Source organism: Pseudomonas knackmussii B13, from assembly GCF_000689415.1.
In the GTDB taxonomy this organism is placed as follows: Bacteria; Pseudomonadota; Gammaproteobacteria; order Pseudomonadales; family Pseudomonadaceae; genus Pseudomonas; species Pseudomonas knackmussii.
Map to the genome: position 1 here is coordinate 5,872,755 of NZ_HG322950.1, position 111,921 is coordinate 5,984,675.

The 111,921-nt window shown below is 65.3% G+C and carries 107 protein-coding genes and 3 pseudogenes (2 of these 110 running past the window's edge); 53 read left to right on the plus strand and 57 right to left on the minus strand.

The features are described 5' to 3' along the window. From tfpB to PKB_RS27335, 3 genes are all read left to right on the plus strand, one after another. Positions 1–405, plus strand: partial view of a type IV pilus assembly ATPase TfpB gene (gene tfpB, locus PKB_RS27325; RefSeq protein WP_043256270.1) — the 3' end only. The gene continues 1,380 nt to the left of window position 1, outside the view; the window shows 405 of its 1,785 coding nt (coding positions 1,381–1,785); the start codon falls outside the window, past its left edge; it ends in the stop codon at positions 403–405. A gap of 117 nt (positions 406–522) precedes the next feature. Next, entirely contained in the window at positions 523–1,455 is a 933-nt protein-coding gene (locus PKB_RS27330) for an SPFH domain-containing protein (RefSeq protein ID WP_043256272.1), read from the plus strand. A gap of 4 nt (positions 1,456–1,459) precedes the next feature. Next, the gene (locus tag PKB_RS27335) at positions 1,460–1,906 is read left to right on the plus strand and encodes an NfeD family protein (protein WP_043256274.1); all 447 of its coding nucleotides are present in this window, start codon (positions 1,460–1,462) and stop codon (positions 1,904–1,906) included. A 63-nt stretch (positions 1,907–1,969) separates the two neighbouring features. On the opposite strand, the gene lgt is transcribed toward PKB_RS27335, so the two are convergent. Both lgt and PKB_RS27345 read right to left on the minus strand, forming a co-directional pair. Further along, positions 1,970–2,803, minus strand: a complete 834-nt coding sequence (gene lgt, locus PKB_RS27340; RefSeq protein WP_043256276.1) for a prolipoprotein diacylglyceryl transferase — start codon at positions 2,801–2,803, stop codon at positions 1,970–1,972. A 20-nt stretch (positions 2,804–2,823) separates the two neighbouring features. Beyond that, positions 2,824–3,609, minus strand: coding sequence for a sulfite exporter TauE/SafE family protein (locus PKB_RS27345; protein ID WP_043257861.1), 786 nt, complete (start codon positions 3,607–3,609; stop codon positions 2,824–2,826). A 101-nt stretch (positions 3,610–3,710) separates the two neighbouring features. Between PKB_RS27345 and PKB_RS27350 the strand changes: the two genes are divergently transcribed. Then, the gene (locus PKB_RS27350) at positions 3,711–4,457 is read left to right on the plus strand and encodes an NRDE family protein (RefSeq protein ID WP_043256278.1); all 747 of its coding nucleotides are present in this window, start codon (positions 3,711–3,713) and stop codon (positions 4,455–4,457) included. Here the strand turns inward: PKB_RS27350 and PKB_RS27355 are convergent. From PKB_RS27355 to PKB_RS27365, 3 genes are all read right to left on the minus strand, one after another. Then, on the minus strand, positions 4,454–5,479 hold the full coding sequence (locus PKB_RS27355; protein WP_043256279.1) for a sensor domain-containing diguanylate cyclase: 1,026 nt from the start codon (positions 5,477–5,479) through the stop codon (positions 4,454–4,456). The genes PKB_RS27350 and PKB_RS27355 overlap by 4 nt on opposite strands. A gap of 77 nt (positions 5,480–5,556) precedes the next feature. Then, positions 5,557–7,836, minus strand: coding sequence for a phosphoenolpyruvate--protein phosphotransferase (gene ptsP / locus PKB_RS27360; RefSeq protein WP_043256281.1), 2,280 nt, complete (start codon positions 7,834–7,836; stop codon positions 5,557–5,559). A gap of 22 nt (positions 7,837–7,858) precedes the next feature. Next, positions 7,859–8,338, minus strand: a complete 480-nt coding sequence (locus PKB_RS27365) for an RNA pyrophosphohydrolase (protein WP_043256283.1) — start codon at positions 8,336–8,338, stop codon at positions 7,859–7,861. A gap of 144 nt (positions 8,339–8,482) precedes the next feature. Between PKB_RS27365 and PKB_RS27370 the strand changes: the two genes are divergently transcribed. Continuing rightward, positions 8,483–9,142 (plus strand): histidinol-phosphatase, encoded by a 660-nt coding sequence (locus PKB_RS27370; RefSeq protein WP_043256285.1) that lies wholly within the window; start codon positions 8,483–8,485, stop codon positions 9,140–9,142. A 6-nt stretch (positions 9,143–9,148) separates the two neighbouring features. On the opposite strand, the gene PKB_RS27375 is transcribed toward PKB_RS27370, so the two are convergent. From PKB_RS27375 to ilvA, 3 genes are all read right to left on the minus strand, one after another. Further along, a complete protein-coding gene (locus PKB_RS27375; RefSeq protein ID WP_043256286.1) occupies positions 9,149–9,616 on the minus strand; it encodes a DUF2269 family protein in 468 nt (155 codons plus the stop codon). 31 nt (positions 9,617–9,647) lie between these two features. Further along, entirely contained in the window at positions 9,648–10,115 is a 468-nt protein-coding gene (locus tag PKB_RS27380; protein ID WP_043256288.1) for a DUF2269 domain-containing protein, read from the minus strand. 124 nt (positions 10,116–10,239) lie between these two features. Continuing rightward, the gene (gene ilvA, locus PKB_RS27385) at positions 10,240–11,784 is read right to left on the minus strand and encodes a threonine ammonia-lyase, biosynthetic (protein ID WP_277914512.1); all 1,545 of its coding nucleotides are present in this window, start codon (positions 11,782–11,784) and stop codon (positions 10,240–10,242) included. A 112-nt stretch (positions 11,785–11,896) separates the two neighbouring features. On the opposite strand from ilvA, the gene rpiA reads away from it, so the two are divergent. Together rpiA and PKB_RS27395 are read left to right on the plus strand one after the other, a co-directional pair. Then, positions 11,897–12,568 carry a ribose-5-phosphate isomerase RpiA gene (gene rpiA, locus PKB_RS27390; RefSeq protein WP_043256292.1) on the plus strand — a complete coding sequence of 224 codons (672 nt, stop codon included), beginning with the start codon at positions 11,897–11,899 and terminating at the stop codon, positions 12,566–12,568. A 74-nt stretch (positions 12,569–12,642) separates the two neighbouring features. Then, the gene (locus tag PKB_RS27395) at positions 12,643–12,975 is read left to right on the plus strand and encodes a YegP family protein (RefSeq protein WP_043256294.1); all 333 of its coding nucleotides are present in this window, start codon (positions 12,643–12,645) and stop codon (positions 12,973–12,975) included. Positions 12,976–12,983: 8 nt separating this feature from the next. Here the strand turns inward: PKB_RS27395 and PKB_RS27400 are convergent, their stop codons facing one another. Both PKB_RS27400 and PKB_RS27405 read right to left on the minus strand, forming a co-directional pair. Further along, positions 12,984–13,712, minus strand: coding sequence for a CatB-related O-acetyltransferase (locus PKB_RS27400; RefSeq protein ID WP_043256296.1), 729 nt, complete (start codon positions 13,710–13,712; stop codon positions 12,984–12,986). A 52-nt stretch (positions 13,713–13,764) separates the two neighbouring features. Beyond that, positions 13,765–14,694: pseudogene (locus PKB_RS27405) on the minus strand (SdiA-regulated domain-containing protein). A 141-nt stretch (positions 14,695–14,835) separates the two neighbouring features. Here PKB_RS27405 and PKB_RS27410 point away from each other — a divergent pair. From PKB_RS27410 to PKB_RS27440, 7 genes are all read left to right on the plus strand, one after another. Then, the gene (locus PKB_RS27410) at positions 14,836–15,852 is read left to right on the plus strand and encodes an AraC family transcriptional regulator (protein WP_043256299.1); all 1,017 of its coding nucleotides are present in this window, start codon (positions 14,836–14,838) and stop codon (positions 15,850–15,852) included. Positions 15,853–16,126: 274 nt separating this feature from the next. After that, the gene (locus PKB_RS27415) at positions 16,127–17,176 is read left to right on the plus strand and encodes an ABC transporter ATP-binding protein (RefSeq protein WP_043256306.1); all 1,050 of its coding nucleotides are present in this window, start codon (positions 16,127–16,129) and stop codon (positions 17,174–17,176) included. Continuing rightward, positions 17,173–18,087, plus strand: coding sequence for an ABC transporter permease (locus PKB_RS27420; protein ID WP_043256308.1), 915 nt, complete (start codon positions 17,173–17,175; stop codon positions 18,085–18,087). The genes PKB_RS27415 and PKB_RS27420 overlap by 4 nt, the downstream gene beginning before the upstream one ends. Then, the gene (locus tag PKB_RS27425; RefSeq protein WP_043256309.1) at positions 18,084–18,872 is read left to right on the plus strand and encodes an ABC transporter permease; all 789 of its coding nucleotides are present in this window, start codon (positions 18,084–18,086) and stop codon (positions 18,870–18,872) included. Before PKB_RS27420 ends, PKB_RS27425 begins: the two co-directional genes overlap by 4 nt. A gap of 40 nt (positions 18,873–18,912) precedes the next feature. After that, positions 18,913–19,965, plus strand: a complete 1,053-nt coding sequence (locus PKB_RS27430; protein ID WP_043256311.1) for an ABC transporter substrate-binding protein — start codon at positions 18,913–18,915, stop codon at positions 19,963–19,965. A gap of 397 nt (positions 19,966–20,362) precedes the next feature. Continuing rightward, a complete protein-coding gene (locus tag PKB_RS27435) occupies positions 20,363–21,748 on the plus strand; it encodes an APC family permease (protein ID WP_043256314.1) in 1,386 nt (461 codons plus the stop codon). 46 nt (positions 21,749–21,794) lie between these two features. Next, positions 21,795–22,826, plus strand: a complete 1,032-nt coding sequence (locus tag PKB_RS27440; RefSeq protein ID WP_043256315.1) for a histone deacetylase family protein — start codon at positions 21,795–21,797, stop codon at positions 22,824–22,826. Positions 22,827–22,921: 95 nt separating this feature from the next. Here the strand turns inward: PKB_RS27440 and PKB_RS27445 are convergent, their stop codons facing one another. The 3 genes from PKB_RS27445 to PKB_RS27455 all read right to left on the minus strand — a co-directional run bounded on the left by PKB_RS27445 (position 22,922) and on the right by PKB_RS27455 (position 25,582). Next, on the minus strand, positions 22,922–23,296 hold the full coding sequence (locus PKB_RS27445) for a NirD/YgiW/YdeI family stress tolerance protein (RefSeq protein WP_043256317.1): 375 nt from the start codon (positions 23,294–23,296) through the stop codon (positions 22,922–22,924). Positions 23,297–23,428: 132 nt separating this feature from the next. After that, complete coding sequence (locus PKB_RS27450; protein WP_043256319.1) at positions 23,429–24,094, minus strand: fumarylacetoacetate hydrolase family protein; 666 nt, start codon at positions 24,092–24,094, stop codon at positions 23,429–23,431. Positions 24,095–24,187: 93 nt separating this feature from the next. Further along, positions 24,188–25,582, minus strand: coding sequence for an FAD-binding oxidoreductase (locus tag PKB_RS27455; protein ID WP_043256321.1), 1,395 nt, complete (start codon positions 25,580–25,582; stop codon positions 24,188–24,190). 191 nt (positions 25,583–25,773) lie between these two features. On the opposite strand from PKB_RS27455, the gene serA reads away from it, so the two are divergent. After that, positions 25,774–27,003, plus strand: coding sequence for a phosphoglycerate dehydrogenase (gene serA, locus PKB_RS27460; protein ID WP_043256322.1), 1,230 nt, complete (start codon positions 25,774–25,776; stop codon positions 27,001–27,003). Positions 27,004–27,063: 60 nt separating this feature from the next. On the opposite strand, the gene PKB_RS27465 is transcribed toward serA, so the two are convergent. Together PKB_RS27465 and PKB_RS27470 are read right to left on the minus strand one after the other, a co-directional pair. Next, positions 27,064–27,501 (minus strand): DUF4399 domain-containing protein, encoded by a 438-nt coding sequence (locus PKB_RS27465; protein ID WP_043256323.1) that lies wholly within the window; start codon positions 27,499–27,501, stop codon positions 27,064–27,066. 126 nt (positions 27,502–27,627) lie between these two features. Then, the gene (locus tag PKB_RS27470; protein ID WP_043256324.1) at positions 27,628–28,122 is read right to left on the minus strand and encodes a 2-thiouracil desulfurase family protein; all 495 of its coding nucleotides are present in this window, start codon (positions 28,120–28,122) and stop codon (positions 27,628–27,630) included. 177 nt (positions 28,123–28,299) lie between these two features. Between PKB_RS27470 and PKB_RS27475 the strand changes: the two genes are divergently transcribed. Next, positions 28,300–28,851, plus strand: coding sequence for a DUF6160 family protein (locus PKB_RS27475; RefSeq protein WP_043256325.1), 552 nt, complete (start codon positions 28,300–28,302; stop codon positions 28,849–28,851). Positions 28,852–28,858: 7 nt separating this feature from the next. On the opposite strand, the gene PKB_RS27480 is transcribed toward PKB_RS27475, so the two are convergent. Further along, on the minus strand, positions 28,859–29,470 hold the full coding sequence (locus tag PKB_RS27480) for a 2OG-Fe(II) oxygenase (RefSeq protein ID WP_043256326.1): 612 nt from the start codon (positions 29,468–29,470) through the stop codon (positions 28,859–28,861). Positions 29,471–29,569: 99 nt separating this feature from the next. On the opposite strand from PKB_RS27480, the gene PKB_RS27485 reads away from it, so the two are divergent. After that, entirely contained in the window at positions 29,570–30,304 is a 735-nt protein-coding gene (locus PKB_RS27485) for a hypothetical protein (RefSeq protein WP_043256328.1), read from the plus strand. Positions 30,305–30,444: 140 nt separating this feature from the next. Here the strand turns inward: PKB_RS27485 and bipL are convergent, their stop codons facing one another. After that, the gene (gene bipL / locus PKB_RS27490) at positions 30,445–31,383 is read right to left on the minus strand and encodes a phospholipase BipL (protein ID WP_043256330.1); all 939 of its coding nucleotides are present in this window, start codon (positions 31,381–31,383) and stop codon (positions 30,445–30,447) included. Between the two features lie 102 nt (positions 31,384–31,485). On the opposite strand from bipL, the gene PKB_RS27495 reads away from it, so the two are divergent. Both PKB_RS27495 and PKB_RS27500 read left to right on the plus strand, forming a co-directional pair. Beyond that, entirely contained in the window at positions 31,486–32,067 is a 582-nt protein-coding gene (locus PKB_RS27495) for a DUF6436 domain-containing protein (RefSeq protein ID WP_043256333.1), read from the plus strand. Positions 32,068–32,138: 71 nt separating this feature from the next. Beyond that, positions 32,139–32,639 (plus strand): transcriptional regulator, encoded by a 501-nt coding sequence (locus PKB_RS27500; protein ID WP_043256335.1) that lies wholly within the window; start codon positions 32,139–32,141, stop codon positions 32,637–32,639. Positions 32,640–32,659: 20 nt separating this feature from the next. On the opposite strand, the gene PKB_RS27505 is transcribed toward PKB_RS27500, so the two are convergent. Continuing rightward, positions 32,660–33,691, minus strand: a complete 1,032-nt coding sequence (locus PKB_RS27505; protein ID WP_043256337.1) for an AraC family transcriptional regulator — start codon at positions 33,689–33,691, stop codon at positions 32,660–32,662. Positions 33,692–33,800: 109 nt separating this feature from the next. Here PKB_RS27505 and PKB_RS27510 point away from each other — a divergent pair, with 109 nt between their 5' ends. After that, on the plus strand, positions 33,801–36,188 hold the full coding sequence (locus tag PKB_RS27510; RefSeq protein ID WP_043256340.1) for a penicillin acylase family protein: 2,388 nt from the start codon (positions 33,801–33,803) through the stop codon (positions 36,186–36,188). A 404-nt stretch (positions 36,189–36,592) separates the two neighbouring features. Here the strand turns inward: PKB_RS27510 and PKB_RS27515 are convergent, their stop codons facing one another. From PKB_RS27515 to PKB_RS27550, 8 genes are all read right to left on the minus strand, one after another. Continuing rightward, on the minus strand, positions 36,593–37,465 hold the full coding sequence (locus PKB_RS27515; protein WP_043256341.1) for an ABC transporter permease subunit: 873 nt from the start codon (positions 37,463–37,465) through the stop codon (positions 36,593–36,595). Further along, complete coding sequence (locus PKB_RS27520; protein ID WP_156958157.1) at positions 37,462–38,343, minus strand: ABC transporter permease subunit; 882 nt, start codon at positions 38,341–38,343, stop codon at positions 37,462–37,464. Before PKB_RS27520 ends, PKB_RS27515 begins: the two co-directional genes overlap by 4 nt. A 26-nt stretch (positions 38,344–38,369) precedes the next feature. Continuing rightward, a complete protein-coding gene (locus tag PKB_RS27525; RefSeq protein ID WP_043256346.1) occupies positions 38,370–39,524 on the minus strand; it encodes an ABC transporter ATP-binding protein in 1,155 nt (384 codons plus the stop codon). A gap of 59 nt (positions 39,525–39,583) precedes the next feature. Beyond that, positions 39,584–40,654 (minus strand): polyamine ABC transporter substrate-binding protein, encoded by a 1,071-nt coding sequence (locus PKB_RS27530; protein ID WP_043257863.1) that lies wholly within the window; start codon positions 40,652–40,654, stop codon positions 39,584–39,586. A 267-nt stretch (positions 40,655–40,921) separates the two neighbouring features. Next, positions 40,922–42,022, minus strand: coding sequence for a polyamine ABC transporter substrate-binding protein (locus PKB_RS27535; protein ID WP_043256348.1), 1,101 nt, complete (start codon positions 42,020–42,022; stop codon positions 40,922–40,924). A gap of 115 nt (positions 42,023–42,137) precedes the next feature. Further along, on the minus strand, positions 42,138–43,502 hold the full coding sequence (locus PKB_RS27540) for an aspartate aminotransferase family protein (protein WP_043256350.1): 1,365 nt from the start codon (positions 43,500–43,502) through the stop codon (positions 42,138–42,140). A 62-nt stretch (positions 43,503–43,564) separates the two neighbouring features. Continuing rightward, on the minus strand, positions 43,565–44,923 hold the full coding sequence (locus PKB_RS27545) for a glutamine synthetase family protein (protein ID WP_043256352.1): 1,359 nt from the start codon (positions 44,921–44,923) through the stop codon (positions 43,565–43,567). A gap of 41 nt (positions 44,924–44,964) precedes the next feature. Continuing rightward, a complete protein-coding gene (locus PKB_RS27550) occupies positions 44,965–45,717 on the minus strand; it encodes a gamma-glutamyl-gamma-aminobutyrate hydrolase family protein (RefSeq protein WP_043256354.1) in 753 nt (250 codons plus the stop codon). 277 nt (positions 45,718–45,994) lie between these two features. Here PKB_RS27550 and PKB_RS27555 point away from each other — a divergent pair, with 277 nt between their 5' ends. The 4 genes from PKB_RS27555 (at position 45,995) to aguA (ending at position 50,913) form a co-directional block, all read left to right on the plus strand. Next, complete coding sequence (locus PKB_RS27555) at positions 45,995–47,371, plus strand: glutamine synthetase family protein (RefSeq protein WP_043256356.1); 1,377 nt, start codon at positions 45,995–45,997, stop codon at positions 47,369–47,371. A gap of 229 nt (positions 47,372–47,600) precedes the next feature. Next, on the plus strand, positions 47,601–48,659 hold the full coding sequence (locus tag PKB_RS27560; protein ID WP_043256358.1) for a polyamine ABC transporter substrate-binding protein: 1,059 nt from the start codon (positions 47,601–47,603) through the stop codon (positions 48,657–48,659). A gap of 55 nt (positions 48,660–48,714) precedes the next feature. Further along, positions 48,715–49,350, plus strand: coding sequence for a TetR/AcrR family transcriptional regulator (locus PKB_RS27565; protein WP_043256360.1), 636 nt, complete (start codon positions 48,715–48,717; stop codon positions 49,348–49,350). A gap of 441 nt (positions 49,351–49,791) precedes the next feature. Continuing rightward, a complete protein-coding gene (gene aguA, locus PKB_RS27570) occupies positions 49,792–50,913 on the plus strand; it encodes an agmatine deiminase (protein WP_043256362.1) in 1,122 nt (373 codons plus the stop codon). A 128-nt stretch (positions 50,914–51,041) separates the two neighbouring features. Here aguA and PKB_RS27575 read toward each other — a convergent pair whose 3' ends face one another. The 3 genes from PKB_RS27575 to desA all read right to left on the minus strand — a co-directional run bounded on the left by PKB_RS27575 (position 51,042) and on the right by desA (position 55,251). Next, a complete protein-coding gene (locus PKB_RS27575) occupies positions 51,042–52,430 on the minus strand; it encodes an OprD family porin (protein ID WP_043256364.1) in 1,389 nt (462 codons plus the stop codon). A gap of 553 nt (positions 52,431–52,983) precedes the next feature. Next, on the minus strand, positions 52,984–53,955 hold the full coding sequence (locus PKB_RS27580; protein ID WP_043256366.1) for a GGDEF domain-containing protein: 972 nt from the start codon (positions 53,953–53,955) through the stop codon (positions 52,984–52,986). Positions 53,956–54,069: 114 nt separating this feature from the next. Continuing rightward, positions 54,070–55,251 (minus strand): delta-9 fatty acid desaturase DesA, encoded by a 1,182-nt coding sequence (gene desA / locus PKB_RS27585; protein ID WP_043256368.1) that lies wholly within the window; start codon positions 55,249–55,251, stop codon positions 54,070–54,072. 165 nt (positions 55,252–55,416) lie between these two features. On the opposite strand from desA, the gene PKB_RS27590 reads away from it, so the two are divergent. Continuing rightward, the gene (locus PKB_RS27590) at positions 55,417–57,693 is read left to right on the plus strand and encodes a putative bifunctional diguanylate cyclase/phosphodiesterase (protein ID WP_043256369.1); all 2,277 of its coding nucleotides are present in this window, start codon (positions 55,417–55,419) and stop codon (positions 57,691–57,693) included. 7 nt (positions 57,694–57,700) lie between these two features. Here PKB_RS27590 and PKB_RS27595 read toward each other — a convergent pair whose 3' ends face one another. Beyond that, positions 57,701–58,267 carry a TetR/AcrR family transcriptional regulator gene (locus PKB_RS27595; protein ID WP_043256371.1) on the minus strand — a complete coding sequence of 189 codons (567 nt, stop codon included), beginning with the start codon at positions 58,265–58,267 and terminating at the stop codon, positions 57,701–57,703. 98 nt (positions 58,268–58,365) lie between these two features. Here PKB_RS27595 and PKB_RS27600 point away from each other — a divergent pair, with 98 nt between their 5' ends. Both PKB_RS27600 and PKB_RS27605 read left to right on the plus strand, forming a co-directional pair. After that, positions 58,366–59,100 (plus strand): SDR family oxidoreductase, encoded by a 735-nt coding sequence (locus PKB_RS27600; RefSeq protein WP_043256373.1) that lies wholly within the window; start codon positions 58,366–58,368, stop codon positions 59,098–59,100. A 33-nt stretch (positions 59,101–59,133) separates the two neighbouring features. Beyond that, a complete protein-coding gene (locus tag PKB_RS27605) occupies positions 59,134–59,724 on the plus strand; it encodes a 2-hydroxychromene-2-carboxylate isomerase (protein WP_043256375.1) in 591 nt (196 codons plus the stop codon). A 4-nt stretch (positions 59,725–59,728) separates the two neighbouring features. Here the strand turns inward: PKB_RS27605 and PKB_RS27610 are convergent, their stop codons facing one another. After that, a complete protein-coding gene (locus tag PKB_RS27610; protein ID WP_043256377.1) occupies positions 59,729–60,259 on the minus strand; it encodes an Mpo1 family 2-hydroxy fatty acid dioxygenase in 531 nt (176 codons plus the stop codon). 75 nt (positions 60,260–60,334) lie between these two features. Here PKB_RS27610 and PKB_RS27615 point away from each other — a divergent pair, with 75 nt between their 5' ends. Further along, positions 60,335–61,030: a Crp/Fnr family transcriptional regulator gene (locus PKB_RS27615; protein WP_043256378.1), complete on the plus strand. Its 696-nt coding sequence runs from the start codon at positions 60,335–60,337 to the stop codon at positions 61,028–61,030. 234 nt (positions 61,031–61,264) lie between these two features. Beyond that, on the plus strand, positions 61,265–62,026 hold the full coding sequence (locus tag PKB_RS27620; protein ID WP_043256380.1) for a hypothetical protein: 762 nt from the start codon (positions 61,265–61,267) through the stop codon (positions 62,024–62,026). A 27-nt stretch (positions 62,027–62,053) separates the two neighbouring features. On the opposite strand, the gene PKB_RS27625 is transcribed toward PKB_RS27620, so the two are convergent. Further along, positions 62,054–63,037 (minus strand): magnesium transporter CorA family protein, encoded by a 984-nt coding sequence (locus tag PKB_RS27625; protein WP_043256382.1) that lies wholly within the window; start codon positions 63,035–63,037, stop codon positions 62,054–62,056. A gap of 89 nt (positions 63,038–63,126) precedes the next feature. Between PKB_RS27625 and PKB_RS27630 the strand changes: the two genes are divergently transcribed. The 3 genes from PKB_RS27630 to PKB_RS27640 all read left to right on the plus strand — a co-directional run bounded on the left by PKB_RS27630 (position 63,127) and on the right by PKB_RS27640 (position 66,697). Then, complete coding sequence (locus PKB_RS27630; RefSeq protein ID WP_043256383.1) at positions 63,127–63,411, plus strand: hypothetical protein; 285 nt, start codon at positions 63,127–63,129, stop codon at positions 63,409–63,411. A gap of 63 nt (positions 63,412–63,474) precedes the next feature. Continuing rightward, complete coding sequence (locus tag PKB_RS27635) at positions 63,475–63,708, plus strand: TIGR02647 family protein (RefSeq protein ID WP_043256385.1); 234 nt, start codon at positions 63,475–63,477, stop codon at positions 63,706–63,708. 139 nt (positions 63,709–63,847) lie between these two features. Further along, positions 63,848–66,697 carry a class I adenylate cyclase gene (locus PKB_RS27640; protein WP_043256386.1) on the plus strand — a complete coding sequence of 950 codons (2,850 nt, stop codon included), beginning with the start codon at positions 63,848–63,850 and terminating at the stop codon, positions 66,695–66,697. Between the two features lie 4 nt (positions 66,698–66,701). Here the strand turns inward: PKB_RS27640 and rnk are convergent, their stop codons facing one another. The 4 genes from rnk to PKB_RS27655 all read right to left on the minus strand — a co-directional run bounded on the left by rnk (position 66,702) and on the right by PKB_RS27655 (position 68,790). Then, on the minus strand, positions 66,702–67,109 hold the full coding sequence (rnk, locus tag PKB_RS27645; RefSeq protein WP_043256387.1) for a nucleoside diphosphate kinase regulator: 408 nt from the start codon (positions 67,107–67,109) through the stop codon (positions 66,702–66,704). A 108-nt stretch (positions 67,110–67,217) separates the two neighbouring features. Next, the gene (locus PKB_RS29455) at positions 67,218–67,418 is read right to left on the minus strand and encodes a DUF1289 domain-containing protein (RefSeq protein ID WP_084166749.1); all 201 of its coding nucleotides are present in this window, start codon (positions 67,416–67,418) and stop codon (positions 67,218–67,220) included. Next, positions 67,396–67,731: an iron donor protein CyaY gene (gene cyaY / locus PKB_RS27650; protein WP_043256388.1), complete on the minus strand. Its 336-nt coding sequence runs from the start codon at positions 67,729–67,731 to the stop codon at positions 67,396–67,398. The genes PKB_RS29455 and cyaY overlap by 23 nt, the downstream gene beginning before the upstream one ends. Before the next feature lie 9 nt (positions 67,732–67,740). Further along, a complete protein-coding gene (locus PKB_RS27655) occupies positions 67,741–68,790 on the minus strand; it encodes an AraC family transcriptional regulator (protein WP_043256390.1) in 1,050 nt (349 codons plus the stop codon). Positions 68,791–68,991: 201 nt separating this feature from the next. Between PKB_RS27655 and lptM the strand changes: the two genes are divergently transcribed. From lptM to PKB_RS27685, 6 genes are read left to right on the plus strand one after another with little or no spacing between them, the layout of a single operon-like run. After that, positions 68,992–69,132, plus strand: coding sequence for an LPS translocon maturation chaperone LptM (lptM, locus tag PKB_RS27660; protein ID WP_043256392.1), 141 nt, complete (start codon positions 68,992–68,994; stop codon positions 69,130–69,132). Positions 69,133–69,143: 11 nt separating this feature from the next. Continuing rightward, positions 69,144–70,391 (plus strand): diaminopimelate decarboxylase, encoded by a 1,248-nt coding sequence (lysA, locus tag PKB_RS27665; protein ID WP_043256393.1) that lies wholly within the window; start codon positions 69,144–69,146, stop codon positions 70,389–70,391. Between the two features lie 10 nt (positions 70,392–70,401). Then, on the plus strand, positions 70,402–71,232 hold the full coding sequence (gene dapF / locus PKB_RS27670; protein ID WP_043256395.1) for a diaminopimelate epimerase: 831 nt from the start codon (positions 70,402–70,404) through the stop codon (positions 71,230–71,232). Between the two features lie 11 nt (positions 71,233–71,243). Continuing rightward, the gene (locus PKB_RS27675; protein ID WP_043256398.1) at positions 71,244–71,945 is read left to right on the plus strand and encodes a DUF484 family protein; all 702 of its coding nucleotides are present in this window, start codon (positions 71,244–71,246) and stop codon (positions 71,943–71,945) included. Between the two features lie 37 nt (positions 71,946–71,982). Beyond that, positions 71,983–72,903, plus strand: a complete 921-nt coding sequence (gene xerC, locus PKB_RS27680) for a tyrosine recombinase XerC (protein WP_043256405.1) — start codon at positions 71,983–71,985, stop codon at positions 72,901–72,903. After that, complete coding sequence (locus PKB_RS27685; RefSeq protein WP_043256406.1) at positions 72,900–73,592, plus strand: HAD family hydrolase; 693 nt, start codon at positions 72,900–72,902, stop codon at positions 73,590–73,592. The genes xerC and PKB_RS27685 overlap by 4 nt, the downstream gene beginning before the upstream one ends. A 69-nt stretch (positions 73,593–73,661) precedes the next feature. Here PKB_RS27685 and sutA read toward each other — a convergent pair whose 3' ends face one another. The 4 genes from sutA to glnK all read right to left on the minus strand — a co-directional run bounded on the left by sutA (position 73,662) and on the right by glnK (position 76,310). Next, complete coding sequence (sutA, locus tag PKB_RS27690) at positions 73,662–73,988, minus strand: transcriptional regulator SutA (RefSeq protein ID WP_043256408.1); 327 nt, start codon at positions 73,986–73,988, stop codon at positions 73,662–73,664. Positions 73,989–74,065: 77 nt separating this feature from the next. Further along, positions 74,066–74,491, minus strand: coding sequence for a secondary thiamine-phosphate synthase enzyme YjbQ (locus tag PKB_RS27695; protein WP_043256409.1), 426 nt, complete (start codon positions 74,489–74,491; stop codon positions 74,066–74,068). Positions 74,492–74,595: 104 nt separating this feature from the next. Beyond that, entirely contained in the window at positions 74,596–75,930 is a 1,335-nt protein-coding gene (locus PKB_RS27700) for an ammonium transporter (protein WP_043256411.1), read from the minus strand. Between the two features lie 41 nt (positions 75,931–75,971). Then, on the minus strand, positions 75,972–76,310 hold the full coding sequence (gene glnK / locus PKB_RS27705) for a P-II family nitrogen regulator (RefSeq protein ID WP_003457590.1): 339 nt from the start codon (positions 76,308–76,310) through the stop codon (positions 75,972–75,974). A gap of 424 nt (positions 76,311–76,734) precedes the next feature. On the opposite strand from glnK, the gene PKB_RS27710 reads away from it, so the two are divergent. Together PKB_RS27710 and PKB_RS27715 are read left to right on the plus strand one after the other, a co-directional pair. Continuing rightward, positions 76,735–77,001, plus strand: coding sequence for an accessory factor UbiK family protein (locus PKB_RS27710; RefSeq protein ID WP_043256412.1), 267 nt, complete (start codon positions 76,735–76,737; stop codon positions 76,999–77,001). A 34-nt stretch (positions 77,002–77,035) separates the two neighbouring features. After that, on the plus strand, positions 77,036–78,523 hold the full coding sequence (locus PKB_RS27715) for a YifB family Mg chelatase-like AAA ATPase (RefSeq protein WP_043256413.1): 1,488 nt from the start codon (positions 77,036–77,038) through the stop codon (positions 78,521–78,523). Here PKB_RS27715 and PKB_RS27720 read toward each other — a convergent pair. Beyond that, positions 78,520–78,750, minus strand: a complete 231-nt coding sequence (locus tag PKB_RS27720; protein ID WP_043256415.1) for a DUF1127 domain-containing protein — start codon at positions 78,748–78,750, stop codon at positions 78,520–78,522. The two genes, PKB_RS27715 and PKB_RS27720, sit on opposite strands and share 4 nt — an antisense overlap. Before the next feature lie 174 nt (positions 78,751–78,924). Between PKB_RS27720 and PKB_RS27725 the strand changes: the two genes are divergently transcribed. Continuing rightward, positions 78,925–80,370 carry an aminotransferase-like domain-containing protein gene (locus tag PKB_RS27725; RefSeq protein ID WP_043256417.1) on the plus strand — a complete coding sequence of 482 codons (1,446 nt, stop codon included), beginning with the start codon at positions 78,925–78,927 and terminating at the stop codon, positions 80,368–80,370. 18 nt (positions 80,371–80,388) lie between these two features. Here PKB_RS27725 and PKB_RS27730 read toward each other — a convergent pair whose 3' ends face one another. Continuing rightward, positions 80,389–81,441 carry an HAD family hydrolase gene (locus PKB_RS27730; RefSeq protein WP_043256419.1) on the minus strand — a complete coding sequence of 351 codons (1,053 nt, stop codon included), beginning with the start codon at positions 81,439–81,441 and terminating at the stop codon, positions 80,389–80,391. Between the two features lie 297 nt (positions 81,442–81,738). Next, positions 81,739–82,659 (minus strand): LysR substrate-binding domain-containing protein, encoded by a 921-nt coding sequence (locus PKB_RS27735; RefSeq protein WP_043257865.1) that lies wholly within the window; start codon positions 82,657–82,659, stop codon positions 81,739–81,741. Between the two features lie 144 nt (positions 82,660–82,803). Between PKB_RS27735 and PKB_RS27740 the strand changes: the two genes are divergently transcribed. Then, positions 82,804–84,201 (plus strand): NorM family multidrug efflux MATE transporter, encoded by a 1,398-nt coding sequence (locus tag PKB_RS27740; protein WP_043256421.1) that lies wholly within the window; start codon positions 82,804–82,806, stop codon positions 84,199–84,201. On the opposite strand, the gene PKB_RS27745 is transcribed toward PKB_RS27740, so the two are convergent. Beyond that, complete coding sequence (locus tag PKB_RS27745) at positions 84,173–85,852, minus strand: putative bifunctional diguanylate cyclase/phosphodiesterase (RefSeq protein ID WP_043256423.1); 1,680 nt, start codon at positions 85,850–85,852, stop codon at positions 84,173–84,175. The genes PKB_RS27740 and PKB_RS27745 overlap by 29 nt on opposite strands. A 295-nt stretch (positions 85,853–86,147) precedes the next feature. Here PKB_RS27745 and rep point away from each other — a divergent pair, with 295 nt between their 5' ends. Both rep and PKB_RS27755 read left to right on the plus strand, forming a co-directional pair. After that, positions 86,148–88,157, plus strand: coding sequence for a DNA helicase Rep (gene rep / locus PKB_RS27750; protein ID WP_043256425.1), 2,010 nt, complete (start codon positions 86,148–86,150; stop codon positions 88,155–88,157). A 236-nt stretch (positions 88,158–88,393) separates the two neighbouring features. Next, entirely contained in the window at positions 88,394–88,969 is a 576-nt protein-coding gene (locus PKB_RS27755; protein WP_043256427.1) for a xanthine phosphoribosyltransferase, read from the plus strand. Between the two features lie 69 nt (positions 88,970–89,038). Here the strand turns inward: PKB_RS27755 and PKB_RS27760 are convergent, their stop codons facing one another. The 8 genes from PKB_RS27760 to PKB_RS27795 all read right to left on the minus strand — a co-directional run bounded on the left by PKB_RS27760 (position 89,039) and on the right by PKB_RS27795 (position 96,621). After that, on the minus strand, positions 89,039–89,470 hold the full coding sequence (locus PKB_RS27760) for a c-type cytochrome (protein WP_043256428.1): 432 nt from the start codon (positions 89,468–89,470) through the stop codon (positions 89,039–89,041). Positions 89,471–89,628: 158 nt separating this feature from the next. After that, complete coding sequence (locus PKB_RS27765) at positions 89,629–90,177, minus strand: cupin domain-containing protein (RefSeq protein ID WP_043256430.1); 549 nt, start codon at positions 90,175–90,177, stop codon at positions 89,629–89,631. Positions 90,178–90,339: 162 nt separating this feature from the next. Then, entirely contained in the window at positions 90,340–91,419 is a 1,080-nt protein-coding gene (gene alr, locus PKB_RS27770; protein ID WP_043256432.1) for an alanine racemase, read from the minus strand. A gap of 100 nt (positions 91,420–91,519) precedes the next feature. Further along, positions 91,520–91,873 (minus strand): RidA family protein, encoded by a 354-nt coding sequence (locus PKB_RS27775; RefSeq protein ID WP_043256433.1) that lies wholly within the window; start codon positions 91,871–91,873, stop codon positions 91,520–91,522. Then, on the minus strand, positions 91,848–93,143 hold the full coding sequence (gene dadA / locus PKB_RS27780; RefSeq protein ID WP_043256435.1) for a D-amino acid dehydrogenase: 1,296 nt from the start codon (positions 93,141–93,143) through the stop codon (positions 91,848–91,850). Before dadA ends, PKB_RS27775 begins: the two co-directional genes overlap by 26 nt. A 355-nt stretch (positions 93,144–93,498) precedes the next feature. Then, on the minus strand, positions 93,499–93,846 hold the full coding sequence (locus PKB_RS27785; protein WP_043256436.1) for a YdbL family probable chaperone protein: 348 nt from the start codon (positions 93,844–93,846) through the stop codon (positions 93,499–93,501). Positions 93,847–93,857: 11 nt separating this feature from the next. Continuing rightward, entirely contained in the window at positions 93,858–94,049 is a 192-nt protein-coding gene (locus PKB_RS27790; protein ID WP_043256437.1) for a YnbE family lipoprotein, read from the minus strand. 16 nt (positions 94,050–94,065) lie between these two features. After that, positions 94,066–96,621: an intermembrane phospholipid transport YdbH family protein gene (locus PKB_RS27795; protein WP_043256440.1), complete on the minus strand. Its 2,556-nt coding sequence runs from the start codon at positions 96,619–96,621 to the stop codon at positions 94,066–94,068. A gap of 165 nt (positions 96,622–96,786) precedes the next feature. Here PKB_RS27795 and dadR point away from each other — a divergent pair, with 165 nt between their 5' ends. From dadR to PKB_RS27815, 4 genes are all read left to right on the plus strand, one after another. Beyond that, complete coding sequence (gene dadR / locus PKB_RS27800; protein WP_009614106.1) at positions 96,787–97,275, plus strand: transcriptional regulator DadR; 489 nt, start codon at positions 96,787–96,789, stop codon at positions 97,273–97,275. Between the two features lie 105 nt (positions 97,276–97,380). Next, the gene (locus PKB_RS27805; RefSeq protein WP_043256446.1) at positions 97,381–98,700 is read left to right on the plus strand and encodes an NAD(P)/FAD-dependent oxidoreductase; all 1,320 of its coding nucleotides are present in this window, start codon (positions 97,381–97,383) and stop codon (positions 98,698–98,700) included. 43 nt (positions 98,701–98,743) lie between these two features. After that, positions 98,744–100,297, plus strand: a complete 1,554-nt coding sequence (locus tag PKB_RS27810; protein WP_043256448.1) for a phospholipase D family protein — start codon at positions 98,744–98,746, stop codon at positions 100,295–100,297. A 274-nt stretch (positions 100,298–100,571) separates the two neighbouring features. Continuing rightward, on the plus strand, positions 100,572–101,522 hold the full coding sequence (locus PKB_RS27815; protein WP_043248478.1) for an IS110 family transposase: 951 nt from the start codon (positions 100,572–100,574) through the stop codon (positions 101,520–101,522). Between the two features lie 37 nt (positions 101,523–101,559). Here PKB_RS27815 and PKB_RS27820 read toward each other — a convergent pair whose 3' ends face one another. Both PKB_RS27820 and PKB_RS27825 read right to left on the minus strand, forming a co-directional pair. After that, positions 101,560–102,729 (minus strand): MFS transporter, encoded by a 1,170-nt coding sequence (locus PKB_RS27820; RefSeq protein WP_043256449.1) that lies wholly within the window; start codon positions 102,727–102,729, stop codon positions 101,560–101,562. Positions 102,730–102,889: 160 nt separating this feature from the next. Then, the gene (locus PKB_RS27825) at positions 102,890–104,383 is read right to left on the minus strand and encodes an aldehyde dehydrogenase (protein WP_043256451.1); all 1,494 of its coding nucleotides are present in this window, start codon (positions 104,381–104,383) and stop codon (positions 102,890–102,892) included. A 270-nt stretch (positions 104,384–104,653) separates the two neighbouring features. Between PKB_RS27825 and PKB_RS27830 the strand changes: the two genes are divergently transcribed. Then, positions 104,654–105,016 carry a cupin domain-containing protein gene (locus PKB_RS27830; RefSeq protein ID WP_043256453.1) on the plus strand — a complete coding sequence of 121 codons (363 nt, stop codon included), beginning with the start codon at positions 104,654–104,656 and terminating at the stop codon, positions 105,014–105,016. A 71-nt stretch (positions 105,017–105,087) separates the two neighbouring features. Here the strand turns inward: PKB_RS27830 and rpmG are convergent. Next, a pseudogene (rpmG, locus tag PKB_RS27835) lies at positions 105,088–105,237 on the minus strand (50S ribosomal protein L33); the annotation flags it as partial. Between the two features lie 11 nt (positions 105,238–105,248). After that, positions 105,249–105,485 (minus strand): 50S ribosomal protein L28, encoded by a 237-nt coding sequence (gene rpmB, locus PKB_RS27840; protein WP_009614118.1) that lies wholly within the window; start codon positions 105,483–105,485, stop codon positions 105,249–105,251. Between the two features lie 365 nt (positions 105,486–105,850). Between rpmB and PKB_RS27845 the strand changes: the two genes are divergently transcribed. Further along, entirely contained in the window at positions 105,851–107,422 is a 1,572-nt protein-coding gene (locus PKB_RS27845; RefSeq protein WP_043256455.1) for an ABC transporter substrate-binding protein, read from the plus strand. 6 nt (positions 107,423–107,428) lie between these two features. Here the strand turns inward: PKB_RS27845 and radC are convergent. Further along, a pseudogene (gene radC / locus PKB_RS27850) lies at positions 107,429–108,104 on the minus strand (RadC family protein). Positions 108,105–108,247: 143 nt separating this feature from the next. Between radC and coaBC the strand changes: the two are divergent. The 3 genes in view from coaBC to PKB_RS27865 are tightly spaced (at most 40 nt apart) and all read left to right on the plus strand, a layout consistent with a single transcriptional unit that may run on beyond the window. Further along, positions 108,248–109,456 (plus strand): bifunctional phosphopantothenoylcysteine decarboxylase/phosphopantothenate--cysteine ligase CoaBC, encoded by a 1,209-nt coding sequence (coaBC, locus tag PKB_RS27855; RefSeq protein ID WP_043256458.1) that lies wholly within the window; start codon positions 108,248–108,250, stop codon positions 109,454–109,456. A gap of 7 nt (positions 109,457–109,463) precedes the next feature. After that, positions 109,464–109,919, plus strand: coding sequence for a dUTP diphosphatase (gene dut / locus PKB_RS27860; protein ID WP_043256460.1), 456 nt, complete (start codon positions 109,464–109,466; stop codon positions 109,917–109,919). A 40-nt stretch (positions 109,920–109,959) separates the two neighbouring features. After that, positions 109,960–111,921: the 5' portion of a phosphomannomutase/phosphoglucomutase gene (locus tag PKB_RS27865; RefSeq protein ID WP_043256462.1), read on the plus strand. It continues 663 nt past the right edge of the window; the window shows 1,962 of its 2,625 coding nt (coding positions 1–1,962); it begins with the start codon at positions 109,960–109,962; the stop codon falls past the right edge of the window.

The window sequence follows — 111,921 nt, forward strand, 5'->3', positions numbered from 1 at the left end:
CCCTACTACCTGATCCGCGCCACCGTGCTCGGCGTCATGGCCCAGCGCCTGGTGCGTACGCTGTGCCCGCACTGCAAGGCGCCGATGGCGCTGGAAGAGTCCGACTGGCAGGAACTGACCCGCCCGTGGAATGCCCCGCTGCCAACCGGCGCGCACCAGCAGGTGGGCTGCCTGGAATGCCGCGACACCGGCTACCGCGGACGCGCCGGGGTCTACGAGATCATGCTGCTGACCGACAACCTGAAGCAGTTCATCACTCCCGACACCGACCTCATCCAGCTGCGCCGCCAGGCGTTCAAGGAAGGCATGCGCAGCCTGCGCCTGTCCGGCGCGCAGAAGGTCGCGGCCGGCCTCACCACTATCGAGGAAGTGCTGCGGGTCACGCCGCAGAGCGAGCAGAAATAACGTCGGTCTGCTGGATCCCCGCGTTCGCGGGGACGACGACGCAAGCACCGTCTTTCCCGCGCACGCGGGAATCCAGCAGAGCCCCACAGGAAGTATTTCGACCAAGGAGTGCGCTACATGGAAACCGGCAGTGTCCTGATCCTCTTTGTCATCCTCGCGGTGGCGATCGTGTTCATGGGCTTCAAGGTGGTACCGCAGGGCAACGAGTGGACGGTCGAGCGCTTCGGCCGCTACACCGGCACGCTGAAGCCGGGGCTGAACATCATCGTCCCGGTGATGGACCGCATAGGGCAGAAGATCAACATGATGGAGCGCGTGCTGGATATACCGCCGCAGGAGGCGATCAGCGCCGACAACGCCATCGTGCAGATCGACGCCGTGTGCTTCTTCCAGGTGGTCGACGCAGCACGCGCGGCCTATGAGGTCAGCGGCCTGGAGAACGCCGTGCGCAACCTGGTGATGACCAACATCCGCACCGTGCTCGGCTCCATGGAGCTGGACCACATGCTCAGCCAGCGCGACGCGATCAACGAGCGCCTGCTGCGCACCGTCGACGAGGCCACCGCGCCCTGGGGCCTGAAGGTCACCCGCATCGAGATCAAGGACATCAGCCCGCCGGCCGACCTGGTCGAAGCCATGGCCAGCCAGATGAAGGCCGAGCGCCTGAAGCGTGCGCAGATCCTCGAAGCAGAAGGCCGCCGCGCAGCGGAAATCCTCACCGCCGAAGGCAAGAAGCAGGCGCAGATCCTCGAAGCCGAAGGCCTGCGCCAGTCGGCCTTCCTCGAATCCGAAGCCCGTGAACGCCAGGCCGAGGCGGAAGCCAAGGCGACCCGCGTGGTCTCCGAGGCCATCGCCACCGGCAACGTGCAGGCGGTGAACTACTTCGTCGCGCAGAAGTACGTCGACGCCCTGGGCCAGTTGGCCGCCTCGAACAACAGCAAGATCGTCCTGATGCCGCTGGAAGCCAGCCAGGTGATCGGCGCGGTGGGCGGCATTGGCGAGATCGTCAAGGCCACCTTCGGCGACGCCTCCGGCGCCAAGCGGAGTTGAGGCCATGTGGGAATACCTGCAGCACCTGAGCTTCTGGGACTGGCTGGCCTTCGGCACCCTGCTGCTGATCCTCGAAGTGTTTGGCGCCGGCGGCTATCTGCTCTGGGTCGGCGTGGCTGCCGCGGCAACCGGCGTACTCACCTTCCTCATCCCGGCCATGGACTGGACCTGGCAGTTCCTCGCCTTCGGCATCCTCTCCCTGCTCACCGTGGTGTTCTGGTGGCGCTACCAGCACCGTCCCGGCGCCAATGCCGCGGCCAGCGGCCTGAACCGACGCGGCAGCGAGCTGATCGGCCGGCAGTTCGCGCTGCACGACGCAATAGTCGGCGGGCGCGGCAAGGTCCGCGTCGGCGACAGCCTGTGGCTGGTCAGTGGCCCCGACCTGCCGGCCGGCGCCCAGGTGAAGGTCACCGGACAGGACGGCGTGCTGCTGCTGGTCGAGCCGGCCTGAGCTCCTACGCAGCGCCCACAAAAAAAAACGCCATTCGGCGGGCTTTTTCATGCGGCTGCGGGCTCAGTTGGCCAGTGGCTTGGCCGCCGCGCGGCGGTAGGCCCAGACCATCAGCGCGATGCCGCCGAGGATCATCGGCACGCAGAGCAACTGGCCCATGGTCAGCCAGTCCCAGGCGATGTAGCCCGGACCACCATTGCCGCCGGCACCCTGGTCGGCGTCCGGCAGGCGGAAGAACTCGACGAAGAAGCGGAAGCAGCCGTAGCAGAGGATGAACAGGCCGGACACCGAGGCGGTCGGGCGCGGTTTGCGCGAGAACAGCCAGAGGATGATGAACAGCGCGATACCTTCCAGGGCGAACTCGTAGAGCTGCGACGGGTGGCGCGGCAGCTGTGCGGGGTCGCTGTACGGCGGGAAGATCATCGCCCAGGGCACGTCGGTCGGCTTGCCCCACAGTTCGGCGTTGATGAAGTTGCCGATACGCCCGGCACCCAGGCCGATCGGCACCAGCGGCGCAATGAAGTCCATCAGCTGGAAGAAGCTCTTGCCGTTGCGCTTGCCGAACCACCAGGTCGCCAGCATCACCCCGAGCAACCCGCCGTGGAAGGACATGCCGCCCTCCCAGACCTTGAACAGGTTCAGCGGATTGCTCAGATAGAAGTCCGGCTTGTAGAACAGCACGTAACCGATGCGCCCGCCGAGGACGACACCGCAGGCGACCCAGAACACCAGGTCGGAAAGCTTCTCCTTGGTCCAGGTCGGATCGAAACGGTCCAGTCGGCGCGAGGCGAGCAGCCAGGCACCGCCGATGCCGATCAGGTACATCAGGCCGTACCAGTGGATCTTCAGGGGGCCGAGCGACACCGCGACGGGGTCGATCTGTGGATAAGGCAGCATCGCTTTCTCCTAGGGACGAATCATTTGAGCAGGAAGCTCATGCCGACGCAGAACATCAGCAAGGCGAACAGGCGCTTGAGCACCTTGGCCGGCAGCCGGTGCGCAAGGCGCGCACCGATGCGGGCGAAGAACATGCTGGTCACGGCAATGCCGACCAGCGCCGGCAGGTAGACGAAGCCGAAGCTCCATTCCGGCAGCAACGGCTTGTGCCAGCCGACCACGATGAAGGAAATCGCGCCGGCGATGGCAATCGGCAGCCCGCAGGCCGAGGAGGTCGCCACGGCCTGCTGCATGGGCAAACCGCGCCAGGACAGGAAGGGCACGGTCAGCGATCCGCCGCCAATGCCGAAGATCGCCGAGGCCCAGCCAATGAAACCACCGGCCGTGCCAAGACCGGCCTTGCCTGGCAGCTCGTGGCCACCCTTGGGCTTGAGGTCCAGGGCCATCTGGAAAGAGATCAGCACGGCGAAGCTGCCGATGATCTTCTGCAGCACCGGGCCCTTGATGGCCGATGCGGTCAGCGCGCCCAGGGCACTGCCGACGATGATCCCGACTGTCATCCAGACGAACACCGGCCAGCGCACCGCGCCGCGACGATGGTGTTCGCGAATGGAATTGATCGAAGTGAAAACGATGGTCGCCAGCGAAGTGCCCACCGCCATCTGCGTGAGTACGTCGACGGAAAAACCGTGGGCGGTGAAGCTGAAGACCAGGGCCGGGACGATGATCAGGCCGCCACCGACGCCGAACAGGCCGGCCAGTACCCCGGCGCAGGCGCCCAGCACCAGGTAGAGGAGGAACTCCATGGTCACCTCGGATCGGAAAAGCGGCATGGTAGCGGAAGCCACCCGGGGGCTCCAGCACGCCTGAGGGCTTGATAGACTGCGCGAACCACCAGGAGTTTCCCATGTGCCTGATCGTGCTCGCCTGGCGCCCCGGCCACGCCATGCCCCTCATAGTCGCGGCCAATCGTGACGAATTCTATGCCCGCCCCACCCTGCCGCTCGCGGCCTGGGAGGATGCGCCCGGGGTCTTCGCCGGGCGCGACCTGGAAGCCGGCGGCACTTGGCTGGGCATCGGCCCGGACGGTCGCTTCGCCGCGCTGACCAACGTCCGCGACCCGGATCAACCGCTCGGCCCCCGTTCGCGCGGCGAGTTGGTGGCCGGCTTCCTGCGCGGCCGGGAGTCGCCCTTCGACTATCTGGAGCGGGTCCGCTCGCGCGCTTCCGACTACTCAGGCTTCAACTTGCTGGTCGGCGATGCCCGCCAGCTCTGCTACTTCAACCCGCGCACTGGCGCACCACGCTTGCTGCCGCCCGGCCTGCACGGCGTGTCCAATGCCGCGCTGGATACGCCCTGGCCGAAGCTGGAGCGCGCTCGCGCCGCGCTGGCCGAACGCCTCGACGCCGCCGACCCGCACAGCCTGCTGGAACTGCTCGCCGATACCCAGAAGCCCCAGGACGAACAGCTGCCGGAAACCGGCGTCGGCATCGCCACCGAACGCCTGCTGTCCAGCGTGTTCATCGCCAGCCCGAACTACGGCACCCGCGCCAGCAGCGTGCTGCGGGTCCATGCCGATGGGCGCCGGGAGTTCCTCGAACGCAGCTTTGGTCCCCATGGCGCGCGCCTGGGCGACATCGAAGTAAGCGCCTAGCAGAGCTCGATGCAATCGCGCCGTTGCTTGGCGCGATAGAGCGCGTCGTCCAACCGCCGTAGCAAGTCTTCCAGCGACTCCCCGCAGCGAAGGGTGGCCAGCGCGAAACTGGCAGTCAGCGCATGCTCCAGTCCGGCGCCCACCTCGCCGATGCATCGGCGCAGGCGCTCCGCCAACGCGTGGCTGGCGGCTAGCGGCGTGTCCGGCAACAGCACGATGAACTCCTCTCCACCCCAGCGGGCGAAGCAATCGCCATCGCGCAGGCTGTTGCGCACTCCTTTCGCCACCGCGACCAGGACGCGGTCGCCCACCGGGTGGCCGTGACTGTCGTTGATGCGTTTGAAGTGATCGAGGTCGAACATCAGCAGACTGACGTCGTGGCCGTGGCGCTGGAAGTGCAGCCACTCGTGCTGCAAGCTGCTTTCGAAGCGGCGTCGGTTGAATATCTGCGTGAGCGGGTCCGTCTCGCTCAGGCGCAGAGCCTCCGCAGCCTGCTCGGCCAACGCCAGGTTGGCCCGACGCAGGGCCTCGGTACGCTGCTCCACCAGTTGCTCAAGGTTACGATTGAGTTCGTGCAGCTCTTCGTTGCGCTGCTGAAGCTCCAGCTCGACAAGCTTGCGCTCATGGATGTTGCGATGGGCGCCGATCATGCGCGTTGCCTGCCCCTGCCCATCGAACTCGACGAATCGCCCATGATCGCTTATCCACAGGTATTCGCCGTCCAGGCAGCGGCAGCGGTACTCCGCGGCGTAGGTTGGATGGCGGCCTTCGATGTAGGCCTGGAACCCCTGCATGACGCGCTCGAAGTCGTCCGGGTGGATCACCGAGTGCCAGGTGTCGACATCCTCCGGCAGGCCGTCCAGCGGGTAGCCGAGCATGCGGTACCAGCCCGGACTGCGCTTGACGTGATTGCTGGCGATGTCCCAGTCCCAGATGCCGTCGCTGACGACTTCCAGGGCATAGCGAAGGGTCTTCTCGATACCGTCGCGGGCATCCGCCGCGGGGAGTTGCTGCTCGTCCATAAGCCTCGTCCGGACATGCCGGTCCTACGTTGGCTCCCGGGACGACGCAGCTCCGGGACGGCGCGACCTGGGGGGGCTCAGCCCTGGATGGTCGCCGCCGGATTGATTACCCGGCCAAGACCCAGGTTGCGCAGGGCCAGGTGCAGGGAGCTGTGGATAACCTGCGGATTGTCGAAAGTCATCAGCTGCCCGAGCAGCTCGCGGGCCTTGCTCAGGGTGATCTGGCGCAAGAGCCATTTCACCTTCGGCAGGTTGGTGGCGTTCATCGACAGCGAGTCGAAGCCCATGGCCATGAGCAGCACGGCAGCCGCCGGGTCGCCGGCCATCTCACCGCAGATGCTCACTGGCTTGCCTTCGGTGTGGGCGTCGTCGACCACCTTCTTCAACGCCTGCAGAACCGCCGGGTGCAGGTAGTCGTAGAGGTCGGCGACGCGCGGGTTGTTGCGGTCGACCGCCAACAGGTACTGGGTCAGGTCGTTGGAGCCGACCGAGAGGAAGTCCACCTGGCGCGCCAGCTCGCGGGTCTGGTACACCGCCGCGGGAATTTCCACCATCATCCCGATCGGCGGCATGGGGATGTCCACGCCTTCGTCGCGGATCTCGCCCCAGGCGCGGTGGATCAGGTGCAGCGCCTCTTCAAGCTCGTGGGTTCCCGAGATCATCGGCAGCAGGATGCGCAGGTTGTTCAGGCCCTCGCTGGCCTTGAGCATGGCGCGGGTCTGCACCAGGAAGATTTCCGGGTGGTCGAGGGTGACGCGGATGCCGCGCCAGCCGAGGAACGGGTTCTCTTCCTTGATCGGGAAGTAGGACAGTGCCTTGTCGCCGCCGATGTCGAGGGTGCGCATGGTCACCGGCAGCGGGTGGAAGGCCGAGAGCTGCTCGCGGTAGATCGCCAGCTGCTCCTTTTCGCTGGGGAAGCGGTCGTTGATCATGAACGGCACTTCCGTGCGGTACAGACCGACCCCTTCGGCGCCGCGCTCCTGGGCGCGCGCCACATCGGCCAGCAGGCCGGTGTTCACCCACAGCGGCATGCGGTGGCCGTCGAGGGTCTCGCAGGGCAGCTCGCGCAGCGCGGCCAGGCCCTTGCTCAGTTCCTTCTCTTCGGCGACCACTTCGCCGTACTGCTTGACCAGCTGCGGCGACGGGTTGGTGTAGATCTCGCCGTGGTAGCCGTCGACGATCAGGTCGATGCCGTCGACCTTGGAATACGGCAGGTCGACCGCGCCCATCACCGTCGGGATGCCCATGGCGCGGGCGAGGATGGCGACGTGCGAGTTGCCCGAACCGAGTACCGAGATCAGGCCGACCAGCTTGCCCTCGGGCACCTCGCCGAGCATCGCCGGAGAAAGTTCCTCGCTGACGATGATGGTCTGGTCCGGGTACGTCAGGGTCTGCTGACGCTCTTCCTGGAGATACGCGAGGATGCGGCGGCCGATATCCTTGACGTCGGAGGCACGCTCGCGCAGGTAGGCGTCGTCCATCAGTTCGAAGCGCGCGACGTGCTCCATCACCACCTGGCGCAGGGCGCCCTGGGCCCACTGGCCGTTGCGGATGATGCGCTTCACTTCCTGGCCGATGGAGGCGTCGTCGAGCATCATCAGGTAGACGTCGAACAGCGCGCGCTCTTCTTTACGCAGCTGGGTGGCGAGCTTGCTGGAGAGGTTGCGCATGTCTTCGCGCACCGATTCCAGGGCCTGCTTGAACAGCTCGATCTCGGCCTCGACGTCGTCGATGCTCTTGTCCGGGACCACTTCGAGGTCCGCCGGCGGCAGCACCACCACGGCCTTGCCCACGGCAACGCCGGGTGCGCCGGGTACGCCGACGAACTTGGCTTCCTGGATGCCCTTGCCGAGCTTGCCCAGGCCACGGATCGAACCGGTGGCTTCGGCGTGTGCGATAACGCCCGCGAGCTGCGCGCTCATGGTGACGAGGAAGGCTTCCTCGCCCTCGTCGAACTGGCGTTTGTCTTTTTGCTGCACCACGAGCACGCCCATGACGCGACGGTGGTGGATGATCGGTGCGCCGAGGAAGGAGGCGTAGCGCTCCTCACCGGTTTCGGCGAAGTAGCGGTAGCGCGGGTGCTCGGAGGCGTTCTCCAGGTTCAGCGGCTCTTCGCGGGTACCGACCAGGCCGACCAGGCCTTCGTTCGGCGCCATGCTGACCTTGCCGATGGAGCGCTTGTTCAGGCCTTCGGTGGCCATCAGGACGAAGCGGTTGGTGTCGGCGTCGAGCAGGTAGACCGAACACACCTGGGTGCCCATGGCTTCCCTGACGCGCAACACGATGATGCCCAGCGCCGCCTTGAGATCCTTGGCGGCGTTCACTTCCTGGACGATCTTGCGCAGCGTGTTGAGCATGCTCAGGGCCTTATCTCCGTGTTCAGTCCCGCGCCAGCAGACGCGGCGCCAATTCCTTCAGCGCCCGTCGGTAGACCTCGCGCTTGAAGGTCACTACCTGGCCGAGCGGGTACCAGTAACTCACCCAGCGCCAACCATCGAACTCTGGCTTGCCGGTGACATCCATGCGCACCCGCTGCTCGTCGCCGGTCAGGCGCAGCAGGAACCATTTCTGCTTCTGCCCGATGCACAGCGGCTGGCTGTTGGTGCGCACCAGGCGCTGCGGCAGGCGATAGCGTAGCCAACCGCGGGTGCAGGCGAGGATCTTCACATCCTGCTCTTCCAGGCCGATCTCTTCGTTCAGCTCGCGGAACAGCGCTTCTTCCGGGGTTTCCCGGGCATTGATACCACCTTGCGGGAACTGCCAGGCGTCCTGGTTGATGCGCCGCGCCCACAGCACCTGTCCGGCCTCGTTGGAGAGGATGATGCCGACATTAGGGCGAAAACCATCGGGATCGATCACGGCGGGACATCCTCGAAAACGCGTGTGCCCGCATTGTTCCACAAAGCCTGTGACAGCGGCAACGCGAGGCGCGGCGACATGTGCAGGCCGGGTAAAAGCCGTTACTCTAGGCGACTTTTCCGCGACTGCAGTTAACGGTGAATCATGGCGCGTCTGGCCCTTTTCGATCTCGACAACACCCTTCTGGCCGGCGATAGCGATCACAGCTGGGGCGAGTGGCTGTGCCAGCGCGGTTTCGTCGACGCCGACGAGTACCAGGCGCGCAACGACGCCTTCTACGCCGACTACCAGGCCGGCACGCTCGACGTCTTCGCCTACCAGGCGTTTACCCAGGCCATCCTCGCGCGCACCTCGCATGAGCAACTGGCTGCCTGGCACCAGCAGTTCATGGAAGAAGTCATCGAGCCGATCATCCTGCCCAAGGGCGAAGCCCTGCTGGCCGAGCACCGGGCGGCCGGCGACCGGCTGGTGATCATCACCGCCACCAATCGCTTCGTCACCGGCCCGATCGCCGCGCGCCTGGGCGTGGAGACGCTGATCGCGACCGAGTGCGAGATGATCGGCGGCCACTACACCGGCAAGACCTTCGACGTGCCGTGCTTTCAGGGCGGCAAGGTGACGCGCCTGCAACGCTGGCTCGAAGAAACCGGCATGAACCTGGAAGACAGTTACTTCTACAGCGACTCGCGCAACGACCTACCGCTGCTCGAAGCCGTGGCCAACCCGGTGGCCGTCGATCCGGACGACGTCCTCCGCGCCACCGCCGAGAGCCGTGGCTGGCCGGTGCTCAGTCTGCGCGGCTGAGTCGCCTCAAAACGACTTGTTGACCATCAGCCAGTAGATCGCGAGGAAGGCCAGGAACGCTGGCCAGCCGAGCGCAAACCACCAGCGCATATAAAGGAAGGCTTGCGGCGGCAGCACGCTGTCCGTCGCCCAAGCCACTTCCGCCATGTCGCGCACGCGGATCTGCAGCCACACCACCGGCAGCCAACAGAGCCCGGCGAACACGTACAGCCCCAGGCTCCCCAGCACCCAGCCCTGGTCCAGCGGCCAGCCGGCGATGCGCGCCATGGCCAGGCCACTGAGCGGCTGGAATACGGCGCTGGTGGCGATGAACAGCCAGTCGGCCGTCACCAGATGGCGGAAAGTCACGGCGATCGCCTGCAGGTTGCCGCTACGCCAGGCGCGCCACGCGTAGTAGGCCGAGCCCAGGCCGGTGCCGAACAGCAGGGTCGCGGAAAGGATATGCAGGGTCTTGAGCAGCAGGTAGGGACTCATCGGCGCTCCATCGCCATTGCGCCGGCCGCACCTAGAGCGGCTTGGCGAGCATCAGCCAGAGGATGGTGAACAGGCTCACCAGGGCCAGCGCCAGGAAGACAGTGCCGAAGCGCAGCTCGCGGGATGCTCGCTCGGCCAGCGGCTCTCCGCTGTCACGGGCGCTGACCGCCAGGGCGCGAATGCGCCATAGGCGACTGGTGAACAGCAGCCAGAAGATCGTCATCAGGATCAGCAGGCAGGCACTGGCCAGAAGCCAGGTCTGGCCCAGCGGGAAGCCGGCGCGATGCACCATCTGCCACCCCGTGACGGGCAGGCTGACCACACTGCCGGCGACCAACAGCCAGGCGGCCAGGCCGATGCGCAGCAGCGCCTTGGCCAGTACGCCGGCATCCCCACCGCGCCAACTGCGCCAGCCGTACCAGGCGAGGCCGACCATGGCCAGCAGCGGAACGGCCACGGCCGCGCCGTGGAGAATCTTGAGGGTCTGGTAGGTTTCCATATGGGCTTCCCTGTCGTGTATCGGGCTGTTACTTCAGCCTAGCAGCGCGCTTTGTCGCTGGGTCCCCGCATTCGCGGGGATGACGGGGTGGCATTTGCCAAGCGCAACCCAGCGATTACGGCCGTTAGCCGAGGAACAGCTTGTAGGCCGGATTGTCGCTTTCGTCCCAGTACGGGTAGCCGATCTCTTCCAGCGCCGCCGCCACCAGGTGGCGCTCTTCCGCCGGCACCTGCAGGCCGGCGACCACGCGACCGTCGGCGGCGCCGTGGTTGCGGTAGTGGAACATGGTGATGTTCCAGCGCCCGCCGAGCTTGTTGAGGAAGTTGAACAGCGCACCGGGGCGTTCGGGGAACTCGAAGCGGAACACCTGCTCGTCGCTGACGCGTGGCGAATGGCCGCCGACCATGTGGCGGATGTGCAGCTTGGCCAGTTCGTTGTCGGTCAGGTCGAGCACAGGGAAGCCCTGGCCACGCAGTTGCTCCACCAGCACCGCGCGCGGGTCGTTGTCCGGGTGGGTCTGCACACCGACGAAGATGTGCGCTTCCTGGTCGGTGTTGTAGCGGTAGTTGAACTCGGTGATCTGGCGCTTGCCGATGGCCTCGCAGAACGCCTTGAAGCTGCCCGGACGCTCCGGGATGGTCACGGCGATGATGGCTTCGCGCTTCTCGCCCAGCTCGGCGCGCTCGGCGACGTGGCGCAGGCGGTCGAAGTTGATGTTGGCGCCCGAATCGATGGCCACCAGGGTCTGGCCCTTCGAACCTTCGCGCTCGACGTACCTCTTGATGCCCGCAACGGCCAGCGCACCAGCAGGTTCGGTGATCGAGCGGGTATCGTCGTAGATATCCTTGATTGCCGCACAGATCTCGTCGGTACTGACGGTGATCACCTCGTCGACGTAGTCCTTGCAGATATCGAAGGTGTGCTTGCCGATCTGCGCGACTGCCACGCCATCGGCGAACAGCCCGACCTGGTTCAGCACCACGCGCTCGCCGGCGGCCATGGCGGCCTGCAGGCAGTTGGAATCGTCCGGCTCGACGCCGATCACCTTGATCTCGGGGCGCAGGTACTTCACGTATGCGGCGATGCCGGCGATCAGCCCGCCGCCGCCAACCGGCACGAAGATGGCATCCAGGCGGCCCGGGTGCTGGCGGAGGATTTCCATGGCCACGGCGCCCTGGCCGGCGATCACGTCCGGATCGTCGTAGGGGTGGATGTAGACGTAGCCCTTCTCTTCCACCAGCTTCAGCGAGTGCGCCAGCGCCTCGGGGAAGGCATCGCCGTGCAGTACTGCCTTGCCGCCGCGGGCGCGCACGCCCTGGACCTTCAGCTCCGGCGTGGTGCGCGGCATCACGATGGTCGCCTTCACGCCCAGCTCGCGCGCCGCCAGGGCCACGCCCTGGGCATGGTTGCCGGCCGAAGCGGTGACCACGCCGCGCGCCAGCTCCTCGGCAGTCAGCTGCGCCAGCTTGTTGTAGGCGCCGCGGATCTTGAAGGAGAACACCGGCTGCAGGTCCTCGCGCTTGAGCAGGACCTGGTTGCCCAGGCGCTCGGAGAGCTGGCGGGCGGCTTGCAGGGGCGTTTCCACCGCAACGTCGTAGACGCGCGAGGTGAGGATCTTCTTGACGTACTGTTCGAGCATCGGGGCGGGCTTCGCTGGGACCGGGCACAAAGCCCGGAGTCTACTCCAGTCGGCGCGCGCCTGGCGCGCCGAATCCACATTCGGCGGGCAGCGCCGCTATAATTCGCGCCTCTGCCATTCCCTTTGCCGGATACCCCGCACCATGAACCAGGACCAGCTCAAGCAGGCCGTGGCCCAGGCCGCCGTCGACCACATCCTCCCGCACCTCGACAGCAAGAGCATCGTCGGGGTCGGCACCGGCTCCACCGCCAACTTCTTCATCGACCTGCTGGCCAAGCACAAGGCCGAGTTCGATGGCGCCGTGGCCAGCTCCGAAGCCACCGCCCAGCGCCTCAAAGGCCACGGCATCCCGGTCTACGACCTGAACACCGTCAGCGAGCTGGAGTTCTACGTCGACGGTGCCGACGAGAGCAACGAGCGCCTGGAACTGATCAAGGGCGGCGGCGCTGCGCTGACCCGCGAGAAGATCGTCGCGGCCGTGGCCAAGCAGTTCATCTGCATCGCCGACGCCAGCAAGCTGGTGCCCATGCTCGGCGCCTTCCCGCTGCCGGTCGAAGTCATCCCCATGGCCCGCAGCCATGTGGCCCGCGAGCTGGTGAAGCTGGGCGGCGACCCGGTCTACCGTGACGGCGTGCTGACCGACAACGGCAACATCATCCTCGACGTGCATAACCTGCGCATCGAAAGCGCGGTAGCCCTGGAAGAGCGCATCAACAACATCGTCGGCGTGGTCACCGTCGGCCTGTTCGCCGCGCGCCCGGCCGACCTGCTGCTGCTCGGCACCGCCGACGGCGTGAAGACCCTCAAGGCCTGATCGTGCGCGCCCATGGACGGGCGCCCGCCAGCGGCTAGGCTTAGGACTCAGCGTCCTGCGTCGGAGAGGCAGCCATGGCCGCGAAATACCACCTGAAGAAGGCCAGCGATGGCCAGTTCCACTTCAACCTGCACGCCAGCAATGGCGAAGTCGTCATCAGCAGCGAGCTGTACAAGGCCAAGACCTCGGCCATCGAGGGCATCGAGTCGGTACGCCGCAACTCGCAGCGCGAAGGCGCCTTCGAGCTGAAGGAAGCCAGCAACGGCAAGCATTACTTCGTGCTCAAGGCCACCAACGGCCAAGTCGTCGGTCAGAGCCAGATGTACGGCAGCCGAGCCAGCGCCGAGAACGGCGTCGCCTCGGTGAAGCGCTACGCGCCCGATGCCGGAATCAGTGACGACAGCTGAGTGACTGCCTAAGTGGGCAACAGCTCCACTCCCCAGGGTTTGGAACGGACCTGAAGCTTTTGCGGGTTCAACTGGGGCGGCGGCCCTTGCCGCTCCAGCGCATCCAGGCAGGCCTCGGGGTCGTCCAGCAGCAACTCGCCCAGTGCATCCAGTGGTAGTTCCCACCAGCGACTGGCCAACAGGCGCTCGATGACCTCCGGCGAAAAGCGATAGCGGATCACCCGCGCCGGCGACCCGGCAACGATGGCGTAGGGCGGCACGTCCTTGTTCACCAGCGATTGAGCGCCAATCACCGAACCGGTCCCCACCGTCACGCCATCGAGAATCAGCACGTCACGACCGATCCAAACGTCGTTCCCGATCACGGTCGGGATTAGTGGCGCATGACGCTTCGTCGGCCGCCGGAGCAGTTTCGGATTACTTGGAAAATTGTGGGTGGTCAGCCAATCCATTGGATGAGAGTGACGTCCCTGACCGATCACCACCCCCGTGGCGATCGAGCAGTACCGGCCGATGCGTGCGACATCGAGGAACTCGCAACCGCTGACCACATCCGTGTAGGCGCCGACCTCCAGGGTCGGAGCATAAATCTTGGCCTTGCCAATCTTGACGCCCGGTTCCAGCGTCAGTTGCGCGCCGTCACGCAGTGATTTGATGCCACCGGAGAGGCGGCATTGGTGGTGATCGAGGGCCTTTTTCAAGCGGCGGTTGATCTGGACTTCCCTGATGATGTTCATAGTTGCTCCCGCGAATCGACACTCCGTGGGCGGCGCTACTGTAATGCCAATGCTATTGGCCCGCCAAACCAGTCGATTTGCGGAACACGTAGAACAGGTTGGGCTCGCTGACCAGGTACAGCGTGCCTTCCCCGTCCATGGCCACCCCCTCGGCCTGCGGCACGCTGCGCTGCAACCCTTGCCTGTCGCGCAGCAGCGACAGGCTGCTGATCGGCTTGCCATCGACGTCCAGCTCCAGCACCAGGCGCGATTCGTCCGACAGCGCCAGCAAGTGGCCGCTGCCCGCGTCGTACTGCAGGCTGGAAAGATCGCGGACGAACAACCGGCTGTCGCGCTCGGGGTCACCCAGCACATGCACGGCGAACGGCTGGTCGGTCGATGCCTGCGGGAAGCCATGGATCTCCAGGATGCGCAGCGGGTCGCGCTCCTGGGCGACGAACAGGCGTTTGCCCTTGGCGTCGTAGGCCAGGCCCTCGAAGCCCTTGTTGCCCATCTGGCCGATCCCCAGGGACAGCTGCTGCGCCTGGCTGGCATCCAGCTCGCGGGTCGCATCGTCGAGCTGCACCTCGAACAGGCGCTGGCGGCGCTCGTCGCTCAACACGTAGCGGCCCGGCGCGATGTATTCGATCGCTTCGGTATCGCCGAAGCCGTGCAGGACGATCTTGCGCAGCAGGCGGCCGTCCAGCGACAGCTCGATGATCTGCGCCGGCTGGTTGGTCACGGTGAACAGGCTGTGGCGCTGCGGATCGTAGGTCAGCGCGGAAACATCATCGTCGAGCCCGGCGATGGGCTGCGCCTCGACCACCACGCGATAGTCCGGCAGCCACACCGAACGTCCGCGCCAGTGCTCTTCATGCTGCCACTCGCGCACAGCGAACTAGGCGCGCTCGAAGAGGCGGAAGTGCTGGCCGACCAAAGCCGCAGCCAGCAGCAGAATCAGCAGGAGCGCCAGCAGACGGCGCGGAGTGAAATGGCGAAGCATCGGCAGTCCAATCGAGAAAGGGCAGCCGTGATAGCACAGCGCCTCTGAATCCTGGCTTAATCGGCATGCAGCGCTCGTTTTCCGGGCTAGATTCAGGCTAGCGCCCCGCTTACCGACCGCCATTCGACACGAGGGATATCGATGGCCACCGCCCAGCTTCCCGAACAGCGTACCCTGACCACCCTGCACACCGTGGTGCTGGCCACCGAAGTCCTCAGCCAGGCCGGGATTCCCCGCGATCTGCTGCTGGAGGGCAGCGGCATCGCCGAAGCGGATCTACGCACCGCGGAGAAGCTTGTCACCCACGCCCAGGAGCTGCGGGTCTTCGCCAATGCCCTGCAGTACTACCGGGACCCGTCGCTGGGGCTATACCTGGGCCTGCGCATGCACGTCTCGGCGTACGGCATCCTCGGTTACAGCATGCTCGCCAGCCGCACCCTGCGCGATGCGCTGCAACTGGCGCTGGCCTACCCGGACCTGCTCGGCACCTACTTCCGCCTGGCCTTGCAGGACCATGGCGACGAGGTCTGGCTGAGCGCCGAAGGCTATCGCTACGCCCCGGAACTGACGGTATTCAACACCGAGCTGTGCCTGACCTCGCTGCTTACCGTGGTGCGCGACCTGCTCGGCGAGTCGGTGCGCCCGCGCCGACTGCTGCTGGCCTACCGTCCCCCGCTACACGCCCACACCTACGCCGAGCGTCTCGGCTGCCCGGTGGAGTTCGGCGCCCCGACCAGCGCCCTGTGCTTCGGCCCGGCGCTACTCGACCGGCCCCTACCGCTGGCCGACCCCGTGAGCTGCCACAACGGCCTGCAACAATGCCAACGCCAGAGCGCCGAGCTGAGCAATCGCGGAGACGTGCTCGAACTGATTCGCCGCCACCTGGCCAGCCACCTGCAGGAGTGCCGAAGCCTGGATGCCGTCGCACGTCACCTGCACCGCTCCAGCCGCACCCTGCGCCGCCACCTGCAGCAGCACAACACCAGCTACCAACAGGTGCTGGACGAGGTGCGCTACGACAAGGCCCGGCAACTGCTCAAGGACACCGACCTGCCGATCTACCTGATCGCCGAACAGCTCGGCTACAGCGAAACCGCCAGCTTCCGCCATGCCTTCCAGCGCTGGAGCGGCTACAGCCCGAGCCTGTACCGGGGCTAGCCCGGCGCGACCGTAGGAGCGGATCTCATCCGCGAATCGCGCCGGATGCTTCAGCTATCGTGGACAAGGTCCACTCCTACATCGAGCGCATCCATTTCAGACAAGGCCAATCGAAATGGCCCGACAACTTGGCCTCATTTATCCCTTATTGGCCTGTTCTATCGTTCTGCCCCCACGAATTGCCGGGCCATTATCAGGTCGCAGCTAGGTGAAGCGGTCGCAGAAACTGCAAAACCTCAACAATAACAACTGCTTAACTGCATGGTATTGAAGAATGACCAGCGCGATTGCGATTGAGCGAATCGGCATGGAATTCGGTACCCCCGGCCAAGGCCTCAAGGCCCTGGACGACGTGTCCCTGGACATCCGCGCCAACGAGTTCTTCACCCTCCTCGGCCCGTCGGGCTGCGGCAAGACCACCCTTCTGCGGCTCATCGCCGGCTTCGAACAACCCACCTCCGGCAGCATCCGCCTCTACGGCGAAGAAATGCAGGGTCTCCCGCCCTTCCGCCGCCCGGTCAACACCGTCTTCCAGAGCTATGCCCTGTTCCCGCACATGACGGTCGCGCAGAACATCGGTTTCGGCCTGGAAATGCAGGGCAAGCCGAAGAGCGAGATCGACGCCACAGTCAAGGCCATGCTCGAGCTGGTACGCCTGCCAGAAGTCGGCTCGCGGCGCGCCGACCAGCTTTCCGGCGGCCAGCAACAGCGCATCGCCCTGGCCCGCGCGCTGGCCAGCCGACCCAAGGTGCTGCTGCTCGACGAATCGCTCTCGGCGCTGGACCTGAAGCTGCGCAAGGAGATGCAGATCGAGCTCAAGCGCCTGCAGCACGAAACCGGCATCACCTTCATCTTCGTCACCCACGACCAGGAAGAAGCCCTGACCATGTCCGACCGCATCGCGGTGATGAGCAAGGGCAAGGTCCTGCAGATCGGCAGTCCGACCGAAATCTACGAAACCCCGGTCAACCGCTGGGTGGCCGACTTCATCGGCGAAACCAACTTCCTCGAAGGCACCGCGCACCCCAATGGCGTCCAACTGGCCGACGGCCAGGTGCTGTCCGCCAGCACCACGCTACCAGGCAAGGTGACCCTCGCGGTACGCCCGGAGCGCACCGAGCTGGCCCATGACGGCGAGCTGGAAGGGGTGGTGGAGAACATCGTCTACGTCGGCACCGACACCGTTTACCACCTGAACATCGCTGGCACCGGCGGCTTCCGCGTGCGCCAGCAGAACCGCGATGGCGCCCATACGCCGCACGCACCCGGCTCGCGGGTCCGTGTGCGGGTTCCCGGCAACGCCATCCGGGTACTGGCCGAATGACGACGCTGCGCCAGCAAGCCGAGCGCAAGAGCCTGCGCGCCCGGCTGGCGCTGACGTCCCCGGCGATGATCATCCTCCTGGTGTTCCTGGTGCTGCCGCTGGGCATCATGTTCGCCGTGTCGGTCCAGGCACCGGGCGACTACGGCGGCGTGAAGTGGGGCCAGCACACCATCGAGGCCTACATCAACTTCCTCTGGGAACGCGATCTCGATGACGCCCTGGTGTTCAACACCGACTACCTGGGTATCTTCCAGCGCTCCTTCTGGCTGTCGCTGATGACGACCATCGGTTGCCTGCTGATCGGATTCCCCACCGCGCTGTACCTGGCGCTGCAGGACGAACGCCGGCGCAACATGCTGCTGTTCCTGGTCACGGTGCCGTTCTGGACCAACCTGCTGGTGCGCGTGTACGCCTGGATCCTGCTGCTGCGCAATGGCGGCCTGATCGACGAAGGCCTGCACAAGCTGGGCTTCACCGACGCGGCCATCGGCCTGCTGTACACCGATAACGCGGTGATCATCGGCCTGCTCTACACCTTCCTGCCGTTCATGGTGCTGCCGATCTACACCAGCCTGGAGAAGATGGACTGGCGCCTGGTAGAGGCTGCCTTCGACCTCGGCGCCAACCGCTGGAAGGCCCTGCGGCGGATCATCATCCCGCTGTCGATGCCCGGCGTGGTCGCCGGCTGCATCCTGGTGTTCATCCCGGCCCTGGGCAACTACATCATTCCCGAGCTGCTTGGCGGCGGTAAGTCGCTGATGATCGGCAACCTCATCCAGCTGCAGTTCGGCACGGCGCACAACTGGCCGTTCGGCGCGGCGCTGTCCTTCGCCCTGCTCGCCTTCGTGCTGATCGCGATGCTGATCTACAGCCTCCGCTTCAAGCAGGGCGCCGCCGGAGGTCATCCATGAATTCGCTCAATCCGCTCTGGCGCTTCGCCGGCGTGCGGCCGGCCGCCTGGCTGTTCTTCGCCTTCCTGTATGTGCCGATCCTGGTGCTGGTGGTGCTGAGCTTCAACAGCGGCCAGTCGGCGACCCTCTGGGAAAGCTTCAGCTTCAAGTGGTACGCCGTGGTGGCCAACGATCCGGAGATCGTCCGCGCGGCGAAGAACTCGCTGATCGTCGCCAGCCTCGCCACGCTGTTCTCCACGGCGCTCGCCACCCTGGCGGCGCTGGGCATGCGCGGCCGCGCCTTCCGTGGCCAGAGCCTGATGAACGGGGTGATCGGCCTGCCGCTGCTGGTGCCTGAGATCGTTACCGCGGTGGCCACGCTGATGTTCTTCGCCTTCATCGGCCTGAAGCTGTCGCTGTTCACCATCCTGCTGGCCCACGTGGTGTTCTGCATCCCCTTCGCCTACCTGCCGATCCGCGCCCGCCTGGAGGGCATGGACCCGCGCCTGGCGGAGGCCGCCGCCGACCTCTACGCCTCGCCGTGGAAGGCCTTCTGGAAGGTGACCTGCCCGCTGCTGATGCCCGGCATCCTTTCGGGGGCGATGCTGGCGTTCATCATCTCGATGGACGACTTCGTCATCACCTACTTCGTCGCCGGCGCCGGGGCCACCACCCTGCCGGTGTATATCTTCAGCTCCATCCGCATGGGGATATCACCGAAGATCAATGCCATTTCCTCGATAATTCTTCTAATTTCCATCGCGTTCGTTGCGTTGTCGTACTACGTCGGCCAGCGCCGGCGTTGACTGCCTCCCTAAAAAAACTACTCGCACAGGAGCTTCACCGATGACCATCCGCCGCCTTCCCCTGGCCATCAAGGCCGCCGCCCTGGCCGGCCTGACCCTGGCCAGCCAGGCTCACGCCGAGGGCACGCTGCACTTCGCCAACTGGTCGGACTACTTCCCGCCGGAGCTGCTGAAGAAGTTCGAGAAGGACACCGGCATCCACGCCACACTGGACGCCTATGACAGCAACGAGACCCTGCTGGCCAAGCTGAAGGCCGGTGGCGGCGCCTACGACGTGGTGGTTCCGTCGGACAGCTTCATCGAGATCTTCGTCAAGGAAGGCCTGCTGCAGAAGCTCGACAAGTCGCAGCTGCCGAACCTGGCCAACCTCAAGGACAAGTTCAAGACCCTCTCCTACGATCCGGGCCACGACTACACCGTGCCCTACCTGTGGGGCACCACCGGCTACACCTACGACAGCGCCAAGGCGCCGGGCGGCAAGTTCGAGGAGAGCTGGAAGCCGTTCTTCGAGCCGCCGGAAGACTTCAAGGGCAAGGTGGTCGCACTCAACTCCGTCGACGACATGTGGGCGCCCGCGACCTACTACGCCGGCGTCGACGAGTGCACAGAGGATCCGAAGGAAGCGCAGAAGGTCCTCGACCTGATGCTCAAGCAGAAGCCGCTGCTGGCCATGTACAACAGCGACGGCACCATCGAGCGCATGGCCGCCGGCGAAGTCTGGATGCACCAGCAGTGGAACGGCGCCTACCACCGCGCCCACGCCCAGCGCGCCAGCCTGGTGTACGTCTATCCGAAGGAAGGCATCCGCCTGTTCATCGACAACCTGGCCATTCCCAAGGACGCCACCAACGTCAAGGAAGCGAACATCTTCCTCAACTGGATGATGCAGCCGGAGAACATCGCCGCGGCCTCCAACTTCGCCAAGTACAACAACGCCATCACCGGCTCCGAGAAGTTCATGGACAAGGAGCTGTTCGACGACCCGGCGATCAACACCCCGGCCGACAAGCTCGACCGCCTGAAGCCCTTCAAGCTGTGCTCGCCGAAGTCCCTGGCGCTGCGCGCCAAGGTCTGGACCAAGCTGAAGAAATAAGCCCGAGGCAATGCGGCGGACAGGCTGTCCGCCGCTGCGCCTGACAGCCAATTTGGCCACTTCGATCCCTTTTTGACCCTTTGCAGGGTTCTTCCGGGACAGGATCGGTTTTAGAGTCCGGGAGCTCGCCCAGGGAATGGTCGCCAGGGCCGCGATCGCCGAAGCCAGTACGTGTCGGAATCCAGGAAAAGCGCCAGCGAGCATCCACAAGAACAACACCGAGATTGCTTCATGATCAGCCCCTGCAGCACCCCGGCGCGCGCCTTGCACCGCGCCCGCACCTTCCTCGCCCATCTGTCCCGTCGGCAGCGCTGCGGCTAAGCCGCCCGCACCGACCCGCGCCGGCTGCCAAGCCGCGCACCCGCATCACAACGACAAGACTCGCGAGGAAACATCCATGGCCAGCGAACAGATCGCTCGTTTCGGCAGCACTGCCGACACCCCCAACGCCCCGGCGGACGCCCGCCTGAAACGTATCCTGGGCCTGCCCGCCCTGGTCTTCTTCGGCCTGGTCTACATGGTTCCGCTGACCATGTTCACCACCTACGGCGTGGTCACCGAGATGACCGGCGGCCGCACCGCCACCGCCTATCTGATCACCCTGCTGGCGATGCTCTTCACCGCCGCGTCCTACAGCTTCATGGTGCGTAAGTATCCGATCTCCGGCTCGGCCTACTCCTACACCAGCCTGAGCTTCGGTCCGGCAGTCGGCTTCCTGTCCGGCTGGTCGCTGCTGCTCGATTACCTGTTCCTGCCGATGATCAACTACCTGCTCATCGGCCTGTTCATGAACATCGCCTTCCCGGAAATCCCGGCCTGGGTGTTCGTGGTCGGCTCCATCGCCCTGGTCACCGTGCTCAACGTGGTCGGCATCAGCCAGGTGGCCGGCATGAGCAACCTGATCGTCGGCGCCCAGCTGGTGTTCATCGTGGTGTTCGTCGCCATGTCGCTGAAGAGCCTGGCCGGCGCCCCGACCCTGGACTTCGCCGCGCCCTTCGTCGGCGATGGCAGCAAGCCCGGCTTCGCCCCGCTGATGGCCGGCGCCGCGGTGCTCTGCCTGTCGTTCCTGGGCTTCGACGCCGTCTCGACCATGGCCGAGGAAACCCGTGACGCCCGCCGCGACATCCCCCGCGCGATCATCATCACCACCGTGATCGCCGGCCTGCTGTTCACCCTGCTGGCGATCATCAGCCAGCTGGTGTTCCCCGGCAGCGTGTTCCAGAACGCCGACTCGGCGGCCAATGAAGTGATGCTCAAGGCCGGCGGCCAATTCCTCGGCAACTTCTTCACCGCCGCCTACATCGCCGGCTGCATCGGTTCGGCGCTGGCCTCCCAGGCCTCGGTGTCGCGCATCCTGTTCACCATGGGCCGCGATGGCATCCTCCCGCGCAGCCTGTTCGGCACCCTGCACGCGCGCTTCCAGACGCCGGTCGTAGCGATTCTGGTGGTTTCCGCCATCTCCCTGCTAGCGGTGGTGCTGGACCTGACCACCCTGGCCTCGATGATCAGCTTCGGCGCCCTGGTGGCCTTCTCGGTGGTCAACCTGGCGGTGATCCGCACCTACCTGGGCAAGGAAGGCCGCCGCACGCCTGCCGACCTGCTGCTCTACGGCCTGGTGCCCTTCATCGGCCTGTGCCTGACGCTGTGGCTGTGGACCAGCCTGTCGCAGCTGACCCTGGTGGTCGGCCTGAGCTGGTTCGCCGTCGGCTTCACCTATCTGGCGGTGCATACCGGCGGCTTCCGCCGCAAGGCGCCGAGCGTGAACTTCGAAGAAAACGCCTGATCCCAGGAACCCACCGGGCGCCAAGGGGCGCCCCCAGGAGCGCATGATGTTGACGATCTACACGGACGACCATCGCTTGCACCACGGCCAGCACGAGCTGATCGGCGGCAAGTTCACGCCCTGCTTCGAGAAGCCCAGCCGCGCCGACATGGTCCTCGACCGGGTCAAGGCGGTCGGCCTGGGCGACATCCAGGGTCCGCGCGACTTCGGCCTGGAGCCGATCCGCCGGATTCACACCGAAGGCTTCGTCAACTTCCTGCAACACGCCTGGCGCGACTGGGTGGCCACCGGCCGCACCCACGACATGCTGCCGATCGCCTGGCCGACCCGCCGCCTGCGGCAGAAGGAGCCGGACAGCATCGACGGCCGCCTGGGCTACTACAGCTTCGACGCCGGTGCGCCCATTACTGCCGGCACCTGGCAGGCCGTCCTAAGCTCGGTGAACGTGGCGCTGACCGGCCAGGCCGAACTGGCCAAGGGCGCTCGCTCGGTATTCAGCCTGTGCCGTCCGCCGGGACACCACGCCTCGGCCGACTACATGGGCGGCTACTGCTTCTTCAACAACGCCGCCATCGCCGCCCAGGCAGTGCTCGACCAGGGCACCGCGCGCGTGGCGATCCTTGATGTCGACTACCACCACGGCAACGGCACCCAGGACATCTTCTACGACCGCGCCGACGTGCTCTTCACCTCGATCCACGGCGACCCGCGCTTCGAGTACCCGTACTTCCTCGGCTACGCCGACGAGAAGGGCCAGGGCGTAGGCGAAGGCTTCAACTTCAACTACCCGCTGGCCTCGGGCAGCGACTGGTCGGTGTGGAGCCTCGCGCTGCAGGCGGCGATCCGCCAGATCTCGGCCTACGCGCCGGACGTGCTGATCGTGTCGCTGGGCGTGGACACCTTCAAGGAAGACCCGATCTCGCAGTTCAAGCTGGATTCGCCGGACTACCTGCGCATGGGCGAAGCCATCGGCAAGCTCGGCCTGCCGACCCTGTTCGTCATGGAAGGCGGTTACGCGGTGGAAGAGATCGGCATCAATGCGGTGAACGTGCTGCAGGGTTTCGACAGCATCGGCTGACGGCCTGTGGGAGCGAACTCCTACGAAAGAACCAAAAGCAAAAAGGCCGCGCGCCGGGAACCCCATCCCCGGCGCGGCCTTTTTGCTGGCGCGCGTTACTGCAGGACTTCGACGCGATCCACGTCGATCTCGACTCCCTTGCGCTCGTGGTCAACCTCACCGGTCAGACGCACCTTGGTCTTCTCTGACACATCGACGCCCTGCGGCCAATCCTCGTGATCGATCTCCACCTGCATGCTGCCGGTGGCGTCCTTGAACTCGTAGTGCTCGCCGTGCAGGCGCTTGATGATGGTGCCCTCGAGCACCGCCGGGGTGTCGTCCGCAGCTTCCTTGGCCGCCTTCACGGTAGTCACCTGGGTGGTCGGTGCCGGCTTCGCCGCTTCGCCGTTCGGGCCGGTGTAGCCGGCGGCGAAGGCAGTGCCGGAAAGCAGGACGCACGCGGCGATCAGGGGAAATTGGATACGGGTCATGAAGGAGCCTCCTGGCTGTTTTCGTTGGACCCAGCCTAGCCAGCCCAACTGAAACCAGCCTGAATCGGCTTTTGGCCCAGGCTGAAATGACAAAGGCCGCCTCGAAGGCGGCCTTTGCCAGTGGAGCCAGATTTAGAGCACGCGGCTCTCAAAGCGGCTGGCGCCGGGAAGCTCCAGCACCAGGTCGCTGCCACGCTCCAGCGGACCGACGCCGACCGGCGTGCCGGTGGACACCACGTCGCCCGGTTGCAGCGAGAAGTGCCCGGCGATGTGCTGGATCAGCGGCACGATCGGATTGAGCATGTCGCGGCTGTTGCCGTCCTGGCGGACGACGCCGTCGATGGTCAGGCGGATGTCGATGTTGGTCGGATCGGGGAAGCGATCGGCGCTGACGAAGGGCGCCAGCACGAAGGCGCCGTCGAACGACTTGGAAAGCTCCCACGGCAGGCCCTTTTCCTTCAGCTTGGCCTGCACGTCGCGCAGGGTCAGGTCCAGCGCCGGGGCGTAGCCGGAAATGGCGTCCAGCACCTCTTCGACGCTCGGCTTGCGCGACAGCGGCTTGCCGATCAGCACGGCGATCTCCGCCTCGTAATGCACGACACCACGATCATCGGGGATGGCGAAGCCGCCTTCCTGCGACACGGTGCAGGAGCCGGGCTTGATGAACAGCAGCGGCTCGGTGGGCACCGGGTTGTTCAGTTCCTTGGCGTGCTCGGCGTAGTTGCGCCCGACGCAGACCACCTTGCCCAGCGGGAAGTGGATGCGGGTGCCGTCGACATACTGATGCTGGTAACTCATGACCGACTCCTGACGGAATGTGGGGTGGCGCTGCCGGCCGCCTGCGAAGGGCCCGGACAAGCAAAGGGCCGGAAGACCGGCCCTGCTGGGGTGTTACTCGGCGAAGATCTTGCCGGGGTTCATGATCCCGTTCGGATCGAACACCGCCTTGACCGCCTTCATGTAGCCAATCTCGGCCTCCGAGCGAGAGTACCCCAGGTAGTCGCGCTTGGTCATGCCCACGCCGTGCTCGGCGGAGATGGAGCCGTTGTACTTCTGCACGGTCTCGAACACCCACTGGTTGACAGTCGCGCACTTGGCGAAGAACTCGTCCTTGGTGAGGTTCTCGGGCTTGAGGATGTTCAGGTGCAGGTTGCCGTCGCCGATGTGGCCGAACCAGACCACTTCGAAGTCCGGGTAGTTGGCCTCGACGATGGTGTCGATGTCCTTGAGGAAGGCCGGGACCTTGCCGACGGTGACCGAGATGTCGTTCTTGTACGGAGTCCAGTGCGAGATGGTCTCGGAGATGTACTCGCGCAGCTTCCACAGGTTCTGCAGCTGCTGCTCGCTCTGGCTCATCACGCCGTCCAGCACCCAGCCCTGCTCGACGCAATGCTCGAAGGTGGCCAGCGCCTCGTTGGCCACTTCCTCGGTGGTCGCCTCGAACTCCAGCAGGGCGTAGAACGGGCAGTCGGTCTCGAAGGCCGCCGGCACGTCGCCACGGGCCAGGACCTTGGCCAGCGCCTTGTCCGAGAAGAACTCGAAGGCGGTCAGGTCGAGGCGGCTCTGGAAGGCGTGCAGCACCGGCATGATCGAATCAAAGTCGGGGGTGCCGAGGACCATCGCGGTGAGGTTCTTCGGCGCGCGCTCCAGACGCATGGTGGCTTCGACCACGAAGCCCAGGGTGCCTTCGGCGCCGATGAACAGCTGGCGCAGGTCGTAGCCAGTGGCGTTCTTGATCAGGTCCTTGTTCAGCTCGAGCAGGTCGCCCTTGCCGGTGACGACCTTCATGCCGGCCACCCAGTTACGGGTCATGCCGTAGCGAATGACCTTGATCCCACCGGCATTGGTACCGATGTTGCCGCCAATCTGGCTGGAGCCGGAAGACGCGAAGTCCACCGGGTAGTACAGGCCGTGCTCCTCGGCGAACAGCTGCAGCTGCTTGGTCACCACGCCCGGCTGGCACACCACGGTGCGGTCGAAGGCGTTGAAGTCGAGGATCTTGTTCATGTAGTCGAACGACACCACCACTTCGCCATTGGCGGCGACGGCGGCGGCGGAGAGCCCGGTACGCCCGCCCGAAGGCACCAGACCGATCTTGTGCTCGTTGGCCCAGCGCACCACGGCCTGCACCTGCTCGATGCTCTTGGGGAAGGCGATGGCCAGCGGCGCCGGGGCGAAATGCTTGGTCCAGTCCTTGCCATAGGCTTCGAGGGAATCGGCGTCGGTCAGCAGCTTGCCGGGCTCCAGCAGGGGCTTGAGCGATTCGATCAGGGCTTCGCGGGTCATTGGCGGAACTCTCAAATGGTTCATGGTCGTCCTGAGAACAGCTCAGGTCGCAACCGGGCAAGGGAAAGGGAGAACATGCTAGCATACGCACCCCACGCAGATCGCCACCTGGCGCCGAGCTGCGGCACCGGCCGGTTCGGCCAGAGCTGTTCATTTTCTAGCCATTATCCCGGGACTACAGGTTCAAGCAGATGAGCAAGACTTCTCTCGACAAGAGCAAGATCAAATTCCTCCTCCTCGAAGGCGTACACCAGAACGCCGTCGACACCCTCAAGGCCGCCGGCTACTCGAACATCGAGTACCTCAAGGGCGCGCTGTCCGGTGAAGAGCTGAAGGAAAAGATCGCCGACGTGCACTTCATCGGCATCCGCTCCCGCACCCAGCTGACCGAGGAAGTCTTCGACGCCGCCAAGAAACTGATCGCGGTGGGCTGCTTCTGCATCGGCACCAACCAGGTCAACCTGGACGCTGCCCGCCAGCGCGGCATCGCGGTGTTCAACGCGCCCTACTCCAACACCCGCTCGGTCGCCGAGCTGGTGCTGGCCGAAGCCATCCTGCTGCTGCGCGGCATCCCCGAGAAGAACGCCTCCTGCCACCGCGGCGGCTGGATCAAGTCGGCGGCCAACTCCTTCGAGATCCGCGGCAAGAAGCTCGGCATCGTCGGCTACGGCTCGATCGGCACCCAGCTCTCGGTCCTGGCCGAAGCCCTGGGCATGCAGGTGTTCTTCTACGACACCGTGACCAAGCTGCCGCTGGGTAATGCCCAGCAGATCGGCAACCTGCACGAGCTGCTCGGCATGTCCGACATCGTCTCGCTGCACGTGCCGGAGCTGCCGTCCACCCAGTGGATGATCGGCGAGAAGGAAATCCGCGCCATCAAGAAAGGCGGCATCCTGATCAACGCCGCTCGCGGCACCGTGGTCGAGCTGGACCACCTGGCCCAGGCGATCAAGGACGAGCACCTGATCGGCGCCGCCATCGACGTGTTCCCGGTCGAGCCGAAGTCCAACGACGAAGAGTTCGAAAGCCCGCTGCGCGGCCTGGATCGCGTGATCCTGACCCCGCACATCGGCGGCTCTACCGCTGAAGCCCAGGCCAACATCGGCCTGGAAGTGGCCGAGAAACTGGTCAAGTACAGCGACAACGGCACCTCGGTGTCCTCGGTCAACTTCCCCGAAGTGGCCCTGCCGTCGCACCCGGGCAAGCACCGCCTGCTGCACATCCACGCCAACGTTCCGGGCGTGATGAGCGAGATCAACAAGGTGTTCGCCGACAACGGCATCAACATCTCCGGCCAGTACCTGCAGACCAACGACAAGGTCGGCTACGTGGTGATCGACGTCGACGCCGAGTACTCGGACCTGGCGCTGGAGAAGCTGCAGCACGTCAATGGCACCATCCGCAGCCGCGTGCTCTTCTAAGCGCTGCGCGATACGAAAAAGGGAGGCCTCGGCCTCCCTTTTTTCATGCCTTCGCGCAGGCTATTGGACGTTCACGGTGATCGGCTTGGACTCCACCGGCGGATCGAAGGGCACGTGGTTCCGGTCGCCCAGCAGCAGCTGCAGGGTGTGCTTGCCCGGCGGCAGGGTGAGCTGGGTTTCGGTCTGGCCCTTGCCGAAGTGGCGGATGTTGTCGTTCGCCGGCAGCGGCATGTCCATCGACGGCTGCTCCTTCAGGTCGACCAGCAGGTGATGGTGCCCGGAATTCGGTGCAGCCGAACCGGCCGGAGCGACATTCATGCCATCCAGGCCGAACTTGACGGTGAAGGTCTTGCCGACGGTGGCGCCGTCCTGCGGTTCGATGAAATACACCTTGGCGTCCACGGGGGACGGCGTGCGTGGCATGCCGGCCGCCAGGGCAGCGCCGGTGGCGAGCAGCAGCAGACCGGCAAGACCCAGGCTAGGCAGTGAAGGTTTCATGTAGGGCTCCTGAAGGACAGATTGCGGAGAGCCGGCAGGCCGTCACAGCCGAACCCGCCGGGGAAACCCTTTCAGCATAGACGCGCCGTTCAGGTACGGGCTCGAGCCTCGCCGAAAGTCGCCCTCTTAGCCACCCGCTTCCAGCCCGGCCAGGCATACCGCAGCGGCGTCCAGTTCCTCTTCGCTGAACACCAGCACGCCCATCCGTTTGAGCGCCGCAGCCGTCACGCCTTCGCCCTCCACGCGGTGCCCGGAGAAGCCGCCGTCATAGTTCTCGCGGTTGCCGCAGGACGGGCTGCGCGCCTTGAGCACAGCCAGGCGGATACCGTGGCTGTGTACCAGCTCCACAGCACGCTCGGCGCCGCGCACGAAAGCATCGGTGACGTCCTCGCCCTCCACGGTCACGACCTGGACCAGGCCATCCAGCACCCTGCCACCTTGGCCGCCTGCAATCTCCGCCGGCGGACGCGGCGTTGGCAAGCCACCCGCGACCTCCGGGCACAGGGCGACTACCCGCCCCTGCGCCTGCCAGCGCTCGAGCAGATCGAAGGGACCGTGGCTGCCCCCGTCGTAGCGCACCCGATGCCCCAGCAGGCAGCGGCTGACGAGAATCTTCTGCATGGCTGAAGCTCCATTTCCGATCGGCACAGACTAGCCCGCTCAGCCGAATGGGTCATCCGGATCGGATCGCCGGCCGCGCGGCCCATCCTTCGGCTGGAACTGCCGGACTGTCGTGGCGCAGCGCCAGAACGCCGCGCAGACTGCCACGCTCACTGCCACCGCGAGGGACACGCCATCATGTTCGCCAGCCTGAATCGCCTGTCGGCGCTCTGCGCCAGCCTATTGCTCTGCAGCGCCGCCCAGGCCGCCATGGAACCGCTGGACAACGAGCACCTCGGGCGCATCAGCGGCCAGGACGGGCTGAGCATCCGCGCCAACGTCCAGGCGAGCATCGGCAAGGCGGCCTGGATCGACAACGGCGGCAGCGTCTCGCTGCGCAATGTGAAGATCGACAACGGCTGCACCAGCGCCGCGCTCTGCCCTGACGGGCGCGGCGGCGCCTTGGCCTTCGGTCCGGCGCAGCTCGGCCTCAGCCTGCCGATCTTCGGCATCGAGCTGCCGACCCTGGCGGTGGACGTCGTACGCGGCGCCAGCGGCCAGCAGCAGTTGGCGCTGACCCTGCCGGACCTGACCAGCATCAACAAGCAACTGAACGCCAGCGGCCTGCCCTCGCAGACCATCCGCCTGCGGGTGGCCGGCGACCTCTATGTCGGCGAAGGAAGGCTCGGCAGCATCGAAGTGCGCGACATCCAGGACATCAGCGGGACCCTCCGCATCTGGGGCCACTGAGCCCGGGTCAGGCGCGGCGGCGGAACCAGCCGGTCAGCGACAGCCGTTCGCGGTTGGCCGGCAGCACTTCATGGGGGAAGTCGGACGAGAGGAACAGCACAAGGCTGCCACCCAGCGGCGGCACCTCGCGCTCGGCGCCATCGGGCAGGTACAGGCGCAATTCTCCGGCATCCTGCGGCTGCCAATCGTCGTTGAGGTAAAGCACGGCGGAGACAGTGCGACGGTCGTCATCGCGGAAACGATCCAGGTGCTTCTGGTAGAACGCCCCAGGCGGATAGAGGGCGAAGTGGCACTCGAAGTCTTCCAGACCAAGGTACAAGCCGCGATTGAGCGCTTGTCGCAGGCAGTCCATCAATTCCAGATAACGGTCGCAGGCCGCCGATTGCCCCGGCTCCAGCCACTGGATGTGGTCGCCGCGAATGCCTTCGCGTACCGCCTGCCCGGCACCACGGCCGACCGAAGCCGCGGCCAGTTCACCGGCCTCGGAACGGGCTCGACACTCGGCTGCGAGAGCTCCGGTCAGGTCACTTGGGAGGAAGACGCTCTGCATCGACCAGCCCTGCTCGGCGATGTCGTCGACCAGGTGCTGCAGCAGCGGGGAATCGGGAGTCGGGTTCATGCGCTATTGTAACGCCGGCCACAAGCGCCTCGACAAGCGAGGGCAGGCTTGCAGACAATAGCCGCGGCAATGGACCGCACCGCCAGGAGGACCCCCGAGTTGCGCGCACTGCTAGCCCTAGCCCTGCTGATGCTGGGCCTACCCGTCCTGGCCGATGACTACCTGCGCCTGTACCAGGCCGCCGGCTGGCCGGAACAGCGCGCGCATTTCAACGATGCCCTGCACGCCGCGCAGCAACGCTACAAGGCCAGCCTGCCGCAGGCGCTCTACCAGGCCCTGGTGGACAACAGCAACCAGCGCTTCGCCCCCGATCAGATCGACGCGCGCGCACTGGCCGGGCTACGCAGCAACCTGGCCGACAGTGCGCCCGCACTGGCCTTCTTCGAATCGCCGCTGGGCCACAAGGTCAGTGCAGCGGAGACCCTAGCCACCCGCCATGACCAACTCGCCCAGTACGCCAATGGTCTACCCCGACAGCAGGCCAGCGCACAGCGCCAGCAGCTCATTCAGCGCCTGAGCCAGGCGCTGCCTGCCCGTGAAGCGGGTGCGGAAGTCAGCCTGGCTCTGGCCGGAGTGGCTGCCGACAGCCTCAGCCAGATGCTCCCGGGCCTGCTCGGCCAGGGCAACGGCATGCTCGAAGGACAGCGCCAGAATCTGATGCAGCAGATAGGCGCCGACCTAGACAACACCCTGCTGTACGTCTATCGCAGCCTCTCCGATGCAGAGCTGCAGCAGTTCGCCGACTTCGCCGAATCGCCTGCCGGCCGCGCCTACTACCAGGCGGCCCTGGCGGGCGTGCGCGCCGGACTCGCCGCGGCACCTGCAAATCCCTGACAGGGATCAGACGCGTCCTACGCGCCATGAGGCGCCTTCCGCAGTAGCGAGCCGCTATCCTGCGCCCGCCGTGGAAGCAGAGGTGGCGCCGCAGGAGCAGGCGCAAGGATTCAAGGACATCGCCTCTATTCCCCGGTCCCTCAACTGAGGCGCTCGCCGAGAAACTCCAGGTAGCGCCGCCGCAATGCCTCGCTCTCATTGGCCAGATGGTGCCGCGCACCGGTCAGCAACAAGCACTCGATGCGCTCGAACTTGTCCTCCAGCACCTTCAGGTTGTAACGCCAATCCACTGTTTCGTCGGCGTCGCCCTGCACCACCAGCAGGCTGCGGTCACTGGCTGACGCCGCTTCGATGCGCGGAATCCAGCGCGCCAGCGCGCCGACCCAGGCGGTAGGCAGGATGCGCGGTTGCAGCGGGTCACGATCACGGAGGAAAGCGAGAAACTCGGCGTCGTTGGAGTTATCGGTGAATTTGCGCGGTATGGAGCCGACAAAGGGCTTCAGCAGCTGATAGCTCAACTTCGACCAGCCCCAGGCACGTGGCCGCACCAGCGGTGCCAGCAGCAGCGTGTGGCCCAGTTCTGGGCGCGGCGCGCCGGTCAGCAGATAGTCGAGAAGTATCGCGCCGCCGGTGCTCTGCCCGCAGAGGTGCCAAGGCAGCGGCAACTCCAGCGCCTCGGCCTGGCCGAGCAGGCCGGTGAAGACCGCCTGGTATTCGGCAAAATCGTTGATGCTGGCCGCCGCGCCATTGGACAAGCCATGCCCCGGCAGGTCGCAGGCCAGCACCGCAAAACCCAGTCCCAGCGCCCATTCGACGAGATGGCTGAACAGGCCCATGTGGTCGTAGTAACCGTGCAGCAGCACCACGCTGCCGCGGGCTTGCGCAGGGCGCCAGTACTGGGTGGCGATGCGATAGCCGGCACACTCGAACACGCCCAGGCGGCTGTCCACACCGGGATGCCGTTCGCGCATGTCGAGGCCGTAGTAGGCCTGGTAGGCGAGGATCTGGTGGTCCATCACGGCCGCGGCCAAGGGTCGCAGACTGTGACGCAGCGAATCGGGCTGGAAGGCTTCTGGCATCGGGGTTTCCGCTGATAACGGGGCGCAAGGCCGAAGGCCGTGGCAACTTCTGCCGCAGGCGCCGGCGTGGCAATCTTGCCGGCTATCTTACCGGGATTCGCCATGCCTGCCCGCCACCGCCCGCTGCTTCTCAGTGTCCTCGCTATCCTGCTGTCCGCCGCGGCCCTGTTCGGCGCGTACACATGGTTCCAGCAGCACTATCTGCACCCCTTCGACGATCAACCGACCCTATTCAGCGGCACCGGACTCAAGCTGCCCGCCGCGATGGCCGGCCCCGGCAATATCCGCCTGGTGCACTTCTGGGACCCGGCCTGCCCGTGCAACGTCGGTAACCAGCAACACCTTGGCGAGCTGCTGGCTCGCTACAGCACACGCGGCGTGGCGTTCTTCGCGGTGCAGAAACCCGGCAGCCACGGCCGCATGCCGGAAAGCCTGGCCGGTATGCGACCACTGCCAAGCCTCGACGGAATGCAGGATCTGCCGGCCAGCCCGGCGGTAGCCATCTGGGACCGCGACGGCCGCCTCGCCTACTTCGGCCCCTACAGCGAAGGCGCTGTATGCAGTTCCGCCAACAGCTTCATCGAGCCAGTGCTGGATGCGCTGCTCGCCGGGCGGCGGGTGGAGGCCACCCACAACCTCGCCCAGGGCTGTTTCTGCCGTTGGCGTGATGGCGGTCAAGGCTAGTGCCCGAGCGGCATCTACACTTGCCTCGCCGGCCCACGAGGGGCCGCTGCCCACTCACATGGAGCCTGCGCATGCGCATTCGTCCCACCATCGCCCTCGCCGCCCTGCTGTCTCTGCCACTTATTGCAGTCGCCGACGACCAACCAAGCACCCAGCAGGTGATGTCCGAGCACAAGGCGGAGATCGATAACCACCTGGCCAACATCGACTACAAGCGCAAGCGCATCGTCGAAGCCAACATGAACTTGACCAGCGATGAGGCGAACGCCTTCTGGCCGATCTACAACACCTATCGCAGCGAGGCCGAGAAGCTGAGCAAGGAGCACCTGGCGCTGATCTTCGACTACGCCAAGGCCTACAACACCGGCAAGGTTTCCGACGACGCCGCCAAGGACCTGATCAAGCGCGCCGAGAAACTCCAGGACGAGCGCCAAGACCTGCGCAGCAAATACATCGACCGGATCGCCAAGGACGTTTCGCCGACCCGCGCCATGCGTTTCCTGCAGATCGAGACGCAACTCGATGCCATGGCCCTGCTCGACCTGGCCCGCGAGGTCCCGCTGGCCGAATGAGGTCGAGGCCGAGCGCTCTCTCAGGCCTCCTCCATCCGGCTTCCAAGCTGCTGCCGATAGCGCTCCGGCGGCACTCCGAACCAGCGCCGGAAGGCGCGGTAGAAAGGCGAAAGCTCGGCAAAGCCACAGCGCCGAGCGACCTCGCGGATCGCCACGCCGTCCCCCAGCAGATCGATAGCACGCTGCCGGCACACCTCTTCACGGAGCTCGCGGAAGCTGCTGCCCAGGCCAGCCAGGCCGCGCTGCAACGCACCCTCCGTCAACCCCAGCGACTCGGCACAAGCCCGCAGTGAGCAATCGGCCTGCCCGAGACGCATGCCGAGCAGATAGCGCAGGCGATTGAACAGGTCGTTCTCCCGCAGCTCACGCAACTCCTCCTCCGCATGCTTGCTGAGCATGGCATGCAGCCCCGCATTGGCTGTGCGCGAAGGGCGACTCAGCAACGCCCGGGGAAAGCAGACGGCATCGTGCTCGCTGTCGAATGTCGGGGTCAGGCCGAACAGTCGCCGGTGCTCGCGCAGGCGCACGGGCTGCGCGTGGCGGAACTCGATGCCGAGGAAGCGGAACTCATCATCGGTGATGAACGCCATCAGCTTGAGGAACAGCAGCATCAGGCACTCCATCTGCTGACGCAGCGGCGGATAGCCCTGGTAGTGAATGTCGAGGATCAGCCAGGCGTGCTCGCCCTGCTCGCGCAGCTGCGCGCAGAAGCCACCGGAGAGGATGTGCTGGAAGCGCAGGAAACTCTGCAACGCCTCTCCCAGGTCGCGGCTGGCCAGCAGCAGGTAGCCGACCACGTCGAGCAGGCGCGGCTTCATCACCTCGCCCAGGTGCAGACCGATGTCCACGTCGCCGGTGGCCGCGGCGAGCGAACGCCAGAACTGCGGCACCTCGTCGTGCAGCAACCGAGAAACCAGCAAGGGCGGGCGCGGCCGGTGCAGGGAGTCGCGATAGACCTGCGTGGGGTCGAGGCCAAGATCGGCCATAGCCTCGTAGAGCAGGCGACGCAGGGTGGCCGAGTGGGTCAGCGGGGCACTGGAGATGGGCTGCATGGAATGTCCTTTTGACCAAAGACTTCCAGAGCGCGCATCTCCGGTCAATGATTCGCCAGCGCCTTGCCGCGCAGAATCCGGGCACAACAAAAAGGAGATCCGCCCCGCCATGAAACGCTCCCTCAGCGTCCTTGCCGTCCTCGTCGCCGCTTCTGCCGCAGGCGCCGGGTGGTACCTGCACGGCAAGCAGCCGGTCCGCGACGGCCAGGCTGCCCTTCCCGGGCTGCAGTCGGTCGTCGACGTGCGCTACGACGAACGCGGCGTGCCGCATATCAGCGCGCAGAACGAGACCGACATGTATCGCGCGCTGGGCTACGTGCAGGCGCAGGACCGCCTGTTCCAGATGGAAATGCTGCGTCGCCTGGCGCGTGGCGAGCTGGCCGAAGTCCTCGGGCCCAAGCTGATCGATACCGATCGCCTGTTCCGAACCCTGCGCCTGCGCCAGCGCGCCGCCTCCTACGTCGCGCACCAGGACACCAACTCACCCTCCTGGAAGGCGCTGCAGGCTTACCTGGATGGCGTCAACGCCTTCCAGGACAGCCATCCGCGGCCGCTGGAGTTCGACGTACTGGGCATTCCCAAGCGCCCCTTCACCGCCGAGGACACCGTCGCCGTCTCCGGCTACCTCGCCTACAGCTTCGCCGTGGCGCTGCGCACCGAACCGCTGCTGACCTATGTGCGCGATACGCTGGGCGCCGACTACCTGAAGGTCTTCGACCTCGAGTGGCATCCACAGGGCGTGCTCCAGTCCACCCCACTGGCCAGCAGCGACTGGCACGACCTGGGCACCATCGCCCAGCTCAGCGAGCAGGCGTTGGCCTCCGCCGGGCTGCCGCAATACGAGGGCAGCAACGCCTGGGTGGTCTCCGGCAGCCACACACGAAGTGGCAAGCCGCTGTTGGCGGGCGATCCGCACATCCGTTTCGCCGCGCCCTCCGTGTGGTACGAGGCACAGCTCAGCGCGCCCGGCTTCGAGCTCTATGGCCACCACCAGGCGCTGGTGCCGTTCGCCATGCTCGGGCACAACCAGCAGTTCGGCTGGAGCCTGACCATGTTCCAGAACGACGACATGGACCTGGTCGCCGAGAAGGTCAACCCGGCCAATCCCGAGCAGGTCTGGTACCACGGCCAGTGGGTCGACCTGACGCACGAGGAGCAGAACATCGCGGTCAAGGGCCAGGCGCCGGTCAAGCTGGTGCTGCGCAGCTCGCCGCACGGGCCGATCATCAACGACGCCCTCGGCCAGACCGCCGGCAAGACGCCTATCGCCATGTGGTGGGCCTTCCTGCAGACCGACAACCCACTGCTTGATGCCTTCTACCAGCTCGACCGCGCCGACACCCTGGACAAGGCCCGCGCCGCGGCGCAGAAGATCCAGGCCCCGGGCCTCAACGTGGTCTGGGCCAACGCCAAGGGCGACATCGCCTGGTGGGCCGCCGCACAGCTGCCGGTTCGCCCGCAGGGCGTCAATCCGAACTTCATCCTCGATGGCAGCACGCCGGCCGCGGACAAGGGCGCGTTCTACCCCTTCGGCGAGAACCCGCAGGAAGAAAACCCGGCGCGCGGCTACATCGTCTCGGCAAACTTCCAGCCGCTGCCCGCCAACGGCCGGCCGGTGCCCGGTTACTACAACCTGGCCGACCGCGGCCAACGCCTGAACCAACTGCTGAGCGACAGCTCGGTGAAGTGGGACCTGCAGAACAGCCAGGCGCTGCAGCTGGACACCACGACCGCCTATGGCCCGCGAACCCTTGCACCGCTGCTGCCGGCCCTGCGTGAAGCGGCTGCGAACGAGCAGGAGAAGGCGCTGGTCGAGCAACTCGCCGCCTGGAAAGGCGACTTCCCGCTGGATTCCGTGGCCGCCACGCTGTTCAGCCAGTTCCTCTATCAGGTTGCTTACGGCGCCATGCACGACGAGATGGGCGACACCTACTTCCCTCTGCTGCTGACCACGCGGACCATCGACACCGCCCTACCGCGCCTGGCCGCCGACGCCGACTCGCCCTGGTGGGACGACCGCAGCACGCCAGCGAAGGAAAGTCGCGCGGACATCGTCAAAGCCGCCTGGCAGGCCAGCCTGCGGCACCTGCGCGAAACGCTTGGGCAGAACCCGGAGAACTGGCAGTGGGGCAAGGCGCATACGCTCACCCACGTGCATCCACTGGGCATGCAGAAGCCGCTGGACCGCGTGTTCAATGTCGGCCCCTTCGACGCACCGGGCGGGCACGAGGTGCCGAACAACCTTTCCTCGCCGATCGGCCCGGCACCCTGGGCGGTCACCTACGGCCCCTCGACGCGGCGCCTGGTGGACTTCGCCGATCCGACCCACGCGCTCGGCATCAACCCGGTCGGCCAGAGCGGCGTGCTGTTCGACGCGCACTACGCCGACCAGGCCAAAGCCTACGTCGAGGGCCAGTACCAGCCCGAGCACTTCACCGACGAGGAAGTAGAAGCCAACAGCAAGGGCCTGCTGCGCTTGCAGCCCACCAGACACTAATCTCGCTGTCCGGCCTGAAACGACGAACCCCGCTTGCGCGGGGTTCGTCGTTTTTGGAGTAAAGGTTCTGCGGGAGGTGCCGTAGCTCCCTGGCACCTTATTCCCCCCAGGGATAAATGGGGTGTTGTATTCGGCGCCGCCTCCCGCCTTGCTGCAGGTTCTGCACAAGGAGTCGTTCGCACCGCTTACCGATCAGCCTGCGGGGTAGCCGGTGCTCGGTGTCGAACACTTTGAAGAGTAGTCGGCATCTGCTGGGAAGTAGGGGCGATTTGCTGTCAGATCATTCTGAGAGGCAGCCCTTTTCTCGCATCTGGAAATATGCCGGCGAACGGCAGAAACGACACGGGCCACCCGAAGGTGGCCCGTGTTTCGACGGATGCCGGAGCAACCGGCGGCAGCAGACGTCAGGCGGTAGCCGGAGCGTTCTTCTGCCAGTCGGTGGCGTTGGCTTCCATGGCTTCCTGGATCGCGCGCTTGCGACGCTCCTCGGCCTGACGGGTGAAGTACCAGGCAAAGAAGGTGAACATCGAAACGGTCAGCAGGATGAGGCTGGCCACGGCGTTGATCTCCGGCTTCACGCCCAGGCGTACGGCGGAGAACACTTCCATCGGCAGGGTGGTGGAACCCGGACCGGACACGAAGCTGGCCAGCACCAGGTCGTCCAGCGACAGGGCGAAGGACATCATGCCGCCGGCTGCCAGCGAGGGAGCGATCATCGGGATGGTGATCAGCAGGAACACTTTCCAGGGCTTGGCGCCCAGGTCCATGGCTGCTTCCTCGATGGACAGGTCCAGTTCACGCAGGCGCGCCGATACCACTACCGCCACGTAGGACGAGCAGAAGCTGGTGTGGGCGATCCAGATGGTGACGATGCCGCGCTCCTGCGGCCAGCCGATCATCTGGGCCATGGCCACGAACAGCAGCAGCAGGGACAGACCGGTGATCACCTCGGGCATGACCAGCGGCGCGGTAACCATGCCGCCGAACAGCGTGCGGCCACGGAAACGCGGGATGCGGGTCAGCACGAAGGCTGCCAGGGTACCCAGAACCACCGAGGACACCGCCGTGTACACGGCGATTTCCAGCGAGCGGAACACCGCGCTGATCAGCTGGGTGTTGTCCAGCAGGCCGACATACCACTTCACCGACCAGCCACCCCATACGGTCACCAGCTTGGAGCCGTTGAAGGAGTAGATGACCAGAATCAGCATCGGTACGTAGATGAACAGCAGGCCAAGGACCAGCATTATGTTGGAGAAGGACCAACGCTTGTTCATACCTTGCCCTCCAGCTCTTTAGCCTGGTTCTTGTTAAAGAGAATGATGGGCACGATCAGGATCGCCAGCATCACGACGGCGAGGGCGGAAGCCACCGGCCAGTCACGGTTGTTGAAGAACTCCTGCCACAGCACCTTACCGATCATCAGCGTCTCGGGGCCGCCGAGCAGTTCCGGGATCACGAACTCGCCCACCGCCGGGATGAACACCAGCATGCAGCCGGCGATGATGCCGTTCTTCGACAGCGGTACGGTGATCTTCCAGAAGCTGGTCATGTTGCGCGCGCCCAGGTCGGAAGCCGCTTCCAGCAGGCTCATGTCGTGCTTGACCAGGTTCGCGTAGAGCGGCATCACCATGAACGGCAGGTACGAGTAGACGATACCGATGTACACCGCCAGGTTGGTGTTGAGGATGGTCAGCGGCTCGTGGATGCCCCCAAGCCAAATCAGGAAGCTGTTCAGCAGCCCGTTGTTGGAGAGGATGCCCATCCAGGCGTACACGCGGATCAGGATCGCCGTCCAGGTCGGCATCATGATCAGCAGCAGCAGTACGGTCTGCATTTCCTTGCTGGCACGGGCGATGCCGTAGGCCATCGGATAACCGATCAGCAAGCAGATGAAGGTACTGATCGCGGCCATCTTCAGCGAGCCCAGGTAGGCATCGATGTAGAGCGGGTCGTCGGTCAGCATCAGGTAGTTGCCCAGGTTGAGCACCACCTGCAGGGTCTGATCGGCGTACTGGAAGATCTGGGTGTACGGCGGAATCGCCACGTCTGCCGACGACATGCTGATCTTCACGACGATGGCGAAGGGCAGCAGGAAGAACAGCAGCAGCCAGAAGAAGGGTACGCCGATTACAGCGTGCCGCCCCCTGGGCAGGCGTTTTTGAATCGAGCTGACGATGTTCATGATTGCAGTACCACACCACTGTCGTCGTACCAGCTGATGTAAACCGGCTGGTCCCAGGTCGGACGAGAAACGTGGCGCTCGGCGTTGGCCATGAAGGCCTGCACGATCATCCCCGAAGCCAGCTTGATGTAGTACACCGAGTGGCCGCCGAGGTAGGCGATGTCATAGACGGTGCCCTGGGCCCAGTTGCAGCCTTCGTGCTCCAGGTTTTCCGGCTTCTGCGCGGAAACCATGACCTTCTCCGGACGCAGCGCATAGGTGATGCGCTTCTCTTCGGCACGGGTGCTGATGCCGTGGCCGATGTAGATCGGGTTTTCCAGCTGCGGGCAGGCGATGACCGCGTGGTCCTGCAGGTCCTCGATCAGCTGACCTTCGAACATGTTGACGTTGCCGATGAACTCGCAGATCAGGCGGCTGGCCGGCGTCTCGTAGATGTCCATCGGGCTGCCGATCTGCTCGATGCAACCCAGGTGCATGATGGCGATGCGCTGGGCCATGGTCATGGCCTCTTCCTGGTCGTGGGTCACCATCACGCAGGTCACACCCACGCGCTCGATGATCTCAACCAGTTCCAGCTGCATCTGCGAACGCAGCTTCTTGTCCAGGGCGCCCATGGGCTCGTCGAGCAGCAGCAGCTTCGGACGCTTGGCCAGCGAACGGGCCAGGGCCACGCGCTGACGCTGGCCACCGGACAGCTGGTGCGGCTTGCGCTTGGCATACTGGGTCATCTGCACGAGCTTGAGCATCTCATCGACGATCTTGTCGATCTCGTCCTTGGGCAGACCGTCCTGCTTCAGGCCGAAGGCGATGTTCTGCGCCACGGTCATGTGCGGGAACAGCGCGTAGGACTGGAACATCATGTTGATCGGGCGCTCGTAGGGCGGCAGATCGGTGATGTCCTGGCCGTCCAGGAAGATGCGACCTTCGGTCGGCCGCTCGAAGCCGGCCAGCATGCGCAGCAGGGTGGATTTACCGGAACCGGAACCGCCGAGCAGGGCGAAGATTTCTCCCTTCTTGATGGTCAGGGAAACACTGTCCACCGCAAGGGTTTCGTCGAACTGCTTGGTGACCCGGTCGATTTTTACCAACACCTCTTTAGGTTGCTGGTCGCCCGCAAGGGCTTTCTTGTAGGCACCGGAGGCTATAGCCATTACCACAACTCCCAACTATGGATGCCCGACCCCCGCGGCCGGGCATACTCGGATTGCTCTTACTTACCGGACTTGATCTTCGTCCAGGAACGGGTTTCCAGACGCTGAACCTTGGGCGGTAGCGGGATGGAGACATACAGACGGTCAAGCACTTCCTGCGGCGGATAGACCGACGGGTTGTGACGCAACTCCTGATCCATGACGGAGTCGGCCTTGCTGTTGGGGTTGGCGTACCCCACGTACTCGCTGACCTTGGCGATGACCTCAGGCTGCAGCAGGTAGTTGATGAAGGCGTGGGCCTGCTTGACGTTCGGCGCGTCGGCCGGGATGGCCAGCATGTCGAACCACAGGTTGCCACCTTCCTTCGGAATCGAATAGGCGATCTTGACGCCCTTGCCGGCCTCTTTGGCGCGGTTGGCGGCCTGGAAGATGTCCCCGGAGAAACCGGCGGCGATGCAGATGTCGCCGTTGGCCAGGTCGGTGATGTACTTCGAGGAATGGAAGTAGGTCACGTACGGACGCACGGCCATGAACTTGGCTTCGGCCTTCTCGTAATCCTGCGGGTTGGTGCTGTTGGGATCCAGGCCCATGTAGTTCAGCACCGCCGGGAACATTTCATCCGGCGAGTCGAGGAAGGCGACGCCGCACTTGGTCAGCTTCTTGATGTTTTCCGGCTCGAAGAGCATCGACCAGGAATCGATCTTGTCGGTGCCCAGCACCTCTTTGATCTTCTCGACGTTATAGCCAATGCCATTGGTGCCCCACAGGTACGGCACGGCGTACTTGTTGCCCGGATCAGCCTTCTCCAGACGCTTCATCAGCGCCGGGTCGAGGTTCTGCCAGTTCGGCAGCTTGCTGCGGTCCAGCTTCTGGAACACGCCAGCCTTGATCTGTTTGGAGAGGAAGTTGTTCGACGGGACGACCACGTCGTAGCCGGTGTGACCGGCCAGCAACTTGCCTTCGAGGGTTTCGTTGGAGTCGAACACGTCGTAGACGGGCTTGATCCCGGTGGCCTTCTGGAAGTCGGCCAGGGTCGTCTCACCGATGTAGTCGGTCCAGTTGTAGATGTGCACGGTCTGTTCGGCCTGCGCGGCTGTGGCGCCAAGGCCCAGCATGCAGACGGCGGTCATCAGGGTTTTGCGGAAGGGAATGCGCACACGTCGGTCCTCGCGTTGTTGTGAAGCTTCTTGGTCTGGTTGGCGTTTACAACTTTTACTGGGCCTTCCGTGGAGCGACGGGCGCTCTTGCAGAACCTTCTATGCCGGCTGTCCTGCAACCTACGGTCATCCCACTGCAGATGATCCGGATCCGTGAAACCGGTGATGGAGGAGCGCACGTTCCTCCATCGCCGTTCGGTCAGCGCCTGGCCGGTCATGCCGACCGGCCAGGCCTGTCCATTACTTGCCGGACTTGATAGTGGTCCAGCTGCGAGTCATCAGACGCTGGGTCTTCGCCGGCAGATCCGGGAAGGCGTACAGCTTCTTCATGACGTCGTCGCTCGGGTAGATGCCCGGGTCCTTGCGGATCTCTTCCTTCACCAGCGGGGTGGCCGCGGCGTTACCGTTCGGGTAGGAAACGGTGTCGGTGATCTGCGCGATGACCTTCGGCTCGAGCACGAAGTTGATCCACTGCAGGGCAGCGTCCTTGTTCGCGGAGTCTTTCGGGATGGCTACGGTATCGAAGAAGGCGCCGGCGCCTTCCTTCGGAATGTTGTAGGCCACCTTCACGTTGTTCTTGGCTTCCACCGCACGGGACTTGGCCTGGTAGATGTCGCCGGAGTAGCCGATGGCGACGCAGATGTTGCCGTTGGCGAGGTCGGAGATGTACTTCGAGGAGTGGAAGTAGGTGATGTACGGACGAATCTTCAGGAACAGGTCTTCGGCGGCCTTGATTTCCTTCGGATCCTGGCTGTCGGACTTGTAGCCCAGGTAGTGCAGGGCTGCCGGGATCATTTCGGTCGGCGAGTCGAGGAAGCTCACGCCGCACTGCTTCAGCTTCTCGATGTTCTCGGGCTTGAACACCAGGTCCCAGGAGTCGACCGGCGCGTTGTCGCCCAGTACGGCCTTGACCTTGTCCGGGTTGTAGCCGATGCCAATGGTGCCCCACATGTACGGGATCGCGTACTTGTTGCCCGGGTCGCTGACCTCGAGGGTCTTCATGATGTCCGGGTTCAGGTTCTTCCAGTTCGGCAGCTTGGACTTGTCCAGCGGCTCGTACACGCCAGCCTTGATCTGCTTGGCGAGGAAGGAGTTCGACGGAACCACCACGTCGTAGCCCGACTTGCCGGCCAGCAGCTTGGCCTCCAGCACTTCGTTGCTGTCGTAGACGTCGTAGACGACCTTGATGCCGGTGGCCTTGGTGAAATCATCGACCGTGTTCGGCGCGATGTAGTCCGACCAGTTGTATACGTGCAGAACCTTTTCATCGGCCTGTGCCATACCGGCCACAGCGCCCGCCAGAGTCACAGCGAGCAAGGTCTTGCCGAAGATGTTAGACATGCGGGTAGCTCCAGTTATTTTTGATGTTCCGAGTGGCGTCGGACAGTTCCGCCGACACCACTCGGTGAGCCTGGCCAACGCACAGGCGCAGTCTGTCAAAGTCCCGGTTGAAGACTCAAGACAGCACTACGGCGGCGGTTTGATCGAGGCACTTGCGCGCCAGGGTGATCAACTCGTCGATTTCCGGCTTGGAGATGACCAGCGGCGGCGAAATAATCATAGTGTCTCCCACCGCGCGCATGATCAGGCCGTTGCGGAAGCAGTGCTCGCGGCACAGCATCCCCACGCCATTCTCGAAGCGCTCGCGGGTCTTCTTGTTTTTCACCAGCTCCAGTGCGGCAACCATGCCGACACCGCGCGCCTCGCCGACCAGGGGATGATCCGCCAGCTCCTGCCAGCGTTTTTGCAAATACGGTGCCGTTTCCGCCTTGACGGTCTCGACGATCTTTTCTTCGCGCAGGATGCGGATGTTCTCCAGAGCCACCGCCGCGGCCACAGGGTGACCAGAGTAAGTGAAGCCGTGGTAGAACTCGCCACCCTCATTCAGGGTATCGACGATCTCGTCGCGGACGATTACGCCGCCCATGGGGATGTAGCCGGAGGTCAGGCCCTTGGCGATCGGCATCAGGTCCGGGGCGTTGCCGTAGTACTGGCTGCCGAACCACTCGCCGGTACGGCCGAAGCCGCAGATAACTTCGTCGGCAATGAACAGGATTTCGTACTTGGCGAGGATCTCGCGGATCTTCGGCCAGTAAGTGTCCGGCGGAACGATCACGCCGCCCGCGCCCTGGATGGGCTCGGCGATGAAGGCAGCGACGTTCTCTTCGCCGACTTCGAGGATCTTCTTCTCGAGCTGCTCGGCAGCCCAGACGCCGAACTCGTCCGGCGACATGTCGCCGCCCTCGCCGTACCAGTACGGCTGCGGGATGTGGACGATGCCAGGGATCGGCAGGTCGCCCTGGGAATGCAGCGCCTTCATGCCGCCCAGGCTCACGCCGGCGACGGTGGAGCCGTGGTAGCCGTTCCAGCGGCCGATGACCACCTTCTTCTGCGGCTTGCCCTTGATGCTCCAGTAGTGGCGGACCATACGCAGCACGGTGTCGTTGGACTCCGAGCCGGAACCTGTGAAGAACACGTGGTTCATGCCTTCCGGGGCGATGTCGGCGATGGCCTTGGCCAGTTCCAGCACGGGCGGGTGCGCGGTCTGGAAGAACAGGTTGTAGTAGGGCAGCTCCTGCATCTGCTTGTAGGCGGCCTCAGCGAGCTCCTTGCGACCATAGCCGACGTTCATGCACCACAGGCCAGCCATGCCATCGAGGATCTTGTTGCCCTCGCTATCCCACAGGTACACGCCTTCGGCCTTGGTGATGATGCGCGCACCCTTCTCGTTCAGCTGCTTGTAGTCGGTGAACGGAGCCAGGTGGTGTTCGCGGCTGAGCGCCTGCCAATGCTGGGTCTGGGCGCTGGTCTGTTTCGTCATTTGGGGAAAACCTCTCAGTAATAAACACAGGGCCCGACCGGCAGAGCCGGACCCCACGCCGATCAGACGGACAGCAGGAGGAACTCCCGCTCCCACGAACTGATCACCCGCTTGAAGTTCTCGTGTTCAGCGCGCTTCACGGCCACATAGGCGCGAATGAATTTGCTGCCCAGATACTGTTCAAGGGTCTTGCTGCCTTCCATGGTTTCCAGTGCCGCTTCGATGGTCAGCGGCAGGCGCAGGTTGCGCCGTTCGTAGCCACGGCCCTTCACCTGTGCGCTGGGCCGGATGCCTTCGACCATGCCGATGTAACCGCACAGCAGGCTGGCAGCCAGGGCCAGGTAGGGGTTGGCGTCCGCGCCGGCAAGGCGGTTCTCCACGCGGCGGTTGTCCGGGTTGGAATCCGGTACGCGCAGGCCCACGGTGCGGTTCTCCTCGCCCCATTCCACGTTCACCGGCGCCGAGGTATCGGGCAGGAAGCGGCGGAACGAGTTCACGTTCGGAGCGAACAGCGGCAAGGCCTCTGGAATGAAGCGTTGCAGGCCACCGACGTGATGGAGGAACAGCTCGCTCATGCTGCCGTCAGCATTGGAGAAGATGTTCTTGCCTGTCTTGATATCGATCACGCTTTGGTGCAAGTGCATGGCACTGCCCGGCTCGCCGGTCATTGGCTTGGCCATGAAGGTGGCGGCCACGTTGTGCTTGAGCGCGGCTTCGCGCATGGTGCGCTTGAACACCAGGATCTGGTCGGCCAGATCCAGGGCATCGCCGTGACGGAAATTGATTTCCATCTGGGCGGTGCCTTCTTCGTGAATCAGGGTGTCGAGGTCGAGGCCCTGGGCCTCGCACCAGTCGTACATGTCCTCGAACAGCGGATCGAATTCGTTCGCCGCGTCGATGGAGAAGGATTGGCGGCCGGTCTCCTGACGACCGGAACGGCCGACCGGCGCTTGCAGCGGGTAGTCGGGGTCGTCGCTGCGCTTGGTCAGGTAGAACTCCATCTCCGGCGCCACGATCGGCTTCCAGCCCTTGTCGGCATAGAGCTTGAGGACGTTCTTCAGGATGTTGCGCGGCGACAGCTCGATGGGATTGCCGAGCTTGTCGTAGGTGTCGTGAATGACCATCGCGGTGGGTTCGATGGCCCATGGGACGAGGAACACGGCATTCTCGTCCGGGCGGCAGACCATATCGATGTCGGCCGGGTCCAGCAGGTCGTAATAGATGTCGTCCTCGACGTAATCACCGGTCACGGTTTGCAGGAGAACGCTCTCCGGCAGGCGCATACCCTTCTCGTTGAGGAACTTGTTGGTCGGCGCGATCTTGCCCCGGGCAATCCCGGTCAGGTCGGCGATCAGACATTCCACCTCGGTGATCTTGCGTTCCTTCAGCCAGCTGGTCAGCTGGTCAAGCTTGGTAGTCATAAAGACCTCAGGATTTGAGAGCCCAGCCCCAACCGCCGGGCTCAACGTTGCCCCGCCCTCTTGCTGCAGGCATTGCCGAATGCCTGGAAGATAGCGAGATAGTTGGGGTTCGTTTGCACTTGCCACTCCGGATGCCATTGCACCCCGAGGGCGAAGGCACTCGCGCCTTCGACGGAAAAGGCCTCTACCAACCCGTCGGGCGCCAGCGCTTCAACTCGAAGGCCGGGCGCCAGACGATCAACGCCCTGGCCATGAATGGAATTGACCTGGATCTGCTCCGGCAAGCCGATGCCAGCCAGCACGCCGCCCGGCTGCACATGCACGGCATGGCGCAAGGCGTACTTGACCTCGACCGGCGCGTCAGCCGGCTCGCGGTGATCCATGAGTCCTGGTGTTTCGTGCACCTTCTGGTGCAGGGAGCCGCCCAACGCCACATTCATCTCCTGGAAACCCCGGCAGATTCCGAGTACAGGTACGCCCGCGGAAATCGCGGCGCGAACGAGGGGCAGGCTGGTGGCGTCGCGGGCGATGTCATGCAGAGTGCCAGCATCGCTCGCAAGGCCACTATAATGATGGGGTTCGACGTTCGAGGATGAGCCCGTGAGGAGCACGCCATCGAGACTGTCGAGCAGGGTGTCCAGACTCAGAAGCTCGCCCAAGGCGGGAATGATCACTGGCAGACCATTCGCCCCAGCAACGACGGCTTTGAGGTACTTGTCGCCGGCGACATGGTTGGGGTGATGACCAACCTGTCTTGTGCAGGCGGTCACGCCGATTAACGGCTGGCGAGACATGGGACACCCGTGTTTGTAAGTGTTATGGGTTGCGTTCGAGCTTAGCCTTGTTCATTTTTTTACACAATAGCTCTGTAAAAAATTGCACACGGCTCTATGAACATCCCATGAAACCGGGCTTACAGCGTGTGACGAATAACCCAAAACGCCCCAAAAATGGCCCCTCCGCACCACCTCAGGGCAATTTTTGGCACTATTGACATAAAGTAGCCTTTCGGATTGACTCACACCTTAGCCCTTGAATGATTGAAATTTTTAACAATAAAGGTGTTGCATCATGTCGGTACCCCCGAGTGCCGTTCCGCTCACAGAAGCGACCGAGTTCCTGAAGGAACACCCCGAGGTCCAGTTCGTCGACCTCCTTATTGCAGATATGAATGGTGTGGTCCGCGGCAAGCGCATCGAACGCACCAGCCTGCCCAAAGTCTTCGAGAAAGGCATTAACCTACCCGCCTCGCTGTTCGCCCTCGACATCACGGGTTCCACCGTCGAAAGCACCGGTCTTGGCCTGGACATCGGCGATGCCGACCGCGTCTGCTATCCCATCCCTGACACCATCGCCATGGAACCCTGGCAGAAGCGCCCGACTGCGCAGCTGCTGATGACTATGCACGAGATGGAAGGCGATCCCTTCTTCGCGGACCCGCGTGAAGTGCTTCGCCAGGTCGTTCAGAAATTCACCGATATCGGCCTGTCGATCGTTGCCGCTTTCGAGCTGGAGTTCTATCTGATCGACCAGGAGAACGTGAACGGCCGTCCGCAGCCGCCACGCTCGCCGATCTCCGGCAAACGCCCGCAATCCGTCCAGGTCTATTCCATCGACGACCTCGACGAGTACGCCGACTGCCTGCAGGACATCATCGACGGCGCCCGCGCCCAGGGCATCCCGGCCGACGCCATCGTCAAGGAAAGCGCCCCGGCACAGTTCGAAGTCAACCTGCACCACGTCAACGACGCGCTGAAGGCCTGTGACTACGCGGTCCTGCTCAAGCGCCTGATCAAGAACGTCGCCTACGACCACGAGATGGACTCGACCTTCATGGCCAAGCCCTACCCGGGTCAGGCTGGCAACGGTCTGCACGTTCACGTGTCGCTGCTCGACAAGGACGGCAAGAACATCTTCACCAGCGAGGATCCCGAGCAGAACGCCGCGTTGCGCCACGCGATCGGCGGTGTGCTCGAGACCCTGCCGGCCTCCATGGCCTTCCTCTGCCCGAACGTCAACTCGTACCGCCGCTTCGGCTCGGCCTTCTTCGTGCCGAACGCGCCGAGCTGGGGCCTGGACAACCGCACCGTGGCCCTGCGCGTGCCGACCGGCGCGCCGGAAGCGGTACGCCTGGAGCACCGCGTTGCCGGTGCCGACGCCAACCCCTACCTGCTTCTGGCGGCCGTCCTCGCCGGTGTCCACCACGGCCTGACCAACAAGGTCGAGCCCGGTGCGCCTATCGAAGGCAACGCCTACGAGCAGCTGGAGCAGAGCCTGCCGAACAACCTGCGCGATGCCCTGCGCGAGTTGGACGACAGCGATGTGATGAACAAGTACATCAGCCCCGAGTACATCGACATCTTCGTCGCGTGCAAGGAGCACGAGTTGCAGGAGTTCGAATATTCGATCTCCGACCTCGAGTACAACTGGTATCTACATACCGTATAAAACCGAACAGCGACGCCCGGCCTTAGTGCCGGCGTCGTCTTTCGGTGACGCCCGTACAGCGGGTGTGCCGGCGGCTGGCGCGGGGGGCGTCGACGTCGGACCGTCCGTCGCTCGCCTGACGATCGGCGGACACCCGCACCGGGGCGTCCTTGCACTGCCGCAGTCTTCACCGGAAAAAAACGAAGCGGCCTCGCCGCCAGACGCGCTTTGCCATACAGGGAGAATGCCAATGCCACGCCTGCTCGCCCCGCTGTTGCTCACGCTGTGCCCGCTGTTCGTCCAGGCCCAAGAAGTCATCCGCGTCTACAACTGGAATGACTACATCGCACCTGAAGTGCTCAAGGACTTCGAGAAGAGCACCGGCATTCAGGTCGAATACCACACCTACAGCACCGCCGAAGAGCTGCAGAAGGCCCTGCACAGCGGCGAGCACATCGATGTCGCGGTGCCCTCGCACAACGAACTGCCCGGGCTGATCAAGGACAACCTGCTGCGTCCGCTGGACTTCAGCCAGCTCCCCAACCGCCGCCACCTCGATCCGCAGCTGATGAGCAAGCTGGCCGCGGTAGACCCCGAAAACCGCCACGCAGTGCCCTACCTGTGGGGCGCGGTGGGTCTCGCGGTGAACGAGCCACTGGCACAGAAGGCCCTGGGCGGCCAGGTGCCGGAAAGCTGGGCGCTGCTCTTCGACACCCAGTACAGCCAGCGCCTGAAGGCGTGCGGCATGAGCATGCTCGATGCGCCCGACGAAACCTTTTCGGTGCTGATGAACTACCAGGGCCGCAACTTCGCACGTAGCGCCCCGACGCAGATTCGCCGCGCCGGCGAAGTGCTGCAGACGCTGCGGCCCAACCTGCGCTATATCGACAGCGAGCGCTACATCCAGGACCTCAACGACGGCAAGCTGTGCATCGCCATGGCCTGGGTCGGCGACGCCGTGCACGCGGCGCAGGCCGGGCAGCCAGTGAAGTTCGTGGTGCCGCAGGAAGGCTCGGTGCTGTTCATCGACAACCTGGTGATTCCCAGCAGCGCCGAGCACCCGGACCTGGCCCAGCGCTTCATCGACTTCCTGATGCAGCCGAAGGTGGCCGCGCAGATCACCAACGCGACCTTCTATCCCAACGGCAATGCCGACGCGAAGGAATTCCTCGACCCGGCCCTGCGCGGCGAGAACGGACTCTACCCGGACCAGGAAACCCGGCGCCGCCTGTTCGCCCTGGAAACCGCACCGGAGAAGACCGCCCCGGTAATCAAGGACGTCTGGAGCCGCCTCACGGCGAGCAACTGACTTGCCCCTCCGGCGTGAGCTGGCGTCCAATAGCCGCTCACGTCCGGAGCGCTCCATGTCGACCACTGCCAGCACCTCCCGCAAGCCCCGCGCCAGCAGCCAGGCGCGCATCGCCGCCATCCTCGATGCGACCCGCGCGCTGCTCGCCGAAAGCGGCACCGCCGGCCTGTCGATCTATGCGGTGGCCGAGCGCGCGGACATGCCACCCTCCTCGGTCTATCACTTCTTCCCTAGCGTTCCGGCGCTGCTGCAGGCGCTGACCGCAGAGGTCCACGCGGCCTTCCGCGCCTGTCTGGAAGAGCCGGTGGACCACGCCGCGCTGCGCGACTGGCGGGATCTTTCGCGGATCGTCGAGCAACGCATGCTGGCGGTCTACGCCGGTGACGCCGCGGCGCGCCAGCTGATCCTCGCGAGCCACGGCCTCGCCGAGGTGACGCTCGCCGACCGCCAGCACGACGTGCAACTGGGCAACTCGATGCGCGCCCTGTTCGACCATCACTTCCACCTGCCGGAGCTGCCCGAGGACATCGAGGTGTTCAGCCTGGCCATGGATCTCAGCGACCGCGTCTATGCGCTATCGGTACAGCGGTTCGGTCATATCGAGCCACGGCTGGCCGAGGAAGGCCGGCGCGTCCTCGACGCGTACCTGGGGCTATATCTGCCGCCCTGCTTGCCCAAGCGGCAGCTATAAGCTGCGCGCAGCATTTCAGCGTCATACTCTCCGAAGCCCATAGCCGGATATTTATCCGTATTTATGAGGCCATTGCTCAGCGTCCCGATAAATAACGCTTTGAAAGCCGATTTTTATCGGATATAAATTGCCAAAGCCCAGTTAGGGACTGCAATCGCTCGCCTGACGGCATCTGTATCGGCCACCGCCCAAGCCGGAAGGCCGATAGATATCGGCAAACGGAGCGTTCCGCTCGACCCGCAACGCCGATCGTTGCGGCAAGAGGCTCCGGGCTCGACGAAACCGAAGCGCCTATCCTTGTCCACGGTTTCGATCCGGACGAACGGGAGGACGCACTCATCGCCCGGGACGCGCGCCATCAACGTCATCCCAACCGAGTAACCCATCCGGCGGCAGCCCGCGCCCGCCACCGGTTTCAGCCTTCAGCAAAATGGTGAACCCATGACTACCCTGACCAGCACTCCCCGCGCCGATGGTTTCCGCATGCCGGCTGAATGGGAACCTCACACCCAGACCTGGATGGTCTGGCCGGAGCGTCCGGACAACTGGCGCCTGGGCGGCAAGGCCGCGCAGGCTGCGTTCAGCGCCGTCGCCGAGGCCATCGCGCGCTTCGAGCCGGTCACCGTCTGCGTCTCCGCCGGCCAATACGAAAACGCCCGTGCCCGCCTGAGCAGCGCCATCCGCGTGGTCGAGATCAGCACCGACGACGCCTGGGTGCGCGACACCGGCCCGACCTTCGTGATCAATGACCAGGGCGCCGTGCGTGGCGTGGACTGGACCTTCAACGCCTGGGGCGGCCTCGACGGCGGCCTGTACTTCCCTTGGCAGCGCGACGACCAGGTAGCGCGCAAGATCCTCGAGATCGAAGGCTGCGAGCGCTACCGCACCGAGGGCTTCGTGCTCGAGGGCGGATCGATTCATGTCGACGGCGAAGGCACCGTGATCACCACCGAGGAATGCCTGCTCAACCGCAACCGCAACCCGCACCTGTCCCGCGAGGAGATCGAGGCGGTGCTGCGCGAGCACCTGGCGATCGACACCGTGATCTGGCTGCCGGACGGCCTGTACAACGACGAGACCGATGGCCACGTCGACAACTTCTGCTGCTACGTGCGCCCGGGCGAAGTGCTGCTGGCCTGGACCGACGACCCGCAGGACCCGAACTACCCGCGTTGCCAGGCTGCCATGCGCGTGCTGGAGCAGGCGCGCGACGCCAAGGGTCGCCAACTGGTCGTGCACAAGATGCCGATCCCGGGCCCGATCCACGCGACCGAGGAAGAGTGCGCCGGCGTCGACCTGGTCGACAGCTCGCAAGAGCGCGATCCGTCGATTCGCCTGGCCGGTTCCTACGTGAATTTCCTGATCGTCAACGGCGGCATCGTGGCCCCCAGCTTCGACGACGCGAAGGACGCAGAAGCCAAGGCCATCCTGCAGCGCGTGTTCCCCGAGCACGAAGTGGTGATGGTGCCGGGCCGCGAGATCCTCCTCGGCGGCGGCAACATCCATTGCATTACCCAGCAGCAGCCGGCGCCGCAGAAGCGCTGCCCCGCTAGCCGCCAATGAAAAGGCCGTCGTCCCGCGAGGGGCGACGGCCTTTTTGCATGCCCTTGCAGGAGCGAGCTTGCTCGCGAACTGCTCCGCAGCGGGGCCGGTTCGAGAGCAAGCTCGCTCCTACGAAAAGCCTTTCGGCCTTAGAACAGCGGCAGGGTGTAGCTGACGATCAGGCGGTTCTCGTCCTGGTCGCGCTGGGAGGCATAGCCGGACTTGCTGGCCGCCGGCAGGTCGCTGCGCAGCGCGGCGTTCTTCCAGGTGAAGCCCAGGCCCTTGAAGGTGCCGTCCGGGATCACGTAGGCCAGGCTGAAGTCGCGCTCCCACTCGCCCTGGTCGCCGCCCTTGGTCTTGATGTTGTCGGCGTTCAGGTAGATGGCGTTGAAGGTCAGGCCGGGTACGCCGACCTGGGCGAAGTCGTAGGCGTAGCGCGCCTGCCAGGTACGTTCGCCGGCGTGCTGGAACTTGCCGATCTGTACGTCAGTGATCAGGTAGGCAGTGGAGCCTTCACCGTCGCCACGGTTGAGGAAGGGGAAGTCGCTGTCGCCGTTGAGCACCTGGTAGCCGGCGCCGATGCTGTGACCGGCCAGGTTGTAGGTGAACAGGCCGCTGTAGGCACGGTTGTCCACTTCACCCTTGGTCACGTTGCCGCCGTAGTAGCCGCTGCTGACGTAGCCGTCGGCGCGGCCGGCGGCGCTGCCGTTCTTGCCATCGGAAGTGCTGTCGAAGGCGCGCAGGTCGGTCTTCAGGACGCCCGGGCCGATCGCCCAGCTGTGCTGCAGGCCGAGGAAATGCTGCTGGTAGAAGTCGGTCAGCTGGCCGTAGTAGTACTGCAGGGTGAGGTCCTTGTTCACCTTGTAGTCGCCACCGGCGTAGTAGAACTTGTTGCTGTCGCGGGCGCTCGCGGTCGAGCCGTTGGCCCCGCCGATGGACAGGCTGCGCCAGTCGGTGGAGTTGCGCCCGCGGGTGTGTTCCAGCTGGCCGCCGACCAGGGTCAGGTCCTTGATGTCGGTCGAGGTGACCTGGCCGCCTTCGAAGGTCACCGGCAACAGCCGGCCGTCGTTGTAGACCACCACCGGCAGCTTCGGCTGCAGGGTGCCGTAGCGGAACTCGGTCTTCGAGACCTTGGCCTTGAGGGTCGGGCCGAGGCTGCTGAATTCGTCCACTGCACGGCCATCGCCATCGGAGGGGAACACAGTGCCGGCCTGCTGGCTGGAGGATTCGTAGTGGGTGCCTTTGCCGCTATCCAGGCGCACGCCGAGCAGACCCAGCGCGTCGACGCCGAAGCCCACGGTGCCCGCGGTGTAGCCGGACGCATAGTTGAGCAGGAAGCCCTGGCCCCACTCTTCCTGTTTGTTCGGCGCGGCGGTGCCGTTGCGGTTGTCGGTGTTGATGTAGAAGTTGCGCAGGGTCAGGCTGGCCTTGCTGTCTTCGATGAAACCGCTGGCGCTGGCGGTCTGCAGCTGGACGCCAAAGACGCTCGCAGCCACGGCGACGGCCAGTGCGGATTGCGTGATGTTACGACTCTTCATTGGTGAATCCCCATTTATTGATCTTGTGTGAAGTCGGCAATCGCGACACGTAGTGCGTCGCGCAAGCGGCCGCGCGCAGCCGGAAAAAAGCCCGGAACTGCTGGCGTACAGCGGTCGGCAGTCGGTTGCCCCTAGGCAGGGTCTAGGCGTGGACGGGCAGGCAGGAAGGCACTTGCGGGAAGGAATGGCAGCGTCATGGTGAATGCTCGTGTCTTGTTGTTGTGGGCAAGGCCGGGGGCCTTCCCGCAGGCATGGCAAACCCCGGGCCAATTGGCCCAACCTGCATAGACACGTGGATTGGCGCGGGTCTGCACCCCGTAGCCTGGTCCTTCGCCGCGCACTGGTCAGCGGAAATCCGCCACCTTCCCCGGACGCTCTGGCGGATGCTCGCCACCTGAGTTGCCGGACTTCGTTGCCTGGCCCTTGCGGCCACGCTGGGGGCAACGATAAGAGATCGGAAATAAATCCAAAAAGAATTAATTATTAAAACTTAATTGCCAAATGGAATAAAAGATAGACGCCTCACAAGAGCGGGGAGGAAGGCGCAGGCCTGTCAGGCCTGCTCGATACGGTCCTTGCCGTTGCGTTTGGCCTGGTACAGCGCGGAGTCGGCGCGGCCGTAGAGGCTGGAGAGATTCTCGTCACCGGCGCGCAGCAGGGTCATGCCCTGGCTGACCGTCACGCCGAACGCCTGGTCGCCTTCGTTGAAGCGCAGGCGCTGCACTTCGCGCAGCAGGCGCTCGCCGATCTGCCGCGCCGTGCCTTGGTCGCAGCCAGGCAGCAGCACGGCGAACTCCTCGCCGCCGATGCGCCCGAACAGGTCGCCACGGCGCAATGCGCCGCTGGCGCACTGGGCGATCTTCTGCAGCACGCGGTCGCCGACCTGGTGGCCATAGCGGTCGTTGATCTTCTTGAAGTCATCGACGTCCAGCAGCAGGAAGGCCAAGGGCGCACCGGCGCGCTGGCAGTCGTTGAAGGCCTGCTCGGCGTTGTCGAAGAAGTAGCGGCGGTTGCTGCTCTGGGTCAGCACGTCGGTGGTGGCCAGGCGGTGCAGCTCGTTCTCCAGGTGCTTCTTGTCGGTGATGTCTTCGGCGATGCCGACCACCATGAGCGGCAGACCGGCATCGCTGTGCTGGCTGATGAAGCACTTGTCGCTCAGCCAGCGCACCTCGCCGTCCGCGCGCAGGATGCGGTACTCGCGCTGCTCCACCGCACCGCGCTCGATCACCTGGTCGAAGCTGCTCTGCGCATAGTCCAGGTCGTCGGGGTAGATGGAGTCGCGCCACTCGCTGAAATCCGCCAGCAGCAGCGCCGCGGAGCGACCGAAGATGCGCTCGTACGCCGGGCTGACGTAGACCATGCGCTGCTGCTGCCAGTCGAATGCCCAGAGCACGGCATTCACGCTGGCCAGCAGCGCGCTGAACAGTTGCTCGCGTTCCTTGAGTCGTTCGGCTTCGGCACGGCTATGCAGCAGCGCCAGCAGCACCTCCTCGTAATCGCCCGACACCTTGCCCTTCTCTTCCATGCGTACGCTCCCGCCCAATCGAGTGGGCTATGACCGCAAAAGTAGCCAAGTGCTCGGAGAAAAAAGCAAAAGCCCGCCGAACGGCGGGCTTTTTGTGACCGGCTTCGCGTTGACTCAGACGGCCGGGCGCAGCGAGTAGGTCTTGAGCTGCTCGGCGAACTCACGCAGCGACTGGATGCCGCTGGCCTCGGCCTCCTGCACCCACTGCTTGATCGCGGCGAGCATGTCGTGGCCGTTGGCGCTGGTCTTCGCCCAGATCTGCTGCAGAGCGAGGCGCTTCTCGTAGATCACCTGCAGGGCCTGGCTGTGTTCCAGCAGACGCTGGATGCGCGCGTGGTGGCTTTCCTCCAGCAGGCTGGTCTCGCGCGACAGCAGGCGCTTGGCGCGGCGGAACAGGTGGCGGACCGACTCGTCGGCCTTGGCCAGCTCCTGCTTCACCAGCGGGCCGATCACCAGCTTGCGGTACTGCGCCATGATCTGGAAACGGTTGTTGAGGATGGCCATGGCGGTGTCCATGTCCAGGCTGCCCTTGCCTTCCACGCGGTGCGCGATGGGCGCCACGCGGGCGACCTTGGCCAGGCGCAGGAAGCTGAACAGCTTGATCCAGGCCCAGCCCATGTCGAACTCCCACTTCTTCACCGACAGCTTCGCCGAGTTGGGATAGGTGTGGTGGTTGTTGTGCAGCTCTTCACCGCCGATCAGGATGCCCCAGGGCACCAGGTTGGTGGCGGCGTCGCGGCACTCGAAGTTGCGGTAGCCGACCGCGTGGCCCAGGCCATTGATGACACCAGCCGCCCAAACCGGAATCCAGGCCATCTGCACGGCCCAAACGGTCAGGCCGAGGGCGCCGAACAAGGCGACGTCGATCAGCACCATCAGCGCGATTCCGCCCAGCGGGAAGCGGCTGTAGAGGTTGCGCTCGATCCAGTCTTCCGGGCAGTTCTTGCCGTAGATGCGCAGGGTGTCTTCGTTCTTTGCTTCCTCGCGATACAGCTCGGCGCCGCGCCGCAGGACGGTGCCCAGGCCCTTGTACACCGGGCTGTGGGGGTCGTCGGCGGTTTCGCACTTGGCATGGTGCTTACGGTGGATGGCGGTCCACTCGCGCGTGTTCATGCCGGTGGTCATCCACAGCCAGAAGCGGAAGAAGTGCTGCAGCGCCGGATGCAGGTCGAGCGCGCGGTGCGCCGAATAGCGGTGCAGGTAGACGGTTACGCTGACGATGGTGATGTGGGTCAGCACAAGCGTAACGACAATCAATTGCCACAGAGGCAGATCAAGGAAACCGTTGTACCACATGGATGAAAATGAACCTCGATGAGGAAGGATCGACAAGCCCGGCCATCTGGGCCATCCCGCATTATCAACAAGCAAGGCCGGAATACCATCAGGTCTTTTAGATAAGAACCAAGGCCAATGGCCACCCTCTATACTGCGCAACCAATAAGTCGTCCACCCCACCCGATGAAGCCACACCTGCGTGCCCTGCAAATCGGCCTGTCGTACCTGGCCGCCGCCTCCGTCTGGATCCTCCTGAGCGATGATGCCGTCCGTCTGGTAGTCGGGTCCTCCGACACCGAATTCTGGCTGCTCGCCAAGCGTTTTCTCTTCGTCAGTCTCACCGCCGGCCTGCTCTACCTGCTGATGCGCCGCCAGTTTGGCCACCGGCAACGGGCCTACGCGGCGCTCATGGCCAGCGAACAGCGCCTGAACCGCGCCCTGAATGCGGTGGAGGACGGGCTCTGGGAGTGGGACCTGCGCAGCGATCGGGTCTTTTATTCCTCGGGCTTCGCGAGATTGCTCGGCCTGCCCGCCGAAGAGCTGGGCGACAGCAAGGCGTTCTGGTGCGATCGCCTGCACCCCGACGACCGGGAAGCCACCCTGCAAGCCCACCGCGAACACCTCGAAGGCCACAGCGATCGGCTCGACTGCACGTACCGCCTGCGCCACGCCGATGGCGGTCATCGCTGGATCCATTCGCGCGGCCGCGCCATTCGCGACACGCACGGCGACCCCGTGCTGATGACCGGCGTCAGTCGCGACGTCACCCGCCAACGCAGCCTCGACGACCACCTGCGCCAGGCCGCCGCGGTGTTCGAAGCCACCCAGGAAGGCCTGCTGGTGACCGACGAGCACGGCGTCATCCTGCACATCAACCCGTCCTTCCAGCGCATCACCGGCTACACCGCCGATGAAGTGCTGGGGCGCAATCCGTCGATGCTCAAGTCCGGCCTGCAGGACAACGATTTCTACCAGCGCATGTGGCAAACCCTGGGCCGCGACGGCGTCTGGTGCGGGGAGATCTGGAACCGCCGCAAGAACGGCGAGGTGTATCCGCAATGGCAGCACATCTGCGCCGTGCATGACGACCGGGGGCAGCTGACCCGCTATGTGGCGGTGTTCTCCGACCTCAGCAGCATCAAGCGCTCGCAGCGTGAACTGGACTTCCTCGCTCACCACGATCCGCTGACCGGCTTGCCCAACCGCCTGCTGCTGCGCGAACGCATCGACCAGGCCATCGTCCGCGCCGGACGCGAAATGGGCAGCGGCGCCCTGCTGCTGCTCGACCTGGATCACTTCAAGCACATCAACGACAGCCTCGGCCACAGCGCCGGCGACCAGGTGGTGAAGGCCGTCGCCGAACGCCTGCGGACCTGCCTGGACCAGACCGACACCCTGGCCCGCCTGGGCGGCGACGAATTCGCCGTGCTCCTCGAATGCCGCCAGCCGAACCACGCCAGCAGCCTGGCCCAGCGCCTGCTGCAGTCGATGAGCGCGCCTTTCGACATCCAGGGCCAACGGGTCTATGTCTCGGCCAGCCTCGGCATCAGCCTGTTCCCCGACGACGCCGGCAATGTCGACCATCTGCTCCAGCACGCCGACGCCGCGCTGTTCCAGGCCAAGGCCAGCGGACGCAACTTGTACGCCTTCTACACGCCCGAACTGACTGCCCGCGCCCGTTCCCATGTGGAAGTGGAAAGCGCCCTGCGTCGCGCGCTGGAACAGGACGAGCTGCGCGTCCACTACCAGCCGGTGCACGACCTAGCCACCGGCCGCCCCGTCGGGGCCGAGGCGCTGGTGCGCTGGCAACATCCGCAACGCGGCCTGGTACCCCCGGGCGAGTTCATCCCGGTGGCCGAGGAATGCGGGCTGATCGGCGCCCTGGACACCTGGGTGCTGAACCAGGCTTGCCGGCAGATGCGTCGCTGGCTGGATGCGGGCAGCGAGCTGGAGTTCGTCGCGGTCAACCTGTCCAGCCGCCTGTTTGCCCGCGAAGGCATCGAACAGCAAGTGGCCCGCGCACTGGCCGACAGCGGCCTGCAGGCGCGCCATCTGGAGCTGGAAGTCACCGAAAGCGCGATCATGCAGAACATCGACCAGTCGGTAGCGCTGCTACAGCGCCTGCGCGATCTGGGCGTGCAGCTGGCGATCGACGACTTCGGCACCGGCTATTCCTCGCTGATGCGCCTCAAGCGCATGCCGGTGCAGAAGCTGAAGATCGACCAGGGATTCGTCGCCGGCCTGCCGGGTTGCGCCGAGGATGTAGCCATCGCCTGCGCGATCATCGCCCTCGCGCGCAGCATGGGGTTGAAGGTGGTCGCGGAGGGCATCGAACGGGCCGACCAGGCGACGTTCCTGCTCAGCCAGGCCTGCGACTACGGCCAGGGCTACTGGTATGGCCGGCCACAACCGCCGGAGGCGCTGCCGCTAAACCAGCCGGCCGGCGCAGAACCCGCCTGAGCCGGCGTTACCGCGACTCCTCCAGGTGCCGCTGGAGAAAGGCGCGGCTGGACTCGATGATCGCCCGCTGGCTTTCCTCGCTGGCCATCATCCGCGCCAGAACCAGCGCGCCCACGCACTGGGCGAGCAGCGCCCAGGCATCTTCCTCGGAGCCAATCACCTCGGCCCAGGCTCGCTGCAGCTCGAGCAGCGCCTCTTCGGCGCCCTGCCGCACAGACAGGTCGGCGCGCGCGATCTCCGCACCCAGCGCCGGAATGGCGCAGCCGCCCGCCGGCTCCTGCACGTGCACGAGGTTCAGGTAGCGGGTCAGGCCGCGCATCAGCCGCTCGCGATCGAAGGGTTTGCGCTGGTCGGCCAGGCGCTCGACGCTGCGCATCAGCTCGCGCTGGACGATGGCGGCGAAGAGCTCATCCTTGGACGAGAAGTGGTTGTAAAAGGCGCCACCGGACAACCCCACCGCCTTCATCAGCCCATCGACCCCGGCATTGGCGAAACCGCCCTGCTTGGCGATGGCCGCGCTGCTGTCGAGCAGGCGCTGGCGGGTTTCTTCCTTGTGGGTGGCTGAATAGCGCATCGGCTGCCTCCTGGGGGCGGCTTGACGGATGCCGGCAGCATAACATAACGTCCGTTTACCTAACGACCGTTTACCAATAACAACACGAGGGTCTGCGCATGAGCGACAACGAGAAGAAAGTCGTGCTGGTCATCGGCGCCGGCGATGCCACGGGCGGTGCCATCGCCCGCCGCTTCGCCCGCGAAGGCTATGTCGCCTGCGTAACCCGGCGTTCGGCCGACAAGCTGCAGCCGCTGGTCGACAGCATTCGCGCCGAGGGCGGCGAGGCCCACGGCTTCGCCTCGGACGCGCGCAAGGAAGAAGAGGTGATCGAGCTGGTGGAAACCATCGAGCGCGACATCGGCCCGATCGAGGCCTTCGTCTTCAACATCGGTGCCAACGTGCCCTGCAGCATCCTCGAAGAGACCGCGCGCAAGTACTTCAAGATCTGGGAAATGGCCTGCTTCTCCGGCTTCCTTACCAGCCAGGCGGTGGCCAAGCGCATGGTCAAGCGCCAGCGTGGCACTATCCTCTTCACCGGTGCAACCGCCGGCCTGCGCGGCGCTGCAGGCTTTGCCGCCTTCGCCGGCGCCAAGCACGGCATCCGCGCCCTGGCCCAGAGCATGGCCCGCGAGCTCGGCCCCATGGGCCTGCATGTGACCCACGTGGTTGTCGACGGCGCCATCGACACCGACTTCATCCGCGACAACTTCCCCGAGCGCTACGCGCTGAAGGACCAGGACGGCATCCTCTCCCCCGAGCACATCGCCGATAACTACTGGTACCTGCACAGCCAGCCGCGCGACGCCTGGACCTTCGAACTCGACCTGCGCCCGTGGATCGAGCGCTGGTGAATCCCGATAACGACAACAATGAGAGCAGCGCCCATGAGCAAAAGCGTCGAGTTCTACTTCGACTTCGGCAGCCCGACTTCCTACCTGGCCTTCACCCAGTTGCCTGGCATCTGCGCCGAAGCCGGCGCTGAACTGGTCTACCGCCCGGTGCTGCTGGGCGGCGTGTTCCAGGCCACCGGCAACGCCTCGCCCATCGCCATCCCGGCCAAGGGTCGCTACACCCTGATCGACATGCAGCGCTTCGCCCGCCGCTACGGCGTGCCGATGAAGATGAACCCGTTCTTCCCGATCAATACGCTGCAGCTGATGCGCGCCGCCACCGGCGTGCAGATGCGCCAGCCGGAGCGCTTCGCGGCGCTGCTCGACTGCGTGTTCAAGGGCATGTGGGTGGACGCGCTGAACCTGGGCGACCCGGCCGTGCTCGGCCGGGTGCTCGCCGAGGCGGGCTTCGATCCGCAGGCATTGCTGGCGCTGACGGCGGATCAGGAAGTGAAGGACGCGCTCAAGGCCAACACCGAGGCAGCCATCAAGCGCGGCATGTTCGGTGCGCCGACCATGTTCGTCGGCAACGAGATGTTCTTCGGCCAGGACCGCCTGGACTTCGTCCGCGAGGCCCTGGCCTGAGGCCTCAGTGAGCGCGGGCCGGCTTGCGTTCGCGGATGCAGGTCGGCCCGGCGCGTTCCTCGACGGCCTGGCGCACTTCGTCGCGCAGGCCGAGCAGGAAGGCCGCCTCGGCGGCGACGAACAGCGGGCCGACGACCAGGCCCATCAGGTCATCGACGAAGGCCGGCTTGCGCCCTTCGTACCAGTGGCCGACGAACTGGATCACCCAGCCCACCAGGAACAGCCCCAGGCCCCAGCCCAGCCAGCTGGCGGTGCTGCCTGCGGCCAGATCCGCACCAACCCACAGGCTCAGCGCCAGCAGCGCGCTCATCAGCAGGCCGAAGCGCAGGTCCAGGCGCAGGTAGAACACCGCCGAGGCCAGGGCAAGCAGAGTCGCTGGCGCCAGCAGCAGGCCGCCGATCTCCACACCCGGACGCGACAGCAGCACGGCGATGGACAGGACGATCATCGGGATGCCGATGAAATGGCTGAGGATGTTGCGACGGTCGCGGTGGTAGGCGGCGTACTGGGCAAGGTGATCGACGAGCGTTTTCATGATTGTTCTCCCGCAAGGTGCTGGCATCATGGTTGGGCTGCGCCCTCCCATTCTGTCAACTAGCCGACAAAGCCCATGAGCGACACCTCCGCCTGCCTGCAACGCATCGCCTCCGGCCGCTGGTTCCAGGGCCTGCCCGAGGAACTGCGCGAAGCCCTCGGGCGAGCCGCCCTGGTCCGCCAGTTGCCGGCGGGCCAGCGGCTCTTCGCCCGCGGCGACGCGCCCTGCGGCCTGTACTGCGTGGTCGAGGGGCAGATGCGCATAGGCGCGGTCGGTGCCAGCGGCAAGGAGGCGTTGCTGGCCCTGGTCGAGGCGCCCAACTGGTTCGGCGAGATCTGCCTGTTCGACGGCCAGCCGCGCACCCACGACGCCTACGCCGAAGGCCCGACGATCCTCCTGCAGGTGCCCATGCCGGCGTTGCGCGCTCTGCTCGACCGGCACCCCGAGTACTGGCGCGACTTCGCCTTGCTGATGAGCCACAAGCTGCGCATGACCTTCGCCGTGCTCGAGGAACTGGCCCTGCTGCCCGCCGCGACACGCCTGGCGCGGCGCCTGCTGATGCTGGCGGAGAGCTACGGCGAGACCGGCGCCAGCCAGCGCGAACTGCACCTGCCGCAGGAGCAGCTCGCGGCCATGCTCGGCCTGTCGCGGCAAACCACCAACCACATCCTCAAGGACCTCGAGTCGCGCGGCCTGCTGCGCCTGAGCTACGGCGGCATCGAGATTCTCGACCACCCAGGCTTGCGCCGCGCCGCCCAGGCAGAAGCATGACGCGGTTGGCGAATCACTCTTTCGGATGGTTGCACACTGTGGGGCAGGCGTTAGCCTTGTGCCGAGCCGCGCGGCCCTAGGGCTGCGCGCAGGGCGCGGGGGCGCCCGATCCACCCGGGGCGCATCGCAGAGCGCCCGGCTTGCCAGTCAGGGCAAGCGCAGCACGCGTTTAGAAAGGCAACCCCACCGCCGGCACGACCGGACGGCCAACAAGAACAACAGGGAAACACCGCCATGACCCGCAAATCCATCTTGCTGTACCTGTTCGTCTGCTGCATCGCGTTACTTCCCTTCCCAGCGTCGGCCAACCTTCCCACCGAAGAGCTGCAACTGCAGAGCATGCAGGTGAACGCCTGCCGCGCCCTGGCCAGCCTGATGCTGCTGCGCGGCGAAGGCTTCCAGGACACCCATGCGAAGCAGCTGAAGACCGACCTGGCCGCCCTCGACGTCGCGGTGAAGGGCTACGCCAAATCTGACGAAGGCCTGAAGAAGGCCTACCAGGAATTGCTCACCCAGGTGCACAACGGCACCACCTACGGCCCCAAGGAAGAGGACCTGCCGTGGAGCTACTCCAAGGACCTCAGTCGCTCCCTGCGTGACTTCCTGGGCGAGGTCGAGCGCTTCGTGCCGCCTTCCAAGGCCGGCGAGCTGCCGCTCTGGGAGCTGCCCGCGCGGGTCGAGTACCTCTCCGTGCAATACCTCGGGCGCGTCTACCTGGGCGGCCTGGAGATCGCCCGCGAGCAGCCGCAGGCCTATCTCGGCCAGGACGAGAGCACGCTGATTCCGGTAATCGACCAGGGCATCGGCAAGCTGCCGGCGGGCGCGGCGTCCGACAAGCTGCGCACCCGCTGGGATTACCTCAGCGCCGCACTGCGCGACATGAACAGCAAGAGCAATGCGCTGGTCAGCGTCTCCGGGCGGCCCTGGGCGCCGATCATCGTCGAGCGCCACTCGCGGGAAATGGCCTCCCAGCTGATGCAGCTCAGCCAGCAGTGAGCCTTGCGCCCGCCACCGGCGGGCGCTTCACAGCCAGCCTTTGTACTTGAACCAGAGGTACGGCAGGATCGCCGAAATCACCATGGCCACCAGCGCCATGGGGTAGCCGGCCGCCCAGGCCAGCTCGGGCATGTGCTGGAAGTTCATGCCGTACACAGTGCCCACCAGCGTCGGCGGCAGGAACAGCACGGCAGCGATGGAGAACACCTTGATGATGCTGTTCTGCTCGATGTTGATCAGGCCGAGCGTGGCATCGAGCAGGAAGGTGATCTCGCCGGACATCTTCGTCAGGTACTCGCTGAGCGAGCGCACGTCGCGCTCCACCGACTTCATTCCCAGCCGGGCGTCCTCGCTGACCCAGGCATTGCTTCCCTGGCGGAAATAGGCAACGGGCCGACCAACGCTGAGCAAGCTGCCGTTGAGCTTGGACAGCAGCGAGTTGCTGCGCCCCAGGTGCTTGACGATCTGCTGCAGGTCGGTCTTCGGCAGGCGGCTCTTCGGCAGCTCGCCATTGTGCTCGGTGAAGATGTCGCGGGACAGCGTATCCAGCTGTGCCTGCACCTCTTCCAGGACATCGGCGATTCGGTCCACCACGCTATCCAGCAATTCGACGAACAGCAGGTCGGCAGTCCCTTTGCAGCCACCGCGCTGCACCCGCGCTTCGAAGGTGCGGAATGGCAGCAGCTCGGCATAGCGCACGGTCACGAGCCACTTCGCAGTCAACACGCAGGTGATCTCGGCGGTGCTGGGGCGATGCTCGCGAATGCCGCTCACCACAGCCGTGGTCATGTAGAGCGCGCCGTTGCTTTCGTAGAAGCGCGAGGAGTCCTCGATCTCCGCCATCTCCTCGCGGGTCGGCACGTTGACCCCGATGATCGACTCGAGCAGCGCCTCTTCCTCCTGGGTCGGGTGCAGCAGGTCGATCCACAGCGTGCCGGCCGGCATGCCGCCTTGCAGGTCGCCCCGGTGGGGCTCCAGGCGGTCGCCTGCAAGCGAGTAATAGGTGATCATGTCGCCTTCGCGTCCTTCCGCGGCCTTCGGGGTCAGCGCAGGTTGGACAACTTCCACCGGCTTAACAAGCCCGCGCGGAGCCACCAGGCATGAGCGACATCGACGACACCGAAGAATCCTTCGCCGAGGACACCCTGATCCAGGCCATCGAGAACCAGATCGAGAGCGAGCAGCCGCCGGCAGCGCGCGCGGTCTTCAACAAGCTGACCCTGGTCGGCTATGAGCGCGAGGACGCCCTGCACCTGATGGCCCTTGTGCTGGCCCACGAGATCGAAGCCATGCTCGCCGCCGACCGCCCCTTCGACGGCGCCTGGTATGAGCAGGCCCTGCGCGCCCTGCCGCAACTGCCGGGCGAGGAAGAAGGCGCGGAATGAGCTTGCCGGCGACCGGGCGCCTGGAGCTACACTGCAGGCTCCCTGTCCCAGCGAGGAGTCGTCATGGCCTTTACCCATGAACTGGTAGCGGAACTCGAACTGCTGTGCCTGTACGACCTGGAGAACACCCAGGCCGGTTTGAAGATCCACCATGACGCCGAACCGGCGGCCATCGACGCGGCGCGCCGGCTACATGCCAAGGGCCTGCTCGACCAGGCCGACGGTGGCTACCTGACCAGCCTCGGGCTGGATGCCGCCGAACACGCCCAGGTGCTGCTGGGCATCCTCCGCTCCTGACCATCCCCTGGCGCGGCCGCCGAACGTCGGCGGCCGCATGCGCCACTTAAAGACCCCGCTTCCACGGTCGATATACAAGGCAGACTCACGACATCGCGCCAGCGCCGGCGCGGTGAGTGCATTGCGGTCGCGGCAGCCCATGATCCTCACCCACGAAATTCGCCCGAACATCGACGACGGCATCGACCGCAAGGTCTTGGCACGCCTGCGTAAGCGCTTCCTGGCGATCAACCAGGGCCGCCTGGAGCGCGCCATGGAGGCGCTGTCGACCCGCCAGCAGCTGGTCCTGCGCCTGCTGCCGCTGCTGCTGGACGTCAACCATCCACTGCTGCCGGGCTACGTTTCCGCCACCACCCCGGCCGGGCTCAGCAGCTTCGTGCCCAGCGACGAGCTGCTCGCCGAGGCGCAGCGCCTGACCCGTTCGTTCACCTACAAGGCCCGTCGCGGCGAGCAGGACCTGCCGATCCACGGCCTGTTCCTGATGGGCAGCCTCGGCACCCTGGCGCAGGCCGAACAGAGCGACCTCGACCTCTGGGTCTGCCACGCCGACGAGCTGCCCGCCGAGCAGGTCGCCGAACTGCGCCGCAAGTGCGACCTGCTCGAACAATGGGCGGCGACCCAGGGCGCCGAAGTGCACTGCTTCCTGGTCGAACCACGTGGCTTCGTCAGTGGCGCGCGCAACGCCCAGCTGACTTCCGACGACTGCGGCACCAGCCAGCACTACCTGCTGCTCGACGAGTTCTACCGGACCGCCATCTGGCTCGGCGGACGCACCCCGCTCTGGTGGCTGGTGCCGGACTACGAGGAAGGCCGCTACCGCGAGTACGTCGACACACTTCTGAGCAAGCGCTTCATCCGCGCCGACGAGGTGATCGACCTCGGCAGCCTGGCGCATATCCCGCCGGGCGAGTTCATCGGCTCAGGCATGTGGCAACTGTTCAAAGGCATGAGTTCGCCCTACAAGTCGGTGCTCAAGCTGCTGCTGAGCGAGGTCTACGCCAGCGAGTTCCCACGTGTGGGCTGCCTGGCCCTGCGCTTCAAGGCCGAGGTCTACGCCGGGCGCCTGGAGCTCGACGAGCTCGACCCCTACATCCTGCTCTACCGCCGCCTTGAAGAGCACCTGGCCGCGCGCGGAGAAAGCGAGCGCCTGGAACTGGTGCGCCGCTGCCTCTACCTGAAGGTCGGCAAGAAGCTCAGCCGCGCGCCGCGCCAGGGCCGCAAGAGCTGGCAGCGCCTGCTGATGGAGCGCATGACCGATGCGTGGGGCTGGGACTCGCGCGTGCTCGGCCTGCTCGACGCGCGCAGCCAGTGGAAGGTCCGCCAGGTCAGCCTGGAGCGCCGCGCGCTGGTCAACGAACTGACCTACAGCTACCGCTTCCTCTCTCAGTTCGCCCGCCAGCAGCAGGCCGGTAGCGGCATCGCCCCGCGCGACCTCGGCGTGCTCGGCCGGCGCCTCTACGCGGCCTTCGAGCGCAAGGCCGGCAAGGTCGAATTCATCAACCCCGGGATCGCCCCGGACCTCGCCGAAGACCTCCTCACCCTCGCCCGCCTGCCGGCCACCGAAGCCGGCGGCCAAGCCTCCTGGGCCCTCTTCGGCGGCAGCGTGGCCAACGCCGACCTGGGCAACTACGCACCGATCAAGCGCGCCCGCGAGCTGCTCGAACTGCTCGCCTGGAGCCACCGAAATGGCGTCATCGACGGCAGCACCCGCGTGACCCTGCAACCGGGCGACAGCGACCTCACCGACTATGAGCTGAGCAACCTGCTGAGCAGCCTGCAGCAGGCCGTGCCCATGCCGCTGGAAGAAGTCGAGGAGAACGCCCTGCTACGCCCCAGCGTGCCGAGCAGCGTGCTCATCCTGGTCAACGTCGGCCTCGATCCGTTGCGCCAGCACAGCCAGGCCAACCTGCACATGACCACCGCGCGCACCGACTCCCTGGGCTACTCGGGCGTGCGCGACAACCTGGTACTGACGCTCGACCAGGTCAGCCTGAACAGCTGGAACGAGCTGCTGGTCAATCGCTACGCGGGCCCCTCCGCGCTGCTCGACTGCCTGCGCGACTTCCTCAACGGGCTGTCGGCCGACGCTGCGCCCCCGCGCCTGCTGGTGCGCTGCTTCTGCCGCAACCGCGCGGCAGCCATCGCCCAGCGGGTCGAAGACCTTTTCCGCGATGCCTACGCGCAATTGGCCGGCGGCCGTGGCGGGCGCTATCTGCTGCAAATCCGCCAGCACTACCACCTGCTGCGCCTGACGCCAGGCAAAGTCAGCCACCAGCGCCTGGCCGACCTGCCGGCGCTGCTTGAGCACCTGGGCGAAGCGCAGCCGGCCTTCAGCCCGCTGCACCTCGACCGGCACGCGCTCGAAGGCCTGGACCTCAGCCTGATCCTGCCGCTGGGTCGCCCCGGGAGCCTGCAAGTGTTCTATCGCATGGACGAGGGCCAGGCGGATCTCTATGTTCTCGATGAGCGCAATTCGCTGTGGATGCGGCGCCAGGCGTGCGATGACGAGCAGACCCTGCTGCTGCCGCTGCAGCGCTTCCTCCAGGCCATGCTCTACCGGCGCAGCGCGCAGCTGCCGCTGGGCGATGCCCAGGCGGCGGCGGGGCCGGAGATTCACTACTACGAGCTGCTTCCGGCCGGACGCGGCCGCGCGCAAAAGGTGGAACGGCGCAGCGCGCCGCAGAGCGCTCTGGCGCGGCCGCACTACAACGTCCAGGCGATTCTCGAACCCGGCGAAGGGTCACGCCCGCGCACGACCCTGTACTGCAACCACCGCGAGTTCTCCGAGCTCGAATACGGCACCGGACTGTTCCAGGCCGTGGCACGGCACATCCTCGCCCAGCGCGCCGGGCAGGGCCGCTATCCGTGCTACATCACCGACCTGGACCTGTCGGCGATCACTGCGGAAAACGCCCTGCAGAGCATCCACTACCTGCGCTACAAGCAGCGCCTGGAAAGCGCGCTGAACGCCGCGCTGGAGCAGGCCTGACGCTTTAGAGCGCGTACTCGCCGGCCGCCTCGGGCTGGTAGGTGATATCCAGCAGCGTCAGCTTGAGGGTCTTGCCGCCCGGGGCCGGCCAGTCGATCGACTGGCCGACGCTCAGGCCCAGCAGGGCAGTTCCGACCGGCGCGAGGATGGACACCTTGCCCTCGCCCCCGACCTGGTCCGGATAGACCAGGGTCAGCTGGTATTCCTTTCCACTGCCTTCCTCGCGGCAACGCACGCTTGAATTCATGGTCACCACGCCCGGCGGCACCTCGTCATGGCCGACCACCTGGGCGCGCGACAGCTCGGTTTCCAGCGCCTCGGCGGCAGGGCCGAAGTCCTCCAGGCTGTCGAGCAGGCGCTCCAGGCGCTGCAGGTCGAGACGGGTAACGGTGATGGATGGCGAGGTGGTCATGATGGCCGGCGATCTCCCTGGCGATGCTGCGAAAAAAGAAAAACCCCGGCCCAAGGCGGGGGTTTCCGGGACACTATCACAGCAGGTCGAATAAGCAAGACCGGTCGGTCAGCGCCAAGGTAACCGCGGTTTGCAACGGGCTGCGGCGGCTTCGATGATCTGCCGACGGCGCGCGCCATCGGCCCCGTTCCATTCGAGAACCTCCGCCAGGCTGCGCCCGCAGCCCAGGCAGACGTCCTGCTCGTCGAGGCAGCAGCGCCGACAGCAAGGCGAAGGCACCGGTGCCTCAGACGCCGGGGAACTCGACATCCTCGCCCGCCTGCTCGCGCGTCGCGCGGCTCAGCATTTCGCCCAGCGGTTCGCGCGTGCTGTCGCTGATCCACAGGCTGCCGGATTCGTCGAAATCGAAGTGGAAACCGCCCGAGCGAGCCGCCACCCACAGCTGGCGCAGCGCCGGCTGGCGACTGAGGATCAGCTGGGTGCCGTTCTCGAAGCGCACCGTCAGCACACCGCTGGAGTTCTCCAGGTCCACGTCCAGGCCGCTGTCATCGAAGGCGTCCTCCACGGTGGTCTGCACCTGGTCGACCAGGTCGTGGAAGCGGGCTTCGCTCATCGTGCTCATGCATCGTCCTCAAGGGGTTGCCAAAGGCTGCAGTGTACGCCGGTATTCGCCCAGACTCTGCCCCGTCCAACGGCGGAAAGCGCGCGCCAGCGAGCCGGTTTCGCTGAAGCCGACCAGGCTGGCGACGTCGGCCAGCTCCAGCTGCGGATCGCGCAGGTGATGCAGGACCAGTTGCTGGCGGGTCTCATCGACCAGGCGGCTGAACGACAGGCCGCTGTCGCGCAGGCGACGCTGCAGCGTGCGCGGGCTCAGGGCCAGCTCGCGGGCCAGGGCTTCGAGGTCGATGTCCTGCTCGGGCAGGCGCTGGGCAAGGCGTTGGCGGGCGCGCTCGAGGACGCTGTCGCCACGGCGGATACCGTCGAGCAATCGCCCGGCATAACCGTCGAGCACGCACTGGATTTGCTGGTCGGCCTGCCCCAACGGCGTGGCCAGGCGGCGCCGGGGGAAGACCAGGGCGTTATCGGCCTGACCGAACAGTACCGGGCAGCGGAAGATGCGCTGATGCTCGCGGGTATCGGCCGGTTCCGGATGGCGGAAGCGTACTTCCAGCGGAGGCTCGTCGAGCGCGCAGATCCACTGGCCGAAGCGCAGCCAGCAGGCCAGCGTCTCCTCCGCCAGCTGACGCTGCAGGCGCGGCAGCAGCGGCTCCCAGCTATGTCGCACGAGCGGTTCGCAGCCCGGCCGCGCCGGCTCGTCGTCGAGCTCGACCCGCCCCAGGCTGCCGACCAGACCGGCATAGCGCGCCTGGCGATGCAGGGCGTCGCCCAGCGTGGCGCAGCTCATCAGTAGATAGCCGAGCACGCCGAAATGCCCGGGGCGAATGGCTTCGCCCAGGTGCAGGCCGAGGTTGTCGTCACCGCTCAGCTGCATGCCGAGCTCCAGCAGATCGACGTAGACGCTGGCGGCGATGCGCGGCTCGCGCTGGCCGATCAAAGCCGGATCGAGCTGCACCTGCGCCAGCAACGGTGCGGGCGCGATGCCCTGGCGTTCGAGGTGGTCCAGCAGGCCCTGTACGTAGGCCATGGAGATGGACCCGGCGAGTACGGCTGGCGATTCCATCTGTCCTCCGAATTTTCTGACAGATGCTAGGGGTTCGACGGGGGCCTCGGCAAACCCTCCCGGCGACCTCGGGAAAATACCCGGCAGACACGGCCAACCGGGGCGCAAGCCCCGCCGGGCGGGAGCCGGGTCGCATAGGCAAGGCGCCGGGGGGTCGGTATACTCCGGCCCAATCGACGCTTTTATTACAAGGATTCCGCCATGAAGCGACTGCTGCTTCCCTTCCTCGCGCTCGCCGTGCTCAGCGCCGCGCTCGCCGGTTGCGGCCAGAAAGGCCCGCTGTACCTGCCGGACGACCAGCAAGCCCAAAGCAAGCACAGCAAGGACCGCTACGGTCTGTAAGGGAGCGATTCATGGAGGCATTCAACGTCCGCGGCGGGCAACTGTTCGCGGAAGAAGTGGCGCTGTCGGCGGTCGCCGAACGCTTCGGCACTCCCACCTACGTCTATTCGCGGGCGCACATCGAGCAGCAGTACCGCTCCTACACTGACGCCCTGCAAGGCTTGCCGCACCTGGTCTGCTTCGCGGTGAAGGCCAACTCCAACCTCGCCGTGCTGAACGTATTGGCACGCCTGGGTTCGGGCTTCGACATCGTGTCCCGTGGCGAGCTGGAACGCGTCATCGCCGCCGGCGGTGACCCGGCCAAGGTCGTGTTCTCCGGTGTCGGCAAGACCCGCGACGACATGCGCCGCGCGCTGGAAGTCGGCGTGCATTGCTTCAACGTCGAATCCACCGTGGAACTGGAGCGCCTGCAGGAAGTGGCCGCCGAACTGGGCGTGAAAGCGCCGGTTTCGCTGCGCGTGAACCCTGACGTCGACGCCCAGACCCACCCCTACATCTCCACCGGCCTGAAAGAAAACAAGTTCGGCGTAGACATCGACGAGGCCGAGGCCATCTACGCCCGCGCCGCCGAGCTGCCGAACCTGGAAGTGAAAGGCGTGGACTGTCACATCGGTTCGCAGCTGACCCAGCTGGAACCCTTCCTCGACGCCCTCGACCGCCTGCTGGCGCTGATCGATCGCCTTGCCGCGCGCGGCATCGTCATCCAGCACCTGGACCTGGGCGGTGGCCTGGGCGTGCGCTACCGCGACGAAACCCCGCCGCCGGCCAGCGACTACATCCGCGCCATCCGCGAGCGCCTGGGCAATCGCCAGCTGACCCTGGTGTTCGAGCCGGGCCGCTACATCGTGGCAAACGCAGGCCTGCTGCTGACCCGCGTGGAGTACCTCAAGCACACCACGCACAAGGACTTCGCCATCATCGATGCAGCGATGAACGACCTGATCCGCCCGGCCCTCTACCAGGCCTGGATGGACGTCACCCCGGTCAGCAAGCGTGACGGCGAGAAGCGCACCTACGACCTGGTCGGACCGATCTGCGAAACCGGCGACTTCCTCGCCAAAGGCCGCGAACTGGCCCTGGCCGAAGGCGACCTGCTGGCCGTGCGTTCGGCCGGCGCCTACGGCTTCGTCATGAGCTCCAACTACAACACCCGCGGCCGCGCTGCCGAGGTGCTGGTGGACGGCGACAAGGCCTTCGAAGTGCGCCGTCGCGAGACCGTGCAGGAGCTTTACGCCGGCGAAAGCCTGCTGCCGGAGTGAGGCCGATACCATGCTTCTGCGCTTTACCAAGATGCACGGCCTGGGCAATGACTTCATGGTCCTCGACCTGGTCAGCCAGCACGCCCACGTGCTGCCGCGCCACGTCAAGACCTGGGGCGACCGCCACACGGGCGTGGGCTTCGACCAACTGCTGATCGTCGAGCCGCCGGGCAGCCCCGATGTCGATTTCCGCTACCGCATCTTCAATTCCGACGGCAGCGAAGTGGAACAGTGCGGCAACGGCGCGCGCTGCTTCGCACGTTTCGTGCTGGACAAGCGCCTGACGTCGAAGAAGGTCATCCGCGTCGAGACCAAGGGCGGTGTCATCGAGCTGAGCGTGGCCAACGACGGCCAGGTCAGCGTGGACATGGGCGCCCCGCGCCTGGCGCCGGAGCAGGTGCCCTTCGTCGCCGACGTCGAGGCGCTGAGCTATAGCATCGAAGTCGACGGTCAGAGCGTCGAGCTGGCCGCTGTTTCCATGGGCAACCCGCATGGCGTGCTGCGCGTGGATAACGTCGACAGCGCGCCGGTACGGACCCTCGGCCCGCAACTGGAAGTACACCCGCGCTTCCCGGCCAAGGCCAACATTGGCTTCCTGCAGGTCGTCGACCCGCACCATGCGCGCCTGCGCGTCTGGGAGCGCGGCGTTGGCGAGACCCAGGCCTGCGGTACCGGCGCCTGCGCCGCCGCGGTCGCCGGTATCCGCCAGGGCTGGCTGCAATCGCCGGTGCAGATCGACCTGCCGGGCGGGCGCCTGAGCATCGAGTGGGCAGGTCCGGGGCAGCCGGTTATGATGACCGGGCCCGCCGTCCGCGTATACGAAGGCCAGGTCCGCCTATAACCGAGACGCCTATGACCGAGAAGAACCCGGAAAACCAAGCGCCGCTGGATGCCGAACAAGTCGCCGCGTACCTGCGCCAGCATCCGGAATTCTTCGTCGCGCACGACGAGCTGATTCCGGAAATGCGCATCCCCCACGACAGCGGCAGCGCCGTGTCGCTGGTGGAGCGCCAGGTCCGCCTGCTGCGCGAGCGCAACATCGAGATGCGCCATCGCCTGGCGCAGCTGATGGACGTCGCCCGCGACAACGATCGCCTGTTCGAGAAGACCCGCCGCCTGGTACTCGACCTGCTCGACGCGACCAGCCTCGAAGACGTGGTCAGCACCGTCGAAGACAGCCTGCGCCACGAGTTCCAGGTACCCTTCGTCAGCCTGATCCTGTTCAGCGACAGCAATCTTCCGGTGGGCCGCTCGGTCAGCAGCGCGGAAGCGCATCAGGCCATCGGCGGCCTGCTCTCCGGCGGCAAGACCGTCTGCGGCGTACTGCGCCCGCACGAACTGACCTTCCTGTTCGGCGAGGCCGATGGTGCCGCCGTCGGCTCTGCCGCCGTGGTCTCACTGAGCTACCAGGGCCTGCATGGCGTGCTGGCGATCGGCAGCTCCGATCCGCAGCACTACAAAAGCTCCCTCGGCACGCTGTTCCTCGGTTACGTCGCCGAAGTGCTCGCCCGCGTCCTGCCGCGCTTCTCCACGCCGCTGCGCTCGGTGCGCTGATCACCGCGCCGGCGGCCAGCCCCTGGGAGCTTGTCGTTTGAGCCTCGCCACCGATCTGGACGCCTTCCTCGAACACCTGCGCAGCGAACGCCAGGTGTCCGCACACACCCTTTCCGGCTACCAGCGCGACCTGTTGAAGGTCGTCCAGCTTTGCGAAAAAGCGGGCATCACTGGTTGGGCCGACCTCGACGTCCGCCAGCTGCGCGTATTCGTCGCCCGGCTGCACCAGCAGGGGCTGGCCAGCCGCAGCCTGGCGCGCCTGCTGTCGGCAGTGCGCGGCCTTTACCAATACCTGATCCGCGAACGCCTCTGCCGGCACAACCCGGCGGACGGGCTGTCCGCCCCCAAGGCGGCGCGCAAGCTGCCGCGCACCCTGGACGCTGACCGCGCGGCGCAGCTTCTCGACGGCGGCGTGGAAGACGACTTCATTGCCCGCCGCGACCAGGCCCTGCTGGAACTCTTCTATTCGTCCGGCCTGCGCCTGTCCGAGCTGGTCGGCCTGGACCTCGGCGGCCTCGATCTCGCCGCCGGGCTGGTGCGCGTCGTCGGCAAGGGCAACAAGGTCCGCGAGCTTCCAGTCGGCAGCGCTGCGCGCCATGCCATCGAGCAATGGCTGCCTATCCGAGAACAGGTGCGCCCGGCAGATGATGCACTCTTCGTCGGCATCAGCGGCAAGCGACTGACCCCGCGCGCCGTGCAACTGCGCGTGCGCCAGGCCGGCGTGCGCGAGCTTGGCCAGCACCTGCATCCGCACATGCTGCGTCATTCCTTTGCCAGCCATATGCTGGAGTCGTCCCAGGACCTGCGCGCGGTGCAGGAGCTGCTCGGCCACGCCGACATCGCCACCACGCAGATTTACACCCACCTGGACTTCCAGCACCTGGCCAAGGTCTACGACCAGGCCCACCCCCGCGCCCGGCGCGGCAAACGAGACAACGACACAGGAGCCGATGAATGAGCATCCGTCTGGTCACCTTCGACCTCGACGACACCCTGTGGGACGTCGCCCCGGTGATGAACAGCGCCGAGGCGACCCTGCGCGAGTGGCTGGCGGTCAACGCCGCCCAGCTCGGGCCGGTACCCATCGAGCACCTGTGGGCGATCCGCGCCCGGCTGATGGAACAGGACCCGATGCTCAAGCACCGCTTGAGCGAGTTGCGCCGGCGCATCCTGCTCCACGCGCTGATCGACGCCGGCTACCCGGCAACCGAAGCGGCGGAGCTGGCCGAGGCGGGCTTCCAGGTATTTCTCCACGCGCGGCATCAGGTCAGCCTGTTCCCCGAAGTCCATCCTACGCTGGAAGCGCTGGCCAACCGCTTCATCCTCGGCGTGCTCACCAACGGCAATGCCGATGTGCGTCGCCTGGGCCTGGCCGACTACTTCCAGTTCGCCCTCTGCGCCGAAGAGCTGGGCATCGGCAAGCCCGATCCGAAGCCGTTCCAGGAAGCGCTGAAACGCGCACGTGTCGATGCCCGGGAGGCCGTGCACATCGGCGACCATCCCAGCGACGACATAGCCGGCGCGCGGCGCGCAGGCCTGCACGCGATCTGGTTCAACCCGGCGCGCAAGCCCTGGGAAGGCGAAGAAGCGCCGAGCCAGATCATTCACAGCCTGGCCGAATTGCCTGCGGTCCTCACCCACCTGTAATTTCTCGCAGCCAAGAAAAAGCCCGCCGCTCCCTGATCGGGAGGGCGGGCCTTTTCACGACGCAGCCCCTTAGATGGGACGGCTGCCGTATTTGCTATCCGGTTTCTTCGGCGGATCGGCGACCACGTTCGGCTCGATCTCCTGCACCTTGCCGCCGCGCGAGAGGAATTCCTCCATCGCTCTGGCCAGGGCATCGCGTTCCTTCTGTTTCGCCTCGACGGAGGGCAGCTCTTCTTCCTCTACAGCGGCCTTGGCTTTCTTGCCACCACCGCCGGAAGAGGCAGGCGCTTCGTCGGCTTCGCTCTCGGCGTCGCCGTCGTCAGCTGCAGCCAGCTCCTCGCCGTCATCCTCGTCGGCGCCGTCCAGCTCGTCTTGTTCCAGTTCTTCGTCGCTCATTGTTCTACCTCGTGGTGCTGCAAAGCAGGTTAGTTATAGCCCAGCCGCGCGCTTTGACGAACGCTGCCGGAAAAAATTCATACGGGCTCGCCCTGCAAGGTCGCCAGTACCTTGCGCGGCCCGCCGTGATCGCGGTGCTCGCCCAGGTAGACGCCTTGCCAGGTGCCCAGTGCCAGGCGCCCGTCGCGCACCGGCAGGGTCAGCTGGCAGCCCAGCAGACTGGCCTTGAAGTGCGCAGGCAGATCGTCCGGCCCTTCGTAATTGTGTTCATAGTCGCTCTCTCCCTGCGGCGCCAGGCGATTGAAGAATCGCTCGAAATCCCGGCGTACCGAAGGGTCGGCATTCTCGTTCAGGGTCAACGACGCCGAGGTGTGCTGCAGCAACAGATGCAGCAGGCCGATCCGGCACTGCTTCAGCTGCGGCAGCTCCGCCAGCAACTCGTCGGTGACCAGATGAAAGCCACGCGGACGGGCGCGCAGGGTGATCGATGTCTGCTGCCACATGGCGGGCTCTCCGATTCGGCTGCCGATGCGCGCGCATTCTAGCGTGGCGCCAAAAAAAGCAAAGGGCGCCCAAAGGCGCCCTTGCTCGAACAGCAACGAGATGCTTACAGGTTGTAGCCGCGCTCGTTGTGCAGGGACAGGTCCAGACCCACGGTTTCTTCCTCTTCGTTGACGCGCAGACCGATGACCAGGTCCAGCACCTTGAGGATCACGAAGCTGATCACCGCGGTGTAGATGACGGTGAAAGCCACGCCCTTGAACTGGATGAACAGCTGGGCGCCGATGTCGGTGACGGTACCGAAACCGCCCAGGGACGGAGCAGCGAACACGCCGGTCAGCAGGGCACCGACGATACCGCCGACGGCATGCACACCAAAGGCGTCGAGGGAGTCGTCGTAGCCAACTGCGCGCTTCAGGGTGGTGGCAGCGAAGAAGCAGATCACACCAGCGGCCAGGCCGAGGATGATCGCGCCCATCGGGCCGCAGGTGCCGGCAGCCGGGGTGATGGCGACGAGGCCAGCGACCACCCCGGAGGCGATGCCCAGGGCGCTCGGCTTACCGTGGGTGATCCACTCGGCGAACATCCAGCCCAGGGCAGCGGCAGCGGTGGCGATCTGGGTCACCAGCATGGCCATGCCGGCGGTGCCATTGGCGGCAGCCGCGGAACCGGCGTTGAAGCCGAACCAGCCCACCCACAGCAGGGCCGCGCCGATCAGGGTGTAACCCAGGTTGTGCGGAGCCATGGCAGCGGTCGGGTAGCCCTTACGCTTGCCCATTACCAGGCAGGCGACCAGGCCGGCCACACCAGCGTTGATGTGCACCACGGTGCCGCCGGCGAAGTCCAGCACGCCCCAGTCCCACAGCAGGCCGCCGTCGCCGCTCCAGACCATGTGCGCGATCGGTGCGTAGACCAGGGTGAACCACAGGCCGGTGAAGATCAGCAGCGCGGAGAACTTCATGCGCTCGGCGAAGGCGCCGACGATCAGGGCCGGGGTGATGATCGCGAAGGTCATCTGGAACATCACGAACACGCTTTCCGGGAACAGCGCGGCAGCGGAGGTCAGGCCGTTGCTGGTCAGGCCGCTGAGGAAGGCCTTGCCGAAACTGCCGACGAAGGAGTTGAAGTTGACTACGCCCTTCTCCATGCCAGTGGTGTCGAAGGCCATGCTGTATCCATACAGCGCCCAGAGGATGCTCACCAGCGCGGTGATCGCGAAGCACTGCATCATGATCGAGAGGACGTTCTTGGCGCGAACCATGCCGCCATAGAACAGCGCCAGACCGGGAATGGTCATCATCAGCACCAGGGCGCTGGAAATCAGCATCCAGGCGGTGTCACCGCTGTTCAGAACCGGGGCCGGAGCATCGGCCGCCATGGCCAGTCCGGGGATTACTAGGGGCAATAGGGCGCCAAGCCCTGCGAACTTGCGCAGAGTCATTTTTGTTTCTCCTGGGGCGTGGGGTTCGGTTGGGCTTAGGCTTAGATCGCGTCGGTGCCGGTTTCGCCGGTACGGATGCGGATGGCCTGTTCCAGATTGACGACGAAGATCTTGCCGTCACCGATCTTGCCGGTGTTGGCAGCCTTGGTGATGGCCTCGATTACCCGGTCCAACTGGTCGTCGGCGATGGCCACATCGATCTTCACCTTGGGCAGGAAGTCGACAACGTACTCCGCGCCACGGTACAGCTCGGTGTGCCCTTTCTGCCGGCCGAAGCCCTTGACTTCGGTCACAGTAATGCCCTGCACGCCGATCTCGGACAGCGACTCGCGCACATCGTCCAACTTGAACGGCTTGATGATGGCTGTGACTAGCTTCATGAAACTCTCTCCCGTGTTTTGGTGGACTCGCCCCAGGAAAACGAACCCGGGCTCAAGTCTAAGCGCAGTGTCTGGCTTTGTAACGCGCCGGCCGCCCTACCTCAGCACTCCGACCATTGCAGCCGCTCCCCGCGAAGCGCTTCGTCAGCTCCGCCAGCTGCACCGGACCTGCATCGGTGCACGCCATGCAGGCACCGAAGCATGAATCTTGCCAGTTCGATGAAAAGCCCTTGTATTCAGGCCCTTAGCGAAAAACACGGGTTTCCGGGCAATGGCCGGGTGCCATGCATCGCACCAGAAGCGCGCAGCGATGGTGGTGCAGCTGCGCAAAAACTGTGCAACGACTCGATCCCGCGCCTCGCCGCAGGCCCGGCGAACGCCGTGGTAGACTGCCGGCCGACTCCATTTCCGGAACCCCGCTGCCATGCTGCCGCCCAAAGCCCTCCTCGACGCCCTCAGCCACCAGGCCAGCCGCCTCTTCGGCGGTGAATCGCCGCTGCCCCGCGCGGAGCTGGAGGCGCAGTTCAAGGTCCTGCTGCAGAGCGCCTTCGGCAAGCTCGACCTGGTCAGCCGCGACGAGTTCGACAGCCAGATGGTGGTGCTCGCCCGCACTCGCGCCCGCCTCGAGGCGCTGGAGGCGAAGGTCGCCGAGATGGAAGCCAAGCTCACCCCGCCCACCGAGGCCGAATAAGCCGCCGCAAGCGGTCTGCGATCAAGGAGCGATCATGTCCCTGGCCATCGTCCACAGCCGCGCGCAAGTCGGCGTCGAAGCCCCGGGAGTTACAGTGGAGGCGCACCTGGCCAACGGCCTGCCTTCGCTGACCCTGGTGGGCCTGCCGGAAACGGCGGTGAAGGAAAGCAAGGACCGCGTGCGCAGCGCCATCCTCAACTCGGGCTTCGATTTCCCCGCCCGCCGCATCACCCTGAACCTCGCTCCAGCCGACCTCCCAAAGGACGGCGGCCGCTTCGACCTGGCCATCGCCCTGGGCATTCTCGCGGCCAACGGCCAGTTGCCGGCAGCTTCGCTCGAACCCCTGGAATGCCTCGGTGAACTTGCGCTTTCAGGGACCGTGCGCCCCGTTCAGGGCGTGCTTCCGGCAGCCCTGGCAGCGCGTGCGGCAGGGCGCGCTCTGGTAGTACCGAAGGAAAATGCCGAAGAAGCCAGCCTGGCCAGCGGCCTGGTCGTCTACGCCGTAGGCCACCTGCTGGAACTCGCGGCGCACCTGAGCGGGCAAACGCCCCTGGCGCCCTACCAGGCCAATGGCCTGCTGCGTGAATCACCGCCCTACCCCGACCTCGCCGAAGTCCAGGGCCAGAGCGCCGCCAAGCGCGCGCTACTGGTAGCAGCGGCTGGAGCCCACAATCTGCTTTTGAGCGGCCCGCCCGGCACCGGCAAGACCCTGCTGGCCAGCCGCTTGCCCGGTCTGCTGCCGCCGTTGAACGAAGACGAAGCCCTGCGCGTGGCGGCCATCCATTCGGTATCCGGGCGCGGTCCGCTGACCCACTGGCCGCAACGCCCGTTCCGCCAGCCGCATCACACCGCATCCGCGGCCGCGCTGGTGGGTGGCGGGGGACGTCCGCAGCCTGGCGAAATCACGTTGGCGCATGAGGGCGTGCTTTTCCTCGATGAGCTTCCGGAGTTCGACCGCAAGGTCCTGGAAGTCCTGCGCGAGCCGTTGGAGAACGGCGAGATCGTCATCGCCCGAGCCAACGGGCGCGTGCGCTTTCCCGCGCGCTTCCAGTTGGTGGCGGCGATGAATCCCTGCCCCTGCGGCTACCTGGGCGATCCCAGCGGGCGCTGCCGCTGCACGCCGGAGCAGATCCAGCGCTACCGCGCCAAGCTTTCCGGCCCGCTGCTCGACCGCATCGACCTGCATCTCACCGTCAGCCGAGAAACCACGCGCCTGGCGCCCCAGGCGAGTGCCGAAAGCAGCGCCGACATCGCCGCGCGTGTCGCCGTGGCGCGCGAACGCCAGCTGCATCGCCAAGGTTGTCCGAACGCTTTCCTCGACCTGAAATCCATGCACCAAAATTGTGCACTGAGCGATCAAGACCAAGCATGGCTGGAAACTGCTGGCGAGCGGATGAACCTCTCCCTGCGCGCCCTCCACCGCATCCTCAAGGTCGCCCGCACCCTGGCGGACCTGGAAGGCGTCGCCGCCATCACCCGTCCGCACCTGGCCGAAGCCCTGCAGTACCGCGCTGGCCACTAGCAGCGCCAGAACGGCCGCAGCGCCTCGATGCGCGCCTGCTCGCGGCTGATGCCGATGTCGCGCAATTGCTCGTCGCTCAGCTCAAGCAGCTGGCGACGGGTCCGCACCCGCCGCCAGAACTGCTGCCAGCGAGTCTCCTGCGGGTAGCGCGGCGCCACCGCGCGCCCGTTGATATCCAGGAGTTCTTGTTGATACAGGGTCAGGCGTACATCGCTCATGCCGCTCATGTCGTCGTTCCTCCAGTGAGCCTGGAGAAATCCTGACCAATCCACGAATTTCATTACAGATTCAAACTCGCGCTATTCTCTCGATACAGATCCGCCGAATTGCCATCTGAATGGCCTTTTTCAGCACGATCTGTACTGGTCTTCCAGGAAAGCACCTGCGACGAGGAATCTGTAATGAAGCGCTACTCGCAACTGGCCCAGACCCTGGGTCAACGCATCGAGCAGGGGCTCTACCGTCCCGGCGACCGCCTGCCCTCGGTGCGCACGCTGAGCGAAGAGTACGGCGTCAGTATCAGCACGGTGCAGCAGGCCTATCGGGTCCTGGAAGACAGCGGCCTGGTCGAACCACGGCCGAAATCCGGCTACTTCGTCCCCGAGCGGCGCCATATCCCGGCGTTGCCGGCCATGACCCGGCCGGCGCAGCGCCCGGTGGAAATTTCGCAATGGGACCAGGTACTGGAGCAAGTGCGCAGCGCTCCCGGCGGCGAGCTTGTGCAACTCGGTCGCGGCACGCCAGACATTGCCAGCCCCTCGCTAAGACCGATGCAGCGCGCCATGGCCAACGCCGCACGCCGCACCGACCTGCGCAGCCTGGGCTACGAGGGCATCCAAGGGTCCCTGCCGCTACGCGAGCAGATTTCCCGCCTGATGCTGGACTCCGGTTGCCAGGTGCCACCGAGCGAGCTGGTGATCACTACAGGTTGCCAGGAAGCGCTGGCCGTCACCCTGCGCGCCATCTGCCAGCCGGGCGACATCGTCGCCATCGACTCGCCGAGCTTCCACGGCGCCATGCAGGCGCTCAAGGCCCACGGGCTCAAGGCGCTGGAGATTCCCACCGACCCCGCCAACGGCGTCAGCCTGGAGGCCCTGGAACTGGCGATGGAACAGTGGCCAGTGAAACTGATCCTGCTCACGCCCAACTGCAACAACCCGCTGGGCTACATCATGCCCGACGCCCGCAAGCGCGCCCTGCTCAACCTGGCGCAGTGCTACGACGTGCCGATCCTCGAAGACGATGTGTATGGCGAGCTGGCGTATTGTTATCCGCGACCGCGCAGCATCAAGTCGTTCGACACCGACGACCGCGTGCTGCTGGCCAGTTCCTTCTCCAAGACGGTGGCGCCCGGCCTGCGTACCGGCTGGGTGGCGCCGGGGCGCTATCTGGATCGCATCCTGCACTTCAAGTACATCGCCAGCGGCACCTGTGCGCCGCAGCCGCAGATGGCCCTGGCCGAGTTCGTCGGCGGCGGACACTACGAGCCGCACATCCGCCGCATGCGCGCGCAGTACCAGCGCCATCGCGACCTGATGAGCGATTGGGTCTACCGCTACTTCCCCGAGGGCACCCGCGCCAGCCGGCCGCAGGGCGGCTTCATGCTTTGGGTCGAGCTGGCCCCTGAGTTCGACAGCGTGCGCCTGAACCAGCTGCTGCGTAGCGAGGGGGTGCAGGTGGCGGCGGGCAACATTTTCTCCGCCTCTGGCAAATACCGGAATTGCCTGCGCATGAACTATTCCAACCGAGAGCTGGCGCGCATCGAAGAAGCGGTACGCAAGGTCGGCGCCGGCGCCACGGCGCTGACTGCCGATTTACGCCGACTGGCCGAGAGCGAGCCGGCCTGAGGCCGGCCCGCGAAGGGCTTACTGAATCTGTTCCGGGGTGACGATCACCCAGTTCTTGTCCGCGGTGACCGGCTGGCCGAGCTTGGCCTGGGCTTCGGCATTCTTCTTCATCATGCCGTTGAGCTGGTCCATGTATTTGGCCTTGCGGTTCACCCACAGGTGGATGCCGTTCTCGGCGGTGCCGTTGAACAGCATGTAGCCATCGCTGCTCGGGGTATCGCCGGCGACCAGGATCGGCCGCTTGAACTGGTCGATGTAGGTGAGGATCGCCGCCTGCTTGCCGGCCATCCAGGTCGCCGGAGTCCACAGGTACGGCGTGACGACCAGGTTCTCGTTGGCCTTCGGATCGTATTTGCCAGCGCTGATCTGCTTGCGCGCGGTGGTCAGCTCGCCGGTCTTCGGATCCTTCAGCAGGGTGGTCACGCCGATGACGTTCTGCGGCTTCACGTTGTAGCCGTACTTGGGATCGGCGGCGACCATGCGCACCAGCTCCTCGTGGGCGGCGGTCATCACGTAGACCTCGATGCCGTTCTCCATGAGCTTGTTGTACAGCTCGGCCTGGCCGGCGAAGACCTTCGGCGGCTGGATCTCGATGCTCTTCACCGCGTCACCGTCGAGGTAGGTGCTGGGGATCGGCTTGCCATAGGCCATCAGCTCGTCGACGTAGCCCTTCAGCTCCTTGAGCGAGAAGCCGGAGAACACCTGGGCGACCCAGGGGTAGCAGACCATGTCGTCGACTTCGCACAGCCGGTAGTAGTAGCTGTTCAGGCTTTCCTTCTGGCCGTTGACGTCCTTGAACGGCATCAGCTTGAGCGAAGGGTCGAGCTTCTCCCGGGTCAGCACGCCCTTCATTTCCAGGAACGGCAGCAGCGCCTCTTCCAGGTCGTAGCGGTAGCTGGTGTTGTCCATGTCGAAGACGGCGAAGGCGCCCTTGTTGGCGTTGGCCGCGATCAGGGCGTCGAGCTGCTTGGCGGCCGGCTCCGGCCAGTGCTTGAGTTCGGTGGCGGCGCTGGCGGTGCCGGCAAGGCCGGCAAGGAGCAGGCTGGCGAGCAAGGTACGCATCGGCTTCATGGTTTTTCCCCGGATGGTCGTGTGGGTTGGGGAGGAACCGCTGCTCGGCCCCTCCCTGGACTAGTCCAGAGCTGACCCTAGCAAAGCCTCATTGCAGTTCGACGACGAGGGCGACGCCCAGCGTTGCGACAGCGCCAGAACGTGGTTGATAGCGACATTGCATGCCGGATAACGGCAAGTTCCCGCGAGATTCCGCCCTTTACCGTGTAGGAGCGGATCTTATCCGCGAAGTCCCTACACCCCGCTCCCCGCCAACATGAGCGCGCCATGCGGGCGCATCGCGAACAAAGTCCGCTCCTACGAGAGCATTTCCACCTCGGGCAGTTGCATGGTCCGCACTTCGGCGAGCAGGAAGTCGCGCAGCCGGCGCAGGCGCTCCTGCTGGCGCCGCGCCTTCGGCCAGACCAGGTAGTAGCACTCGCCACTGGCCACCGCGGTCGGCCAAGGCAGCGCCAGGCGGCCGAGGCCGGCATCCTCGGCAACCATCACCAGGTCACCGATGGACAGGCCATAACCGCGCGTCGCCGCGACTATGCCCAGCTCCAGGGTATCGAAGACCTGCCCGCCCTTGAGCGACACCTGCTCGCTCAGACCCATGCGCTGCAGCCAGCGGCGCCAGTCGCGGCGGTCCGGCGTCGGATGCAGCAATTCGGCCGCGGCCAGGCGCTCGACGTCCCAGGGGCCATCGTCGAGCAGCTGTGGCGCACCTACCGGGATCAACCATTCAGGGAACAGCAAAGCGCTCTCCCAGTCCTCCGGGAAATTGCCGTCGCCCAGCAGCACCGCACAGTCGAAGGGCTCGTGGGCGAAGTCGACGCGGTCGACGTCCATCCAGGCGCTGGTCAATTGCACCTCGACATCGTTGTTGCTCATGCGGAACGCGCTCAGGCGCGGCAGCAGCCAACGCATGGTCAGGGTCGAGGGGGCTTTCAAGCGCAGCACGTCCTCGTCGCTACGCAGGGCGGCGCAAGCGCGCTCCAGCGCATTGAAGCCGTCGCGCAGGCCGGGCAGCAGCAGGCGCGCCGGCTCGGTCAGGCGCAGCTGGCGGCCTTGCCGAACGAACAGCTGGCAGTCGAAATGCTCCTCCAGGGTGCGCACATGGCGGCTGACGGCGCTCTGGGTGATCGCCAGTTCCTGGGCTGCGCGGGTGAACGACGAATGCCGCGCGGCCGCCTCGAAGGCGCGCAGGGCGTAGAGCGGCGGCAGACGGCGATTCACGGCGAACACTCCATGCATGAGTTTGACTCATGCATTGCATCGCTTTTTTCCTTTTGTGGGAAGCCCTCCAGAGCCCACAGAATCAGCAGATCGAAACCAAGGCGCGCGCCTGAGCGAGCGTCTTCATTGAGCCAGACTCATTTCATGCCTACTGCCTACCAGACCGAACTGAAGGCCATCCTGCGCTTGGCCGGACCGCTGATCGCCGCGCAGCTGGCTTATGTCGCCATGCTTTTCATCGACACCCTGATGATGGGCAAGCTCGGCCCGCAGGCGCTGGCCGCGGGTGGCCTGGGCGCCTCTACCTATGCATTCGTGTCGACCGTGTGCAGCGGCGTGGTGGCCGCCACCGGCAACCTGGTGGCGATCCGACATGGCGCCCGGGACAAAGCCGGCGCCGCCCGTGCGGTCCAGGCCGGGCTCTGGGTCGGCGGCGGCCTGGCCTTGTTGGCCGGCACCCTGCTGTGGAACCTGGAGCCGGTGCTGCTGACTTTCGGCCAGGCGCCGGAAACAATGCAGGGCACCATGAGTTTTCTGCACAGCATCGTCTTTGCCCTGCCCGGCTACATGGCCTTCATGGTGCTGCGCGGCTTCACCAGCGCCATCGAGCGCACCGGCCCGGTGATGGCCATCAGCGTGCTCGGCGCCCTGGCCAACCTGTTGCTGAACAGCGCTTTCCTGCACGGCTGGTTCGGCCTGCCGCGCCTCGGCCTGGCCGGCATCGGCCTGGTCACGGCGATCGTCATGAACCTGCTGCCGCTGGCGCTCGCCCTCTACCTGCGCTGGCATCCGGCTTACGCCGGCTATTCCCTGCTGCGCGGGCTCGCCCGGCCGGACCGGCAAGGCATCGGCGACACGCTTCGCCTGGGCCTACCCATCGGCGGCACCTACGCAGTGGAGTCCGGCATGTTCGCCGTCGCCACCCTGTGCATGGGCGCGATCGGCGCCACGGCGCTGGCGGCGCACCAGATCGCCATCCAATCGGTGTACCTGGCGTTCATGGTCCCGGTGGGCATTTCCTACGCGGTGACCTTCCGTATCGGCCAGCACTTCGGCGCCGGACGCCTGCTCGAAGCGCGGCGCGCCGGGCGCGTGGGCATCGGTTTCGGCGCGCTGTGCATGTTCGCTTTTGCCGGATTGTTCTGGCTGGCGCCACGGCAAGTCATCGGGCTGTTCCTCGACCTCGATGCGCCGGGCAACCGCGAAGTGGTGCTGTTGGCGACGAGCCTGCTGGCGATTGCCGCCTGGTTCGAGCTGTTCGACGGCCTGCAGAGCATCGCCATGGGCGCCATCCGTGGGCTGAAGGATGCCCGCACCACTTTCCTGGTCGGGCTCGCCGGCTACTGGCTGGCCGGTGTGCCGCTGGCCTGGCTGCTGGCCTTCCCGGCCGGCTGGGGGCCGCAAGGCGTGTGGTGGGGATTGGCTGCGGGATTGGCCTGCACCGCGCTAGGGCTGTGCCTGGCTTTCGAATGGCGTACGGCGCGTCTGCTGCAACCGGCGCCGCTGCCGGGGCTCAGTTGCCCACCGGGTCCTGCTGCCTGAGCGCGCGACCGGCGCCGAACACCAGGAAGCGCGCCAGCTCGGCCAGCGGCAACGGCCGGCTGATCCAGTAGCCCTGCACCTGGTCGCAGCCGAACTGGCGCAGCTGCTGTTGCTGGTCGGCGCACTCGACGCCCTCGGCCACCACCTCCAGGTTGAGGTTGTGCGCCAGGTTGATCATCGCGCGCACCAGTTGGCGGTTCTCCGCGCGCTCGTGCATGCCGCCGACGAAGCTCTTGTCGATCTTCAGCAGGGTGATCGGCAGGCTGTTGAGGTGGACGAACGAGGAGAAGCCGGTGCCGAAGTCGTCCAGGGAGAAGCGCACGCCCAGCTGACCGAGCGCCTGCATGGTCTGAAGCACCTGGTCGCTGCGGCGCATCACGGCGGTCTCGGTGAGCTCGAACTCCAGCCAGCGCGCATCCACGCCGCGCTCTTGAATCAGTCGCTGCAGCGTTGGCAGCAGCTGACTGTCCTGGAACTGGCGGAACGACAGGTTGATCGCCATATGCAGCGGCGGCAGGCCACGCCCGAGCAGCCACTGCATGTCGCGCAAGGCGCGCGAGATCACCCAGTAGCCGAGCGGCACGATCAGCCCGCTTTCCTCGGCCAGCGGCACGAAGTCGCCCGGCGTAAGCAGGCCACGCTGCGGATGGCGCCAGCGCACCAGGGCTTCCAGGCCGACGATGCTTCCGCTCGCCAGGTCCAGACGTGGTTGGTAGTGCAGTTCGAGCTCGTCGCGGCGCAGTGCCCGGCGCAGTTCGCTTTCGAGGTCGGCGAGGCTGCGCGCCCCCCGATTTATGCGCTCGTCGAACAGGTGGAAGGTACAGCCCTGGCGAATCTTCGCCTGCTGCATGGCGATGTGCGCATGCCACATCAGGGTGTCGGCGCTGTCGCCAGAACGCGCATGGGCGACGCCCAGGCTGCAACCCAGCAGCAGGCTCTCGCCTTCGACCCAGTAGGGTTCGCCGAGCACTTCGACGATCCGTTCGGCGAGGCGCTCTACGCGAGCGGGATCGCGGCGGGTATCCAGCAGCAGGGCGAATTCGTCGCTGCCCAGGCGCGCCAGGCTGTCGCCGTGCTCCAGCTGCCCTTTCAGGCGCGCCACGACCTGCAGGATCAGGCGATCACCGCCCTGGTGGCCGAGGGCATCGTTGACGTGGCGGAAGTTGTCCAGATCGAGGTGGCCGAGCGCCAGGCCACGCCCCTGGAACTCGGCCAGGCGCGCGGCGAGAAGGGTCTGGAAGCCCTGGCGGTTGGCGATGCCGGTCAGCGGGTCCTGTTCGGCCAGGCGCTGCAGGGTGAACTGCAGGTTCGAGCGCTCACGGGCGTAGCGCAGCGCACGGCGCAGCACTTCGCCGTTGAGGGTCTCGGGCACCAGCCAGTCGGCGACGCCGGCCGGCGCTGTGGCAGGCTCGCGCTCCAGCAGGACGATCATCGGCAGGCCGCACTGGCCGCTGGAGGGCAGCTTGTCCGGGGTGGCCAGCAGCAGGCCGACCTGGTCCTCGTCGAACAGGCTGCAGGCGGATTCCCAGGACGGCGCGGTAATCAACGAATAGGCAGCCCCCAGCGCGCCGAGATGCTCGCGCAGCAATTGGACCCACTGCGGCGCTTCCGCCAGCAGGAGCAGGCGCGTTGGTTCCACCGACGCAGCCAAGCGACCCCCATCCATCGAAAAGGAACGATTCCCGAGCGCCATTCCGTGCGCCGGTCGCCCCGGTTGTGAACACCGCCGCTGCTGGCTGTAAGCCAGATCCTATGCGGGATTCGGAGAAACTCTTCAGAGTTTTCTTCAAGTAATGCCGGTACAAGCCTAATACAAGAGTGAATTTATCCAAAACAGCGAAGCTCGACAGCGTCACAGATTGCCGCTTTTCCGGCCGCCGCCACAGGCTCCCCCCGCCGTCCTGTTAGAATGGCCGCCCTCTTCGCAACAGATTCCCCCACGCCTCATGTCCCGACTCAATCCCCGGCAGCAGGAAGCCGTGAACTACGTCGGCGGCCCCTTGCTGGTGCTTGCCGGTGCCGGCTCCGGCAAGACCAGCGTGATCACCCGCAAGATCGCCTACCTGGTCCAGCAGTGCGGTATCCGCGCCCAATACATAGTCGCGGTGACCTTCACCAACAAGGCCGCACGCGAGATGAAGGAGCGCGTCAGCACCCTGCTGCGCCCCGGCGAAGGCAAGGGCCTGACGGTCTCCACCTTCCACAACCTGGGCCTGAACATCATCCGCAAGGAATACGCCGCGCTCGGCTACAAGCCGGGGTTCTCGATCTTCGACGAGAGCGACGTGAAGGCGCTGATGACGGACATCATGCAGAAGGAGTACTCCGGGGACGACGGCATTGACGAGATCAAGAACCTCATCGGCGCCTGGAAGAACGACCTGATCCTGCCGGAAGAGGCGCTGGAGAAGGCGCGCAACCCCAAGGAACAGACCGCGGCGATGGTCTACCTGCACTACCAGCGCACCCTGCGCGCGTACAACGCGGTGGACTTCGACGACCTCATCCTGCAGCCGGTGAAGCTGTTCCAGAACCACCCGGACATCCTGGAAAAGTGGCGCAACCGCGTGCGCTACATGCTGGTCGACGAATACCAGGACACCAACGCCAGCCAGTACCTGCTGGTGAAGATGCTGGTGCAGCAGCGCGCGCACTTCACCGTGGTGGGCGACGACGACCAGTCGATCTACGCCTGGCGCGGCGCGCGCCCGGAAAACCTGATGCAGCTGAAGGAAGACTTCCCTTCGCTGAAGGTGGTGATGCTGGAGCAGAACTACCGCTCCACCAGCCGCATCCTCAAATGCGCCAACATCCTCATCGCCAACAACCCGCACGTCTTCGAGAAACAGCTGTGGAGCGAGATGGGCGAAGGCGACCCGATCCGCGTGATCCGCTGCCGCAACGAGGAAGCCGAGGCCGAGCGGGTGGCGATGGAAATCCTCACCATCCACCTCAAGACGCAGCGACCCTACAGCGAATTCGCCATCCTCTACCGCGGCAACTACCAGGCCAAGCTGATCGAGCTGAAGCTGCAGCACCACCAGATTCCCTACCGCCTCTCCGGCGGCACCAGCTTCTTCGGCCGCCAGGAAGTGAAGGACGTGATGTCCTACTTCCGCCTGCTGGTGAACCCGGACGACGACAACGCCTTCCTGCGGGTGATCAACGTGCCGCGCCGGGAGATCGGCTCCACCACCCTGGAGAAACTCGGCAACTACGCCACCGAGCGCGGCATCTCGATGTTCGCCGCCGCCGGTGAACTGGGCCTGTCCGAGCACCTGGACAATCGCTATGTCGAACGCCTGCAGCGCTTCAAGCGCTTCATCGACAAGGTCCGCGAGCAATGCGCCGGCAACGATCCCATCGGCGCACTGCGCAGCATGGTGATGGACATCGACTACGAGAACTGGCTGCGGCAGAACGCCTCCAGCGACAAGGTCGCCGACTTCCGCATGGGTAACGTCTGGTTCCTCATCGAAGCGCTGAAGAACACCCTGGAGCGCGACGAAGAAGGCGACATGACCATCGAGCAGGCCATCGCCAAGCTGGTCCTGCGCGACATGCTCGAGCGCCAGCAGGAGGAAGAGGAAGGCGCCGAAGGCGTGCAGATGATGACCCTGCACGCCTCCAAGGGCCTGGAATTCCCCTACGTGTTCATCCTCGGCGTGGAGGAGGAAATCCTCCCGCACCGTTCCAGCATCGAGGCCGACACCATCGAGGAAGAGCGCCGCCTGGCCTACGTCGGCATCACCCGGGCGAAGAAGAACCTGGCGATGACCTTCGCCGCCAAGCGCAAGCAGTACGGCGAGATCATCGACTGCTCGCCGAGTCGCTTCCTTGACGAATTGCCGCCCGAAGACCTGGTCTGGGAAGGCCAGGAAGACGCACCGCAGGAAGTGAAGGCAGCCAAGGGCAACGCAGCACTGGCGGATATCCGCGCACTGCTCAAGCGCTGACCGACGAACCTGTAGGAGCGGACCTTGTCCGCGATCGCGGGCATGGCCCGCTCCTACAGGGGGCATGGGTGTTGGGGTTTTCGCGGATAACATCCGCTCCTACGATTCCGACAGCGACCCACAAGCTGTCCACTTGATCAGCTTTTACTTCCGTCGGGAGGTCGCGCAATCCGCCGCGTCCGAGGTAGAATTACGCGCTTCACCAGCGGCAGCAGCTCCGCCAGGAAGCACGCAAATTGAACATCCTCAAAGACAAGATTCGCAGCGAAGGCATCGTCCTCTCCGACCAGGTTCTCAAGGTAGACGCCTTCCTCAACCACCAGATCGACCCGCTGCTGATGAAGCACATCGGCCATGAGTTCGCCGAGCGCTTCAAGAACCAGGGCATCACCAAGATCGTCACCATCGAGGCCTCGGGCATCGCCCCGGCGGTCATGGCCGGCCTGGAGCTGGGCATTCCGGTGATCTTCGCCCGCAAGTTCCAATCGCTGACGCTGAAGAACGACCTGCTGATCTCCAAGGTGTTCTCCTTCACCAAGCAGACCGAAAGCACCATTGCCATCTCGGCGCGCCACCTGACCAGTGCCGACCACGTGCTGGTGATCGACGACTTCCTCGCCAACGGCCACGCCGCCAAGGCGCTGATCGACCTGATCGGCCAGGCCGGGGCGAGCGTCGCCGGCATGGGCATCGTCATCGAGAAATCGTTCCAGGACGGCCGCGCGCTGCTGGAAAGCGAAGGCTACCGCGTGGAATCGCTGGCGCGTGTGAAGTCTCTGGCGAACGGCCAGGTCGAGTTCCTCGACGACTGACCGGCTGCTCGCGAACAGCACACATGAAAAAGCCGCCCGTGGGCGGCTTTTTCGTTGTCTGGCGTCGGATCAGAGGCCGGACATGTGCTTGATCGCACCTTTGAGCTCGGCATCCGAGCAATCGGCGCAGGTGCCTTTCGGCGGCATGGCATTGAAGCCGGAGATCGCCTTGGCCAGCAGGCCGTCGAGACCGCCCTGCTCTTTCGCGCGCTTGCCCCATTCGGCCTTGTCGCCAACCTTCGGCGCGCCCAGCAAGCCGGTGCCGTGGCAGTTGGTGCAGACCTTGCCGACGATCTCTTCGCCGGAGCGCGGCGCACCGCCCGCAGCACCTGCGGAAGCGACAGCACCTACACCTTCGCATTCCTTGCCCTGGACGCAGACCTTGCCCACCGGCTCGAGACGCTTGGCGATGGCGTCATCACTGGTCGTAGCCTGAGCGCTCGCGGCCAACAGGGCCAGCACGGCGGCTTGGGCCACCAGCATTTTCTTAATCAGGTTCACCCTTTCACCCTCTTCGTGGCTAGTCACGCCCGAGCACGGAATCCATCGCAGTCTAGGTCGCGCGGGCGGCGCAAGTATAACGGAAGACCTCAAGTACGGAACAATTGCAGGCCCCCGGCAGGGCTTGCGTCATACAGTCGCAGGCGGCTCAGCCGCCTCTAAAAATTTGCCGGGGTCGTCGCGCTGATCAGCCTCGCCGGGGCGTCGAAGGGATTGCGGAAGCGGTGCGGGCGAGTGCTATCGAAATAATAGCTGTCGCCGCTCTCGAGAACGTACACCTCGTCGCCGACGGTCAGCTCGAGGCGGCCTTCGACCAGCACGCCGGTCTCTTCGCCTTCGTGGGAGTACATGTCGTCACCAGTGTCGGAACCCGGCGGATAGACCTCGTCGAGCAGGGTCATGGCGCGACTGGGATAGGCCTTGCCGATCAGCTTCATGATGATCGAGCCATTCGACATGTCGCTGAGTTCGTCTGCCTTGTAGACCACCTGGGTGTTGCTGTCCTGCTCGATGTCCAGGGAGAAGAACTCGACCAGGGACATCGGGATGCCGCTCAGCACCTTCTTCAGGGAGCTGATCGAAGGACTCACGCTGTTCTTCTCGATCATCGAGATGGTGCTGTTGGTAACGCCCGCCCGTTTGGCGAGTTCACGCTGGGACAGCCCTTTCAGTTTGCGGATCGCTTGCAGACGAGCACCAACGTCCAAGGGTGGGGTCCTCCTACTTTCTTGTTCTGGCAGGCTCTAAAGGCGAAACCCGCCAACGCCTCACGGCGAGCGGGTTCGAAGTGGACCGTATCATGGCAACACCGTTCAGTATTTACAACATAGCGGCCATGAATCCTGCGCAAACTTTACGCAAGTCGTCGCCTATTCGTCCGAGTAGACGCGCGGGACCCGCTTGAGGTTGCAGAACAGTTGGTAGGGGATGCTGCCGCACAGGCTGGCCAGGCGGCTGGCGGGGACCTGCGAGCCCCACAGCTCGACGCGACTGCCGAGGCCGGCACCGGGCAGGTCGGTGAGATCGACGGTGAGCATGTCCATGGAGACCCGGCCCATGATGCGGCTGGGGCGGCCATCGATGAAGATGGGCGCGCCATCCGGCGCGTGGCGGGGATAGCCGTCGGCATAACCCATGGCGACGACGCCAACGCGCACCGGGCGCTCGGCGACGAAGCGGGCGCCGTAGCCGACCGGCTCACCGGCCGGCAGTTCGCGCACGCTGATCACCTGGGACTCCAGGGTCATCACCGGGCGCAGTTGGTCAGCCAGCGGGTGATCCTGTTCGAAGGGCGTGGCGCCGTAGAGCATGATGCCCGGACGCACCCAATCGCTGGGCACGCTCGGCCAGCCGAGGATGCCGGGGGAGTTGCGCAGGCTGACCTCGAACGTCTGGCCCAGCCCGCTGCGTACCGCTTCGAAGGCCGCGACCTGTTCTTCGGTGCGGCGGCAATCCAGCTCGTCGGCACGTGCGAAGTGGCTCATCAGCACGACCTTCGCCACATGCGGCAGCGCCTGCAGGCGAGCCAGAGCAGCGGCGTAGTCCTGCGGGAAGAAGCCAACGCGGTGCATGCCTGAGTCCATCTTCAGCCACAGCGTCAGCGGCTTGCCAGGACGGGCGCGCTCGATGGCTTCCAGCTGCCAGGCCGAGTGCACCACGTACCACAGGTCATGGCGTTCGATCAGCTCCAATTCGCTGGCCTCGAAGAAGCCTTCGAGCAGCAGGATCGGCGCGCGGATGCCGGCTTCGCGCAGCTCCAGCGCCTCTTCGATGCAGGCCACGGCGAAACCGTCAGCCTCCGCTTCCAGTGCCTGAGCGCAACGCACAGCGCCGTGGCCGTACGCGTCAGCCTTGACCACCGCGAGCGCGCGGGCGCCACTGACTTCGCGGGCCAGGCGGTAGTTGTGGCGCAGGGCCTTCAGGTCGATCAGGGCACGGGCTGGACGCATGGCGGGAATTCTCTTGTACGAATACGGCAGGCTCGCGCGCAACTGCGCTCCTGCGGGAATCAAAAAAAGCCCGGCAGTGTGGCCGGGCATACGCGAGTCGTTACGGCAGCGCCGCGACCACCGACATCTCGACGAGGATCTCCGGCTCGCACAGCTTGGCCTCGACGGTTGCGCGGGCGGGAGCGACGCCTTGTGGCAGCCACTGGTCCCAGACGCTGTTCATGCCAGCGAAGTGCGCATCGATGTCCTTCAGGTAGATGGTCACCGAGAGGATCCGGCTCTTGTCGGTGCCGGCTTCGTCCAGCAGGCGTTCGATGCTGGCCAGGGTCTCGCGGGTCTGTTGCTCGATGCCGGCGGCCATGTCGTCACCCACCTGGCCCGCCAGGTAGACGGTGCCGTTGTGGACGACGATCTGACTCATCCGCGCATTAGTGTGCCGGCGCAGGATGGCCATTCTGGCTCTCCGAGGTGTTGCTGTAGCGGGAGATGTCCAGGCCTTCGGTGCTGATCTGCGGACGCTTCTTCGCCATCAGGTCGGCCAGGTAGCGGCCCGAGCCGCAGGCCATGGTCCAGCCTAGGGTGCCGTGACCGGTGTTGAGGAACAGGTTGCGGTAGCGGGTCGCACCGACGATCGGGGTGCCGTCCGGAGTGGCCGGGCGCAGGCCGGTCCAGAAGGTCGCCTGGCTGACGTCACCGCCCTCGGGGTAGAGGTCGTTGGTGATCATTTCCAGGGTTTCGCGACGACGCGGGTTCAGCGACAGGTCGAGACCGGCGATTTCGGCCATGCCGCCAACGCGGATGCGCTTGTCGAAGCGGGTGATGGCGACCTTGTAGGTCTCGTCGAGGATGGTCGAAGTCGGCGCCATGTCCGGGTTGGTGATCGGCACGGTCAGCGAGTAACCCTTCAGCGGGTACACCGGGGCATTGATGCCCAGCGGCTTGAGCATCTGCGGCGAGTAGCTGCCGAGCGCCAGCACATAGTGGTCGGCGGTGACCAGTTGGCCATCGATCCACACGCCATTGATGCGGTCGCCGGCGAAGTCGATGCGCTGGATGTTCTGGTTGAAGCGGAACTCGACGCCCAGGCCAGCGGCCATGTTGGCCAGCTTGGTGGTGAACATCTGGCAGTCGCCGGTCTGGTCGTTCGGCAGACGCAGGGCACCGACCAGCTTGTCGGCGACCTTGGCCAGGGCCGGCTCGACGCGGGCAATGCCGGCGCGGTCGAGGACTTCATAGGGCACGCCCGAGCTTTCCAGCACGGAAATGTCCTTGGCGGCGGAATCGAGCTGCGCCTGGGTACGGAACAGTTGGGTGGTGCCCAGGGTGCGGCCTTCGTAGCTGATACCGGTTTCGGCGCGCAGCTCGTCGAGGCAGTCGCGGCTGTACTCGGACAGACGCACCATGCGCTCCTTGTTCACCGCGTAGCTGGCGGCGTTGCAGTTGCGCAGCATCTGCCACATCCAGGCGTACTGGCTGGGGTCACCGGTGAGTTTGATCGCCAGCGGCGCGTGCTTTTCCAGCAGCCACTTCATGGCCTTCAGCGGGATGCCCGGGGCGGCCCAGGGCGAGGCATAGCCAGGGGAGACCTGACCGGCGTTGGCGAAGCTGGTTTCCAGGGCCGGGCCGGGTTGACGGTCGACAACCACCACCTCGAAACCGGAACGAGCCAGATAGTAAGCACTGGTGGTACCGATCACACCGCTGCCAAGCACCAGAACACGCATCGCTGCCTCCTGACATCGCGCACAGGTGTGCACGATGTTTCTTATTTTGAACGTGAATGCGCGCAGTATAGAAATGTCACGCCAGAAATATTCACCATTTAAATAGGAGTAATTAAGGAAAAATCCTGGCAAAAGCCCAAGTTACGGAGCCACATCCACCAGGCATGATGGGATATCACCCGAAAATACCGCAGCGATCAATTGGCACTAATTTGAGCTTTTCAGAAAGGAATTTTGCACAGACGGCAAGGTGCGGGATTAAATCCCGCACAGGTCGCCGGAAACAGGAATAAAGCTCGCTGCGGCTGCCTGCCGCAGGCGCCCCACGACGGGCGGCGCGGGCAGGGAAATCCCCTTACTTGCGCACCCACTTGCCGTTCAGCTGGATGAACTGCCCCGCAGGCGTGCGCTCGATCGCCTTCTTCCCGGCCAGGGCCTCGACGTCGGCCAGCTTGGCGCCGTTCTGGCTGGCCACCTTCTGGTATTCGGCGCGTCGCGCGGCGTTGATCTGGCTGGCGATGTCCGCCGCCTGGCCGCTGTTGCTGACCACCCCCAGGTAGCCGTCCGGCTGCTCGCCGACCAGGCCTTGGGCCTTGGCCGCGCCGAGGGCACCCATCGCCTGTTCCAGGTTCATGGCCAGTGCCGGCAGGCTGACCAGGCCGAGGACCAACAGGGCGGCGCCGAGTTTGCTGCGCAATTTCATGTGAAAGCTCCTCAGAACAGACCGCTGTTCTCGTTGATGATGCCGTCCAGGGCCTTGTCGACCTTGATGTAGATCTCGTGCTCGATCTTCACGTTCAGGTTTATGTTGATCGGCTCCTTGGGCGCCGCCAGCTGGACCGTCGGCGTGCAGCCCTGGACCAGGCCGAGCAGGGCCAGGGCGATGAAGAGGGCGCTAAGGCGCATGCGGTTCTCCTTGCGCTCAGGGCGCGGCGGAAGGGTTCTTGCGCAGGCGCTCCTGCACGCGCTTGCGGATGATCTCGCTGACCCGGTCGCTCAGCTGCAGGCTGGTCATCAGGGCCGGAATGTTCTCTTCCAGGTTGACGTTGAGGTTGATCGGCCGGCCCTGCTCCAGCGCCGGATTCTGCCCACTCAGGCTGAGCCCGAGGCGCAGGCGACCGTCCTGAGCATAATCCAGCGAGCTGCCGAGCTGCTGGTAACGGAAGTCGTCGAGGGCCGTGGCCACCAGCTGCATCGCCGGGTTGTTGCTGCCCAGGGCGCGAATCTTCTCCGAGCGGAATTGCAGGAAACCCGGCTGCCGCGCTGCGAGCTTGCCGCCCTGGATGCTGAGCCCGCCCGGGCCGATGTGCAGCGGCAGCTCGCCATCGATGATGCCATTGCCGGCCAGCCCCTCGGCGGGATACGCCTTGAGGACTTCCTCCAGCAGCACGCCCTCCAGGTGCAGGCTCTGCGGGGCGTTGTCTTGCGCCAGCTCCAGGCCGCCCGGTTCCAGCCAAGCGCGCCCGCCGAACAGGCGAAGCTCGGCCTGCTGCCAGTCGAGGCGACCACCGAGCGGCTTGCCCAGTGTCGCCCCGTAGCGCCCCTGGAGTTGCAGCGGCCCCAGCGCTACACCGGGGTTGAGGCGCTCGATACGCAGTGCAGGCAGCTGAACTGTCAGCGCATCGCCACGCAGTTTTACTTGCGCGCTGGCGTCCGCGCCGTGGACTTCGCTGCGGTCGTAGACGCCCTCCAGGCCCTTCGCGCTCAGTTGCAGATCGAGCTGCTGCGCCTTGCCTGCCGGCAAGCTCCAGTCCAGACGGCCCTGCAGCCGGCCATTGTCCAGGCCGAGCAGCGCCGGCCAATCGGCCAGGCTGGCCGCCAGCGGATTGCCGCTATCGAGGGCGACTTCCGGCATCTGCGCATTCAGCTGCAGGCCACCGTCAGCGGCACGGTGCAACACGATGTCGGCCACCAGCCCGCCAGTGTTCTGCAGTTTCCCCTTGGCGCCTTGTTCAAGCTGGCTGGCATTCAGGTCGCCCTGGTAGGTCCAGCCCAGTGGCTTGAGGTGGGCTTGGCGTAGATTGCCGACTTCCAGCCGCACCGGGCCGGCGAAGGAGTAGCTAAGGGGATCGGCGGCGGCGTAGCCCAATTGCAGGGAGGCGCCGGTCGTCTTGGCGCTGACCTTCGTACTGCTGATTCCGGCAATGCCAGACAGACTCGCGAGTCGTACCTGCGCATCGCGCCCCAGGCGCAACGTCGTCGCGCTACTGCCGAGTTCACCTTCCAGCGGCAGGTCGAGCACTCCGCCCGCCAGGCGCAGATCACCCAACTGAAGATTCGGCACCTGGCCCTGAAATCTGGCTTCGCGCAGCTCGAGGCTTGGCGGTTCGCCGTCGCGCAGAGCCAGCACGCCCCGTAGACGCGCGGTGCTTGCGCCCTTGATGCGCGCATCTATGCGCACCGCTGGCACGCTGCCTTCTTCCGGCTGCATCTGCACGCGCAGGCTCGCCGGACGCAGGCCGACCGGCAGCGCCTGCAGCCAATCGCCATAGAGGTCGGCGAGATACAGATCACCGCTGAGAATGCGCGGCCGCCAGTGCCCCGGCTGCTCCGCCGCGGCCTGCAGTTGCAGATCGCCCTGCAGACCGCCGACGCCGGGCAGCGGCCAGGGCTGCGGCAACTGCATGGTCAGGTCCAGGCTGCCGCGGCTGTCGCGCAGCCCCGGCCAGTCCGGCCAGGGCGAGTCGCCAGCGAGGACGGTGTCCCAGGTCAGGCGCAAGCGCCCGGCTTCCGGCAGGGACAGCGGCAGGGTCGGCGTCGGCAACCAGGGCGCAAGCCAGGTACGTACGGCATCCAGCGGTGGCAGACCGGGGCTGGCCAGGCTGCCGCGCCATTGGCGCCCGGCCGGCAGCCACTCGGCCTGCAGGTCGGCCAGGCGCTGGTCGTCGATATCGCCGTTCAGGTTCAACTGCCAGTTGGCGTCCTGCCGCCGCAGTTCACCGTTGAGCGACAGCCGTCCGCTTCCTTGGTGCAGCTCGGCGCTCAGAGTGGCGGCGCCGTCCGGCAATTGGCGCCAGGAAAGGCTGCCGTTCAACCGACAAACGGGCGCGCCGGGGCAAGGCAGTTCGACTTCGAGGCGCGGTAGGGAAATGCGCTGCGGCAGCAGGCTCAACCAACCGGCCAGTTGCTCCGGCAGGAGCCCGGCGCCTGGTGTCGGCGCGGCGGGGGCGGCCTGCCAGGCGGCAAAACGCAGGCGCCCCAGCGACAAGGGCCCCAGGCGCCAGCGGCCATCGACGCGGCGCGGCCATTCCAGGCGCAGCTGCTCGCCCAACACGTCCAGTCGCGCCCCGCCAAGGTCGCGGCGCAGGGTCAGGTGCTCCACGCGCACGCCGTCGAGCGACAGCGTTGGGCCTTGCCAGTCCAACTCCACCACGCCTTCTTCGACGAGAAAACGTTGCCACGCCTGCCATGCCAGCCCGGCGAGCAGCAGCAGGAGAAGCGCCAGCAACAGCGGCAAGCGGGGGCGGATTGACGGCATGCCAGGCTCCAGGGGCCGAACGGACGCGCCCGGGAATCCGGTCCGGGCTTGGGAAAAGGCTGGCGGTGGGCCGCCAGAAGATCAAGCCGCAGTGATATTCACTGGCTGACAGACTATATTTGGCGACAATCACCACTCATAAGAAATCCCCCAGAGCATCCGACCATGAGAACCCAGCACCAAAGCCGCCGCGAACTGGACAAGATCGACCGCAATATCCTGCGCATCCTCCAGGAAGAAGGGCGCATCTCCTTCACCGAGCTGGGCGAGCGGGTCGGCCTCTCCACCACGCCCTGCACCGAGCGTGTGCGGCGCCTGGAGCGCGAGGGGATCATCATGGGCTACAACGCCCGGCTGAATCCGCAGTACCTCAAGGCCAGCCTGCTGGTGTTCGTCGAGATCAGCCTGGACTACAAGTCCGGCGACACCTTCGAGGACTTCCGCCGCGCCGTGCTCAAGCTGCCGCACGTGCTGGAGTGCCACCTGGTTTCGGGGCACTTCGACTACCTGGTGAAAGCGCGCATCTCGGAAATGGCTTCCTACCGCAAACTGCTCGGCGACATCCTGCTGAAGCTGCCGCACGTGCGCGAGTCGAAGAGCTACATCGTCATGGAAGAGGTAAAAGAAAGCCTGACCCTGCCGATTCCCGACTGATCGACACCTGCTCCCCGCATCTTTACAACTTCCCGCTTGGCGCGGCGGGAAGTCGGCGTTTATCCTGCGTAAAATTTTAACAACACAGCAATCAGGATATCGCACATGAACGCCCGCGTTCGCCTCCCGGTGCACACCGACCAGCACGCCCCTTCCTACTACGCCGCGACCGTCAACCGTCGTATCGAGTGCCCGCCCCTGGCCGGCGAGGAAAAGGCGGACGTGTGCATCATCGGCGGCGGCTTCTCCGGGCTGAACACGGCGATCGAGCTGGCCGAGCGCGGCCTCTCGGTGATCCTGGTGGAAGCGCACAAGATCGGCTGGGGCGCCAGCGGGCGCAACGGCGGGCAGTTGATCCGCGGCGTCGGCCACGGCGTCGAACAGTTCGAGCCGGTGATCGGCAAGGACGGCGTGTTCCAGCTCAAGCTGATGGGCCTGGAGGCGGTGGAAATCGTCCGCCAGCGCGTGGCGAAGTACGCCATCGACTGCGACCTGACCTGGGGCTACTGCGACCTGGCCAACAAGGCCTCGGACGTCGAAGGCTTCCGCGAGGACTACGAAGAGCTCAAGGGCCTGGGCTACCAGCACGAACTGCGCATGGTCCCGAAAGAGGAAATGCGCAGCATCGTCGGTGCCGACTGCTACGTCGGCGGCATGGTCGACATGGGCTCCGGCCACCTGCATCCGCTCAACCTGGCCCTCGGCGAAGCGGCCGCCGCGCAGTCCCTGGGCGTACGCCTGTTCGAGGATTCGCCGGTGATCGGTATCGAATACGGCCCCGAAGTGCGCGTGCGTACCGCCAAGGGCAGCGTGCGTGCCAAGACCCTGGTGATCGGCTGCAACGCCTACCAGAACGGCCTGAACAACTACCTCGACGGCAAGGTGCTGCCGGCCGGCAGCTACGTGATCGCCACCGAGCCGCTGGCGCCGGAGCGTGCCCGCGAACTGCTGCCGCAGAACATGGCGGTCTGCGACCAGCGCGTGGCTCTGGACTACTACCGCCTCTCGGCCGATAACCGCCTGCTGTTCGGCGGCGCCTGCCACTATTCCGGACGCGATCCGCAAGACATCGCCGCCTACATGCGACCAAAGATGCTCAAGGTGTTCCCGCACCTGGCGGACGTGCGCGTCGACTTCGAGTGGGGCGGCATGATCGGCATCGGCGCCAACCGCCTGCCGCAGATCGGCCGCCTGCCCGACCAGCCCAACGTGTACTTCGCCCAGGCCTATTCCGGCCACGGGGTGAACGCCACCCACCTGGCCGGCAAGCTGCTCGCCGAGGCCATCGCCGGGCAGCACAGCAACGGCTTCGAGCTGTTCGCCAAGGTCCCGCACATCACCTTCCCCGGCGGCAAGATGCTGCGCTCGCCGCTGCTCGCGCTGGGCATGGCCTGGTATCGCTTCAAGGAAGCGCTCAGCGGCTAGAATCTTGCGCACCGTCGATGGGCGACGGTCCGGAGACTTCTGCTTGCTACAACGCTTCCTGCTGCTGGCGCTGCTGCTTCTCGGTGGCTGCGCCAGCGCCCCGCTTCCCACGCCATCGCACGCATTGGCGGCTTCCGGCACCTTGCTGGGCGATGGCGTGCAACATCGCGCCGCCGCGCACCCGGGCCAATCCGGATTCCACCTGCTGGCATCCAGCAGTGATGCTTTTCTCGCCCGAGTCGACCTGATCCGCGCCGCCCAGCGCAGCCTGGATATCCAGTACTACATCGTCCACGACGGCATCACCACGCGCGCATTGATCTACGAGCTGCTGCGCGCGGCCGACCGCGGCGTGCGCGTACGGGTACTGATCGACGACACCAGCAGTGACGGCTGGGACTACGAAATCGCCACCTTCGCCGCTCACCCGAACATCCAGATCCGCCTGTTCAACCCGCTGCACCTGGGACGCAGCACAGGCATCACGCGCAATCTCGGGCGTCTGTTCAACCTCGCCGAGCAGCACAGGCGCATGCACAACAAGCTTTGGCTGGCCGACAACAGCGTGGCCATCGTCGGCGGGCGCAACCTGGGCGACGAGTACTTCGGGGCCAAGTCGGAGATGAACTTCAGCGACCTCGACCTGCTCGCCGCCGGGCCCGTGGCCGGCGAGCTGGGCCAGAGCTTCGACCAGTACTGGAACAGCGCCATCAGCCGCCCCATCGAGGACTACCTGTGGAGCAAACCCAGCCACGGCGAGCTGGAGCGCGCGCGAGCCCGCCTGCAGCGCTATATGGAAAAAAGCCAGGTGCAGCATTCCAGCTACTTGGAACGCCTGCGCCAGCGCAGCCTTTCGAGCAACCTCGCCAGCTGGTTCGACGAGCTGATCTGGGCGCCCGGCCGAGCGGTCTGGGATGACCCGCTGAAGGTGCTCGACCGCGGCCCCGGACAGGCCGGCCAGCAGCTGAGCGCGCAGCTCGATCCGCTGTTCCAGCAGGTATCGCAGGAGCTGATCCTGGTGTCGGCCTACTTCGTGCCAACCGACAAGGGCATGACCTACCTGACCGGGCGCGCCGACCAGGGCGTGAGCGTGCGCCTGTTGACCAACTCGCTGGAAGCCACGGACGTGCCCGCCGTCCACGCCGGCTACGCACCCCAACGCATGGCGCTGCTTGAGCACGGCGTGCAGCTCTACGAACTGCGCGCCCAGCCGGACAAGCACCTGGCCGGCGCGCCCTGGCGCGTGCGCGGGTCGAGCAACGCCAGCCTGCACAGCAAGGCGATCGTCTTCGACCGCCGCCAGGTCTTCGTCGGCTCGTTCAATTTCGACCCACGCTCGATCATCTGGAATACCGAGGTCGGAATCATCGTCGACAGCCCTGAGCTCGCGGAAAACACTCGCAAACTAGCGCTGGCCGGGATGTCGCCGAGCGTCAGCTACCGGGTGCGCATCGACCGCTCGGCCGGCCAGCCACGGTTGGCGTGGGTCGACGAGAAGGACGGGCATCCCCGTGTGCTGCACCACGAGCCGGGTAGCCTGTGGCGCCGCTTCAATGCCTGGATCGCCGGCGCCATCGGCCTCGAGAAAATGCTCTAGGAGCGGATCTCATCCGCGAATCGCGCCGGAACCTCCAGCTATCGCGGACAAGGTCCGCTTGTATGGCGTTAGGGTAGGAACCTGTCGGGGTGTGGAGGGACAAGATCCGCTTCTGCAAGCCAGACGGTAGGAGACTTCCCCCACCCACCCGCTCACGACAAGCGCCGATAAGGAATCCATCGGATTGAGTAGCCGCTCAAACCGACAATACCGGCAAGCCTGCGCCAATGTGAGCTCCCGACAGGTTGGACCATCTTCACTGTCGGAGAACCCCATGACAAGCCAAGTTCCGGTTATCGGTATCGATGTCGCCAAGGAGTCGCTGAGCCTCTGCGATACACGCTCGGGCGAAGTATTCGAACTGGCCAATGACGTCCGCACAATCAAGGCCTGGCTGAAAACCCTTCCGCCCTGCTGCGCCATCGCGATCGAAGCGACCAGCACCTATCACATGGATGTTGCGACCCTGGCGCATGCGCGGGGACATCGGATCTACGTCATCAATGGCTTTCGCCTGAGCAACTACCGCAAGGGGATTGGTGGGCGAAACAAGGATGATCGCAGCGATGCCCTGCTGCTGGCCCGTTACCTGACCCACGAACAAGCGCAACTGGAGCCTTGGCAGCCGCCGAGCAAGGCCTACTGCCGCCTGCAGACACTGCTGCATCGGCGTGCTGCACTGGTCCGTAGCGCCATCTCGTTGCGCCAGAGCTTTTCCCAGGATCGCTCCTTGGCCAAGGCGCTAAAGCCTGTTCTCAAGCAAATGGCCACACTGGAGTCACGCCTGGAGAAAGAGATTCAACAGGCGCTGCGAGAGGCTGGCCTAATGGAGCAAAGCAAGCGCTGCCAGGCCATCGAAGGGATCGGACCGCTGACGGCAGCGGCCCTGAACCTGGCATTTCTGCGGGGACGTTTTCGCAATAGCGATGCCTTCATCGCCTTTATCGGATTGGATGTGCGGCTCAAGGAGTCCGGCCGCTATAGCGGCCGACGAAAGCTGACCAAGCAAGGGGACCCTGAAATCCGTCGGCTGCTCCACAACGCGGCCATGGCGGCAGCGCGCACGCAGCGCTGGCAGGCCCTTTACCAAAGCTACCTGGCGCGCGGCCTGAAGAAGATCGAGGCCCTGACTATCCTCGCCCGCAAATTAGCCCGAATTGCCTTTGCCCTGATGCAATCCCAGACCAGCTACCAGCCTCCAAAGCAGGAGCCGTCATTGACATAGAATCTCCTACAGGTAAAGGCAAACGTTGGCGCCGGACCTAGCGCCCACTCGCCTCAGGCAGCCCACTCCCCTGCACTTCGACCGGCGGCAGCCCTTTGCGCCAGACCAGGATGACGAAGCCGAAAGCGCCGAGCGCCATCATCAGTGGCAACGCATGGCCGCTCACCCACTGGCTGACTGCGCCGGTGGTCAGCGGACCGATCAGGCAGCCAATCCCCCAGAGCTGTGCGATGTGCGCGTTGGCGCGGACCAGTTGGTCGTCGCGATAGCGTTCGCCGATGAGAATCAGCGACAGCGTGAACAACCCGCCCGCGCTGGCGCCGAACAGCACCAGCACCGGCCAGATCGCCGGACCGTGGAGCAGCAGCGGGATGCCCAGGCTGCTGAGCAGCAGGACGACGCCGCAGGCCTGGAACAGGCTCTGCCGGGAGACCCTGTCGGCCAGCCAGCCGATTGGCAGCTGCAGCAACGCATCGCCGACCACCACCACCGTCACCATGCTCAGCGCCACCGCCTGACTGAAGCCCTGGCGCACGCCGTAGACCGGCAGCAGGGTCAGGATCATCGCCTCGAAGCCGGCGAACAGGACCACCGCCCACGCGATCGCCGGCAGCTTGGCGCAAAAGGCGAACAGGCCGCGGCCGGAGGCGCTGTGCGGATCGACCTTGGGTGCGCCGCCACGGCCCAGCAACAGCAACGAGCCGCATACCAGCAGGCCTACGCCGATCCAGAACCCGCGATCGTCAGCAGTGCCGATGAAGGTCAGTAGAACCGGGCCGGAGAGCTGGCTCAGCGCATAGCCGGTGCCATACAGCGCAACCAGGCGGCCACGCCACTTCTCGATCGCCAGCTGGTTGATCCAGCTTTCGCCGAGGATGAACACCACGGTCAGCTGCACGCCGATCAGCAGGCGCAGCACCAGCCAGATCGGATAACTCTGCAGCAGCGCCAGAAGGCCGATGGAAAAGGCGCCGCTAAGCAGGCAGCAGCGCATCAGCCGCGGCGTACCGATCCGCGCAGCGAGACGACCGGCAATAAGTGCGCCGAGCAGCACGCCGGCGGCGGGCGTCGCGGCCATCACACCGATGGCGAAGTTGCCGTAGCCCCAGCCTTCCAGGCGCAGGGATACCAGCGGCATGGTCAGGCCCAGGGCGAGGCCGATGCTGATGACCGATAGGCAGACAGCGAAATAAGGACCCCAACGCATTGTCGTTCTCCCGTTCCATCCGGAGCGCACTCCGGGCCAGAAGTCACCCGGCGCGCAATGCAAAACGGCCGGGCTCCCCTAAGGAAACCCGGCCGCGGGTATGGCTCTTGTCAGAGCCGGCCCCGTTGCCCAGGGCCGACCTTGCGCAGCCTGAATCGTCTTACAGCTTGATCCAGGTAGCTTTCAGCTCAGTGTACTTGTCGAAGGCGTGCAGCGACTTGTCACGGCCGTTGCCCGACTGCTTGAAGCCACCGAACGGAGCGGTCATGTCGCCGCCGTCGTACTGGTTGATCCACACGCTGCCGGCGCGCAGGGCCTTGCCGACCAGGTGCGCTTTCGACAGGTTGCTGGTCCACACCGCAGCGGCCAGGCCGTACGGGGTGTCGTTGGCGATGCGCACGGCTTCTTCGGCGTCTTCGAACTCGATCACCGACAGGACCGGCCCGAAGATTTCTTCACGGGCGATACGCATGGCGTTGGTCACGCCGTCGAAGATGGTCGGCTCGACATAGGTGCCACCGGTCTCTTCCAGAGTGCGCTTGCCGCCGGCAACCAGCTTGGCGCCGTCGTCGTGGCCAGCCTGGATGTAGCCCAGGACGTTGTTCATCTGGGTGGTGTCGACCAGCGCACCGACGGTGGTTTCCGGGTCCAGCGGATTGCCCGGTTTCCAGGCCTTCAGCGCTTCGATCACCAGCGGCAGGAACTCGGCCTTGATGGATTTCTCCACCAGCAGGCGGGAACCGGCGGTGCAGACTTCGCCCTGGTTGAAGGCGATGGCGCTGGCGGCGGATTCGGCAGCAGCTTTCAGATCCGGGGCGTCAGCGAAGACGATGTTCGGGCTCTTACCGCCGGCTTCCAGCCAGACGCGCTTCATGTTCGACTCGCCCGCATAGACCATCAGCTGCTTGGCGATCTTGGTCGAACCGGTGAACACCAGGGTGTCGACATCCATGTGCAGGGCCAGGGCCTTGCCGACGGTGTGGCCGAAGCCCGGCAGGACGTTGAACACGCCTTTCGGGATGCCGGCCTCGATGGCCAGCTGAGCAACGCGGATGGCGGTCAGCGGCGACTTCTCGGACGGCTTGAGGATCACCGAGTTACCGGTGGTCAGCGCCGGGCCGAGCTTCCAGCAGGACATCAGCAGGGGGAAGTTCCACGGCACGATGGCAGCAACCACGCCGACCGGCTCGCGGGTGACCAGACCCAGTTCGTTGTGCGGAGTGGCGGCGACTTCGTCGTAGATCTTGTCGATCGCTTCGGCGCTCCAGCGGATGCTGTTGGCGGCACCGGAGACGTCGATGTTCAGCGCGTCGCTGATCGGCTTGCCCATGTCCAGGGTTTCCAGCAGCGCCAGTTCTTCGGCGTGCTCGAGCATCAGCTCGGAGAAACGGATCATGACTTTCTTGCGCTTGACCGGCGCCATGCGCGACCAGACGCCAGATTCGAAGGTGGCACGGGCAACCTGTACGGCGCGTTCGGCGTCGGCGGCGTCGCAGCTGGCGACCTTGGCCAGGAAGCGGCCATCCACCGGGCTCAGGCAGTCGAAGGTCTTGCCGTCGGCGGCATCGACGTACTGGCCGTCGAGGAAGGCGCGGCCTTCGATCTTCAGGTTCTGGGCGCGAGCTTCCCAATCGGCGCGAGTGAGGTTACCCATGACAACTTGTCCTCTTATTGAATTACTTATCGAAGTTCCGGCGCCCGCAGGAGGGGCGCGCTGTCAGAAATTCTGCAAGGCGGCGCACTGGCCACGCTGTCCGCCACCCTAAACCGGAGTGGGCGAATTTTCAATATTTTTGACACTTTGCCGCCAAAACGCCTTGTCACGTTCGTTTTATTAAACATAGACTCCGGCGAATCCGCCTCCTTCCGGGCACGCCCGAAGCCCGCGGAGCCTAAGAACAATCCACAAGAAACGAGACTCAGCATGAACATCGAGCAGATCGTCGACTTCGCCCAGGCAGGCACCGAGGCCGAGCACTACCGCCCCGCCCCGGAGAAGATCCTCAAGGGCGACCCGGCGCAAAGCGTGCGCAACCACTACGGCAGCCCGTGTGGCCAGTTCAACGTGGGCATCTGGGAAGGCGACATCGGCCAGTGGACCATCAACTACACCGAGCACGAGTATTGCGAGATCCTCCAGGGCGTCTCGGTGATCCGCGACAGCAACGGCGGCGCCAAGACTGTGCGCGCCGGCGACCGCTTCGTCATCCCGGCCGGCCTGAAGGGCACCTGGGAAGTGATCGAGCCGTGCCGCAAGGTCTACGTGATGTTCGAGCAGAAGGCCTGACTTCCTCGAACGGAAAAAGCCCGCCGATGGCGGGGTTTTTTTTGCCTGCGACTTTTCTTCAGGCAAAAAATGATCTTGGCTTCCTTGTAGATCACGTGCTTGCGAACAACCGGATCGAATTTCTTGATCTCGATTTTCTCAGGCTTGGTGCGCTTGTTCTTGTCGGTGGTGTAGAAGTGGCCGGTACCGGCGCTGGACACCAAACGGATCAGTTCACGCATGACTGTGCTCCTTAGAATTTTTCGCCGCGGGCGCGCAGGTCGTTCAGAACGGCCTCGATACCACGCTTGTCGATGATACGCATGCCTTTAGCGGAAACGCGCAGACGCACGAAACGCTTCTCGGACTCGACCCAGAAACGGTGATGCTGCAGGTTCGGCAGGAAACGGCGACGGGTTTTGTTGTGTGCGTGGGAAATGTTATTCCCAGTAACCGGACCCTTACCGGTCACTTGGCAAACTCTCGACATGGCTCAGCCCTCTGTAAACCACATGCCAAACCCGGCATGGGTTGGCTGCTTGAACTCGTTGGATACTCAGTTTCACCCGGGTCTTACCTGCCTATTCGCTACCTGAAACCAGGTCAACGGGCAGGGCCCCAGAAAAGAGCGCAGCTTTATATCAGAAAGGCTCTTAGTGTCGCAAGGGTAACAGCGGCTTATCCACATGCCGAGCCAGCGCCATCGCGGCTCCGTACTCGTACCGTTCGTCGATTCCCGCCGTTGTCGCCTCCGGCCGCTTGGCCTAAGGTACCCGCTTCAAGGCCGACAACGGCCTTGCATGACTGCGCCCAGCCCACGGGACGGGCATTTTCCCACCAGATCCGGAGTCCGTCATGCGTCTGCTTCCCCTCGCCCTCCTTCTTGCCCCCGCCCTGGCCGGCGCCAGCACGCTCAGCGTGTGCACCGAAGCCAGTCCGGACGGGTTCGACGTGGTCCAGTTCAACGCCCTGACCACCACCAACGCCTCGGCCGACGTGCTGATGAACCGCCTGGTGGAGTTCGACGCGAGCCAGGCCAAAGTCGTGCCGAGCCTGGCGCAGAGCTGGACGGTTTCGGCGGACGGCCTGACCTATGACTTCCGGCTGCGCGAAGGCGTGAAGTTCCACAGCACCGACTACTTCAAGCCCAGCCGTGCGCTGGACGCCGACGACGTGCTGTTCAGCTTCCAGCGCATGCTCGATCCGGCCAACCCCTGGCACAAGGTGGCGCAGAGCGGCTTCCCCCATGCCCAGTCGATGCAGCTGCCGAGCCTGATAAAAGGCCTCGAGAAGGTCGGCGAGCACCAGGTGCGCTTCACCCTCAGCCACCCCGACGCCACCTTCCTGGCGATGCTCAGCATGGGCTTCGCCTCCATTTATTCTGCGGAGTACGCCGATCAGCTGATGAAGGCCGGCACCCCGGAGAAGCTCAACAGCCAGCCGATCGGCAGCGGACCCTTCGTCCTGCGCAGTTTCCAGAAAGATGCCGTGATCCGTTACGCGGCCAACTCCGACTATTTTGGCGGCAAGCCGGCTGTGGATAACCTGCTGTTCGCCATCACCCCGGACGCCAACGTGCGCCTGCAGCGCCTCAAACGCGGCGAGTGCCAGATCGCCCTGTCTCCAAAACCGCTGGATGTCGAGGAAGCAGCCAAGGACCCGGCCCTGCGCATCGAGCGCACGCCTGCCTTCATGACCGCCTTCGTCGCCCTAAATACCCAACACCCGCCCCTGGACAAGCCCGAAGTACGCCAGGCGATCAACCTCGCCTTCGATCGCCAGAGCTACCTGAAGTCGGTATTTGGCGACAGCGCCACGCCGGCCACGGGCGTCTACCCGCCGAACACCTGGAGCTACGCGAAGGACATCTCGGCCTACCCGCATGATCTGGACAAAGCCCGCCAACTGCTCACCCAGGCGGGCCTGAAGGACGGGTTCAAGACCACCATCTGGACCCGCCCCAGCGGCAGCCTGCTAAACCCCAACCCCAGCGTGGGGGCTCAAGTGCTACAGGCCGACCTGGCCAAAGTCGGCATCCAGGCACAGATCCAGGTCATCGAATGGGGGGAGCTGATCCGCCGCGCCAAGGCCGGCGAGCACGACCTGCTGTTCATGGGCTGGGCAGGCGACAACGGTGATCCGGACAACTTCCTGACTCCGCAATTCTCCTGCGCCAGCGTGAAGTCCGGACTGAATTTCGCGCGCTTCTGCGATGCCAAGCTGGACGGCCTGATCAGCCAGGGCAAGGCGCTGAGCGAGCAGGAAAAGCGCAGCGCCCTCTACGAGGACGCCCAGCGCATCATCCACGACCAGGCGCTGTGGCTGCCGCTGGCGCACCCCACGGCGACCACGCTGCTGCGCAAAGAGGTCAAGGGTTACGCGGTGAGCCCCTTCGGTCGCCAGGACTTCTCCAAGGTCAGCTTCTAAACGCGCTCAGACCCAGCCCAGCTCGGCCATGGACTGCGGGTCGCCGTCGCCAACCACGAAGTGGTCGAGCACACGCACATCGACCAGCGCCAGCGCGTCTTTCAGCCGCTGGGTAAGCACGCGGTCGGAGTGGCTGGGCTCAGCCACACCCGAAGGGTGGTTGTGGGCGAGAATCAGCGCCGCCGCGTTGTGCGCCAGTGCGCGCTTCACCACCTGGCGCGGATAGACGCTGGCGCAGTCGATCGAACCGTGGAACAGCACCTCGAAGGTCAGCACGCGATGGCGACTATCGAGGAACAGGCAGGCGAACACTTCATGGGGCTCATGACGTAGCCGGGCCTTGAGGAAATCGCGCACGGCCTGTGGGCTTTCCAGCGCCGAATCGCGGCGCAACTGCTCAGCCAGGTGGCGCCGGGCCATTTCCAGAACGGCCTGCAGCTGCGCGTACTTTGCCCGCCCCAGGCCAAGATGACTGCTGAAAGTCGCCTGATCGGCCTCCAGCAGAGCACGCAGGCTGCCGAATTCACCGAGCAGCCGGCGCGCGAGGTCCACCGCGCTGCAACCGGTGACGCCGGTACGCAGGAAAATTGCCAACAGCTCGGCATCGCTGAGGCTCGCAACACCCTGTTCCAGCAGTTTTTCCCGCGGGCCGTTCCGCCGCGGGCCATAGACGAATACTCATGAGGTTTCACTCGGGAAAGGGGCCCACTGTGCCGGCGCGGGCGCTGTGCTATCTTAGCCCGTCCTCTTCGCGCGGTCGGAAACCTGGGGAGGCGCTTCCGGCCCTGACGCGCGTCATCCATTTCCGATTATCAAGGCGGGCCTATGCAGCGGCTCTTTCGTAAACGCATCGTCCTTGGCGTAGGTGGCGGTATCGCGGCCTACAAGAGCGCCGAACTGGTCCGCCGTCTGCGCGACCAGGGCGCCGAAGTCCGCGTGGTGATGACCCAGGGCGGCCGTGAATTCATCACCCCGCTGACCCTCCAGGCGCTGTCCGGCCACCCGGTGCACCTGGACCTGCTCGACCCCGCCGCCGAAGCGGCCATGGGCCACATCGAACTGGCCCGTTGGGCCGATCTGGTGCTGATCGCCCCGGCTACGGCCGACGTCATGGCACGCCTCGCCCAGGGCGTGGCCAACGACCTGCTGACCACCCTGGTGCTGGCCACCGACGCGCAGATCGCCCTCGCTCCGGCGATGAACCAGGCCATGTGGCGCGACCCGGCGACCCAGAGCAACGCCGAGCTGCTGCGCGGCCGCGGTTTCCACTTCTTCGGCCCTGCCGCCGGCAGCCAGGCCTGCGGCGACGTCGGCCCCGGACGCATGCTCGAAGCCGAAGAGCTGGCGCAGCGCGCCGCCGATTGCTTCCAGGTCCTCGACCTGACCGGCCAGCACGTGCTGATCACCGCCGGCCCGACCCAGGAAAACATCGACCCGGTGCGCTACATCACCAACCACAGCTCCGGAAAGATGGGCTTCGCCCTCGCCGAGGCCGCCGCCGAAGCCGGCGCGCGCGTGACCCTGGTGACCGGCCCGGTGCATCTGCCCACACCCGACCGGGTGACCCGCGTCGACGTGGTCAGCGCCCGCGACATGCTGGCTGCCTGCGAAGCGGCGATGCCGGCGGACGTGCTGATCGCCGCCGCCGCGGTAGCCGACTACCGCCCGGAAGTCGTGGCTTCGCAAAAGCTGAAGAAAGACCCGACCAAGGGCGACGGCCTGCTCCTGCAGCTGGTGCGCAATCCGGACATCCTCGCCACCCTGGCGCAGCGCGCCGACCGACCGTTCAGCGTCGGCTTCGCCGCCGAGACCGAGAACCTGCTGGAATATGCCTCGCGCAAGCTGAAGGACAAGAACCTCGATCTGATCGTGGCCAACGACGTGGCCAACCCCTCGATCGGATTCAACAGCGAAGAGAACGCGATCACCGTGATCGACCGCGAATTGCACGAAAATGCCTTCGCCCAGACCAGCAAGGGCAAGATCGCCCGCCAGCTGATCGCCTTCATCGCCGACCGCCTGAAACGACACTGAGAACCCGATGCATTCCCTGCAAGCCAAGATCCTCGACCCGCGCCTGGGCACTGAATTCCCCGTCCCGCAATACGCCACGCCTGGCTCCGCCGGCCTCGACTTGCGCGCCATGCTCAAGGAAGACACCGTCCTCGAGCCGGGCCAGACCCTGCTGATCCCCACCGGCTTGTCGATCTACATCGCCGATCCGGGCCTCGCTGCTCTGGTGCTGCCGCGTTCGGGCCTGGGCCATAAGCACGGCGTTGTGCTGGGTAACCTGGTCGGGCTGATTGACTCGGACTACCAGGGCGAGCTGATGGTTTCCTGCTGGAACCGCGGCCAAACGCCGTTCACCATCGCCATCGGCGAACGCATCGCCCAGCTGGTGCTGGTTCCGGTCGTGCAGGCGCACTTCGAGCTGGTCGAAAGCTTCGACGAAAGCCAGCGCGGTGCCGGCGGTTTCGGGCACTCCGGCAGCCACTGACCCTCCCCCAATTACGGACGATTCGCCGAGGAGACGTTGCGTGAAACTTTTCCAACGCACCGCCAAGGACACGGCCGAGTTGCCGGAAGTCAGCATGCCGAAGGTCGCGCGTAGCGGCCCGGGCGCCAGACCCGAGCTGAAGTCGCTGCTGCCGGCATTCGGCGTCTCGGTGCTCGGCGTCGCCGCCGCAGGCGCGTTGCTCTGGGGCACGCTGTTCGGCAGTGCTGAGCAGACCCATCGCCAGCAGCTCGCTGGCGCATGGGCAGAGAGCCAGGCCGGCTCGCTGCGTCAAGCCCTGGCGCAGCTCGCTGCAGACACCCGCGCCATGGCGAGCAACCCCGACCTGTTGCCTGCACTGAGCGATCCGACCCGCTCGCATGCGCTGGAAAGCACACTCGCCCATGGTCACATGGACGGGCTGCTGGACGTCTATCTGAACGCCAACGGCGCAGCCACGCAGGATGCCAATCGGCCAGGTCCGCTCAACTACGCCGCGCTGGACATGTTGCATCGCGTGGAAATGGGCCAGAGCGTTGCGCCAGAAGCCTATCGCAACGGCCAGCGTTGGCTGGTCTACAGCGCCACCGCGCTGCGCGCCCAGGACAACAGCGTCCAGGGCACTCTGTTGCTGGTAGTCGATCTGCAACGCCTACTCAACGCCCTGCCACCCATGGCTTCGGACGTCGGCCAGCTGACCCTCGCGCAGAAGTTCGGCAATTCGCCTGCCCAGACACTACTTCAGCGCGGCGAGGCCAGCGATGCACCGGCGCTCAACCTGAGCAGCGGCAACCCGAACTGGCAACTCAGCTTCGTTCCCGGCCAGAGCATCACTGCCACGCTCTACTCGCCGGCTCTGCTCGCCATCGCCACGCTGCTCGCGCTGAGCGGCGGCCTGCTGGGCATCTACCTCAGCGTCGGTGGCCTGCAACGCCGCCTGCGCATCGACGCCCAGACGCTCGGCCAGTTCATCCAGGAACTCGGCGGCCAACGCAGTGCCAAAGCTCCTGAGCTGAGCCTGTCGGTCCTGCAGCCGCTGGCCCAGGCACTGGCCCGCCAGCCACGCCGCAAAACGGAAACCAATGGAAACGGCAATGGCACCGCCAGCCCCGTTGCCCCGATCGAAGCCGTTCCGGTCAAGGCCGAAGCCTACGTCCGGGCAGCAGCCACCCCCGAAACACAGCTGGTCGACCCGCTGTTCCAGAACACCGACATTCTGGATATCGACATTCTTGATGAAGACCAGGATCTCCTGGGATTGGAGCAAAACCCCGCTATGAGCACGCCTAAAGCCCCGCAACTGCCCGCCAGCATCTTCCGCGCCTACGACATCCGCGGCGTGGTCGGCGACACCCTGACCGCCGAGACCGCCTACTGGGTAGGCCGCGCCATCGGCTCCGAGAGCCTGGCTCGCGGCGAGCCCTGTGTGAACGTCGGCCGCGACGGCCGCCTGTCCGGCCCCGAGCTCGTGCAGCAGCTGATCCAAGGCCTGCTCGACTGCGGCTGCCAGGTCACCGACATCGGCATGGTGCCGACCCCGGTGCTGTACTTCGCCGCCAACGTCCTGGAAGGCAAGTCGGGCGTGATGCTCACCGGCAGCCACAACCCGCCGAACTACAACGGCTTCAAGATCGTCGTCGCCGGCGAGACCCTGGCCAACGAGCAGATCCAGGCCCTGCGCGAGCGCATCGAGAACAACGACCTGGCTAGCGGTGTCGGCAGCGTGCAGCAGGTCGACATCCTGCCGCGCTACTTCAAGCAGATTCGTGACGACATCCCCCTGGCCAAGCCGCTGAAGGTGGTGGTCGACTGCGGCAACGGCGTTGCCGGCGTGATCGCCCCGCAATTGATCGAAGCCCTGGGCTGCACCGTGATCCCGCTGTTCTGCGACGTCGACGGCACCTTCCCCAACCACCACCCGGATCCGGGCAAGCCGGAAAACCTGGAAGACCTGATCGCCAAGGTCAAGGAAACCGGCGCCGACCTCGGCCTGGCCTTTGACGGC

Coding starts and splice junctions, on each gene's coding strand:
- PKB_RS27375 (WP_043256286.1), bottom strand. CDS start 9,616: ATGAGTCCCTACCTGCTGCTCAAGACCCTGCATATCCTTTCCGCGACC.
- PKB_RS27400 (WP_043256296.1), bottom strand. CDS start 13,712: ATGAACATCATCAGGGAAGTCCAGATCAACCGCCGCTTGAAAAAGGCC.
- PKB_RS27445 (WP_043256317.1), bottom strand. CDS start 23,296: ATGACCCGTATCCAATTTCCCCTGATCGCCGCGTGCGTCCTGCTTTCC.
- PKB_RS27530 (WP_043257863.1), bottom strand. CDS start 40,654: ATGACCGCCGTCTGCATGCTGGGCCTTGGCGCCACAGCCGCGCAGGCC.
- PKB_RS27605 (WP_043256375.1), top strand. CDS start 59,134: ATGAGCAAAAGCGTCGAGTTCTACTTCGACTTCGGCAGCCCGACTTCC.
- PKB_RS27465 (WP_043256323.1), bottom strand. CDS start 27,501: ATGAAACCTTCACTGCCTAGCCTGGGTCTTGCCGGTCTGCTGCTGCTC.
- coaBC (WP_043256458.1), top strand. CDS start 108,248: ATGCAGCGGCTCTTTCGTAAACGCATCGTCCTTGGCGTAGGTGGCGGT.
- PKB_RS27370 (WP_043256285.1), top strand. CDS start 8,483: ATGGCGCGTCTGGCCCTTTTCGATCTCGACAACACCCTTCTGGCCGGC.
- PKB_RS27450 (WP_043256319.1), bottom strand. CDS start 24,094: ATGAGTTACCAGCATCAGTATGTCGACGGCACCCGCATCCACTTCCCG.
- PKB_RS27425 (WP_043256309.1), top strand. CDS start 18,084: ATGAATTCGCTCAATCCGCTCTGGCGCTTCGCCGGCGTGCGGCCGGCC.
- PKB_RS27710 (WP_043256412.1), top strand. CDS start 76,735: ATGCTGCCGCCCAAAGCCCTCCTCGACGCCCTCAGCCACCAGGCCAGC.
- dadA (WP_043256435.1), bottom strand. CDS start 93,143: ATGCGTGTTCTGGTGCTTGGCAGCGGTGTGATCGGTACCACCAGTGCT.
- rpiA (WP_043256292.1), top strand. CDS start 11,897: ATGAACCAGGACCAGCTCAAGCAGGCCGTGGCCCAGGCCGCCGTCGAC.
- PKB_RS27635 (WP_043256385.1), top strand. CDS start 63,475: ATGGCCTTTACCCATGAACTGGTAGCGGAACTCGAACTGCTGTGCCTG.
- PKB_RS27675 (WP_043256398.1), top strand. CDS start 71,244: ATGACCGAGAAGAACCCGGAAAACCAAGCGCCGCTGGATGCCGAACAA.
- serA (WP_043256322.1), top strand. CDS start 25,774: ATGAGCAAGACTTCTCTCGACAAGAGCAAGATCAAATTCCTCCTCCTC.
- PKB_RS27420 (WP_043256308.1), top strand. CDS start 17,173: ATGACGACGCTGCGCCAGCAAGCCGAGCGCAAGAGCCTGCGCGCCCGG.
- PKB_RS27380 (WP_043256288.1), bottom strand. CDS start 10,115: ATGGAAACCTACCAGACCCTCAAGATTCTCCACGGCGCGGCCGTGGCC.
- ptsP (WP_043256281.1), bottom strand. CDS start 7,836: ATGCTCAACACGCTGCGCAAGATCGTCCAGGAAGTGAACGCCGCCAAG.
- PKB_RS27655 (WP_043256390.1), bottom strand. CDS start 68,790: ATGGAATCGCCAGCCGTACTCGCCGGGTCCATCTCCATGGCCTACGTA.
- aguA (WP_043256362.1), top strand. CDS start 49,792: ATGACTACCCTGACCAGCACTCCCCGCGCCGATGGTTTCCGCATGCCG.
- rep (WP_043256425.1), top strand. CDS start 86,148: ATGTCCCGACTCAATCCCCGGCAGCAGGAAGCCGTGAACTACGTCGGC.
- PKB_RS27560 (WP_043256358.1), top strand. CDS start 47,601: ATGCCACGCCTGCTCGCCCCGCTGTTGCTCACGCTGTGCCCGCTGTTC.
- PKB_RS27825 (WP_043256451.1), bottom strand. CDS start 104,383: ATGGGTAACCTCACTCGCGCCGATTGGGAAGCTCGCGCCCAGAACCTG.
- lysA (WP_043256393.1), top strand. CDS start 69,144: ATGGAGGCATTCAACGTCCGCGGCGGGCAACTGTTCGCGGAAGAAGTG.
- PKB_RS27620 (WP_043256380.1), top strand. CDS start 61,265: ATGACCCGCAAATCCATCTTGCTGTACCTGTTCGTCTGCTGCATCGCG.
- PKB_RS27775 (WP_043256433.1), bottom strand. CDS start 91,873: ATGGCCATCCTGCGCCGGCACACTAATGCGCGGATGAGTCAGATCGTC.
- PKB_RS27830 (WP_043256453.1), top strand. CDS start 104,654: ATGAACATCGAGCAGATCGTCGACTTCGCCCAGGCAGGCACCGAGGCC.
- PKB_RS27495 (WP_043256333.1), top strand. CDS start 31,486: ATGCCTGCCCGCCACCGCCCGCTGCTTCTCAGTGTCCTCGCTATCCTG.
- PKB_RS27575 (WP_043256364.1), bottom strand. CDS start 52,430: ATGAAGAGTCGTAACATCACGCAATCCGCACTGGCCGTCGCCGTGGCT.
- glnK (WP_003457590.1), bottom strand. CDS start 76,310: ATGAAGCTAGTCACAGCCATCATCAAGCCGTTCAAGTTGGACGATGTG.
- PKB_RS27625 (WP_043256382.1), bottom strand. CDS start 63,037: ATGATCACCTATTACTCGCTTGCAGGCGACCGCCTGGAGCCCCACCGG.
- PKB_RS27740 (WP_043256421.1), top strand. CDS start 82,804: ATGCCTACTGCCTACCAGACCGAACTGAAGGCCATCCTGCGCTTGGCC.
- PKB_RS27815 (WP_043248478.1), top strand. CDS start 100,572: ATGACAAGCCAAGTTCCGGTTATCGGTATCGATGTCGCCAAGGAGTCG.
- PKB_RS27805 (WP_043256446.1), top strand. CDS start 97,381: ATGAACGCCCGCGTTCGCCTCCCGGTGCACACCGACCAGCACGCCCCT.
- lgt (WP_043256276.1), bottom strand. CDS start 2,803: ATGCTGCCTTATCCACAGATCGACCCCGTCGCGGTGTCGCTCGGCCCC.
- PKB_RS27515 (WP_043256341.1), bottom strand. CDS start 37,465: ATGAACAAGCGTTGGTCCTTCTCCAACATAATGCTGGTCCTTGGCCTG.
- alr (WP_043256432.1), bottom strand. CDS start 91,419: ATGCGTCCAGCCCGTGCCCTGATCGACCTGAAGGCCCTGCGCCACAAC.
- PKB_RS27475 (WP_043256325.1), top strand. CDS start 28,300: ATGTTCGCCAGCCTGAATCGCCTGTCGGCGCTCTGCGCCAGCCTATTG.
- PKB_RS27610 (WP_043256377.1), bottom strand. CDS start 60,259: ATGAAAACGCTCGTCGATCACCTTGCCCAGTACGCCGCCTACCACCGC.
- cyaY (WP_043256388.1), bottom strand. CDS start 67,731: ATGAGCACGATGAGCGAAGCCCGCTTCCACGACCTGGTCGACCAGGTG.
- PKB_RS27550 (WP_043256354.1), bottom strand. CDS start 45,717: ATGTCTCGCCAGCCGTTAATCGGCGTGACCGCCTGCACAAGACAGGTT.
- PKB_RS27700 (WP_043256411.1), bottom strand. CDS start 75,930: ATGACTCTGCGCAAGTTCGCAGGGCTTGGCGCCCTATTGCCCCTAGTA.
- PKB_RS27335 (WP_043256274.1), top strand. CDS start 1,460: ATGTGGGAATACCTGCAGCACCTGAGCTTCTGGGACTGGCTGGCCTTC.
- dapF (WP_043256395.1), top strand. CDS start 70,402: ATGCTTCTGCGCTTTACCAAGATGCACGGCCTGGGCAATGACTTCATG.
- PKB_RS27565 (WP_043256360.1), top strand. CDS start 48,715: ATGTCGACCACTGCCAGCACCTCCCGCAAGCCCCGCGCCAGCAGCCAG.
- bipL (WP_043256330.1), bottom strand. CDS start 31,383: ATGCCAGAAGCCTTCCAGCCCGATTCGCTGCGTCACAGTCTGCGACCC.
- PKB_RS27480 (WP_043256326.1), bottom strand. CDS start 29,470: ATGAACCCGACTCCCGATTCCCCGCTGCTGCAGCACCTGGTCGACGAC.
- PKB_RS27470 (WP_043256324.1), bottom strand. CDS start 28,122: ATGCAGAAGATTCTCGTCAGCCGCTGCCTGCTGGGGCATCGGGTGCGC.
- PKB_RS27440 (WP_043256315.1), top strand. CDS start 21,795: ATGTTGACGATCTACACGGACGACCATCGCTTGCACCACGGCCAGCAC.
- PKB_RS29455 (WP_084166749.1), bottom strand. CDS start 67,418: ATGTCGAGTTCCCCGGCGTCTGAGGCACCGGTGCCTTCGCCTTGCTGT.
- PKB_RS27500 (WP_043256335.1), top strand. CDS start 32,139: ATGCGCATTCGTCCCACCATCGCCCTCGCCGCCCTGCTGTCTCTGCCA.
- PKB_RS27595 (WP_043256371.1), bottom strand. CDS start 58,267: ATGCGCTATTCAGCCACCCACAAGGAAGAAACCCGCCAGCGCCTGCTC.
- PKB_RS27455 (WP_043256321.1), bottom strand. CDS start 25,582: ATGACCCGCGAAGCCCTGATCGAATCGCTCAAGCCCCTGCTGGAGCCC.
- desA (WP_043256368.1), bottom strand. CDS start 55,251: ATGTGGTACAACGGTTTCCTTGATCTGCCTCTGTGGCAATTGATTGTC.
- dut (WP_043256460.1), top strand. CDS start 109,464: ATGCATTCCCTGCAAGCCAAGATCCTCGACCCGCGCCTGGGCACTGAA.
- PKB_RS27730 (WP_043256419.1), bottom strand. CDS start 81,441: ATGAAGCCGATGCGTACCTTGCTCGCCAGCCTGCTCCTTGCCGGCCTT.
- PKB_RS27720 (WP_043256415.1), bottom strand. CDS start 78,750: ATGAGCGGCATGAGCGATGTACGCCTGACCCTGTATCAACAAGAACTC.
- dadR (WP_009614106.1), top strand. CDS start 96,787: ATGAGAACCCAGCACCAAAGCCGCCGCGAACTGGACAAGATCGACCGC.
- PKB_RS27410 (WP_043256299.1), top strand. CDS start 14,836: ATGGCCACCGCCCAGCTTCCCGAACAGCGTACCCTGACCACCCTGCAC.
- PKB_RS27790 (WP_043256437.1), bottom strand. CDS start 94,049: ATGCGCCTTAGCGCCCTCTTCATCGCCCTGGCCCTGCTCGGCCTGGTC.
- PKB_RS27795 (WP_043256440.1), bottom strand. CDS start 96,621: ATGCCGTCAATCCGCCCCCGCTTGCCGCTGTTGCTGGCGCTTCTCCTG.
- PKB_RS27580 (WP_043256366.1), bottom strand. CDS start 53,955: ATGGAAGAGAAGGGCAAGGTGTCGGGCGATTACGAGGAGGTGCTGCTG.
- PKB_RS27505 (WP_043256337.1), bottom strand. CDS start 33,691: ATGCAGCCCATCTCCAGTGCCCCGCTGACCCACTCGGCCACCCTGCGT.
- PKB_RS27330 (WP_043256272.1), top strand. CDS start 523: ATGGAAACCGGCAGTGTCCTGATCCTCTTTGTCATCCTCGCGGTGGCG.
- lptM (WP_043256392.1), top strand. CDS start 68,992: ATGAAGCGACTGCTGCTTCCCTTCCTCGCGCTCGCCGTGCTCAGCGCC.
- PKB_RS27715 (WP_043256413.1), top strand. CDS start 77,036: ATGTCCCTGGCCATCGTCCACAGCCGCGCGCAAGTCGGCGTCGAAGCC.
- PKB_RS27395 (WP_043256294.1), top strand. CDS start 12,643: ATGGCCGCGAAATACCACCTGAAGAAGGCCAGCGATGGCCAGTTCCAC.
- PKB_RS27600 (WP_043256373.1), top strand. CDS start 58,366: ATGAGCGACAACGAGAAGAAAGTCGTGCTGGTCATCGGCGCCGGCGAT.
- PKB_RS27820 (WP_043256449.1), bottom strand. CDS start 102,729: ATGCGTTGGGGTCCTTATTTCGCTGTCTGCCTATCGGTCATCAGCATC.
- PKB_RS27525 (WP_043256346.1), bottom strand. CDS start 39,524: ATGGCTATAGCCTCCGGTGCCTACAAGAAAGCCCTTGCGGGCGACCAG.
- PKB_RS27430 (WP_043256311.1), top strand. CDS start 18,913: ATGACCATCCGCCGCCTTCCCCTGGCCATCAAGGCCGCCGCCCTGGCC.
- rpmB (WP_009614118.1), bottom strand. CDS start 105,485: ATGTCGAGAGTTTGCCAAGTGACCGGTAAGGGTCCGGTTACTGGGAAT.
- sutA (WP_043256408.1), bottom strand. CDS start 73,988: ATGAGCGACGAAGAACTGGAACAAGACGAGCTGGACGGCGCCGACGAG.
- PKB_RS27555 (WP_043256356.1), top strand. CDS start 45,995: ATGTCGGTACCCCCGAGTGCCGTTCCGCTCACAGAAGCGACCGAGTTC.
- PKB_RS27535 (WP_043256348.1), bottom strand. CDS start 42,022: ATGTCTAACATCTTCGGCAAGACCTTGCTCGCTGTGACTCTGGCGGGC.
- PKB_RS27845 (WP_043256455.1), top strand. CDS start 105,851: ATGCGTCTGCTTCCCCTCGCCCTCCTTCTTGCCCCCGCCCTGGCCGGC.
- PKB_RS27355 (WP_043256279.1), bottom strand. CDS start 5,479: ATGGACGAGCAGCAACTCCCCGCGGCGGATGCCCGCGACGGTATCGAG.
- PKB_RS27510 (WP_043256340.1), top strand. CDS start 33,801: ATGAAACGCTCCCTCAGCGTCCTTGCCGTCCTCGTCGCCGCTTCTGCC.
- rnk (WP_043256387.1), bottom strand. CDS start 67,109: ATGACCACCTCGCCATCCATCACCGTTACCCGTCTCGACCTGCAGCGC.
- PKB_RS27630 (WP_043256383.1), top strand. CDS start 63,127: ATGAGCGACATCGACGACACCGAAGAATCCTTCGCCGAGGACACCCTG.
- PKB_RS27545 (WP_043256352.1), bottom strand. CDS start 44,923: ATGACTACCAAGCTTGACCAGCTGACCAGCTGGCTGAAGGAACGCAAG.
- PKB_RS27435 (WP_043256314.1), top strand. CDS start 20,363: ATGGCCAGCGAACAGATCGCTCGTTTCGGCAGCACTGCCGACACCCCC.
- PKB_RS27685 (WP_043256406.1), top strand. CDS start 72,900: ATGAGCATCCGTCTGGTCACCTTCGACCTCGACGACACCCTGTGGGAC.
- PKB_RS27695 (WP_043256409.1), bottom strand. CDS start 74,491: ATGTGGCAGCAGACATCGATCACCCTGCGCGCCCGTCCGCGTGGCTTT.
- PKB_RS27540 (WP_043256350.1), bottom strand. CDS start 43,502: ATGACGAAACAGACCAGCGCCCAGACCCAGCATTGGCAGGCGCTCAGC.
- PKB_RS27345 (WP_043257861.1), bottom strand. CDS start 3,609: ATGGAGTTCCTCCTCTACCTGGTGCTGGGCGCCTGCGCCGGGGTACTG.
- PKB_RS27590 (WP_043256369.1), top strand. CDS start 55,417: ATGAAGCCACACCTGCGTGCCCTGCAAATCGGCCTGTCGTACCTGGCC.
- PKB_RS27640 (WP_043256386.1), top strand. CDS start 63,848: ATGATCCTCACCCACGAAATTCGCCCGAACATCGACGACGGCATCGAC.
- PKB_RS27350 (WP_043256278.1), top strand. CDS start 3,711: ATGTGCCTGATCGTGCTCGCCTGGCGCCCCGGCCACGCCATGCCCCTC.
- PKB_RS27415 (WP_043256306.1), top strand. CDS start 16,127: ATGACCAGCGCGATTGCGATTGAGCGAATCGGCATGGAATTCGGTACC.
- PKB_RS27725 (WP_043256417.1), top strand. CDS start 78,925: ATGAAGCGCTACTCGCAACTGGCCCAGACCCTGGGTCAACGCATCGAG.
- PKB_RS27615 (WP_043256378.1), top strand. CDS start 60,335: ATGAGCGACACCTCCGCCTGCCTGCAACGCATCGCCTCCGGCCGCTGG.
- PKB_RS27785 (WP_043256436.1), bottom strand. CDS start 93,846: ATGAAATTGCGCAGCAAACTCGGCGCCGCCCTGTTGGTCCTCGGCCTG.